The sequence below is a fragment of the Actinoplanes sp. CA-030573 genome, from assembly GCF_050951115.1.
Lineage (GTDB): Bacteria > Actinomycetota > Actinomycetes > Mycobacteriales > Micromonosporaceae > Actinoplanes.
The window spans coordinates 8,857,384-8,970,141 of the sequence record NZ_CP192038.1 but is presented as its reverse complement, the minus strand read 5'-3'; the positions used below and the strand labels follow the sequence as shown (position 1 = coordinate 8,970,141).

108 protein-coding genes and 2 tRNA genes (2 of these 110 cut by a window edge) are annotated in these 112,758 nt (G+C 70.9%); 72 read left to right on the top strand and 38 right to left on the bottom strand.

The annotated features are described in order from the left end of the window. The 3 genes from ACQP2F_RS41390 to ACQP2F_RS41380 all read left to right on the top strand — a co-directional run. A protein-coding gene (locus tag ACQP2F_RS41390; protein ID WP_433297587.1) for a cyclic nucleotide-binding protein crosses the window boundary here: on the top strand, positions 1-2,997 show its 3' portion. The gene continues 156 nt to the left of window position 1, outside the view; 2,997 of the gene's 3,153 nt are visible here — the last part of the coding sequence; the start codon falls outside the window, past its left edge; it ends in the stop codon at positions 2,995-2,997. A 248-nt stretch (positions 2,998-3,245) separates the two neighbouring features. After that, complete coding sequence (locus tag ACQP2F_RS41385) at positions 3,246-3,734, top strand: hypothetical protein (protein WP_433297585.1); 489 nt, start codon at positions 3,246-3,248, stop codon at positions 3,732-3,734. 49 nt (positions 3,735-3,783) lie between these two features. Next, complete coding sequence (locus ACQP2F_RS41380) at positions 3,784-5,226, top strand: chitinase (protein WP_433297583.1); 1,443 nt, start codon at positions 3,784-3,786, stop codon at positions 5,224-5,226. Here the strand turns inward: ACQP2F_RS41380 and ACQP2F_RS41375 are convergent, their stop codons facing one another. Beyond that, positions 5,227-6,558 carry a serine hydrolase domain-containing protein gene (locus ACQP2F_RS41375; RefSeq protein ID WP_433297581.1) on the bottom strand — a complete coding sequence of 444 codons (1,332 nt, stop codon included), beginning with the start codon at positions 6,556-6,558 and terminating at the stop codon, positions 5,227-5,229. It abuts the gene before it with no gap. A gap of 38 nt (positions 6,559-6,596) precedes the next feature. Here ACQP2F_RS41375 and ACQP2F_RS41370 point away from each other — a divergent pair, with 38 nt between their 5' ends. Both ACQP2F_RS41370 and ACQP2F_RS41365 read left to right on the top strand, forming a co-directional pair. Next, entirely contained in the window at positions 6,597-7,445 is an 849-nt protein-coding gene (locus tag ACQP2F_RS41370) for a patatin-like phospholipase family protein (protein ID WP_433297579.1), read from the top strand. Continuing rightward, the gene (locus tag ACQP2F_RS41365; protein ID WP_433297577.1) at positions 7,445-8,530 is read left to right on the top strand and encodes a 1-acyl-sn-glycerol-3-phosphate acyltransferase; all 1,086 of its coding nucleotides are present in this window, start codon (positions 7,445-7,447) and stop codon (positions 8,528-8,530) included. Before ACQP2F_RS41370 ends, ACQP2F_RS41365 begins: the two co-directional genes overlap by 1 nt. On the opposite strand, the gene ACQP2F_RS41360 is transcribed toward ACQP2F_RS41365, so the two are convergent. Then, positions 8,509-9,303 (bottom strand): LppX_LprAFG lipoprotein, encoded by a 795-nt coding sequence (locus ACQP2F_RS41360; RefSeq protein WP_433297574.1) that lies wholly within the window; start codon positions 9,301-9,303, stop codon positions 8,509-8,511. The two genes, ACQP2F_RS41365 and ACQP2F_RS41360, sit on opposite strands and share 22 nt — an antisense overlap. A gap of 126 nt (positions 9,304-9,429) precedes the next feature. Here ACQP2F_RS41360 and ACQP2F_RS41355 point away from each other — a divergent pair, with 126 nt between their 5' ends. After that, positions 9,430-10,584 carry an FHA domain-containing protein gene (locus ACQP2F_RS41355; RefSeq protein ID WP_433297572.1) on the top strand — a complete coding sequence of 385 codons (1,155 nt, stop codon included), beginning with the start codon at positions 9,430-9,432 and terminating at the stop codon, positions 10,582-10,584. Here ACQP2F_RS41355 and rocD read toward each other — a convergent pair whose 3' ends face one another. From rocD to ACQP2F_RS41335, 4 genes are all read right to left on the bottom strand, one after another. Beyond that, positions 10,585-11,799 (bottom strand): ornithine--oxo-acid transaminase, encoded by a 1,215-nt coding sequence (rocD, locus tag ACQP2F_RS41350; protein ID WP_433297570.1) that lies wholly within the window; start codon positions 11,797-11,799, stop codon positions 10,585-10,587. It abuts the gene before it with no gap. Further along, positions 11,796-12,584 carry a dimethylargininase gene (ddaH, locus tag ACQP2F_RS41345; protein ID WP_433297568.1) on the bottom strand — a complete coding sequence of 263 codons (789 nt, stop codon included), beginning with the start codon at positions 12,582-12,584 and terminating at the stop codon, positions 11,796-11,798. Before ddaH ends, rocD begins: the two co-directional genes overlap by 4 nt. Positions 12,585-12,736: 152 nt before the next feature. Continuing rightward, positions 12,737-13,504 (bottom strand): thrombospondin, encoded by a 768-nt coding sequence (locus ACQP2F_RS41340; protein WP_433297566.1) that lies wholly within the window; start codon positions 13,502-13,504, stop codon positions 12,737-12,739. A 97-nt stretch (positions 13,505-13,601) separates the two neighbouring features. Next, positions 13,602-14,201, bottom strand: coding sequence for an ATP-dependent Clp protease proteolytic subunit (locus ACQP2F_RS41335; RefSeq protein ID WP_433297564.1), 600 nt, complete (start codon positions 14,199-14,201; stop codon positions 13,602-13,604). A 77-nt stretch (positions 14,202-14,278) separates the two neighbouring features. Here ACQP2F_RS41335 and ACQP2F_RS41330 point away from each other — a divergent pair, with 77 nt between their 5' ends. Continuing rightward, a complete protein-coding gene (locus ACQP2F_RS41330) occupies positions 14,279-15,085 on the top strand; it encodes an Fpg/Nei family DNA glycosylase (RefSeq protein ID WP_433297562.1) in 807 nt (268 codons plus the stop codon). Positions 15,086-15,956: 871 nt separating this feature from the next. On the opposite strand, the gene ACQP2F_RS41325 is transcribed toward ACQP2F_RS41330, so the two are convergent. Further along, positions 15,957-17,558 carry a polysaccharide deacetylase family protein gene (locus ACQP2F_RS41325; RefSeq protein WP_433297560.1) on the bottom strand — a complete coding sequence of 534 codons (1,602 nt, stop codon included), beginning with the start codon at positions 17,556-17,558 and terminating at the stop codon, positions 15,957-15,959. Positions 17,559-17,671: 113 nt separating this feature from the next. After that, a complete protein-coding gene (locus ACQP2F_RS41320; RefSeq protein WP_433297558.1) occupies positions 17,672-19,042 on the bottom strand; it encodes an FAD-dependent oxidoreductase in 1,371 nt (456 codons plus the stop codon). A 263-nt stretch (positions 19,043-19,305) separates the two neighbouring features. Between ACQP2F_RS41320 and ACQP2F_RS41315 the strand changes: the two genes are divergently transcribed. The 3 genes from ACQP2F_RS41315 (at position 19,306) to ACQP2F_RS41305 (ending at position 31,425) form a co-directional block, all read left to right on the top strand. Then, entirely contained in the window at positions 19,306-29,184 is a 9,879-nt protein-coding gene (locus tag ACQP2F_RS41315; protein ID WP_433297556.1) for a polymorphic toxin-type HINT domain-containing protein, read from the top strand. 145 nt (positions 29,185-29,329) lie between these two features. Then, positions 29,330-29,734 (top strand): hypothetical protein, encoded by a 405-nt coding sequence (locus ACQP2F_RS41310; RefSeq protein ID WP_433297554.1) that lies wholly within the window; start codon positions 29,330-29,332, stop codon positions 29,732-29,734. Between the two features lie 23 nt (positions 29,735-29,757). Continuing rightward, on the top strand, positions 29,758-31,425 hold the full coding sequence (locus tag ACQP2F_RS41305) for an RICIN domain-containing protein (protein WP_433297552.1): 1,668 nt from the start codon (positions 29,758-29,760) through the stop codon (positions 31,423-31,425). Between the two features lie 104 nt (positions 31,426-31,529). Here the strand turns inward: ACQP2F_RS41305 and ACQP2F_RS41300 are convergent, their stop codons facing one another. Continuing rightward, positions 31,530-32,687, bottom strand: coding sequence for a carboxylate-amine ligase (locus tag ACQP2F_RS41300; protein WP_433297550.1), 1,158 nt, complete (start codon positions 32,685-32,687; stop codon positions 31,530-31,532). A gap of 65 nt (positions 32,688-32,752) precedes the next feature. On the opposite strand from ACQP2F_RS41300, the gene ACQP2F_RS41295 reads away from it, so the two are divergent. The 5 genes from ACQP2F_RS41295 to ACQP2F_RS41275 all read left to right on the top strand — a co-directional run bounded on the left by ACQP2F_RS41295 (position 32,753) and on the right by ACQP2F_RS41275 (position 38,047). Further along, positions 32,753-33,043, top strand: a complete 291-nt coding sequence (locus tag ACQP2F_RS41295) for a DUF6412 domain-containing protein (RefSeq protein ID WP_433297548.1) — start codon at positions 32,753-32,755, stop codon at positions 33,041-33,043. Positions 33,044-33,123: 80 nt separating this feature from the next. Beyond that, positions 33,124-33,879 (top strand): YidC/Oxa1 family membrane protein insertase, encoded by a 756-nt coding sequence (locus ACQP2F_RS41290; RefSeq protein ID WP_433297546.1) that lies wholly within the window; start codon positions 33,124-33,126, stop codon positions 33,877-33,879. Positions 33,880-33,972: 93 nt separating this feature from the next. After that, positions 33,973-35,379, top strand: a complete 1,407-nt coding sequence (locus tag ACQP2F_RS41285) for a carbohydrate-binding protein (RefSeq protein WP_433297544.1) — start codon at positions 33,973-33,975, stop codon at positions 35,377-35,379. A 180-nt stretch (positions 35,380-35,559) separates the two neighbouring features. Beyond that, on the top strand, positions 35,560-36,831 hold the full coding sequence (locus ACQP2F_RS41280; RefSeq protein ID WP_433297542.1) for a chitinase: 1,272 nt from the start codon (positions 35,560-35,562) through the stop codon (positions 36,829-36,831). Between the two features lie 19 nt (positions 36,832-36,850). Continuing rightward, positions 36,851-38,047, top strand: a complete 1,197-nt coding sequence (locus ACQP2F_RS41275; RefSeq protein WP_433297539.1) for a carbohydrate-binding protein — start codon at positions 36,851-36,853, stop codon at positions 38,045-38,047. Here ACQP2F_RS41275 and ACQP2F_RS41270 read toward each other — a convergent pair. Continuing rightward, a complete protein-coding gene (locus tag ACQP2F_RS41270) occupies positions 38,044-38,670 on the bottom strand; it encodes a DedA family protein (protein WP_433297537.1) in 627 nt (208 codons plus the stop codon). The two genes, ACQP2F_RS41275 and ACQP2F_RS41270, sit on opposite strands and share 4 nt — an antisense overlap. 63 nt (positions 38,671-38,733) lie before the next feature. On the opposite strand from ACQP2F_RS41270, the gene ACQP2F_RS41265 reads away from it, so the two are divergent. Genes ACQP2F_RS41265 through ACQP2F_RS41250 form a run of 4 tightly spaced genes read left to right on the top strand, consistent with a single transcriptional unit; the run spans position 38,734 to position 43,099 of the window. Continuing rightward, entirely contained in the window at positions 38,734-40,371 is a 1,638-nt protein-coding gene (locus ACQP2F_RS41265; RefSeq protein ID WP_433297535.1) for an alpha-amylase family protein, read from the top strand. Positions 40,372-40,417: 46 nt separating this feature from the next. Next, on the top strand, positions 40,418-41,182 hold the full coding sequence (gene fabG / locus ACQP2F_RS41260; RefSeq protein WP_433297532.1) for a 3-oxoacyl-ACP reductase FabG: 765 nt from the start codon (positions 40,418-40,420) through the stop codon (positions 41,180-41,182). A 46-nt stretch (positions 41,183-41,228) separates the two neighbouring features. Beyond that, positions 41,229-41,633 carry a hypothetical protein gene (locus ACQP2F_RS41255; protein WP_433297530.1) on the top strand — a complete coding sequence of 135 codons (405 nt, stop codon included), beginning with the start codon at positions 41,229-41,231 and terminating at the stop codon, positions 41,631-41,633. A 2-nt stretch (positions 41,634-41,635) separates the two neighbouring features. Then, on the top strand, positions 41,636-43,099 hold the full coding sequence (locus ACQP2F_RS41250; protein ID WP_433297528.1) for a glutathionylspermidine synthase family protein: 1,464 nt from the start codon (positions 41,636-41,638) through the stop codon (positions 43,097-43,099). A 24-nt stretch (positions 43,100-43,123) separates the two neighbouring features. Here ACQP2F_RS41250 and ACQP2F_RS41245 read toward each other — a convergent pair whose 3' ends face one another. From ACQP2F_RS41245 to ACQP2F_RS41235, 3 genes are all read right to left on the bottom strand, one after another. Beyond that, positions 43,124-43,618 (bottom strand): hypothetical protein, encoded by a 495-nt coding sequence (locus ACQP2F_RS41245; protein ID WP_433297526.1) that lies wholly within the window; start codon positions 43,616-43,618, stop codon positions 43,124-43,126. A 141-nt stretch (positions 43,619-43,759) separates the two neighbouring features. Further along, the gene (locus ACQP2F_RS41240; RefSeq protein WP_433297524.1) at positions 43,760-44,209 is read right to left on the bottom strand and encodes a hypothetical protein; all 450 of its coding nucleotides are present in this window, start codon (positions 44,207-44,209) and stop codon (positions 43,760-43,762) included. Further along, positions 44,202-44,567, bottom strand: a complete 366-nt coding sequence (locus ACQP2F_RS41235; RefSeq protein WP_433297522.1) for a hypothetical protein — start codon at positions 44,565-44,567, stop codon at positions 44,202-44,204. Before ACQP2F_RS41235 ends, ACQP2F_RS41240 begins: the two co-directional genes overlap by 8 nt. 45 nt (positions 44,568-44,612) lie before the next feature. On the opposite strand from ACQP2F_RS41235, the gene ACQP2F_RS41230 reads away from it, so the two are divergent. Continuing rightward, positions 44,613-45,512 (top strand): Gfo/Idh/MocA family protein, encoded by a 900-nt coding sequence (locus tag ACQP2F_RS41230; RefSeq protein WP_433297520.1) that lies wholly within the window; start codon positions 44,613-44,615, stop codon positions 45,510-45,512. 6 nt (positions 45,513-45,518) lie between these two features. Here ACQP2F_RS41230 and ACQP2F_RS41225 read toward each other — a convergent pair whose 3' ends face one another. Further along, entirely contained in the window at positions 45,519-45,803 is a 285-nt protein-coding gene (locus ACQP2F_RS41225) for a hypothetical protein (protein ID WP_433297518.1), read from the bottom strand. A gap of 254 nt (positions 45,804-46,057) precedes the next feature. Here ACQP2F_RS41225 and ACQP2F_RS41220 point away from each other — a divergent pair, with 254 nt between their 5' ends. Then, complete coding sequence (locus ACQP2F_RS41220; protein WP_433297516.1) at positions 46,058-46,423, top strand: hypothetical protein; 366 nt, start codon at positions 46,058-46,060, stop codon at positions 46,421-46,423. Positions 46,424-46,442: 19 nt separating this feature from the next. Here the strand turns inward: ACQP2F_RS41220 and ACQP2F_RS41215 are convergent, their stop codons facing one another. Continuing rightward, positions 46,443-47,447: an AraC family transcriptional regulator gene (locus tag ACQP2F_RS41215; protein ID WP_433297514.1), complete on the bottom strand. Its 1,005-nt coding sequence runs from the start codon at positions 47,445-47,447 to the stop codon at positions 46,443-46,445. A 295-nt stretch (positions 47,448-47,742) separates the two neighbouring features. Between ACQP2F_RS41215 and ACQP2F_RS41210 the strand changes: the two genes are divergently transcribed. Further along, positions 47,743-48,099 carry an STAS domain-containing protein gene (locus ACQP2F_RS41210; protein ID WP_433297511.1) on the top strand — a complete coding sequence of 119 codons (357 nt, stop codon included), beginning with the start codon at positions 47,743-47,745 and terminating at the stop codon, positions 48,097-48,099. Positions 48,100-48,123: 24 nt separating this feature from the next. Continuing rightward, positions 48,124-48,459 carry a YnfA family protein gene (locus tag ACQP2F_RS41205; RefSeq protein ID WP_433297508.1) on the top strand — a complete coding sequence of 112 codons (336 nt, stop codon included), beginning with the start codon at positions 48,124-48,126 and terminating at the stop codon, positions 48,457-48,459. Positions 48,460-48,585: 126 nt separating this feature from the next. Here the strand turns inward: ACQP2F_RS41205 and ACQP2F_RS41200 are convergent, their stop codons facing one another. After that, positions 48,586-48,933 (bottom strand): hypothetical protein, encoded by a 348-nt coding sequence (locus tag ACQP2F_RS41200; protein ID WP_433297506.1) that lies wholly within the window; start codon positions 48,931-48,933, stop codon positions 48,586-48,588. Positions 48,934-49,054: 121 nt separating this feature from the next. Next, positions 49,055-49,525, bottom strand: a complete 471-nt coding sequence (locus ACQP2F_RS41195; protein ID WP_433297503.1) for a hypothetical protein — start codon at positions 49,523-49,525, stop codon at positions 49,055-49,057. A 68-nt stretch (positions 49,526-49,593) separates the two neighbouring features. Between ACQP2F_RS41195 and ACQP2F_RS41190 the strand changes: the two genes are divergently transcribed. Both ACQP2F_RS41190 and ACQP2F_RS41185 read left to right on the top strand, forming a co-directional pair. Then, a complete protein-coding gene (locus tag ACQP2F_RS41190) occupies positions 49,594-50,772 on the top strand; it encodes a serine hydrolase domain-containing protein (RefSeq protein WP_433297501.1) in 1,179 nt (392 codons plus the stop codon). Next, a complete protein-coding gene (locus tag ACQP2F_RS41185; protein ID WP_433297499.1) occupies positions 50,759-51,163 on the top strand; it encodes a nuclear transport factor 2 family protein in 405 nt (134 codons plus the stop codon). The genes ACQP2F_RS41190 and ACQP2F_RS41185 overlap by 14 nt, the downstream gene beginning before the upstream one ends. Here ACQP2F_RS41185 and ACQP2F_RS41180 read toward each other — a convergent pair. Beyond that, the gene (locus ACQP2F_RS41180; protein WP_433297496.1) at positions 51,126-53,303 is read right to left on the bottom strand and encodes a CocE/NonD family hydrolase; all 2,178 of its coding nucleotides are present in this window, start codon (positions 53,301-53,303) and stop codon (positions 51,126-51,128) included. The genes ACQP2F_RS41185 and ACQP2F_RS41180 overlap by 38 nt on opposite strands. A gap of 104 nt (positions 53,304-53,407) precedes the next feature. Here ACQP2F_RS41180 and ACQP2F_RS41175 point away from each other — a divergent pair, with 104 nt between their 5' ends. Together ACQP2F_RS41175 and ACQP2F_RS41170 are read left to right on the top strand one after the other, a co-directional pair. Continuing rightward, positions 53,408-55,345 (top strand): protein kinase domain-containing protein, encoded by a 1,938-nt coding sequence (locus ACQP2F_RS41175; protein WP_433297493.1) that lies wholly within the window; start codon positions 53,408-53,410, stop codon positions 55,343-55,345. A 70-nt stretch (positions 55,346-55,415) separates the two neighbouring features. Then, positions 55,416-56,213, top strand: coding sequence for an isocitrate lyase/PEP mutase family protein (locus ACQP2F_RS41170; protein ID WP_433297491.1), 798 nt, complete (start codon positions 55,416-55,418; stop codon positions 56,211-56,213). Positions 56,214-56,233: 20 nt separating this feature from the next. Here ACQP2F_RS41170 and ACQP2F_RS41165 read toward each other — a convergent pair whose 3' ends face one another. The 3 genes from ACQP2F_RS41165 to ACQP2F_RS41155 all read right to left on the bottom strand — a co-directional run bounded on the left by ACQP2F_RS41165 (position 56,234) and on the right by ACQP2F_RS41155 (position 60,286). Continuing rightward, complete coding sequence (locus ACQP2F_RS41165) at positions 56,234-56,548, bottom strand: hypothetical protein (protein WP_433297489.1); 315 nt, start codon at positions 56,546-56,548, stop codon at positions 56,234-56,236. Between the two features lie 63 nt (positions 56,549-56,611). Next, on the bottom strand, positions 56,612-57,367 hold the full coding sequence (locus tag ACQP2F_RS41160) for an alpha/beta fold hydrolase (RefSeq protein WP_433297487.1): 756 nt from the start codon (positions 57,365-57,367) through the stop codon (positions 56,612-56,614). Between the two features lie 186 nt (positions 57,368-57,553). Beyond that, positions 57,554-60,286, bottom strand: coding sequence for a helix-turn-helix transcriptional regulator (locus ACQP2F_RS41155; protein WP_433297485.1), 2,733 nt, complete (start codon positions 60,284-60,286; stop codon positions 57,554-57,556). Between the two features lie 130 nt (positions 60,287-60,416). Between ACQP2F_RS41155 and ACQP2F_RS41150 the strand changes: the two genes are divergently transcribed. From ACQP2F_RS41150 to ACQP2F_RS41125, 6 genes are all read left to right on the top strand, one after another. After that, positions 60,417-61,919 (top strand): hypothetical protein, encoded by a 1,503-nt coding sequence (locus ACQP2F_RS41150; protein WP_433297483.1) that lies wholly within the window; start codon positions 60,417-60,419, stop codon positions 61,917-61,919. Positions 61,920-62,021: 102 nt separating this feature from the next. Beyond that, entirely contained in the window at positions 62,022-64,055 is a 2,034-nt protein-coding gene (locus ACQP2F_RS41145) for an amylo-alpha-1,6-glucosidase (protein WP_433297481.1), read from the top strand. Positions 64,056-64,170: 115 nt separating this feature from the next. Next, on the top strand, positions 64,171-64,959 hold the full coding sequence (locus ACQP2F_RS41140; RefSeq protein ID WP_433297479.1) for a hypothetical protein: 789 nt from the start codon (positions 64,171-64,173) through the stop codon (positions 64,957-64,959). 2 nt (positions 64,960-64,961) lie between these two features. Further along, positions 64,962-65,651, top strand: a complete 690-nt coding sequence (locus ACQP2F_RS41135; protein ID WP_433297477.1) for a class F sortase — start codon at positions 64,962-64,964, stop codon at positions 65,649-65,651. Then, complete coding sequence (sigK, locus tag ACQP2F_RS41130) at positions 65,648-66,268, top strand: ECF RNA polymerase sigma factor SigK (protein ID WP_433297475.1); 621 nt, start codon at positions 65,648-65,650, stop codon at positions 66,266-66,268. The genes ACQP2F_RS41135 and sigK overlap by 4 nt, the downstream gene beginning before the upstream one ends. After that, on the top strand, positions 66,265-67,014 hold the full coding sequence (locus ACQP2F_RS41125; RefSeq protein ID WP_433297473.1) for an anti-sigma factor: 750 nt from the start codon (positions 66,265-66,267) through the stop codon (positions 67,012-67,014). The genes sigK and ACQP2F_RS41125 overlap by 4 nt, the downstream gene beginning before the upstream one ends. Positions 67,015-67,106: 92 nt before the next feature. On the opposite strand, the gene ACQP2F_RS41120 is transcribed toward ACQP2F_RS41125, so the two are convergent. The 5 genes from ACQP2F_RS41120 to ACQP2F_RS41100 all read right to left on the bottom strand — a co-directional run bounded on the left by ACQP2F_RS41120 (position 67,107) and on the right by ACQP2F_RS41100 (position 71,498). Then, positions 67,107-68,030, bottom strand: a complete 924-nt coding sequence (locus tag ACQP2F_RS41120) for an aldo/keto reductase (RefSeq protein WP_433307823.1) — start codon at positions 68,028-68,030, stop codon at positions 67,107-67,109. Positions 68,031-68,171: 141 nt separating this feature from the next. Beyond that, positions 68,172-69,191 (bottom strand): zinc-binding dehydrogenase, encoded by a 1,020-nt coding sequence (locus ACQP2F_RS41115; protein ID WP_433297471.1) that lies wholly within the window; start codon positions 69,189-69,191, stop codon positions 68,172-68,174. Positions 69,192-69,265: 74 nt separating this feature from the next. Next, positions 69,266-69,745 carry a carboxymuconolactone decarboxylase family protein gene (locus tag ACQP2F_RS41110; protein ID WP_433297469.1) on the bottom strand — a complete coding sequence of 160 codons (480 nt, stop codon included), beginning with the start codon at positions 69,743-69,745 and terminating at the stop codon, positions 69,266-69,268. Next, positions 69,745-70,158 carry a (R)-mandelonitrile lyase gene (locus tag ACQP2F_RS41105; RefSeq protein ID WP_433297467.1) on the bottom strand — a complete coding sequence of 138 codons (414 nt, stop codon included), beginning with the start codon at positions 70,156-70,158 and terminating at the stop codon, positions 69,745-69,747. Before ACQP2F_RS41105 ends, ACQP2F_RS41110 begins: the two co-directional genes overlap by 1 nt. Positions 70,159-70,220: 62 nt before the next feature. Then, entirely contained in the window at positions 70,221-71,498 is a 1,278-nt protein-coding gene (locus ACQP2F_RS41100; protein ID WP_433297465.1) for an MFS transporter, read from the bottom strand. 170 nt (positions 71,499-71,668) lie between these two features. On the opposite strand from ACQP2F_RS41100, the gene ACQP2F_RS41095 reads away from it, so the two are divergent. Both ACQP2F_RS41095 and ACQP2F_RS41090 read left to right on the top strand, forming a co-directional pair. Continuing rightward, the gene (locus ACQP2F_RS41095; RefSeq protein WP_433297463.1) at positions 71,669-72,544 is read left to right on the top strand and encodes a helix-turn-helix transcriptional regulator; all 876 of its coding nucleotides are present in this window, start codon (positions 71,669-71,671) and stop codon (positions 72,542-72,544) included. A gap of 36 nt (positions 72,545-72,580) precedes the next feature. Further along, positions 72,581-72,946, top strand: coding sequence for a DUF2255 family protein (locus tag ACQP2F_RS41090; protein WP_433297461.1), 366 nt, complete (start codon positions 72,581-72,583; stop codon positions 72,944-72,946). A gap of 331 nt (positions 72,947-73,277) precedes the next feature. On the opposite strand, the gene ACQP2F_RS41085 is transcribed toward ACQP2F_RS41090, so the two are convergent. Beyond that, a tRNA-Arg gene (locus ACQP2F_RS41085) sits at positions 73,278-73,337 on the bottom strand. 206 nt (positions 73,338-73,543) lie between these two features. Between ACQP2F_RS41085 and ACQP2F_RS41080 the strand changes: the two genes are divergently transcribed. Then, positions 73,544-74,101, top strand: coding sequence for an HD domain-containing protein (locus ACQP2F_RS41080; RefSeq protein WP_433297459.1), 558 nt, complete (start codon positions 73,544-73,546; stop codon positions 74,099-74,101). Here the strand turns inward: ACQP2F_RS41080 and ACQP2F_RS41075 are convergent. From ACQP2F_RS41075 to ACQP2F_RS41065, 3 genes are all read right to left on the bottom strand, one after another. Further along, positions 74,089-74,556: an NUDIX hydrolase gene (locus tag ACQP2F_RS41075; protein WP_433297457.1), complete on the bottom strand. Its 468-nt coding sequence runs from the start codon at positions 74,554-74,556 to the stop codon at positions 74,089-74,091. The two genes, ACQP2F_RS41080 and ACQP2F_RS41075, sit on opposite strands and share 13 nt — an antisense overlap. After that, complete coding sequence (locus ACQP2F_RS41070; RefSeq protein ID WP_433297455.1) at positions 74,549-75,283, bottom strand: DUF5919 domain-containing protein; 735 nt, start codon at positions 75,281-75,283, stop codon at positions 74,549-74,551. The genes ACQP2F_RS41075 and ACQP2F_RS41070 overlap by 8 nt, the downstream gene beginning before the upstream one ends. Before the next feature lie 159 nt (positions 75,284-75,442). Further along, entirely contained in the window at positions 75,443-75,679 is a 237-nt protein-coding gene (locus ACQP2F_RS41065) for a hypothetical protein (RefSeq protein WP_433297453.1), read from the bottom strand. A gap of 682 nt (positions 75,680-76,361) precedes the next feature. Between ACQP2F_RS41065 and ACQP2F_RS41060 the strand changes: the two genes are divergently transcribed. The 23 genes from ACQP2F_RS41060 (at position 76,362) to ACQP2F_RS40950 (ending at position 90,438) form a co-directional block, all read left to right on the top strand. Beyond that, positions 76,362-76,610: a DUF6284 family protein gene (locus ACQP2F_RS41060; RefSeq protein ID WP_433297451.1), complete on the top strand. Its 249-nt coding sequence runs from the start codon at positions 76,362-76,364 to the stop codon at positions 76,608-76,610. A 36-nt stretch (positions 76,611-76,646) separates the two neighbouring features. Beyond that, positions 76,647-76,796, top strand: coding sequence for a hypothetical protein (locus tag ACQP2F_RS41055; protein WP_433297449.1), 150 nt, complete (start codon positions 76,647-76,649; stop codon positions 76,794-76,796). Continuing rightward, complete coding sequence (locus tag ACQP2F_RS41050) at positions 76,796-77,680, top strand: ABC transporter permease (protein WP_433297447.1); 885 nt, start codon at positions 76,796-76,798, stop codon at positions 77,678-77,680. Before ACQP2F_RS41055 ends, ACQP2F_RS41050 begins: the two co-directional genes overlap by 1 nt. Positions 77,681-77,771: 91 nt before the next feature. Further along, a complete protein-coding gene (locus ACQP2F_RS41045; protein ID WP_433297445.1) occupies positions 77,772-77,897 on the top strand; it encodes a hypothetical protein in 126 nt (41 codons plus the stop codon). Continuing rightward, positions 77,897-78,046: a hypothetical protein gene (locus ACQP2F_RS41040; RefSeq protein WP_433297443.1), complete on the top strand. Its 150-nt coding sequence runs from the start codon at positions 77,897-77,899 to the stop codon at positions 78,044-78,046. Before ACQP2F_RS41045 ends, ACQP2F_RS41040 begins: the two co-directional genes overlap by 1 nt. A gap of 84 nt (positions 78,047-78,130) precedes the next feature. After that, positions 78,131-78,265: a hypothetical protein gene (locus ACQP2F_RS41035; RefSeq protein WP_433297441.1), complete on the top strand. Its 135-nt coding sequence runs from the start codon at positions 78,131-78,133 to the stop codon at positions 78,263-78,265. After that, complete coding sequence (locus ACQP2F_RS41030; protein ID WP_433297439.1) at positions 78,265-78,435, top strand: hypothetical protein; 171 nt, start codon at positions 78,265-78,267, stop codon at positions 78,433-78,435. The genes ACQP2F_RS41035 and ACQP2F_RS41030 overlap by 1 nt, the downstream gene beginning before the upstream one ends. 90 nt (positions 78,436-78,525) lie before the next feature. Next, a complete protein-coding gene (locus tag ACQP2F_RS41025) occupies positions 78,526-78,693 on the top strand; it encodes a hypothetical protein (protein ID WP_433297437.1) in 168 nt (55 codons plus the stop codon). Then, complete coding sequence (locus tag ACQP2F_RS41020; RefSeq protein ID WP_433297435.1) at positions 78,693-78,845, top strand: hypothetical protein; 153 nt, start codon at positions 78,693-78,695, stop codon at positions 78,843-78,845. The genes ACQP2F_RS41025 and ACQP2F_RS41020 overlap by 1 nt, the downstream gene beginning before the upstream one ends. Before the next feature lie 90 nt (positions 78,846-78,935). Next, positions 78,936-79,400 carry a DUF3307 domain-containing protein gene (locus tag ACQP2F_RS41015; protein ID WP_433297433.1) on the top strand — a complete coding sequence of 155 codons (465 nt, stop codon included), beginning with the start codon at positions 78,936-78,938 and terminating at the stop codon, positions 79,398-79,400. A 26-nt stretch (positions 79,401-79,426) separates the two neighbouring features. Next, positions 79,427-79,777 (top strand): hypothetical protein, encoded by a 351-nt coding sequence (locus ACQP2F_RS41010; RefSeq protein WP_433297431.1) that lies wholly within the window; start codon positions 79,427-79,429, stop codon positions 79,775-79,777. A 26-nt stretch (positions 79,778-79,803) separates the two neighbouring features. Next, a complete protein-coding gene (locus ACQP2F_RS41005) occupies positions 79,804-80,118 on the top strand; it encodes a hypothetical protein (protein WP_433307821.1) in 315 nt (104 codons plus the stop codon). Then, positions 80,115-80,327, top strand: a complete 213-nt coding sequence (locus ACQP2F_RS41000; protein WP_433297429.1) for a hypothetical protein — start codon at positions 80,115-80,117, stop codon at positions 80,325-80,327. Before ACQP2F_RS41005 ends, ACQP2F_RS41000 begins: the two co-directional genes overlap by 4 nt. Then, positions 80,327-82,528 (top strand): FtsK/SpoIIIE domain-containing protein, encoded by a 2,202-nt coding sequence (locus tag ACQP2F_RS40995; protein WP_433297427.1) that lies wholly within the window; start codon positions 80,327-80,329, stop codon positions 82,526-82,528. The genes ACQP2F_RS41000 and ACQP2F_RS40995 overlap by 1 nt, the downstream gene beginning before the upstream one ends. 152 nt (positions 82,529-82,680) lie before the next feature. Then, complete coding sequence (locus tag ACQP2F_RS40990) at positions 82,681-82,944, top strand: hypothetical protein (RefSeq protein ID WP_433297425.1); 264 nt, start codon at positions 82,681-82,683, stop codon at positions 82,942-82,944. Positions 82,945-82,964: 20 nt separating this feature from the next. Next, positions 82,965-83,294 carry a hypothetical protein gene (locus ACQP2F_RS40985; RefSeq protein WP_433297423.1) on the top strand — a complete coding sequence of 110 codons (330 nt, stop codon included), beginning with the start codon at positions 82,965-82,967 and terminating at the stop codon, positions 83,292-83,294. Next, positions 83,291-83,599: a hypothetical protein gene (locus ACQP2F_RS40980; protein ID WP_433297421.1), complete on the top strand. Its 309-nt coding sequence runs from the start codon at positions 83,291-83,293 to the stop codon at positions 83,597-83,599. Before ACQP2F_RS40985 ends, ACQP2F_RS40980 begins: the two co-directional genes overlap by 4 nt. Continuing rightward, positions 83,599-85,179, top strand: a complete 1,581-nt coding sequence (locus ACQP2F_RS40975; protein ID WP_433297419.1) for a DNA cytosine methyltransferase — start codon at positions 83,599-83,601, stop codon at positions 85,177-85,179. Before ACQP2F_RS40980 ends, ACQP2F_RS40975 begins: the two co-directional genes overlap by 1 nt. A 361-nt stretch (positions 85,180-85,540) precedes the next feature. Then, complete coding sequence (locus ACQP2F_RS40970; RefSeq protein WP_433297417.1) at positions 85,541-86,434, top strand: bifunctional DNA primase/polymerase; 894 nt, start codon at positions 85,541-85,543, stop codon at positions 86,432-86,434. Then, entirely contained in the window at positions 86,431-86,760 is a 330-nt protein-coding gene (locus tag ACQP2F_RS40965) for a DUF4031 domain-containing protein (protein WP_433297415.1), read from the top strand. Before ACQP2F_RS40970 ends, ACQP2F_RS40965 begins: the two co-directional genes overlap by 4 nt. Further along, positions 86,753-88,333: a hypothetical protein gene (locus tag ACQP2F_RS40960; RefSeq protein ID WP_433297413.1), complete on the top strand. Its 1,581-nt coding sequence runs from the start codon at positions 86,753-86,755 to the stop codon at positions 88,331-88,333. Before ACQP2F_RS40965 ends, ACQP2F_RS40960 begins: the two co-directional genes overlap by 8 nt. A 477-nt stretch (positions 88,334-88,810) precedes the next feature. Further along, complete coding sequence (locus ACQP2F_RS40955) at positions 88,811-88,999, top strand: helix-turn-helix transcriptional regulator (protein ID WP_433297411.1); 189 nt, start codon at positions 88,811-88,813, stop codon at positions 88,997-88,999. Then, positions 88,999-90,438: a tyrosine-type recombinase/integrase gene (locus tag ACQP2F_RS40950; protein WP_433297409.1), complete on the top strand. Its 1,440-nt coding sequence runs from the start codon at positions 88,999-89,001 to the stop codon at positions 90,436-90,438. The genes ACQP2F_RS40955 and ACQP2F_RS40950 overlap by 1 nt, the downstream gene beginning before the upstream one ends. An 84-nt stretch (positions 90,439-90,522) precedes the next feature. Here ACQP2F_RS40950 and ACQP2F_RS40945 read toward each other — a convergent pair. The 3 genes from ACQP2F_RS40945 to ACQP2F_RS40935 all read right to left on the bottom strand — a co-directional run bounded on the left by ACQP2F_RS40945 (position 90,523) and on the right by ACQP2F_RS40935 (position 92,115). Further along, a tRNA-Arg gene (locus ACQP2F_RS40945) sits at positions 90,523-90,594 on the bottom strand. 49 nt (positions 90,595-90,643) lie between these two features. Continuing rightward, entirely contained in the window at positions 90,644-91,315 is a 672-nt protein-coding gene (locus ACQP2F_RS40940) for a DUF305 domain-containing protein (RefSeq protein ID WP_433297407.1), read from the bottom strand. After that, entirely contained in the window at positions 91,312-92,115 is an 804-nt protein-coding gene (locus tag ACQP2F_RS40935; RefSeq protein ID WP_433297405.1) for a DUF3105 domain-containing protein, read from the bottom strand. The genes ACQP2F_RS40940 and ACQP2F_RS40935 overlap by 4 nt, the downstream gene beginning before the upstream one ends. An 85-nt stretch (positions 92,116-92,200) precedes the next feature. Here ACQP2F_RS40935 and argS point away from each other — a divergent pair, with 85 nt between their 5' ends. The 5 genes from argS (at position 92,201) to thrC (ending at position 98,065) form a co-directional block, all read left to right on the top strand. After that, on the top strand, positions 92,201-93,871 hold the full coding sequence (gene argS, locus ACQP2F_RS40930; RefSeq protein WP_433297403.1) for an arginine--tRNA ligase: 1,671 nt from the start codon (positions 92,201-92,203) through the stop codon (positions 93,869-93,871). Positions 93,872-93,874: 3 nt separating this feature from the next. Further along, complete coding sequence (lysA, locus tag ACQP2F_RS40925; protein ID WP_433297401.1) at positions 93,875-95,260, top strand: diaminopimelate decarboxylase; 1,386 nt, start codon at positions 93,875-93,877, stop codon at positions 95,258-95,260. After that, positions 95,257-96,567, top strand: a complete 1,311-nt coding sequence (locus ACQP2F_RS40920; protein ID WP_433297399.1) for a homoserine dehydrogenase — start codon at positions 95,257-95,259, stop codon at positions 96,565-96,567. Before lysA ends, ACQP2F_RS40920 begins: the two co-directional genes overlap by 4 nt. Before the next feature lie 3 nt (positions 96,568-96,570). Next, complete coding sequence (locus ACQP2F_RS40915) at positions 96,571-96,942, top strand: VOC family protein (RefSeq protein WP_433297397.1); 372 nt, start codon at positions 96,571-96,573, stop codon at positions 96,940-96,942. A 73-nt stretch (positions 96,943-97,015) separates the two neighbouring features. Beyond that, a complete protein-coding gene (thrC, locus tag ACQP2F_RS40910) occupies positions 97,016-98,065 on the top strand; it encodes a threonine synthase (RefSeq protein ID WP_433297395.1) in 1,050 nt (349 codons plus the stop codon). On the opposite strand, the gene ACQP2F_RS40905 is transcribed toward thrC, so the two are convergent. Next, positions 98,051-98,515, bottom strand: a complete 465-nt coding sequence (locus tag ACQP2F_RS40905) for a MarR family transcriptional regulator (RefSeq protein ID WP_433297393.1) — start codon at positions 98,513-98,515, stop codon at positions 98,051-98,053. The two genes, thrC and ACQP2F_RS40905, sit on opposite strands and share 15 nt — an antisense overlap. Positions 98,516-98,645: 130 nt before the next feature. Between ACQP2F_RS40905 and ACQP2F_RS40900 the strand changes: the two genes are divergently transcribed. The 6 genes from ACQP2F_RS40900 to ACQP2F_RS40875 all read left to right on the top strand — a co-directional run bounded on the left by ACQP2F_RS40900 (position 98,646) and on the right by ACQP2F_RS40875 (position 108,212). Further along, positions 98,646-101,912, top strand: coding sequence for an efflux RND transporter permease subunit (locus tag ACQP2F_RS40900; RefSeq protein ID WP_433297390.1), 3,267 nt, complete (start codon positions 98,646-98,648; stop codon positions 101,910-101,912). Between the two features lie 57 nt (positions 101,913-101,969). Beyond that, positions 101,970-103,205 carry an MFS transporter gene (locus tag ACQP2F_RS40895; protein ID WP_433297388.1) on the top strand — a complete coding sequence of 412 codons (1,236 nt, stop codon included), beginning with the start codon at positions 101,970-101,972 and terminating at the stop codon, positions 103,203-103,205. A 43-nt stretch (positions 103,206-103,248) separates the two neighbouring features. Next, positions 103,249-104,160 (top strand): homoserine kinase, encoded by a 912-nt coding sequence (gene thrB, locus ACQP2F_RS40890; protein ID WP_433297386.1) that lies wholly within the window; start codon positions 103,249-103,251, stop codon positions 104,158-104,160. 334 nt (positions 104,161-104,494) lie between these two features. Next, positions 104,495-106,507 (top strand): transcription termination factor Rho, encoded by a 2,013-nt coding sequence (gene rho / locus ACQP2F_RS40885; protein WP_433297384.1) that lies wholly within the window; start codon positions 104,495-104,497, stop codon positions 106,505-106,507. 134 nt (positions 106,508-106,641) lie between these two features. After that, positions 106,642-107,820, top strand: coding sequence for a nitric oxide synthase oxygenase (locus ACQP2F_RS40880; RefSeq protein WP_433297382.1), 1,179 nt, complete (start codon positions 106,642-106,644; stop codon positions 107,818-107,820). Beyond that, entirely contained in the window at positions 107,817-108,212 is a 396-nt protein-coding gene (locus ACQP2F_RS40875) for a VOC family protein (protein ID WP_433297380.1), read from the top strand. The genes ACQP2F_RS40880 and ACQP2F_RS40875 overlap by 4 nt, the downstream gene beginning before the upstream one ends. Before the next feature lie 14 nt (positions 108,213-108,226). Here the strand turns inward: ACQP2F_RS40875 and ACQP2F_RS40870 are convergent, their stop codons facing one another. Both ACQP2F_RS40870 and ACQP2F_RS40865 read right to left on the bottom strand, forming a co-directional pair. Next, positions 108,227-108,844, bottom strand: coding sequence for an RNA ligase family protein (locus tag ACQP2F_RS40870; RefSeq protein ID WP_433297377.1), 618 nt, complete (start codon positions 108,842-108,844; stop codon positions 108,227-108,229). Positions 108,845-108,846: 2 nt separating this feature from the next. Then, a complete protein-coding gene (locus ACQP2F_RS40865; protein ID WP_433297374.1) occupies positions 108,847-109,740 on the bottom strand; it encodes an AAA family ATPase in 894 nt (297 codons plus the stop codon). A 317-nt stretch (positions 109,741-110,057) separates the two neighbouring features. Here ACQP2F_RS40865 and rpmE point away from each other — a divergent pair, with 317 nt between their 5' ends. Beyond that, positions 110,058-110,282 (top strand): 50S ribosomal protein L31, encoded by a 225-nt coding sequence (gene rpmE / locus ACQP2F_RS40860; RefSeq protein ID WP_433297372.1) that lies wholly within the window; start codon positions 110,058-110,060, stop codon positions 110,280-110,282. A 68-nt stretch (positions 110,283-110,350) separates the two neighbouring features. Beyond that, entirely contained in the window at positions 110,351-111,442 is a 1,092-nt protein-coding gene (gene prfA / locus ACQP2F_RS40855; RefSeq protein ID WP_433297370.1) for a peptide chain release factor 1, read from the top strand. On the opposite strand, the gene ACQP2F_RS40850 is transcribed toward prfA, so the two are convergent. Beyond that, a complete protein-coding gene (locus ACQP2F_RS40850; RefSeq protein WP_433297368.1) occupies positions 111,426-112,739 on the bottom strand; it encodes a PQQ-binding-like beta-propeller repeat protein in 1,314 nt (437 codons plus the stop codon). The two genes, prfA and ACQP2F_RS40850, sit on opposite strands and share 17 nt — an antisense overlap. After that, positions 112,736-112,758, bottom strand: partial view of a PQQ-binding-like beta-propeller repeat protein gene (locus ACQP2F_RS40845; protein ID WP_433297366.1) — the final stretch only. 1,294 nt of this gene lie beyond the right edge of the window; only the last 23 of its 1,317 coding nucleotides appear in the window; its start codon lies off the right edge, out of view; its stop codon occupies positions 112,736-112,738. Before ACQP2F_RS40845 ends, ACQP2F_RS40850 begins: the two co-directional genes overlap by 4 nt.

The following is a 112,758-nucleotide window of genomic DNA, read 5'->3' as shown; positions in this document are numbered from 1 at the left end:
GCCGTGCAGCTCACGTCGGCGCGCGGTGACGCGTACATCATGCTCCGCTCGCCGGACGACGGCGCCCGCGCCGGATATCTGCGCCTGACCCCCGAGGAGTGGCAGCTCGCCCTGCTCATGGACGGGGAGACCACGGTGGCCCGGCTGGTCGCCGAGTTCGCCCGGATCGCCGGGCGGCTGGCACCGGACGAGGTCCGCCGGGTGGTCGCCGACCTGGCCGGCAACCGGATGCTCGACGAGCTGCCGATGGACGCGTTCCGCCCGCTTCAGGAGGCCCGCCGCAAGCCGCTTCCCGAGCGCATCGCCCGCGGCCGCCGCACCCTGGCCTTCGACATCGACGGCTTGGTCACCGGCCTCTACCGGGCCGGTGGCCGGCTGCTCTTCGGCACCCCGGCCTTCGTGCTCACCGCGGTGCTGGCGGTGCTCGGGCTGGGCCTGTTCGTGGCGACCTGGGTGCGCGGCAGCCGCTCGCTGTTCCTGACCGGCGACTCCTATCTGCTGGGCGCGATCGTGCTGGTCGTGCTCAACGCGATCGTGCTGGTCACGCACGAGCTGAGCCGGGCGCTCGCCACCAAGGCCGCCGGTCGCGAGGTGCCCGCCGCCGGCCTGCTGTTCTACTTCGGCATCCCGTCGTTCTTCGTCGACACCACCGACGTCTGGATGGCCGGCCGCCGTGCCCGCATGCTGGTCGCCGCGGCCGGCCCGGGCAGCGCCCTGTTCCTGGCCGGCCTGGTGCAGCTGGGCGGTCTGGCCGTGCCGGCGCTCTCGGGCCTCGCCTTCAAGCTCGCCTTCCTCTGGTACCTGAACGCGTTCTTCCAGCTCAGCCCGTTCCTGCCGCTCGACGGTCACTACCTGCTGATGGACTGGCTGGAGATCCCGCAGTTGCGCGCGCGGGGCCTGGCCTGGGTCGGCGGCCGGCTGCGCGGGCGCCCGCCGCGCTGGTCCGCCCTCGACCGCGAGGGCCGGCTGATCGCGCTGTACGGCGCCCTCGCCGTCGCCTGGCTGGCGTTCGCCGCCGTGCTGACCTTCCGGGTCTTCTCCGACCGCATCTCCGGCCTGGCCACCGGCCTCTGGCACGAGGGGTTGCTCGGGGTCCTGCTGCTCGTGCTGGTCGTCCTGGGACTGGGCGCGCCCGCCGTCTTCTTCCTGCTCGGCCGCGTCACCCGCTGGTGGGGCCGGTCCCGGCAGCGGCGCGCCGAGAACGACCGCGAGGCCGACAGCCCCCGCCGGCTGGCCGCGCTGCGCGCCTCCGACCTCGGCGGCCTGCCCGAGCCGGCACTGGCCGGACTGGCCGCCCGCGCCCGCTGGGTGCACCCGCCGACCGGCCGCCAGATCGTGCAGGCCGGCGGCTCCCAGCCCGCTGTCTACGTGGTGGTCGAGGGCGCTCTCCAGGGCCGCCGCCCCGGCGACCCGCCCGGCACGATCCGGCACCACGTCGGCCCCGGCGGCGTCGTCGGCCTGGTCAACGCGATCACCGGGCGGTCGACCCAGCTCGACTGGCACACGGCCGGCACCACCCTGCTCTACATCCCGAGCGCGACGGTCTCGACCGTGGTCGGGCCGCTGCCCGGGCCGCCGCCGCAAGACCGGGCCGAGGCCGAGGCGCTCTTCGCCGACACCCCGGCGCTGGCCGCCCTCGCCGTCGACCAGCGGCTGGCGCTGATCGCCTCGGCGCACCCGGTCGACCTCGAGCCGGGCGCGCCGGTGACGCTGAACGGGCCCACCCACGCGGTGGTCGTCGAGTCCGGTGTCATCGCCATGGGCGAAGGCATCGAGCTGCGCCGGGGCACGCTGGTCGGCCCGGTGGGCGAGGGCAATCCGGGCGTCGTGGCGCAGTGCCGCACGCCGGTACGCCTCTGGGTCGTCCCCGATGCCGCCGACCTTCCGCCGCTGGTCGGCTCCACCCACCGCCCCGGCTCGGCGATGCCGGTGGTGGCGGTCAGCGGTGGCCTGCGCCCGGGCGCCCCGGCCCCCGACGCGTACCCGCCGCTCGCCGTCCCGCCCGGCCCGCCCGAGGGCCCCGACGACCAGTCGGTCGACCGCCGCCGGGAGAACCGGCTGTGGTGGCTGACCGTGCTGCTGCTCGTGCTGGCGCTGGTGCTGACCGGCCTGAGCTTCCGTCCCGGGCCGGCCTGGGCCGAGATGGCCCACGACCAGGTGCTGCTCACCGTCGACAAGGGCCAGGCGAGCGCGACCTCGGACGGCGACGTGTCGACCCTCGAGCCCGGCGACCGGCGTTACCTCGGGAGCGGGGCCCAGATCGAGGTCCCGGTCCGGTCGGCGGCCCGGCTGACCTTCCCCGGCGGGGCGGTCAGCGTGATCTGCGCCGGCTCCGGGCTGACCGTCGGCGACCTCGCGGTGGGCGCCGGCCGCCACCAGAGCCCGCGCGGTGCGCTGTCGTTGCGGGCCGGCAAGGTGCTGGCCGACACGACCAGCACCAGTGGTGCCTACCAGCCGCTGCGACTGACCGTGGGCCGCGCCGACGGGACCGTGGCCGCATCGGCGGCGTCCTGGTTCTCGGTCGAGCCCGACAAGGTCACCGTCTCGTCCGGCCGGGTGCTCGTCGGCGGCAAGGCGACCGAGGCGACCGGCGCGACGCTGAGCTGTGGGGACGGGGTGGCGGTCTCGCCGCCGTCGGAGTCCGCGCCGCCGTCGGAAGAGCCGTTGCCGTCGGAGGAGCCGACCGTCGAGCCGTCGCTGCCCGCGAGTGTCACGCCGTCGACCAGCACGACCACGACCACGCCGGCGACGACGACCGAGCCGACCGAGGCCGCGACGACCACGACGCCGCCGACCGAGTCGACCGCGCAGCCGACGACCCGTCCCACGACCACGCGGGCCACGACGAACCCGACCCGGACGACGAACCCGCCGACGACGACGCCGACGACCGCGCCTCCGCAGCCGACGACCGCGCCGACCGCCACATCGCCGCCGACGCCCCCGCCGACCACCACGACCGCCGCCTCGGGCATAGCACCCTCGGCATCGAGCTAGGTACTGTCCGTAGTGTGCTGTGCTGGTTCTGTAGCGAATCGGCGCGCGGGACCTGCCGGTTCTGCGGGCGTGGGGTCTGTGCCGACCACGCCCGCTTCGGGCCATACCTGCTGCAGGTGAGTCGCTCCGACTCCCGCCGGCGGGTCGAGGCCCTGGTGGTGGACGATGCCGTGCAATGTGGGACATGCCGTCCACGACCACACCCGGTGGCGATGCCGGAACTGGACTGACGGCCCTATCGTCTAGGGATGACCCAACAGGACGGCGACGACCTCGGTGTCTGGTCCGAGTTCGGCACCGCGGCCGGCATGGTGGCGCGCGACCTCGCTCATGGCGCCGCCGCGGGCGACAACACCGGCTTCGGCGACAATCCCGATCTCGACGGCCTGCCGCCCGTGTCGCAAGGTCTCGGCGACGCGCCGGTCGGCCAGGACCTCGGCGCGGCCCTGCGCGACCTCGCCCCGCCGCCGAAGGGCTATCACAACCGGGTCGACGCCGACGGCGACGGTCATCTCGACCGGGCGACCTACCTCGGCGACGGCCACGGCGGCGCCGAGATCCTGGTCGACACCGACCACGACGGCCGGGCCGACTTCATCGGCCACGACACCGACCTCGACAACCGGGTCGACTTCGCCGACTACGACAAGAACCACGACGGCGTCTTCGAGAAGCGCATGTTCGACGACAACAACGACGGCTACCTCGACCGCGCCGAGTGGACGCACGACAGCTGATCCCGGTCACTCTCTTTACATCTACAGTTAACAGTCCTAATAATTGGCCATGCGCCGATCGATGATCTTCGCCATGGTCGTATCCCTCGCTGCCGCCGGCACCACCGTCTACCTCGCCTCCTCGGCCAGCGCCGCGACCGCCTGCGCCCCCGCGTGGAGCGCCACCGCCGTCTACGTCGGTGGCAACTCCGCTTCGCAGAACGGCCACAACTACACCGCCAAGTGGTGGACCCAGAACGAGTCCCCGGCCACGCACTCCGGCCAGTGGGACGTCTGGGCCGACAACGGCGCGTGCGGCGGCACCACGCCGCCCACGACCCCGCCCGCGACCACCACGCCTCCCCCCACCACCACGCCTCCCCCCACCACCACGCCTCCCCCCACCACCACGCCTCCCACCACGCCGCCGACCACCCCACCGACGACGCCGCCCACGACGCCACCGACCTCGATCCCGGCCACCGGCATCCCCAAGCACGCGCTGATCGGCTATCTGCACGCCAGCTTCGCCAACGGCTCCGGCTACCTGCGCATGGCGGACGTCCCCGCCAACTGGGACATCATCGACCTCGCGTTCGGCGAGCCCACGTCGGCGACCTCGGGCGACATCCGCTTCACGTTGTGCCCCGCGACCGAGTGCCCGGGCGTCGAGTCCGAGGCCGAGTTCATCGCCGCCATCCGGGCCAAGCGCGCGGCCGGCAAGAAGGTGCTGCTCTCCATCGGCGGCGCCAACGGCCAGGTCCAGCTGACCACGACGGCGGCCCGCGACAAGTTCGTCAGCTCGGTGAGCGCCATCATCGACAAGTACGGCCTGGACGGCGTCGACATCGACTTCGAGGGTCACTCGCTGTCGCTGAACAGCGGCGACACCGACTTCAAGAACCCGACCACCCCGGTGATCGTCAACCTGATCAGCGCCCTGAAGTCGCTCAAGGCCCGGTACGGCGCCGGCTTCGTGCTGACCATGGCGCCCGAGACGTTCTTCGTGCAGCTCGGCTACCAGTACTACGGCTCGGGCCCGTGGGGCGGCCAGGACCCGCGCGCCGGCTCCTACCTGCCGGTGATCTACGCGGTTCGCGACTTCCTCACGATCCTGCACGTACAGGACTACAACTCGGGCTCGATCATGGGTCTGGACAACCAGTACCACTCGATGGGCGGCGCCGACTTCCACATCGCGATGACCGACATGCTGATGGCCGGCTTCCCGGTCGCCGGCAACACCGCCGCCATGTTCCCGGCGCTGCGCGAGGACCAGGTCGCCTTCGGGGCGCCGAGCTCGGTGAGCGCCGGCAACGGCTATGTCGCGCCGGCCGCCGTCCAGCAGGCGGTCGGCTGCCTGGTGAGCGGCTCCAACTGCGGCGGCTACGCCCCGCGCAGCGGCACGAACCCGAACTTCCGCGGGCTCATGACGTGGAGCATCAACTGGGACAAGTTCTACGGCTGGGAGTTCCAGAACCAGAACGGCAAGTACGTGAAGTCGCTGCCATAGTTACGCCGCGATCGCGTTGTGGACCGCGACCCGGTGCGTGTCCGGGTTGGACCACGACCAGTTGGGATGGGCCCGGTTCGTCAGCAGCACGATCACCTGCCGGCGAGCCGGGACCACCAGCAGCGACGTGCCGGTGAAGCCGGTGTGCCCGAAGGCCGTGGGCGACGCGAGCTTGCCCATGAACCAGGGCTGGTTGATCTCCACGCCGAGGCCGTGGTCGGCCGAGCGGCCCGGGCGCTCGGCGTCGATGGCCGGCTTGCCCTTGTTGACGTCGGTGAGCATCCGCTTGACCGTGGCCGCCGACAGGATGCGCTTGCCGTTGTAGGTGCCGCCGTTCAGCAGCATCTGGCCGATCACGGCCACGTCCTGGGCGGTGGCGAAGACGCCGGCGTGCCCGGCCACGCCGCCGAGGATGTTGCAGACGTCGTCGTGGACGGTGCCGCGCAGCAGGCCCCGGGACGTGCGCGCGTCGGTGGCGACCAGGCGCTGCCGGTCGGACACCCACTTGAGCGGCTGGAAGCCGGTGTCCTTCAGGCCGAGCGGCGTGGTGATGTTGTCGCGCAGGGCCTTGTCGAGGGACTTGCCGGTGAGCTTCTCGACCAGGCGGCCCAGCACCATGAGCCCGACGCTGGAATAGCGGAACGTGGTGCCGGGCACGCCGCCGCTGACCAGCGGCGTGGTCATCACCGACTTCCAGCGGGCGGTGTTGTCGGCCATGCCAGTGACCTTGGCGCCGACCGGCAGCGCGGAGGTGTGCGCCAGCAGCATGGCGACCGTGACCTTGTCCTTGCCGGCGCCGGTGAAGTCGGGCAGATAGCGCTGGATCGGCGCGTCCAGCGCGACCTTGCCCTGGTCGACGAGCTGCAAGGTCAAGATCGCGGTGTAGACCTTGGTGAGCGAGGCCAGGTCGAAGATCGAGTTGGTACGCATGGCGACGCGCTTGGCCGCGGGCAGGTCCACCGGGCCGGCGCCGTAGCGCAGGGCGTGCCCGACCGACGTCGTGAACTGTGCTTTGCCGTCCTGCGCCACGAGGGCGACCGCTCCGGCGTACCCGGGATGCTTAGGGTTGTCGGAAGTCGGTTTGAGATATTTCGTCAGGGTTGCGGTGACGCGGGCGCCGTAGGGAGCCGCGGCGGTGATCTTCGTCGATCGGGCCGCCGAGGGGGCGGGCGCCGCCCGGGAGGCGAGCGGCGTCGAGGCGAGCGGCTCGGCATCCCCGACCGGCGAGGCCCAGGTCGGCGTGGCGGAACCGGGCGACCGGCCGCAACCGGTGAGCACGGCGGTCGTGGCGGCCACGGAGGCGCCCAGAACGGCACGGCGGGAAACAGTCACGGCGACGATGATGACACGCCGCGTGCCAGGATGAAGCCATGGTCAACAGTCCGGTGGCGTTCGTGCTCGGTGGCGGCGGTGTGCTGGGCGCGGTCGAGGTCGGCATGCTGCGCGCGCTCTTCCGGGCCGGCTTCCGCCCCGACCTGGTGGTCGGCACGTCGATCGGCGCGGTCAACGGCGCCCTGGTCGCGGCCGATCCGAGCGAGGCGATCACCGACCGGCTGGTCCGGCTCTGGACCTCACCGGAGGCGGCCACGGTCTACGGCGACTCGATCGGCCGGCAGATGCGCCGGTTCGCGGCCCGTACCCACCTGCACTCGCCGCTGCCGCTGCGCCGCCTGCTGGAGAGCGAGCTCGGCGAGCACACCACGTTCGCCGACCTGAAGATCCCGTTCCGCTGCTGCGCGGCCAGCATCGAGCGGGCCGCCGAGCACTGGTTCGACAGCGGCCCGCTGGTCGATGCCGTGGTCGCGTCCTCGGCCGTGCCGGGCCTGCTGCCGCCGATGGAGATCGGGGGAGAGCACTATGTGGACGGTGGGATCGTCAACTCGATCCCGATCGGGGAGGCGGTCCGGATCGGCGCCAAACTGATCTTCGTGCTCCAGGTGGGCCGGGTCGAGCGCCCGCTGACCGTGCCCCGCCGGCCGTGGGAGGTGGCCCAGGTGGCGTTCGAGATCGCCCGGCGGCACCGGTTCGCGCGCGAGCTTGCCTCGCTGCCCGACGATGTACGCGTGCACGTGCTCCCCAGCGGCGGCGGCGAGGGCCGCGACGACAGCCCGTGGGCGTACCGCGACATGGCCGCGGTCGGCCGCCGGATCAGCCGCGCCTACACCGCCTCCCGCCGGTACCTCCACGCGAACGTGCACCCGCTGCCGGGCGGCCACTGATGCCGCTGCCCCCGGTCTGGGTCCGCCGTTTGGTCTTCGCGCCCGCGGTGGTGCTCCTCGCCCTCGTCCTGCTCACCACGCTGCCGGTCTGGCTGCTGCTGGCGCTCGCCGCGTCGCCGCTGGTGCCCGGTCATCTGCGGGTGCCCCGGCTGGTCTTCCTGGCGATCGTCTACCTGGTGTGGGACGCGGTCGCGCTGGTCGCGCTGGCCGTGCTGTGGGTGGCCGCCGGCTTCGGCTGGAAGATCCGTACCCCCGCCTTCCAGCGCGCGCACTACGTGCTGACCGGCAAGTTCCTGGGCGCGCTGTTCTGGCTGGCCCGCTGGTCGCTGCACCTGACCGTGGACGTGGTCGGCACCGACCCGGACACCGCGATCCCGGGCCGCCCGGAGATCGTGGTGAGCCGGCACGCCGGGCCCGGCGACTCGTTCATCCTGATCCACGGGCTGGTCAACTGGTTCGACCGCGAGCCGCGGATCGTGCTGAAGGCGACCCTGCAGTGGGACCCGGCGATCGACGTGCTGCTCAACCGCCTGCCGAGCCGGTTCATCTCGCCCGGGCGGTCCCAGCGCAAGAACCTCGAGCAGGAGGTGGGCGAGCTCGCCGACGGCCTCGACGACAACGACGCCTTCGTGATCTTCCCGGAGGGCGGCAACTTCACCCCGCGCCGCCGGATCAAGGCGATCGCCTGGCTGCGGGCCCGGGGACTGTCCGACATGGCCGAGCGGGCCGAGAACCTGCGCAACCTGCTGCCGCCGAAGCCGGGTGGCCTCTCGGCGGCGATCGACGCGGCGCCGGACGCCGGAGTGATCTTCGTGGCGCACACCGGGCTCGACCGGATGCTCACGGTCGCCGACGTGTGGCGTGAGCTGCCGATGGACAAGCAGCTGATCATGCGGTTCTGGAGCGTGCCGCCCGAGGAGGTGCCGGCCGGCGAGGAGGAGCGGGTGGTCTGGCTGTACGACTGGTGGGCCCGGATCGACGCCTGGATCGAGGAGAACCGGCCGGCGGTCCGTCCGCTGAGCACGGACTGGACCGCCCGCCGGCAGAGTTCCCGGGATTCGGCTCAGGAGCCGAGCGAGCTGTAGAAGCTGTCCGGCGCCTCGGTGATCTCACTGGCCGCCGGGGCCGTGATCGTGACCGGCTGGCCGTAGTTCGCGTACGTCACCTGCAGTGGCTCGCTCTGGGGGAGGTCGACGGTGAGCGTCGAGAGCCGGCCCTGACTGTCGAGCGTGGCCGTGAACGGCACGTTCTGCACCGGCGCGGCCGAGGCCGCCGAGGCCGCGACGGCCACCTGGCCGAGCCCGGCGAGACCGGCCGCCTTCGACAGGTCGACCGAGCCCGAGTAGCTGGTGTCGCTGGTCGCCTTGACGTCGGTGGTGTTCTTGATCAGGTTGGCGGTGCCGACCGGGTCGATCTGGCCGGGCCGCAGGCCGATGTTCGCGTTGGCCGGCAGGCGGGCCCCGTCCACGTGGGTCCAGGTGCCGGCCTTGGTGATCCCCGGGACCTGGGCGTAGAGGTCCTGCCCGATCAGCAGGGTCTTGATGTTGAGCTCGGCGTTCGGGCCGCTCGCGGTGAGCTGGGCCGAGGCCTTGCCGTTGGGGGCGTCGATGTCGCCGGTCAGCTTGAAGCCGGAGCCCGAGGTGGCGGTGAGCGTGAAGCTGGTCTGGTCGAGCTGCTCGACCGCGGCGGAGAGCTTGGCCGCCGCGGCGGGGTCGGCGGCGCTCGCGCTGCCGCTGGTGGTGGGGGTCGCGCTAGCAGGAGTCGACGACGTGGCGGTGTTGTCACCGCATCCGGCCACCGCAAAGGCGACCGTGGCCATCGTCGCGAGACCCAGCCCGGCGAGCCGTGGTGTCCGCATGTTCGTCCTCCCTGACGTTCCGTTTCGAGCCAACGGCTGATCCACGTGAATTCCCCAAAGCCCCCTCCGGGCAAACGACGCCTGGTGACGCGGCATTATGGCTGCAGGCAAACTCCGGGAGGACACGTGAGATTCGAGGTCAGCAAGGTCCTCGACGCCATCGAGGCGCGGCTGAGCACCGATCCGGCGCTGGCTCGCGCGGTGGTCGACCTGTCCGAGATCGTGCGCTATGCCGACCTCGACGGCGGCCGGCCGGCCAGCTCCGTGCGCCTCGGCCTGGTCGTCGACGCCCTGTCGGCGTACCTGGCCGAGGAGAACGTGCCGGTCTACGTGGTGTGCCCGCGCGGCCTGTTGTCCGACACCGACCTGACCTCCAACGAGCGGATGGTCATCCGTCGCTGGGCCGACGACGGCAAGGTCGAGGTGGTGCCGGTGCTCGAGGACCGGGTCTTCGAGGTGGCCGAGCTGCTGGGCCTGCCGGTGCTCACCCGTACCCGTGGGGATCAGTTCCGCTCCCGCCGGGGCTGGATCGACGAGCCCGGCCGGCTGCTCGCCGCGATCGCCGGCGAGGGCGGCACCCCGGTCCTGGTGTCCCGGGTCGGCCGCGGCGACCCGGCCAAGCAGTACGACCGCTCGCCCATGGGTGAGCGCATGCTGGCCCGGGTGTGGGCCTGCCCCGAGTCCAACTGCACGAGCTTCGGCCAGGGCGGCGACCCGGACAGCCCGTTCGCTGACATGCGCACGTTCACCAGCCCGGTCGCCCAGCCGCCGCCGGCCATCCGGGCCGGGGCGCCGACCTGCCCGCGGCACGGCGCCAAGCTGCGCGACGCCGGCCCGCGCCCGGCGGTCGAGGTGCTGTCGGTGCGCATCGACGGGGTGGTCCGCCAGCGCTTCGTGGTCTCCACCGAGGAACCGGTCGTGATCGGCCGGGCGCCCGAGGGCGGCAAGGGCGTGATGCTCGGCCAGTGGCTCACCGAGGACGCCCGGAAGTGGATCAGCCGCGGGCACGTGCTGCTCTCGCTGCGGCCGGACGGCACGCTGACCGCGCAGGACGTGAGCACCAACGGCACCGGCATCCGCCCGGCCGGCTCGCTCGACGACGACGAGCGCATCACCCTCGGCCGCAGCGAGACGCGGGTGCTGGCGGCGAACGACGTGGTCGAGCTCTACGCGGGCGTGAACGTGGGCCGCTCGAAGCTGTGGGCCACCGGCGGCGTCGCCCAGCCCCAGTCGGTGATGGGCGAGGCGCCGACGATGGCCCTGCGCAAGTTCGAGCGCTAGCTACCGCTGAAGGATCGCCTCGAGCTGGGCCACCGCGTGGTCCAGCTCCTCGGCCGTGACCACCAGCGGCGGCGCCAGCCTGATCGTCGAGCCGTGCGTGTCCTTGGCCAGCACGCCCCGCTCGGCGAGCCGCTCGCACGCCTGCCGGCCGGTCATCAGCGCCGGGTCGATGTCGACGCCGGCCCACAGCCCGCGCCCGCGCACCGCCACCACGCCCTTGCCGATCAGCGCGGTCAGCCCCGCGTGCAGGCGGTCACCGAGCTCGGCCGAGCGCCGCTGGAACTCGCCGGTCGCCAGCAGCCGCACGACCTCGACGCCGACGGCGCAGGCCAGCGGGTTGCCGCCGAAGGTCGAGCCGTGCTCGCCCGGCTTGAGCACGCCGAGGACGTCCCGGTCGGCGGCGACCGCCGAGACCGGCACGATGCCGCCGCCCAGGGCCTTCCCCAGCACGTACATGTCGGGAACGACGCCCTCGTGCTCGATCGCGAAGGTCTTGCCGGTACGCCCGAGGCCGGACTGGATCTCGTCGGCCACGAACAGCACGTTGTGCTCGTCGCACAGCGCCCGCACGCCGGCGAAGTAGCCGGTCGGCGGCACCAGCACGCCCGCCTCGCCCTGGATCGGCTCCATCAGCACGGCCACCGTCTCTCCGGTGATCGCGTCGGCGAGGGCGGCCAGGTCACCGTAGGGAACGACCTTGAATCCCGGGGTGTACGGGCCGAAGTCGTCGCGCGCGTCGGGATCGGTGGAGAAGCTGACGATCGTCGTCGTACGCCCGTGGAAGTTGTCCGAAGCCACGATGATCTCGGCCCGGTTGTCGGCCACGCCCTTGACCCGGTAGCCCCACGCCCGCGACACCTTGATCGCCGTCTCGACCGCCTCGGCCCCGGTGTTCATCGGCAGCACCAGGTCCTTGCCGCACAGGTCGGCCAGCTCGTGGCAGAACTCGGCGAACTGGTCGTGCACGAACGCCCGGCTGGTCAGCGTGACCCGGTCGAGCTGGGCGTGCGCGGCCGCGATCAGCCCCGGGTGCCGGTGGCCGAAGTTCAGCGCCGAGTAGCCGGCCAGGAAGTCCAGGTAGCGGCGGCCGTCGACGTCGGTGACCCAGGCGCCCTCGGCCTCGGCGATGACGACCGGCAGGGGGTGGTAGTTGTGCGCGGTCCATCGCTCCGCATCGGCGAGCGCCTCGGGCGTACGCATGTCAACGCTTGTCATCCCCGCACCTCCAACGTGCAGCACTTGGGTCCGCCGCCGGCCTTACGCAGCTCGGAGACGTCGACCCCGACGGTCTGGTAGCCGGCCGCGCTGAGCTCGGCGGCCAGGTGGGTGGCCTGAACCGGCAGGACAACCGTACGGCCGTCGCTCACCGCGTTGAGGCCCAACACCGCGGCGTCCTCCTCGTTCGCGATGACCGCGTGCGGGTAGAGCTGGCGCAGCACGGCCTGCGAGCCGGGGGAGAAGGCCGACGGGAGGTACGCGACGTTCGTGTCGTCGAGCACGCAGAGCGCCGTGTCCAGGTGGTAGTACGCCGGGTCGACGAGCTGGAGCGTGATCACCGGGCGGCGCAGCACCTCCTGGGTCTCGGCGTGCGAGGCGTGCGCGGTGCGGAAGCCGGTGCCGGCGAGCAGGATGTCACCGGCGAGCAGGATGTCACCCTCGCCCTCGTTGGTGTGCTTGGGCTCGGTGACCGAGAAGCCACGCTCACGGAACCAGGCGGCGTACGCCGGGGCCTCGTCGGCCCGCTCGGCGTCGCGGAACTGCACGGCCAGCACCCGGCCGTCGACCACGGTCGCGCCGTTGGCGGCGAAGACCATGTCGGGCAGGCCGGGCAGCGGCTCGATCAGCTCGACGGTGTGGCCGAGGTCGAGGTAGGTCTGCCGCAGCGTCTCCCACTGCCGGATCGCGAGCGCGTTGTCGTAGGGCGCCGTGGGGTCCATCCACGGGTTGATCCGGTATGTCACCGCGAAGTGGGTCGGGCGGCACAGGAGGTATCGGCGCATGACTGAAACGGTAGGGCCGGATGATGGCACGGTCCCATGGCTCAACCCTGCGTGCCGCTTTCGAATCTTGCGTCATTCTTGATCTGCGCGGCGATTCATTGCGTACGCGAAGGGCGGCCCACTGGGGGCCGCCCGTTCCGCCTTTACCGATGTCAGAAGCGGTTCACGGTGTGCGCGTCGAGCCACTCGCGGAGCGCCGGCACGTTGTTCGTGTCGGTGCCGAGCCAGGTGAGCGAGCCGGTCAGCGCCAGCACGCCGAGCACGATCGCGCCGAGCGCCAGGACCATGCCGATGAGCGCGTCGGTCTTGCCGGCCACGTGCCGCTTGCCGGTGGCGTGAATGCCGGCCAGCGAGAGGATCAGCGCGACGGCGGCCACGCCGATGCCCCAGCCGAGCAGCGGCCCGGAGAGCACCAGCAGCACCGAGCCGACGCCGAGGATCAGGCTGAGCGTCGCCAGCAGGCTGGCCCGCGGCTTGGGGCCGAGCGCCCGGTTCGCCTCGCCGGCGGTGTCGCCGGTCGTGTCGCCGGTCGTGTCGCCCGTCGTGTCGTTCCTCGGGAAGACCGGCCGGGCGACCGTCGACGGCGGGGGCGGCGGCGGGGTGTTGCGGTCCGCGCGCGCCGGCGCCGGCGGCAGCTCCTCGGTGATCGGCTCGTCGTGGCGTGCCCGGACGGCCTCACGCTGCGCCCGGTCGGCCTCGCGCCGCGCGTTCTCGGCGTTGGTCGCGGCCTCGCGTCGCGCGGTGTCGACGTTGGTCGCGGCTTCGCGTCGCGCGGCGTCGGCGTTGGTGGCGGCTTCGCGTCGCGCGGTGTCGGCGCGCGCGGTGTCGGCGTTGGTCGACGTGGCGGCGCTCGCCGGGGCCGGCCGTTCCGCTTCCGGGGTGTCGGTCTCGGTCTGGCGGGAGAACGTCGGAATTCTCACGTCCAGCACCTCCTTGACGATTCGGGGGATGAAACGCCTATACCCCGAACGCCGTTCGCGCACACACCCGGGACGAGCGGCCGGCCCTCGTCTCAGCTCACGCGGGCAGCGACACCACGTCGGAAGCCTTGTTGATCACGTGGTCGACCAGGCCGTAGTCCTTGGCCTGCTGGGCCGTGAACCACCGGTCGCGGTCGGCGTCGCGCTCGATCTCCTCCGGCGTGTGGCCGGTGTGGAACGCGATCCGCTCGTTCATCACGGTCTTGACGTGCAGCATGCTCTCGGCCTGGATGGCGATGTCGGCCGCGGTGCCGCCGATGCCGCCGGAGAGCTGGTGCATCATCACCCGGGCGTGGGGCAGCGCGTACCGCTTGCCGGGGGTGCCGGCGCAGAGCAGGAACTGGCCCATCGAGGCGGCCATGCCGAGCGCAATGGTGGCCACGTCGTTCTTGATGTACTGCATCGTGTCGTACACCGCCATGCCGGCGCTGATCGAGCCACCGGGCGAGTTGATGTAGAGCGCGATGTCCCGCTCGCTGTCGTTCGAGGCCAGGAGCAGCATCTGCGCGCAGATCCGGTTGGTGACCTCGTCGTTGACCTCGCTGCCGAGGAAGATGATGCGCTCCCGCAGGAGCCGCTCGAAGATCTGGTCATCGAAGGAAGCGCCGCCGCGCATCGTCAACTCGTCAACACTCATGGCACCAGCTTTCCGCAGACGAACGTCGTCACCCAGCATTTTCCCTCTGGGCATAACCGCGGATACCGTTGCTCCCCGTGCCAGAGGGACACACGATTCATCGGCTGGCCGCGCGGCACCGGGAGCTCTTCGCCGGGCAGGCGCCGGCGGTGACCAGCCCGCAGGGGCGCTTCGCGGCGGGGTCGGCGTTGGTGAGCGGGCGGCGGCTGCGCGACACCGAGGCGTACGGGAAGCATCTGTTCCATCATTACGACGGTGATCTCAGCGTGCACGTCCACCTGGGACTCTACGGAAAGTTCGCGGACGGCGAGCCGCCCGTGCCGGCGCCGGTCGGCCAGGTGCGGATGCGGATGGTCACCGACGCGTACTGGCTGGACCTGCGCGGGCCGACCGCGTGCGAGGTGCTCGACCCGGCCCAGGCCCAGCTGCTGCGCGACCGCCTGGGCGCCGACCCGCTGCGCGACGACGCCCAACCGGCCGCGTCCGGCGAGCGCGTGCGAGCGAGCACCAAGCCGATCTTCGCGCTCCTGCTCGACCAGTCGATCGTGGCCGGCTGCGGCCTGATCTACGCGAACGAGGTGCTCTTCCGAGCCGGGCTGGCGCCGACGACGCCCGGCCGCTCTCTCGGCGCCGACCAATGGGACGAGCTATGGTGCGACCTGCGCGCGCTGATGAAGGAGGGCGTGGCCCGCGGCCGCATCGACACGGTCCACACGGCGCACACTCCCGAGGCGATGCAGCGGGCGCCGCGCGTGGACCGGCACGGGGGTGAGGTCTACGTTTACCGGCGGCCCGGCCAGCCGTGCCTGGTATGCGGCACCCCGGTAGCGAGGGGGCCGATGGCCGGCCGCAACCTTTATTGGTGCCCGGTCTGCCAGAAGTAGGGCGCTTGGGGTGAGGGCGGTCCGCCGGGCCGGTCGGGGCTGGTTTGCTCTGCTTACCGATACGCGCCCGCGTTCGTGGTGGGCGGCCGCACCCCTCTCCGATCGTCGGCCGCCTTAACCGATATGCGCCGGCCGATGGTGGGGGCCGTCCAGCCCAGATCTTGGAGAGTTCCTGTTCGCAGGGAGCACGAACTCTTCATTGCTCACCGACCGAGTCGTGCCGCGCCGGCGGTGCTGCGTTGGGCCGCGCCGGCCGTGCTGAGTCGGGCCGCGCCGGTTGTTCCGAGTCGAGCCGCGCCTGTCGTGCCGAGTCGAGCCGCACCTGTCGTGCTGGGTCGAGCCGCGCCTGTCGTGCCGGGTCGAGCCGCGCCTGTCGTGCCGGGTCTGGTCCGCGCCAAGTCGAGCAGCGCCCGTCAGGCCGAGTCAGGCGGCGCCGAGTTCAGCCGTGCCAGCCGCAACTAGCGGGCCCAACTCGGGTCGCGTGGAGCTGCACCGGCTCATCGGCATCGCTCTGCTTACGCCTGTGTGGACGCTGTGGATAGCGTCCAGAAAGCGTCGTACCCGGCTGCTTAACTCACCCCACCCAGTGAACGGGGTGGGGTTTGGTAACGGCCGGGTAGGGCTGGTGACGATCACGGACGCCTGCGAGCGGCTGGTCGGCCGATGAGCGCGGGTGGCGGTCGCGCGGGTGCGGGCGACGGCCGGACGAGCGCAGGTGGCGGCCAGACGAGCGCAGGTGGCGGCCAGACGAGCGCAGGTGGCGGCCAGACGAGCGCAGGTGGCGGCCAGACGAGCGCAGTTGGCGGCCAGGCGAGCGCAGGGGTGAGAAGACGACCGCAACGAGCGCGCCACCACCGAGAACCAAGCGGCCTCACCGAGCCGCGGCGACCTCGTCCTCAGCCGACGCGGCCGCGGCCGCGGTCCCGTCCGCGCGCGCCGGCACGGGCGCGGTCGGTGATGCCGGGGCGGGCGGCGTGACCGAGGCGCTCGGGTTCGGCGTGGCCGGGGACTCCGGCGTCGGCGCGGTGGTCGGGGCCGTCGTCTCGGCGGGCGCCGGGCGGCTGGGGATGCCGAGCGTGAAGTTCTCCTTCAACCAAGGCAGCAGGTTCTCGTACGCGGCGATGGTGTCGGGCTGGTTGAAGTCGTGCGAGAGGATGATCGACCCGGGCCGTGCGTGCTTCTTGACTTCGGCGATCACTCGGTCCGTGTGTGCGGCGTCGGTCTCGCCGGGCTTGTGGTCCCAGTCGGCCGGGTCGACCTGCCAGTAGAGCGACGTCATGCCGGCGGTCGCGGCCACGCCGACCAGGCGGTCGGTGAAGTTGCCGCCGGGGGCACGGAAGAACGGGATCTGAGCGTCCGGCACCGCAGCCCGGATCGCGGCGTTTGTCCGTTCGAGGTCGGCTTGGATGTCCTCGGGCTTGTCCTTACCGATGGTGAGGCTGTGGTTCCACGTGTGGTTGCAGAGCGTGTGCCCGGCGGCGACGATGTCGCGGACGATCTCGGGGTGCTTCTGCGCCTGCTGCCCGACCAGGCAGAAGGTCGCCTTCACCTGATACTTCGCCAGCAGCGCCAGGATCCGCGGGGTCTGCACCGCGTCGGGGCCGTCGTCGAAGGTGAGCGCGACCGTGGCCGAGCCGGTGGTGCGCAGCGAGTTGCCGGGACCGGCGCCCTCGATCCGTCTCTCGGACGGGGCGGTCGCACCGCCCGCGGGCACGCCGCTGCCGCTCGCGGCGGCCGAGGCCGAGGGCACCGCCGCGGGCGCACCGGCGCCCTTGTCGCCGGCCTGCTGCGGGGTCTTCTTGGCGCCGGAGGTGGCGCCGGCGGTGTCGCCGGCGGTGTCCCGCGACGACTTCTTCTTGGTCTGTGTGGAGTGGACGCCGATCGCCCGCTGGGCAGCCGCGTTCACCGCGTCGACGCCGTCACGTGCGCGGGCGCCGGGCACCGCGACCAGCAGCAGTCCGACCGCGACCAGCGAGGCCAGCAGCACCTGCTGCCGCTTCTTGCCCATCAGCAGCCACGACTCGATGGGAAGCGTGCCGGGCGCGCGGTGGCTGCCGGTGACCGGCGGCCGGGTGTCGGCGGGAGCACGGTGCGCGGCCGCGTGCCGGGCCCGCGAAGACCGATGGGCCACGCTGCGAGGCGCGGCCTGCGAGCGGCGGGAACTGTCCGCGAGCGCGGTCGAAGAGCGGCGGGAACTGTCCCCCAGCGCGGTTGAAGAGCGGCGGGAACTGTCCGCGAGCGCGGTCGAAGAGCGGCGCGAAACGTCGGCGGCAGCGCCTTCCGCGCGGCCGGCGTGGTGGCGGGCCGAGCGCGGCCCGGGCACCCAGGCGCCGTCCTCGAGCAGCGTGCTCACCCGGAACTCGGGGCCGGTACGGCGGGTGTCCGCGAGCGACTCGGGACGGCGATGACGCCCGCCCGCCTCGGCGACGTCGCCGGACGCCGGGCTCGGGGATCGGAGGGACTGCGGCGACATGGTGCATCTCTACCGTGTCGCAAGATCTGGCGCGATACCAGATTGGTGAACTCATCCGTACGGTGTGTAGTAACACCTGCTGGCAATCTGTGACCGCCAATTCACAAAACGGCCTACATCGACGCGTGTACGGCGTCCGTCGCCTTCCGGGCGGCGATCAGCACCGGGTCCCACACCGGCGCGAACGGCGGCGCGTAGCTGAGGTCGAGCGCGGTCATCTCCTCGACCGTCATCCGGTTCCACACCGCCACGGCGAGCGCGTCGATCCGCTTGGCCGCCTCGGTCCGGCCGACGATCTGGGCGCCGAGCAGGGTGCCGGTGCGGCGCTCGGCGATCAGCTTGATGGTCATCAGGGACGCGCCGGGGTAGTAGCCGGCCCGGCTGGTCGAGTCGACCGCGGCCGTCACGAACGCGTACCCGGCCGCCCGCGCCTCCTTCTCGGTGAGGCCGGTGCGCGCCACCTCGAGCTCGCAGACCTTGGTCACCGCGGTGCCGATCACGCCCGGGAACGTGGCGTAGCCGCCGCCGATGTTGATGCCGGCCACCCGACCCTGCTTGTTCGCGTGGGTGCCGAGCGGTACGTGCACCGGCCCGCCGGTCAGCAGGTGATGGGTCTCGACGCAGTCGCCGGCGGCCCAGACCCCGTCGGCGTCGACCACGCGCATCCGCCGATCGGTCCGGACGCCCCCGGTGACCCCGACCGGGAGCCCCGAGTCGGCCGCGAGCGAGCTGTTCGCCCGTACGCCCAGGCCGAGCACCACGATGTCGGCCGGCAGCGTGCCGCTCGGGGTGACCACCGCCCGTACCCGCCCGTCGCCGGTCTCGATGTGCTCGACGTCCGCGTTGGTGACCACCTCGATGCCCTGCTCGCCGATCGCCTTACGGACCAGCGCGCCCACATCGGGGTCGACCGTCTTGCCCATCGGCTCCGGCGACTTCTCCAGCAGCGTCACCTCGAGGCCGCGCTGCTTCATCGCCTCCGCCATCTCGACGCCGATGTAGCCGCCGCCGATCACCACGGCCCGCCGCGGGGAGGGGCGGGCGGACAGCCAGTCGTGGATCGCCGAGCCGTCGTCGAGCGTCTGCACGCCGAAGATGCCGGCGGCCGGTATCCGGGCCCACTCCGGCGTCACCGGGGACGCTCCGGTCGCGTACACGAGGTGGTCGAAGCCCTCCCGCACCTCGCCGCCGCCGTCGAGATCGTGCGCGACCACCTCGCGCCGGTCGAGGTCGATGCCGACCACCTCGTGCCGCAGGCGCACGTCGATGCCGGCCTCGCGGTGCTGCTGTGGGGTGCGCGCGACGAGCTTGTCGCGCTCGGCGACCGCGCCGCCGATCCAGTACGGGATGCCGCACGCCGAGTAGGAGGTGAAGTGCCCGCGCTCGAACGCCACGATCTCGAGCTCGTCCCGGCCCAGCCGCTTGCGTGCCTGTGACGCAGCCGACATGCCCGCCGCGTCCCCGCCGATGACCACCAGCCTCATCCGGCGCACCCCCGCCCCTCCCTGCCGCGATTCAGCCTACTCACGGGCGACTGTGGGGCGCGGTGGTTGCCATTGTTTCCCTATCGTTCCGCTATCACGCGCCAAATGTCCGATTCGGACTCTATCCCGCAAGCATCGGTGGCTGTAAATTACCGGCGGCGACCACGGCACTACACATATCGATGTGTCGCCGACTCTTCACACGGGGGTGGAAGATGTTGCTCGGCACGTCCCGGCCCGCTCGCGGTAAGGACCGTAAGCGCGTGCTGTTCCTTGCCGTCGGGCTGTCGTTCGTGCTCACGGCCTGTTCCGCGCAGGAGGGCACGACCGCCGTCCAGCTCAACCCGCGCGCGGTCACGCACGACGCCCGGGTGGACGCCAAGGACGCCAAGCCGGCGCCGAAGCAGCGGTGGGGTGACGCCTCGGGGCTGAACCCGGTGGTCGACGGCAAGCGCAACACGTTCAAGCCGCCGTCCGAGAAGTCGAAGTACCCGCCGGTGAAGCCCCCGGAGCCGCCGGCCAACATCGCGCGCAACGTCGCGGCGCCGGCGCCCGCGGCCCGCGGCTTCCGCACCGACGGCAGCAGCAAGGAGCTCACCGCGCGGCGCGGCACGCACGAGCGGACGTACGCGAACGCCGACGGCACCGAGACCACCGAGTTCTCCGCCACCCCGCTGAACTACCGCAAGCCCGACGGCAGTTGGGCCCCGATCGACTCGACCCTGACCCGCGACCCGGCCGGCGGCTGGCGGCGCGGCGCCGACGCGGTCGGCCTCTGGCTCGCCGACCGGGCCGACGCGTCCGAGCTGGTGCGGGTGACCCTGGCCGGCGGCCGCGTGCTGGCCTACGGCGCGGCCGGCGCCCGGCCGGTGACCGCGACGGTCGACGGCGACACCGCCCGCTACGCCGGCGTCTGGCCCGGCGTCGACGTCGAGCTGACCGCGCAGCCGGGCGGCGTCAAGGAGACGCTGGTCCTGGCCAACGCGCAGGCCGCGAGCGCGTACACGTTCCCGCTGCGGCTCACCGGCCTGACCGCCGCGGCCGACGGCAACCGGGTGCTGCTGCGCGACGCGGCCGGCGCCACGGTCGCCACCATCCCGGCCGGCCACCTGGTCGACGCCAAGGGCGCGGTCTCCACCGGCGTGCGCTACCGGTTGGTGGGTGACGCCCTGCGCGTCGAAGCCGACCCGAAATGGCTCGCCGACGCCGCCCGCGCCTTCCCGGTGCGGCTCGACCCGCCGGTGCTGGCCAACGGCGCCGCCTCGGAGAGCCTGGTGGTCAGCGAGACCGGGACCCGTGGCGGCGGCGACACGCTGACCGTGGGCAGCCGCGACGGCAACAGCTCGGCCTCCTACCTGAAGTTCGGCGGCCTGGTGTCGTCGCTCGCCCACGAGACCATCTACAGTGCCCAGTTCTCGGTCGTGTCCTACGAGGCGCCCTCCTGCAAGCCGCGCGCGCTCACCGTCAACCCGGTGACCGAGTCGTGGAGCTCGAGCACCACCACCAGGTACCCAGGCCCGTCGGTCGGCGCGGCGCTGGCCTCCCAGTCGTTCGCGCAGGGCTACATCGCGTTCGGCCAGGCCGCCTCCGCCTGCCCGGTCACCGGCACCGTCTTCGACCTCGGCAGCAAGGGCCGCGACCTGGTGCAGGGCTGGGTCGACGGCAAGGCCAACAACGGCATCTCGCTGCGCGCGCCGGTCTCCGACAACAGCGCCTGGAAGACCATCGCCGGACCGAGCAGCGCCAACCCGCCGAAGCTGTACGTCACGCACAGCCCCTACAACGCGAAGTACGCGATCCCGAACCCCACCCCGAAGCCGCCGGTGCTGCAGAACCAGGGCGGCAAGGTCAAGGTCACGGTCACCAACAAGAGCGCGATGGACTGGACGCCGGCCGGCTTCCAGCTCGTCTACCGGGTCTACAACGCGAAGACCGGCGCCCGGGTCGGCCAGTACGTGGGCGCGCCGCTGGCCGCCAACGTGGCCCGCGGCGGCAGCACCACGATCGAGGCGACGATCCGGGCCCTGCCGATCGGCGACTACCTCATCGACTTCAGCATGGCGACCACCAGCGGCAAGGTCTTCACCGACGAGCTGGTCCCGCCGGCCCGCATCGCCCTGAGCGTGCAGAACATCCCGCCCGTCGTCGGCGAGTTGTTCCCGCCCAACGGCTATCAGTCGCCGACCCTGCGGCCGCAGCTCTGGGCCCAGGCCGTCGACATCGACGCGCCGCCCAAGCAGACCCTGCAGTACAAGTTCGAGTACTGCTCGGTCGGCAGCACCGGCTCGCCGACCGGCTGCACCCAGTCGGCGTACCAGGCCAAGCAGTCGTTCGTGCTTCCCGCGTCGGTGTTCAAGTGGAGCACCCCGTACGTCTGGCGCGCCTTCGTCAAGGACAACACCACCGAGGTCGCCAGCGGCTACTCGACGCTGGTGACGGTCGCGCCGCAGCCCGAGATCACCTCGCGGGTGGCGAACGCGCCCTACGGCACCAGCGACCGCGAGTTCGATCCGGACATCGGCAACTACAGCACCGCCGCCGTCGACGCCACGGCCGCGACCGCCGGGCCGGCGCTGAGCATCACGCGCAGCTACAACAGCCTCGACCCACGCCGCGACCTGTCCTTCGGCGCCGGTTGGATGTCCCAGCTCGACCTGAAGGTCACGGCCGACGCGGACGGCTCCGGCAATGTGCTGGTCACCTACGCCGACGGGCAGCAGGTGCGGTTCGGCCGGAACCCGGACGGCACGTTCGCGGCGCCGCCCGGACGCACCGCGCAACTGTCCATCGTGAACAGCGCGTACGTGCTGAAGGACCTCAAGGGCACCACGTACACGTTCCGCTCGGGCGACGGCAAGATCTCGACGATCGCCGACAAGTACGGCCGGCTCCTCGAGTTCGTCTACGACTCGACCGGCCACCTGCTGCGGATGCAGTCGCGCAACAACACCACCGCGACACCCACCCGGAAGCTGGCCATCACCTGGAACACCGCCGGCACCCACATCTCCGGCGTGACCACCGACCTCAACACCACCTGGTCGTACGAGTACACCGGCGACCTGCTCACGAAGGTGTGCGCCCCGGGCGGCACGATCTGCACGATCTACACCTACGCGGCGGGCTCGCACTACCGCAGCAGCGTGCTCGACAGCGCCCCCGACTCGTACTGGCGCCTCGGTGAGAAGGCCGGCGCCGACGCGGCGGCCAGCGAGATGCTCAACAACCTCGGCAAGGACGCCGGGGTCCTGAAGAACGTGACCCTCGAGCAGGCCGGCGCGCTGCCCGGCACCGACGACACGGCCGCGCTCTTCAACGGCACGACCTCGGTGGCCGAGCTGCCCAAGGGTGTCGTCAAGCGCAGCCGCGACACCGCGGTCGAGCTGTGGGTCAAGGTCACCCCGAGCCAGACCGGCGGCCCGCTCGTCGGCTACCAGGACACGGCGGTCGACACCACGCCGACGGTCGGCGTCCCGCTGCTCTACGTCGGCTCGGACGGTCACGTCTACGGCCAGTTCAAGACCACGGCCGCCGCGCCGGCCCCGATCGACGGCATCGTCGACGTGCGCAACGGCGCCTGGCACCACGTCGTGCTGTCGGTCTCGGCCGACACCCAGACGCTCTACGTCGACGGCGTGCCGCGCGGCACCAAGCTCGCCAGTGCCGGCACGGTCGACCACAGCACGCTGACCTACAACCAGGTCGGCGCCGGCTGGGCGACCACGCCGACGGCCTGGAAGAACTGGGGCTCGACGTCGGCCAAGCGCTACTTCAACGGCAGCCTCGACGAGGTGGCGGTCTACGGCCACGCGCTGAGCGACCAGGCGGTCAAATCCCATTGGTCGTACGGGACGACGCAGGCCGACCAGCTCAGCAAGACCACCCTGCCGAGCGGCAAGACCTCGGCCGAGGCCACCTACGACACGGCCGCCGACCGGGTCGCCGAGTACACCGACGGCAACGGCGGCACCTGGAAGATCGGCAAGCCGACCGTCTACGGCAACGACACCGACCTGCGCCGCGCGGTCGAGGTCCGTGACCCGGCCGACCGTCAGTACCTCTACGAGTACGACGCGCTGGCCGGCCGGCCGCTGCGCACGGCGTCGCCGCTGGGCATCGACACCCGGCCCGAGGACAAGCCGCTGCCGGCCACCCCGTCGCCGACCCCGACGCCCACGCCCACCTGCGTGACGCCGGACCCGAGCTACCCGACGTTCTGCACGACGATCCCGGGTGACTCGCCCGGCCCGATCTTCAGCGAGAACGAGCTGACCGGATCGGTCATCCGCTCGTTCGGCTACGACGACAAGGGCCGGCAGAACCAGGTCGTCGACGAGAACGGCAACGTCCTGACGATGACGTTCGACGACCGGGGGAACGTCACCTCGCGCAAGACCTGCCGCAAGGCCAACGACTGCCAGACGTCCTACACCAGCTACACGACGCCGAACGCGAGCAACCCGTTCGACCCGAAGAACGACCTGCCGGTCGAGACCCGCGACCCGCGCTCGAGCAGCGCGACCGACAACGCGTACCGCACCGTCACCGCCTACAACAACGCGGGCGACGTCTACACCGAGACCCGCCCCGACGGCGCGGTCACGACGAACCTCTACACCGGTGGCAACGAGATCGCGTACGGCAGCACCACCGAGACCGTCCCGGCCGGCCTGACCGCGAGCACCACCGACGTCGCCAACAAGGTCGCCCGGTTCCGCTACACCGCGGCCGGCGACCTCGCCCTGGTCACCTCGCCGACCGGGCTGGTGACCGAGTACACGTACGACGCGCTCGGCCGCAAGATCAAGGAGAAGGTGACCTCGGACAGCTTCCCGTCCGGGGTGGTCACGACCTTCGCGTACGACGACTTCGGCCACAACACGACGACGACCGGCCCGGTCACCGTCAACGCGGTCGACGGCACCCGCCACCAGGCCGTCACCACCAACCAGTACGACGTGGACGGCAACGTCATCCGCACCGTGGTGAAGGACGCGCTCGACGCGAACGAGCCCGAGCGGGTCACCACGATCGAGTACGACGAGCACAACCACCCGACCCGCACGGTCAACCCCGAGGGCGACGAGCAGACCGAGGGCTGGGACAAGTTCGGCAACCGCACCTCGGTCGTCGACGGCAACGGCAACCACTACGAGTACGCGTTCACGGCCCGCAACAAGCTCGCCGAGGTGCGCCTCTACGACTGGGACGACGACGGCACGAAGACCGGCAACGGCGACTTCGTGGTGCTCAACTCCTACGCGTACGACTACGGCGGCCGGATGGTCGTGCAGATCGACTCGATGGGCCGCCGCACCGAGTACACGTACCTGGGCGACGACAAGCTGGCCAAGGTCGTTCTCAAGAACTTCCACAACCCGGACGGCAGCACCCGCGACTACGTCCTCGAGGACAACACGTACGACGCCGCCGGCAACCTGACCAAGTCGGTCATCGACAACGGCACCAAGACCACCACCAACACCTTCGACAAGCTGGGCCGGACGGCGACGACCGCGTTCGACCCGACCGGCCTGAACCGCGCCACCACGTACCAGTACGACGTGCTCGGCAACGTCACCCGGACGACGACCACCGGCAACACGTCGAACGTCCCGTGGCTGGTCGAGTCCGGCGCCACCAACGTGGTGTCCCACGTCTACAACGACAAGGGCCAGCTCGAGCAGGAGAAGGAGCTCGACGGCACCGCGGCGCGGACCACGGCGTACACGTACGACCAGCGCGGCCTGACGCTGACCGTGACCGACCCGCGCGGCGGCGTGACCACGTTCAAGTACGACGAGAACGGCGACCGGATCTCCTCGATCGCGCCGTCGGTGAGCGTGGAGAGCGGCGGGAATCCCGCCCAGACCACCAACCCGACGGTGACCACCGGCTACAACGCGTTCGGCGAGGCGGTCGCGGTCCGCGACGCGCTGGGGAACGTCGCCCACTCGAAGTACGACCGGATGGGCCGCGTCGTCGAGACCGACGGCCCGACCTATACGTCGCCGGCCGGTCCGGCTGTCTCCGCACCGCCGGTAGTCAAGACCAAGTACGACGCGCTGGGCAACGTCGTCGAGGCCACGGACGGGCGGCAGCACGTCACGTATTACACCTATGACCGGCTCAACCGGGTCGTGCAGAAGGACTCTCCGGGCGGTACCGACTCGGAGCGCCTGGTCACCAAGTACACGTACACGCGCAGCGGAAAGCCGCTCTCGACGGTCAGCCCCACCGGTATCCGGACCGAGGCGACCTACGACGACCTCGACCGGCAGGTCACGGCGACCACGTTCGAGCGGAAGCCGGTCGCCCGGACCCTCACCATCACCACTACCTACAACGACGCCGGCAACGCGATCCAGGTGACGTCGCCCGGTGGACTGGTCGGCAAGTCCACCTATAACGCGGCTGGTGAGCAGCTCAGCGTCACCGACCCGGCCGGGGTGACGACGCAACAGGGCTATGACGGCTTCGGCAATGCGGTTCGGCAGACCGACGGCGCGGGCCGCACCACGCGGCACGACTTCAACGGCTACGGCGACATGGTCACCGAGATCAAACTCGCGCCGGACGGGACCGAGCTGCGCCGTGAGACGTACGACCACGACGACAACGGCAACGTCACCGCGGTCACCGATGCGCTGAAGAAGAAGACCACTTTCGAGTACAACGTCCTCGACCAGCTGGTCAAGCAGATCGAGCCGACGAGCGCCACCACATCGATCACGACGACCTTCGGGTACGACGCGTCCGGCCACCGCACCCGGTACACCGACGGCAACGGCAACGCCACGTATTACGGGGTCAACAGCCTGGGCCTCACCGAGAGCGTGACCGAGCCGGCGACCACCGCGCAGCCGGCCCTGACCGACCGCCGGTGGCTGGTCGCGTACGACCTGAACGGCAACGCGACCACCCTGGTGGCGCCCGGCGGCGTCACCCGCAGCCGTACCTACGACGCGGCGAACCGGTTGATCGCCGAGTCGGGCAGCGGCGGGGACGCGACGGCGGCGAGCCGCGGACTCACCTACGACCAGGAGAGCCGGCCCACCGTCATCACGTCCGGCGGCGGCTCGGCCAACACCTTCGGCTACGACGATCGCGGCGATCTGCTCACCGCCACCGGGCCGTCCGGCAACAGCAGCTTCACGTACGACGACGACGGCGCCCTGACCAGCCGAACCGACGCGGCCGGGACCGCCACCTTCGGCTACACCAAGGGCCGGGTCTCCACGATGAAGGACGGCGCGTCCGGGGTGACCCAGACGCTCGGCTACGACGCGGCCGGCGTGCTGAAGAGCATCGACTACGGCGCCGGGCGCGTCCGGGGCTACGGTTACGACGATCTGGGCCGGCTGACCTCCGACACGCTCAAGAACAGCGGCGGCGGCACGGTCTCGTCGATCACCTACAAGTACGACCTGACCGACAAGGTCATCGGCAAGGACACGACCGGGACCGCCGGGGCCGGCAGCAACGTCTACGGCTACGACGACGCCGGGCGCCTCACGTCGTGGACCTCGGCCTCCGGGACGGTGCAGTACGGGTACGACAACGCCGGCAACCGGACCCGAGCCGGGCCCAAGACGGCCACCTACGACGAGCGAAACCGGCTGCTGAGCGACAGCGACTACACGTACGCGTACACGCCGCGCGGCACGATGGCCTCGCGTACCAGCTCGGGCCTCACCGACAAGTACAGCTTCGACGCGTTCGACCGCATGACCGGCGCCGAAGGGGAGACCTACGTCTACGACGGCCTGAACCGGGTGATCAACCGGAACGGCGCGCTGTTCTCCTATTCCGGCACCGATCAGGATCCGGTATCCGACGGCACCGAGAAGTACGGTCGCGGTCCGGATGGTGCGCTGCTGTCGGTCTCGTCGACCGGCGGCGGGGTGAAGCTGACCATCTCCGACGAGCACGACGACGTGGTCGGGGCGTTCAATGTGGGCAGTTCGCTCGGTTCGCTGGACAGTTCCACCGCTTACGACCCCTTCGGCACGAAGACCGCCACCACCGGCAGCCAGTCGAATGTGGGCTACCAGGGCGACTGGACGGACCCGGACACCGGCCAGGTCGACATGGGCGCCCGGTGGTACGACCCCGGCATCGGCGCCTTCGTCTCGCGTGACACGGTCGACTACACGACCGGCGACTCGGTGCTGGCGAACAAGTACGCGTACGCCGCGGACGATCCACTGGGCAACAACGACCCGACCGGCAACTGGCCGTCCTGCGGCTGGTGCCACAAGGCCCTGAACAAGGTCGCCTCGGTCACCAGCTCGATCGGCTCCGGCCTGTCGACGGCCTGGCACGCCACCACCAGCTTCGTCTCGTCCGCCGGCTCCTGGCTGGTGGACCAGGGCCGGGCCGCGCTGTCCACGCTGAAGCGGGGCTGGGACTACGCGTACAACGCCACCAAGACCTTCATCAGCCACGTCGGCGCCAGCATCAAGAACACCTGGAACAACACCATCAAGCCGAGCCTGCAACGGGCGAAGGACGCCCTCAAGGCCAGGGCGGTGGCCGCCTATGAACGCGGTAAGGCGGTCATGCAGCAGGCCCGCGCGGCGGTCAGCTACGCGGCCCAGCACGTGTCGCTGAAGAGCGTCGGCGCGATGGTGAAGTCGCAGCTCAAGAGCCTCAAGGTGGTCATCTCGACGAGCATCGCGCCGAAGCTGGTGGCGAGCTTCAGCAACGTGACCCAGGACCTCGGCATCAACTCGCTGCTGAGTGGGGCGGCCGCGGCCGGCAACATGCTGACGTCGGGCCTGTCGAAGGCCGGCGACTGGATCGCCGACCACAAGGCCGAGATCATCGGCGGCCTGGCCGGCGCCGTGGTCGGCGTGGGCTGTGGGGCCCTGATCGGCTGGACCGGCGTGGGCGCGATCGGCTGCGGTTTCCTCGCGGGAGCGGCCGGCTCGTTGGTCACCGACCTGGTGGCCGGCGGCAAGGGCTGGAAGGAGATGGCCGCCGACGCCCTGATCGGCGGTGTCACCGGCGCGGTGTTGGGTCCGCTGAGCTCGTTCGGCGGCGGCGCGGTGAGCAGCGGCGCCCGTGTCGCGGTCACCGGCGCGGCCAAGGAGGGCCTGGAGATGGGCGCCTCGTCGGCCGCCCGGACGGTGGCCACGCGCGAGGCGGGCGCGGCGGGCGAGGCTCTGGCCGCCCGCTCGGCCGGGTCGGCCGGCCGCGAGGCGGTCGAATCCGCGGGCGCCGGCGCGCGCAACGTCGCGAAGGAGGCCGCCGGAAGCTGCAACAGCTTCGCCACCGGCACGCTGGTCCTGATGGCCGACGGCTCCACCAAGCGGATCGAGGACGTCAAGGTGGGCGACAAGGTCGTCGCCACCGACCCGACCACCGGCAAGACCGGAATACGAGCGGTTACCGCCCTGATCGTCGGCGTCGGCAAGAAGCAGATGGTCGAGCTGACCGTCGACGTCGACGGCGCCAAGGGCGGGAAGACGGCGACCATCGACGCCACCGACGGCCACCCGTTCTGGGCGCCGGATCTGCACCGCTGGGTGGCGGCCGGGGATCTGAAGCACGGTTCCATGCTGCGGACCGGTGCCGGGACCTTCGTCCAGGTGACGGCAACGAAGAGCTGGACGGCCACGCGCGAGGTCCACAACCTGACCGTCGACGGCATCCACACGTACTACGTCGTCGCGGCCGGCACCGCCGTCCTTGTCCACAACTGCCCCATCGGTGAGGCGGACGACTACGCCGCGAAGCTGGCCGCCCGGGGCATCGACCCGAGCGCGGTACGTGGTGCGGCAGCCGCGCCGAAGGTTGAGGGTGAGCATCTCGTGCTGGGCCTCGACAACGGTCTCGAGGACTTCGCGACCAAGGTCGGCGGAAAGTCCTGGAGACAGGAGCCGTTCTTCTCCGGCTTCTGGAACAAGGGCCGGAATGTGGCCCCCGGAACCGCCCAGAAGATGATCGATGCGGTCGCGAAGGGCAACGGGCGGATCAGCTTCAACATGGCCGGCGTCGAGGAGGTCGAAGGGATCCTGAACGGAACCTCGCAGTACGCGGCCAAACAGACCGGGCAGGAGCTCAGACACATCTGCGGGAGCGCGGTGCTCAAAGCGATCACGGTCTTCCACAACACCGGCGGCACGGATCCCTGTTAGGCGGTATGTGGTGAGCGAGGACAGGCAGGAGATAAGGGCGGCGTTCGCGTTCGCGTCCGTTCTTCGACGCCGGCAGGCACGGTTCGTCTACAAGCCGTTCCGGAGTCTGCTGGCGTCGGCCGGAGCGCCGGGGACCGTCGTGGTGGTGGCGGTGGCGGATCTTGGCGAGGTGGCCGAGCGATTCGGCCTGCTCGGTCTGCGCGACACGGCGAAGTTCCTGGCCGACTACGTGTCCCTTTTCCTGCCGCCCGGCGCGTTCGCCGCACCGCTGGCCTGGTCCGTGATGGCGGTCTTCGTTCCCGAGGGAGCCGACGTCGCGGAAATGACCGCCGAGATGCGCCGCTATGCCTTCATCTATCCGCTCGAACTGCGCGAAGGGGAGGACGTCCTGCTGGACGTCACCTCGGGCCGGACCGGGTTCGCCGGCGGCGACCCGGATCTTGCCATCTACGACGCGGTCACCAGCTGGAACGCCGCGGCGCGATCCGAGCGGAAGGAGGGGCTGGAGATCCTACCGACCGATTGGGTGCCGGTTTTCGAGGATGAATGAGTTCGATTCGGGGAGGAATCAACGTGAATGTCAAGCCGGGAAAGAGAAAACCGGCCGTCCGTGCCCTGACCGCCGTGGCCGGCCTGGTGGGCGCGCTTATCGTCATGCCGTCGGCGGCGCAGGCGGCGATCACGCCCGATGCGGCCGTCGAGATCAAGGCCGGGCACAGCAACAAGTGTCTCAACGTCGACCATGCCTTGACGGCCGACGACACCAAAATCATTCAGTACAACTGCAGCCCGTCGTTCACCAATGACAAGTTCCGGGTGGTGCCCAAGGGATCCGGCACCTATCAGATCGTCGCGCAGTTCAGTGGCAAGTGCCTCAATGTGTACAAGAACGCGCTCGTCGACAACACGCCGGTTCACCAGTACACGTGCAGCGACACGGCCAAGAACAACCTCTGGAAGTTCCTCCCGGTGGCCGGCAACACGACCTACCGGATCCAGTCGGTGGCCAGCAACAAGTGCCTGAACGTCTACCAGGCGTCGCAGGAGATCAACGCCGCCGTGAACATCTACACCTGCGGCACGGTGGCGACCACGCTGAACGACCAGTTCTACTTCCCGCCGGCCACCTCGGCCTCGATCACCGCGCTGCCGACGACGGTCGCGCCGGTGGCCGCCGGTCAGGCGGGCGTCGGCACGGCCGCGGTCGGCGCGCTCGTCTACGGCTTCGTGGACACGCTGGGCACGCTCTGGCGCGGCTACCAGAGCGACCCGGAGACCTTCAGCCCGGTCTGGCAGGCGGTCCCCGGCAACGAGCGCTTCACCGGCCACGTCTCGGTCAACAAGCAGGCCGACGGCCGCGCGCAGATCTCCGCGCGCAACGCCACCGACGGCGACCTCAACCTCATGACGCAGAGCGCCAAGGACGCCAACACGTGGTACGGCCTGGGCGACGCCGGCGGCTCGAGCTCCTCCAACCCGGTGCAGGGCGTTCTGCCGGACGGCAAGCTGGTCGACTTCGAGCTGGTCAACGGTCAGCTCTGGCGGTCGGCGCAGGACGGCACGAACTTCCCGTACGGCGGCTGGCGGTACATCGGCGGCAGCGGCCTGACCGGTGAGCCGGCCCTCGCGCCGACCCGGGACGGCCTGCGGGTCTTCGCCCTCGACGCCAACGGCGCACTGCAGACCGCGACGTACGCCGGGGGCGTGCTCAGCGACTGGACGAGTCTCGGCGGGACGGGCCTCAACGGAAAGCCCGCCGTCGTGATCCGCCCCGGTTACGCGGTGCGGATCGTGATCCGCTCGGCCGACGGCACGATCGTCACCAAGGCCCAGAACGACGACGGCACGTTCCAGGCCGCCTGGACCCCGGTTCCCGACCTGGTCGCGGCCGGCGCCCCCGCCGCGGTGATGGACCCGGTCACCGGCAAGGTCGGCATCGTGGCCCGCGCCGCCGACAACACGATCTACTACACGGGCGAGACCGGCCAGAACACCGGCGTCTTCGGGGCGTGGGTGCAGCCGTACGCGACCCAGGTCGTCACCGACCCGTCGGTGGTGGTCTACGACAAGACCAGCGGTCGTGGCTGGGCTTACATCGTGCGCGACGCCAACAACAAGGTGTACGCGGTGACCGCCGGCGAGGTGCCCGGCAGCCTGGCGGCGGCCCGCAAGTCCGCGGCCGCGGCCGCCTCGGCCCCGGCGTTCACCGAGCACGCGTTGCCGGCCCTGCCGACGAAGTAGTGGCGCGCCCAGGTAAGCAGAGCGATTTCGCTCTGCTTACCTCGGGTAGCGCGGCGAACGTATTGGTGAGCAGAGCGATCGTCGCTCTGCTCACCTCTCTCGGCTCAGCCGTCGCCGCGGGTCACCAGGGCCAGCCAGTCGACCACGTCGGCCACCGAGCCGCGCTGGGCCAGGATGGCGCGCTGGCGGGCGGCGCCGGTGCCGTGTGACCGCAGGCGTCCCATCAGGACCGTGGCCATCTCGAGGTCGCCGTGGCGCTCGAGCTCCGGCCGCACGTAGTCGAACAGCTGCCGCATCAGGCGCCAGGCCGGGCGCGGCTCGCGGGTGGCCATGTCGATCGCCACGCCCTCGAGGCCGTCGTGCGCGGCCCGCCAGTGTGCGGCCACCAGCAGCGGGTGCGACACCCGCGGGGCCTCGATGCCCGCCCGCACCTCCCGCACCAGGGTCGCGACCAGCGCCCGGGCCAGGGCGGCGAGCAGCATCGCGTCGTCCAGGGTGGGCATGACGTCGCCCATCCGGATCTCGACCGTCGGGTAGTGGGCGGACAGCCGGGCGTACCAATAGAGCATGCCCTCGTCGAGCATCGCGCCGGTCGCCTCGAGGTCGGAGACCAGGGTCTCGTACTGTTCGACCGACTCCAGGTAGGGCGCCGGTCCCACGGTCGGCCAGCGCTCCCACATCATCGAGCGCCAGCTGGCGTAGCCGGTGTCGCGGCCGGCGAACAGCGGGGAGTTCGCGGTGGCGGCCTGGAAGATCGGCAGCCAGGGCCGCAGGTGGTTCAGCACCTTCACGCCGGTCTCCGGGTCGGGGATGCTGACGTGCACGTGGGTGCCGCACATGCCCTGACCGGGGGAGAGGTCGCCGAACCGTTCCCGCATGCGGTGGTACCGCGGGCTGTCGACCAGGCGCATGTTCGGTCCCGGTGCGGGCCCGGCGCCGACGGCCAGCAAGCGCGCGCCGGCTCGTTCGGCGGCGTCGGCGACCGTACGGCGGAGATCGCGCATGGCCGCATGGAGACCGCTCAGCTCGAGTTGCGGCGGGCTGGCCACCTCGATCTGGCTCCGCATGTACTCGTGCTGCACCGACTCGCGCAGTTCCTCGGGAACCAGGTCGATCACCTGCTCGACCGCTTCCACGCCGCGCGGCTCAACCGCGTCGACCAGCAGATATTCTTCCTCGATGCCGAGCGTGAGGAGATCTTGAGCCTCGGCCTCCTCGGCCAAATCTTCGGAGATCGTGGTCCCACCGGAAGCCGCGTCCATGCCGGTGCGAATACCCGGCGGGAACGGCCGAGAAACTGTTGCCCGCGCGAGCTAGCGTTGGTCGCATGCTGCTGCAGGGTTTGTGGGGGCCGGCCTCAGGACATTTGGTGGCCCTCCTCGACCCGACCCGGGCCGGTGCCCCGGCTCAGCTCGTGCTGGGCCTCGCGCTGGTCGCCGCGGCCGTATTGATCGTTGCCGCGACCGCCGTCCGGCCGGTGCCCGCGCTGGTCGCCGCCCCCGCGGTGCGTGCCTTCGCCCGCCGGGCCCGGGTCGCCGCCCGGCCGCGCCTGGCCGATCCCGATGCCGCGGGCCGCCCGCGGTCCCGAGCGCCTTCGGGTGCCCCCGCGGCAGCGTAGAGCGCCGCTTCCCTCCTCGCCGCCGAAGCGTCGTCTGCTGCCGCCTTCGTGTCCTTTTTGTGTGGATCGAAGGGGTATCCGTGTCCATTCTTGCCATTCCCGGCGCCGTCGTCGGCGCCGCGCACACCGCCATCCAAGCTCTCTCCGGCCTGTTCGTCCCGTCGCTCGGCGTGGTCGCGGCCGCGGTCGCCATCGTCGTCTTCACCCTGCTCGTACGCCTGTTGATCAGCCCGCTGACCTACCTGCAGGTACGCGGGGAGCGCCGCCGCGCCGCGCTCGCCCCGCAGATCGAGAAGCTGCGCGCGAAACACGGCGACGACCCGATGACACTTGCCACCGAGACGCTCGCCCTCCAGCGCGCCAACGGGATCAGCCCGTTCGCGTTCCTGCCCGCCCTCGCCCAGGCGCCGTTCTTCATGGTGCTGTACCGGGTGGCGCTCGACGCCCCGGCCGGCTCGCTCTTCGGCGTCCCGCTCAACGCGCACCTCGCCGCCGGGTTGCCGGTCTTCGCCGTCCTGATCGCCCTCGCCGGCGCGCTGGCCTGGTGGTCGTCGCGCCGCATGTCCCAAATGTCCGGCGGGGCGGTAGGAGCCTCGGCCGGCGGGGCGGCGAGCGCGGGCGGTAGGGCGGTCGGCGCCGAGAAGCCGGGTAAAGCGGCGCCGCAATCCGCCGACCCGGCGGCGGCGTTGAAGTTTATGAAGTACCTGCCCTATCTCTCGGTCCTCGCGGTCGCCTGGATGCCCCTCGCCGGCGGGCTTTACCTGGTCACGTCCACCGCCTGGACGGCACTCGAGCACGCGATCTGGCGCCGGCCGGTAACAACGGGCAATCGTTGACCGCCGATGTTGACAGTTTCTGTTAACAAGCGTGAAATGCCGGTGAGAGCGCTCTCACGCCTCCTCACCCCCCTACGGAAAGGCGTACCTCCGATGGCATCTCTCGCCAGAAAACGGCTGCGGTTCGGGCTCGCCGTCGCCACCGCCACCGTCGCGGTCGCCGCGACCGCCGTCTTCACCATGGACGCCAACGCGGCCGTCCCCGGCGCCCCGGCCGGCATGACCACCGTCTTCAGCGACGACTTCACCGGCGCCGCCGGCACCGGCCTCAACACGGCCAACTGGCTCTACGACATCGGCACCTCGTACCCGGGCGGCGCGGCCAACTGGGGCACCGGCGAGGTCGAGACGATGACGAACTCCACACAGAACGTCTACCAGGACGGCAACGGCAACCTGGTGATCAAGCCGATCCGCAGCTCGTCGGGGCAGTGGACGAGCGGCCGGGTGGAGACCCAGCGCACCGACTTCGCGGCGCCGGCCGGCGGGAAGCTGCGCATGGAGGCGCGCATTCAGCAGCCCAACGTCAGCGGGGCGGCGGCGGCCGGCTACTGGCCCGCGTTCTGGGCGCTCGGCGCGGCGGCCCGGCCGGTCGGGGCGACCAACTGGCCGAGCATCGGCGAGATCGACATCATGGAGGACATCAACGGCCGGTCGTCGGTCTTCTCCACGCTGCACTGCGGCACCGCCTCCGGCGGTCCCTGCAACGAGACGACCGGGCTCGGTAGCGGTGAGCGCGCCTGCTCCGGCTGCCAGACCGGCTTCCACACGTACGCGATGGAGTACGACCGCAGCGTCTCGCCCGAGCAGCTGCGCTTCTACCTCGACGGCAACAACTACTTCACGCTGAACTCGTCCCAGCTCGACGCGACGACCTGGAACAACGCCCTGCACCACGGGTTCTTCATGATCCTTAACGTGGCCATGGGCGGCGGCTTCCCGGCCGCGTTCGGCGGCGGGCCCACCGCGTCGACCCAGTCCGGCGTGCCGATGATCGTCGACTACGTGGCCGTCTACCAGTCGTCCGGCGGCAGCACCACTCCGCCGACGACCTCGCCCACCACCTCGCCGACCACCGCCCCGCCGAGCGGCACCCGGGACGCGTACTCGCGGATCGAGGCCGAGTCGTTCAACGCCCAGTCCGGCACCCAGACCGAGACGAGCTCCGAGGGCGGCCAGGACGTCGGCTACATCGCCAACGGTGACTGGCTGCAGTACAACAACGTCAACTTCGGTACGGGCGGCGTCAAGGACTTCGTGGCCCGGGTCGCCTCCGGCGCCGGTGGCGGGGTCAGCGGCCTGGTCGAGGTGCGCATCGACAGTCGCGGCAACGCCCCGATCGGCAGCTTCGCGGTGGGCAACACCGGTGGCTGGCAGACGTGGACGTCGATCCCCGGCAACGTCTCGAACGTCTCCGGCACGCACACCGTGTACCTGACCTTCACCAGTGGCCAGCCGGCCGACTTCGTCAACGTGAACTGGATCCAGTTCCGCCGGTAAAGATGCAGCTCGATGGGCCGAAGGCGTGACCAGCGCCTTCGGCCCATCGGCATGTTCGCGAGCGAGCGAAAACATCAACGAAAGATTTAAGGATGTTTAAGGTCCCTCCCCTCTGGACTTTTACTGTTAACAGTCCTAATGATTGACGCACATCACAGCAGGGCGATGAAGGGGACGGCGATGAAGCGCTCCAGATCGGTGGTCCTGGCGACCGTGGCGGCCCTCGCCGCCGGCGGCGCCGCGGTGTACTTCGGCGGGAGCGCGAACGCCGCGGCCGCCTGCGCGCCGGCGTGGAGCGCGAGCGCCGTCTACGTGGGCGGCAACAGCGCTTCGCAGAACGGTCACAACTACACCGCCAAGTGGTGGACGCAGAACGAGTCGCCGGCCACGCACTCCGGCCAGTGGGACGTGTGGGCCGACAACGGCGCCTGTGGCGGGTCGACCCCGACCACGCCGCCGACCACCGCGCCGACGACCAAGCCCCCGACCACGTCACCGACCACCGCGCCGCCGACCACCGCGCCGCCGACCACGGTTCCGCCGTCGAACGGGACGCTGCCCAAGCACTTCCTGACCGGCTACTGGCAGAACTTCTACAACGGCGCGGCGGCCCTCAAGCTGGCGAGCGTCCCGGCGAACTACGACCTCATCGCGGTCGCCTTCGCCGACGCGACCTCGACCCCGGGCGCGGTGAGCTTCACCCTCGACTCCGGGCTCGCGGCGCAGGTCGGCGGCTACACCGACGCCCAGTTCAAGGCCGACATCGCGACCCTGCACTCGCGGGGCAAGAAGGTTGTCATCTCGGTCGGCGGCGAGAAGGGCTCGGTCAGCGTCGGCGACGCCAACGCGGCCACCAACTTCGCCAACAGCGTCTACAACCTGATGACCACGTACGGGTTCGACGGCGTCGACATCGACCTCGAGAACGGCCTCAACTCCACCTACATGGCCCAGGCCCTGCGCAGCCTCCGGGCCAAGGCCGGCGCCAACCTGATCATCACGATGGCGCCGCAGACCATCGACATGCAGAGCACCGGGTCGTCGTACTTCGCGCTCGCGCTGTCCATCAAGGACATCCTGACCGTGGTGCACACCCAGTACTACAACTCCGGCTCGATGCTCGGCTGCGACCAGATGGCCGCGTACTCGCAGGGCACCGTGAACTTCCTGACCGCGCTGGCCTGCATCCAGACCCAGAACGGCCTGCGCCCCGACCAGGTGGCGCTCGGCCTCCCGGCCAGCTCGCAGGCGGCCGGCGGCGGATACCAGTCACCGGCGAACGTCAACGCGGCGCTGGACTGCCTGGCCCGCGGCACCAACTGCGGCAGCTTCAAGCCCCCGGCGACGTACCCGGGAATCCGCGGCGCGATGACCTGGTCGATCAACTGGGACGTCACCAACGGCAACTCGTTCGGCAACACCGTCAAGCCCCACCTCGCCACCCTCCCCTAACCCCCTCAGGAGAGACTCCGTGAAACTCGGCAGAAAGCTGCTGATCCTCGGCTCGGTGACCGCCACCGGCCTGGCCGCCGCGATCATCCCCATGGTGGCGTCGAACGCCGCCGCCGCGTGCGCCCCCGCCTGGTCCTCGAGCGCCGTGTACGTGGGCGGCAACTCCGCTTCCCAGAACGGTCACAACTACACCGCCAAGTGGTGGACGCAGAACGAGTCCCCGGCCACGCACTCCGGCCAGTGGGACGTGTGGGCCGACAACGGCGCCTGTGGTGGCACGACGACGCCGCCGACCACGACGCCGCCGACCGGGCCGACCACCAACCCGCCGACCACCGGCAGCAAGATGGCGTCCTCGCCCTACGTCTACCCGGGCTGGGGCAACCCGCCGGCGCCGTCGACGGTCACCAGCGCGACCGGCATCAAGGCGTTCACCGTGGCGTTCGTGCTGGCCAGCAACGGCTGCAACCCGGCGTGGGACGGCGAGGGCGGCCTGACCGGCGGCGTGCACGCCAGCTACATCGCGCAGATCAAGGCGGCCGGCGCCGACGTAGTCCCGTCGGTCGGCGGCTACAGCGGCAACAAGCTCGGGCCGAACTGCTCGACCACCACGGCGCTGGCCGGCGCGTACCAGAAGATCATTGATGCCTTTGGTCTGAAGGCCATCGACATCGACATCGAGAACACCGACGAGTTCGAGAACACCGCGGTCCAGGACCGGGTGCTCGGCGCTCTGAAGATCATCAAGCAGAACAACCCGTCGGTGAAGACGATCCTGACCTTCGGCACCTCGACCACCGGGCCGACCTACTACGGCACCCGGCTCGTACAGCAGGCCAAGACCTTGGGCGCGAACATCGACATCTTCACCCAGATGCCGTTCGACTTCGGTGGCGGCAACGACATGTACGGCAACACCGTGAACGCCTCCGAGGCCCTGAAGAACCTGCTCAAGAGCACCTTCGGGTACACCGACGCGCAGGCGTACTCGCACATGGGCATCTCCGGCATGAACGGTCTTTCCGACCAGCAGGAGCTGACCTCGACCGACACCTGGACGCGGATCCGCGACTACGCCAAGAGCAAGGGCTTCGCGCGGTTCACCTTCTGGGCGGTCAACCGGGACCGTGGCTGCGCCGGGGGCGGCGTGGTCTCGAACTGCTCGGGCATCGCGCAGGCCGACTGGGCCTTCACGAAGATCAGTGCAGGTTTCTAGTCCCGGTTGACGGACGCGCGGTCGCTTCGGCGGCCGCGCGTCTTTTTCACGATCCACCATCCGGCGGCGCCGACCACGAACGCGCCGACCGCGTAGTCGAACCAGTGGCTGTACTTCTCCACGTCCTGCCAGCGCTCGCCGAGCAGATATCCGGCGAGGACGAAGAGCGCGTTCCACACCCCGCTGCCGATCGCGGTGAAAAACACGAACTGGCCGAGCGGCATGCGATTGGCGCCGGCCGGAATCGAGACCAGCGACCGTACGACCGGAGCACAGCGCCCGAACAGGACGGCACTCTTCTCGTGCTTGGAGAACCACCGGTCGGCCTTGTCCAGATCCGCGGCGTCGACCAGCGGGATCCGGTCGAGCCAGCGCCGCAGCCGGTCCTCGCCGAGCGCGCGCCCGAGCCAGTAGAGCGCGAGCGCCCCGGCGACCGAGCCGGCGGTGGCCGCGACCAGCACCTGGATCAGGCCGACCCGGCCCTCGGCGGCCAGATATCCGGCCAGTGACAGGACGATCTCACTGGGGATGGGCGGCACCAGGTTCTCCAGCGCGACGAGCAGGCCGACGCCGACCTCGCCCAGCGCGTCGATGACCGACGTGACCCATGCGGTGAGACCCATCCTCAAGTCTTACCCGACCGGGGGGCGGTTTCACGTCGCGGCGACAGTGGCAATAACGGGGGCATGAGTGACCGGTGGTACCAGAAAGCCGTCGTCTACTGCCTCGACATCGACACGTACGCCGACTCGAACGGCGACGGGATCGGCGACATCCGCGGCCTCATCGGCCGCCTCGACTACCTGGCTCGGCTGGGGGTCACCTGCCTGTGGCTGAACCCGATCCACCCCACGCCCGGCCGCGACGACGGCTACGACGTGGAGGACTTCTACAACGTCGACCCCCGCCTCGGCACGCTCGGAGACTTCGCCGAGCTGCTGCACCAGGCCGGCAACCTCGGCATCAAGGTGATCATCGACCTGGTCGTCAACCACACGTCGGACCAGCACCCCTGGTTCCAGTCGGCGAGGTCGTCACCGGATTCCCCGTACCGCGACTGGTATGTGTGGGCCGACAGCGCGCCGCCGGACCGCCACCAAGGCATGGTCTTTCCCGGTGAACAGGGCGAGACCTGGTCCTTCGACCGCACCGCCAAGCTCTGGTACTACCACCGGTTCTACAAGTTCCAGCCGGATCTCAACATCAAGAATCCGGAGGTACGCGAGGAGATCAAGAAGATCTGCGCGTTCTGGCTCCAGCTCGGCGTCGCCGGGTTCCGGATGGACGCGGTGCCGTTCATCATCGAGGAGACCGAGCCGGGGAACCCGAACTCGCCCAAGGACATGGACTACCTCACCGACCTGCGGCAGTTCGTGCAGTGGCGCAAGGGCGACGCGGTGCTGCTGGCCGAGGCGAACGTCGAGCCCGACCAGCTGGTCACGTTCTTCGGCGACGGCGCCGGCTCGAACAACCGCATCCACATGCTGTTCGACTTCATGCTCAACGGTCAGCTGGTGCTGGCCCTGGCCCGGCAGAACCCGGAGCCGGTGATCCAGGCGCTGCGCGAGACGCCGAAGCTGCCGCCGGGCGGACAGTGGGCCACGTTCCTGCGCAACCACGACGAGATCGATCTCTCCCGGCTCACCGCCGACCAGCGGGACCAGGTGTTCGCCGAGTTCGGGCCGGACGAGAACATGCAGCTCTACGGCCGCGGGATCCGGCGCCGCCTCGCGCCGATGCTGGGCGGTGACCGGCGGCGGCTGGAGCTGGCCTACTCGCTGCAGTTCACCCTGCGCGGAACGCCGGTGCTGCGGTACGGCGAGGAGATCGGCATGGGCGACGACCTCTCGCTGGAGGGGCGGGACGCGATCCGCACCCCGATGCAGTGGTCCGACCTGCCGAACGGCGGCTTCACGTCCGGCGACCCGATCCGCCCGGTGGTCACCGACGATCAGTTCGGCTTCCACGCGGTCAACGTGACCCGGCAGCGCCACGACCCGACCTCGCTGCTCTCCTGGTTCGAGCGGATGATCCGGACGCTGCGCGAGGCGCCCGAGGTCGGCGCGGGCACGTGCACCCACGTCGATGTGCCGGCGCCCGAGGGAGTCCTCGTGCATCGCGCCGACGACCACACCGGTACTATGCTGTTTTTGCACAACCTGTGCACAAAGGATGCGGTCGTCGATCTCAGCTCCGTCTATGCCGAAGCCGAGTTCCCGAACGACGTGCTCGCCGATCGGGAGTACCCCGACCTGGGCAAGTTCGCCGAGGTGCCGATCGCCGGGTATGGCTATCGGTGGATCCGGCTGCGCCGGTCGTCGTGAGCCGGGTTAAAGTCGGCCGTCCGGGCAGAGATCTCTGGAGGCCGCCATGTCGCAGTCCGCTCCCACCCGCGTCGCCATCGTCACCGGGGCCGCCCGGGGCATCGGCGAGGCGACCGCCCGCAAGCTCGCCGCGGACGGCATGGCTGTCGCCGTGGTCGACCTCGACGAGGGCGCCTGCGCCAACACGGTGACCGCGATCCACGACGCCGGCGGCACCGCGCTCGCCGTCGGCGCCGACGTGTCCGACTCGGCGCAGGTCGCCGCCGCCACCGAGCGGGTCGTCGCCGAGCTCGGCGCGCCCACGGTGCTGGTCAACAACGCCGGCGTCCTGCGCGACAACCTGCTGTTCAAGATGACCGAGGACGACTGGGAGACCGTGATGGCGGTCCACCTGCGCGGCGCGTTCCTGTTCAGCCGGGCGGTGCAGAAGCACATGGTCGACGCCGGCTGGGGGCGGATCGTCTCGCTCTCCAGCACCTCGGCGCTGGGCAACCGGGGTCAGGCCAACTACGCGGCGGCCAAGGCCGGCCTGCAGGGCTTCACCAAGACGCTCGCGATCGAGCTCGGGCGTTTCGGCATCACCGCCAACGCGGTCGCGCCCGGCTTCATCGTCACCGACATGACCGCCGCCACCGCCGCCCGGGTCGGCATGGAATTCGCCGATTTCGAGAAGGCGGCGGTGAGCCAGATCCCGGTCGGCCGCGCGGGTCGTCCCGAAGACGTCGCGAACACCGTATCCTTCCTCGTCAGCGAGGGTGCCGGCTTCGTGTCGGGGCAGGTCATCTACGTGGCGGGCGGCCCACGCGACTAGGGTCGGGTTTGTCGAGAGGCGCTACAAAGAAATGATGAACAGACGCATGAGCTCCCGTAGCGTCTCGCTCACCGGCACCTTCCTGATGCTGGCCGCCGGTGGCGCGGCGGCCTGCGACAACGGCAACCGGTACCACGATGAGGGCTTCTACTGCGCCGACGCCAACGGTGTGATCGTCGACGAGGACTACTGCGACGACCACCACTACTACGGCGGCGGCATCGTGCCGTATTACATCTGGCACTCGTCGGGCTACCGGGCCGGCTACCCGATCGGCTCGCGCCTGCCGGCGGGGGGCAGCAAGTTCGCGTACAACGACAAGGCCTCCCGCGCCTCGTTCGGCCTGCCCTCGACCGGGAAGATCGGCAACGGCACGGTCAAGACCAGCGTGGTCGGCAAGGGCGGCAGCGGGAGCAAGTCGTCCGGCAGTCACAAGTCGGGTGGCAGCTGACCGTGCGCCGAGTTCCGTACGGTCCGGTCCGCGACGGCTGGAAGCTCACCAACTTCAGCCTCGGGCTGACCTACAACGACACCGAGCTGCCCGACGGGACGATGATCTCGTACTGGCAGGAGGGCCCCTACTACGACTTCACGGCGGCCGAGATCGAGGAGCTCGAGGCGGCCACCGCGACGCTGCACGCGATGTGCCTCGAGGCCGGCGACTGGATGGTCGAGCAGTGCCCGCGGCGCACCGTCCAGGGCCGCAAGGAGGGCTACTTCACGTCGATCTGCAACCCGTCGACGTGTTTCCTCGCCAAGATCGGCATTCCCGAGTTCGCGCACGAGCAGATCATCCGGACCTGGTTCGACGGCGACGCCGAGACCTGGACGCACTACGACAAAGACCCCGACATGCGGCTGCCGATGGAGACGCCGGATTATTCGCCTTCCATCTATGGCCGGTTCGACCTTTGGTACAACGGCGCCGGCAGCACGCCCAAGCTGCTCGAGTTCAACGCGCAGACGCCGACGTCGCTGGTCGAGAGCGCGGTCATCCAGTGGCACTGGGTCGACCAGACCGGTGTGACCCAGCACCCGTGGCGGCAGTGGAACTCGATCCACGACCGCCTGGTCGGCTGGGAGGCGGCCGACGGCGAGCCGGCCAACCCCGGCGCGTGGCGGCGCAACATCGACAAGCTGCGCGAGGCCCGCACCTGGCTCCCGGCCAAACCCAAGATCTTCTTCGCGTACGAGACGAGCGAGACCTCGGGCGAGGACCGGATGAACGTCGCGTACCTGATGTCGACCGCGGAGGAGGCCGGCTACCCGGTCGAGCTGATCGCGATGAGCCAGATCGGCTGGGACGTGGCCGGCGACCGGGTCCTGTTCGTCCCGGCGCCGGGCGAGGAGAGCAAGGCCCAGCCCATCGACATCATCTTCATGCTCTATCCATGGGAGTGGTTCTGGCACGAGGAGGGCGGCAAGGGCTTCTTCCGCAACATGGCCGACCCGACCAAGCACGGTACGGTGTGGATCGAGCCTCCGTACAAAGCCGCCTTATTGGGAAATAAGGCCATTTTACCGGTCTTGTGGAAACTGTTCGGCGACGATCCCGAGCGCAGCAAGTATCTGCTCCCGTCGTATTTCGCCGGCTCGTCCGGCGCCGCGTCCTTGACCAGCTACGCGAAGAAGCCGGTGTGGGGCCGCGAGGGCGGTTCGGTCACGCTGGTCCGCGAGGGCGAGACCATAACCGACAACCCTTCCGAGTACGGGGCGGACGGCCTGTTCGTGGTGCAGCAGCTGTGCGAGCTACCGTCCTTCGACGGCCTCGAGGGCACGGTCCACCCGGTGATCGGCTCATGGCTGATCGACGGCGAGCCGGCCGGCATGGGCATCCGCGAGGGCCTGGGCGTGGACGGCCTGGTCACGAAGGACCGGTGCTACTTCGTCCCGCACGCGATCGAGTCCAACCTCTAACGTCGAACCAGGGCTTCGCTCCGTTCACGGCGCCGCATCACTTCCTTCGAGGCGCGACTCGTCGAGGCGGTGCAGCTCATCGATCAGATCACGGCCATAGCGGCCGAAGCCAACAGTTCGGTCCCGCGACATCTCGGCAAGAGTGGTGCGTAACGCGGGATGCCGGAGACCGGACTCGGCCGCGGCCGAGAAGAACCGCTTCCACATGTCGCCGAACTCCGCGGGCGAGAGCCGCTCGGAGATGAACCATTCGTCCCAACAGTGATGCCAGTAAGCCTGGCGGGTGAGGCGCAACGCCACGTCGTCTTGAGGCGTGCGGGAATCCTCCAGCTTGCCGAGCCGCTGGTAGATCTCGATGAACCGGCTCCGCAGTGCCAGATAGGTCTGGATCTTGATGACCTGACGGGATCGGCGATCATTGCGGATCGCGATGACAACCGCGATCAACGCGATCAGCGTCGACACGGTCGCGGTGGCGACGGCCGCGATATCCGTCCAGCTAGTGCCTTGGCTCTCCATGGGCGTCGATCCAACATGTCGTCACGGTGATCAGCCATGAACCCGTCCGAGATCCGCCAGCGGAACGCGCACGGCAGGAACAGGCTGAGGTTGTCGCCGCCTTGCGCACCAGCCGGGCGTTCGCGTGCCGGTTCGTGCCGGCTAGCTCGCCGAGCGGGCCGGCCGGTGGCGCCAGATCCACCACAGGCCGATGAACGGCAGCACCAGCGGCACGTAGCCGTAGCCGCTGCCGTACTTGGACCACACCGTGTCGTCCGGGAAGGCGACCGCGTCGGCGATGCTCAGGGTTCCGACGATCAGGACGCCCAGCAGCTCGACGCTGCAGCTGACCAAGGCTATGCGGCGACCCCGCTCGCCGCCGATGGCCAGGCCTATCGTCGCGGCGATGTAGACCAGGCCGGCCAGGGCCGACAGCAGGTAGGCGAGCGGCGCCTCGTGGAACTTGGTGATGATCTGCACCAGGGCCCGGGCGCTCGCCGAGAGGGCGAAGACGCCGTAGACGAACAGCAGCACGCGGCCCAGGCCGGTGTTCAGCGCGGCGTCGGCGGGGCGGGTGCGGGCGCCGGGTGCGGGAGCGGGCGAGTCAGGCAACGGTCACCGACGCAATCTGCTGCAGGCGCAGCACGAGGACGGGCAGCACCAGGCAGGCGACCCCGAGGATGAGGTTGCCCCAGCGGGTCGGCTCCATCCGGGCCAGGTAGAGGGCGACCGGGGCGAACGCGATCGTGGTGATCAGGTAGCCGGCGAAGGTCGCCGTCTCGGCCGGGCGGGAGCCGTCGAACAGGCCGATCACGGCCACCACGACCAGGACCGCGACCAGCACGCCGAGCACGGCGGTGGCGATGAGGTCGGCGCGGCTCGGCGCGCGGTTGAGTGCGGCGCGCAGCAGGAACCAAACCGCCAGCACGAGGGCCACGACGATGGTCGCGACCGACAGGGGACCGTTCACCCGGCACAGCGTACTGATCGTCTCCGGCCTGGTAGCTTGCGGACCATGCGCTTCGGACTCTTCGGCACCGGACCCTGGGCACACATGGCACACGCCCGGGCGCTGGCCGAGCACAAGGATGTCGAGCTGGTCGGTGTCTGGGGCCGCAACCCGGAGAAGGCGCGCCTGCTCGCCGAGGAGCACGGCTCCCGGGCGTACGGGGAAATCGGGAATTTGATCGAAGAAGTCGACGCGGTCGCCATCGCCCTGCCGCCGGACGTGCAGGCGCCGATCGCCCTGCGGGCCGCCCGGGCCGGGAAGCACCTGCTGCTCGACAAGCCGGTCGCGTTCACCACTGCCGAGGCCGACGAGATCGTCGCCGCCGTCGACGAGCGTGACCTGGCCTCGATCGTCTTCTTCACCCGGCGGCTCATGCCGGAGACCGTGCGGTTCGTGGCCGACGCCGTCGCGACCGGCGGCTGGCTCGAGGCCCGGGTCGACCACCTTGGGTCGATCTTCCAGCCGGGCGACCCGTTCGGCGAGTCGCCCTGGCGCAAGCAGAGCGGCGGCCTCTGGGACGTCGGTCCGCACGCGGTGGCCCTGATCCTGCCGATCCTGGGCCCGGTCACCGAGGTCACGGCGCTGGCCGGCCCGCGCGACCTCACCAAGGTCATCCTGCGGCACGGGAGCGGGGCGGTGAGCTCGCTGACGCTCGCCGTCGACGCGCCGCCGGCCGCCGCCCGCGAGGAGGCGCTCATCTCCGGGGAGGCGGGCGTGCGTCAGCCACCGCCCACCGAGTGGGACCCGGTGCAGGCGCTCTCGCTCGGCCTCGACGAGCTGATCGGCGCCGCTTCCGGCGGGCCGAAACCCGAGCTCGACGTGCGGTTCGGCGCGGCGGTGACCGCCATCCTGGCGGGGTGTCAGGAGGCGATCACCAGCGGCCGTACGGTGTCCATCGGCGGTTGAGCCGGCTCAGGGCACGATGCGCTCGATCGTCGCGCCGTCCCGTTCGAGCTCGCGGCGAGCCCGCTCGATGTTCTCCGGCGTCGGGTCACGACCCTCAGCGACGGCCACGTCCTCGGGATCCCACTGCTGATCGGCGCCCGTACGCAGGTGCGGCTCCTCGCCCGGCTGCAGGAACTCGGGGTTGTCCCGGTCGGTGCCGCCCCCGGTGATGAAGGCGTCCACGGCCACGTCGTCCTCGATCGCGTCCGCCACCTCCTCGGTCTCCTCGAGCGGGCGGATCTCGTCAGTCATGATTGCCTCCACGGTTGGCCTCTTACCCGTATTACCCCGTCGCGCCGATCGTGACCATGCGACGGAAACGGACGATCATGCCCTCGGCGGTCAAACTGAGCGCTAACTGGACAGGACCTGCGCGTTACGGATGGACGCTTAGTAGTGAGCCGATTACCTTTCGATCGGCACGGTAAAAGGTCGGTCCGATCCCGGGGTGGGCAAGACACCCGCGTGGTGGCGATCGTCCGGTCGTGTTGGTGAGGGGGAGACGCGTGACGAGCCTGTCCGACGCCGAGCGGGACGCGTGTGACGTGATGCAGGCGCTGGCCGGTCTGGCGGCGCTGCTACGCAGGCCCGTTACCGATCTGCCCGGCCTGGACCCGTGCGATCCCGCCGTCGAGGAGGCGCGCCGGCTGCTGCTCGGCATCGCCGAGGACGGTGGCGAGGCCGCCGCGCGCGTGGTGGCCTATCTGCGCGAGCAGCGCGGCGCCGGCGACGGCGAGCTGGCGGCCGTTCCCCGCCGTCTGGGCCCGTGGCGCGAGTGGGTGCCGTCGCGGGGTCACCTGTTCGGGGTATCGGCCAACCTCCGGCAGCCGAACGGCGTGCCGCAGCCGCGCCGCAGCGATCCGGGCGAGTAACGCCCGTACGCGTACCGGCTCAGAACTCTCGTCGCAGGGTGTCCGACGGTGGCTCGCCGAACCGTGCCCGATAGGCCGACGCGAACCGGCCCAGGTGCGCGAAACCCCAGCTGTGCGCGACCGCCGCCACCGTGTCCTTCATCGGGTCGCTCTGCCGCAGCGTCTGGTGCGCCCGCAGCAGCCTTTCCTGCTGGAGGTACGCCATCGGGGCGTACCCGAGGTGCCGCCGGAAGCCTTCCTGGAGGGACCGCACGCTCATGCCCGCGATCGCCGCCAGGTCGGCCACCGTGAACGGCCGCTCGGGCTCGTCGTGGATGGCGTCCACGACCCGCCGGATCGCCCGCGGGGGCGCCGCGGTGGCCGGCCCGGTCAGCTCGGCCAGGTACTTGTGCGGCACGCTCAGCAGCAGGCCGATCAGCACGCTGCTGCGCAACTGCTCGGCGATCAGCGGCTGGTAGATCAGGCTCTGCTTGTGCTCGAGCTCGTCGCGCAGCAGCCGCACCAGCCGGCTCCAGCTGTGCCCCGGCCCGGCCGAGAGGTCGACGGCGGGCGGCAGCTCGAGGGGTCCCTCGACCGGGCGACCCAGCAGCGCGGCCAGTTCCTGCTCCAGCGCGTCCCGATCGATCTTGACGGCGAGCTCGGCCGAGTCCGACTCGTGCACGGTGTAGACCGGGTTGCCGGGGCCGAAGACGACACCCATCGACGGGCCGGCCACGATCTCGTGCCCGGCGTGCCGGGCCTGCATGCGGCCGCGGGTGGGCATGCTGACGTGGTACGCGTTCAGCTCAGCCGCGACCAGGCTCACCGGCGCCGCGAAGCTGAGCTGCCCGACCGTCAGTGGTCCGAGTTGGATCACCTCCACGCATAGCCGGAACCCGTCCGCGCCCTCCGGCGTACCGACCGCAACAGGATAGTAGAAACGATTTAGCACGGACCGAGCCTGATCGATGTCTACGCTGCTGAAGTGGACGATGTCGGGCGCTTCGGAGTACGTCGGGCCGGACCTCGGGTAGACGTCACCCATGCCGCAGCGGACTCCATTGCATACCGTGAGTATTCGGCCCCGATGCGTGGAACGTCAACGTTCCCGCCGCGCGCTGACCGTTCCAGCACATTCAGGCCATATGAACTACTCTGGCGTTCCGCGCCTACGTGGCGTAACTTGCAGACCAGCGGATTGTTGTAGAGACGCGGTTGGAGAGCGGCGCCCCGGCGAGGCGTCCGACCCTCGTCCCAGGGCCTGGTGGGTCCTCGGCGAGCGGTCCTCCCACGCGCGGTAGTTCGGCGTCGGCCCGCTCGACGCCAGGAAGAGGGCAGCCGTGTATCTGCCGATCACCACCCGTCAGTTGGCCGACGGCACTGTCGAGATCGCACCCAGCGGCGAGATCGACCTGGACAACGCCCACGTGATGCGGGACGCGGTGAACGACGTCCTGACCAGCAGCACGCCGGGCAAGATCTGCCTCGACCTGCAGCGCGTGATGTTGATTGACAGCATCGGGATCGGGATCCTGGTCGCCTGCTTCCATACCGCGGCCGCCAGCGGCGTGAAACTGGTGGTCAACCACCCCAGCCCCACGGTGTACCGCCAGCTCTGGGTCTCCGGGCTGGTCGGCCTGCTGGGCTGCGCGGAGCCGCCCTCGCCGCGCACGTCGGTGGGCCTGCGCCCGTCCTGACCCGCGTTTGGTTGAATGCGGCACGTGACCGTGCTGCGCTCGATCGTGCTCTTCGTGCTGGCCGCCGTCGCCGAGATCGGTGGCGCGTGGCTGGTCTGGCAGGGCGTCCGCGAGCACCGTGGTCTGCTCTTCGTCGGCGCCGGCGTGGTCTCGCTGGGCGTCTACGGCTTCGTCGCGACCCTGCAGCCGGACTCCCATTTCGGGCGGATCCTCGCCGCGTACGGCGGGGTCTTCGTCGCCGGTTCACTCGTTTGGGCGATGGTCGCCGACCGATTCCGACCGGACCGGTTCGACGTGATCGGGGCGCTCCTGTGCCTGGCCGGGGTCGCCGTGATCATGTACGCCCCCCGAGGCGCGTGATTTGTCGTACCCGGCGGCTTAACGCCGGTTTACCCCGGCCGAAGACCGAAAATCATCGGCGTGGCTCATCCGCCCCGAGCGACGGGGACTTACCGAGAGCGATCCCGGCCCTGGCCAGCGTGGAGCTCACGGCTCGCGCTGGCTGATCTTCAATTCCAGGCCATCGGGCGTACGGACGAGAAGCTGTTCCCCGAAATCGTGGTCGCTGGTCACCTCGGCCACCGGGAAGCCGGCCCGGTGCAGGCGCCGCTCGAGCAGCTCCAGCGGCATGACCGCGCCGAAGTGCAGGTCGACGCCGGTCTCCCCGTCGGCGAGCAGAATGATCTGGACCGTGCCGAGCTGGAGCAGCACCCATTTCGCCTGGGCGTCGCCGTGGACGACCGCGCCGCCGAGCTGCTCGTAGAACGCGATCGAGGCGGCCATGTCGCGGACGTGGACCATCGGCCGCAGTTGCAGGCCCGGGTCGGTGCGCACTTCTCCTCCTCGTGCTCCGCGGTCGTGTCCGCTGTTCAACGACCCATGGGCGGTTGGGCTGCGTCCGTTTGATCTCGGTCCGGCCTCGGCTTCGGTCACCTCGATCTCCTCCATCGCGGCTTCAGTCGTTGAGTTGCGTGCGCTCGATCTCCTTCATCGCGGCCGTGAGGGAGGGCGGCGCCGGGCGGGGGCCGAGCAGGTCGGCGATCAGCAGCGCCGCGTGCCGGGCCAGCACGTCCGGGGCGGGCGGCGGCGCCCCGTCCTCCTCGGTGACGCCCAGCGCGCCGGCCAGCAACAGCAACACCGTGTGCGGGTCGACGTCGTCCTGCCACTCCGCGGCGGACCGCACACAGTGCTCGAGCACGTCGCGCACGGCCTCGCCGTCGAGCCCGTCCGGATGGCCCTCCTCCAGCAGGAGGCGCACGACCGTACCGAGGAAAAGCCCGCTCGCGGCCGGATCGAGCCCGGCGAGATCGCGCACCGCCGACGCCAATGCGTCGTCGTCGTGGCGCTGGGCCGCGTCGACGGCGGCGGCCGCAGCGGCCGCGATCGGCCGGGCCGGGGGCGGGAGATGACGCCAGTTCTGGTCCATGCCGAGGACCCTAACGAGGGGCTACGACAGAACCGGAAAATGTCGGTGGGTCCTGGCAGGCTGTCCGCATGAGCTCCCCACTGCGTGACGCGATCGCCGCCCGGGTCGGCCGCGGCGAGTTCCCGGGCGTGGTCGCGCTGACCGCCCGCGGCGACGACGTCGTCGTCCACACGGTCGGCGTGACCCGGTTCGGCGGCGACGTCCCGATGCGCCGCGACACCCCGTTCCGCATCGCCTCGATGACCAAGCCGGTGATGGCGGTCGCCACCCTGATGCTCGCCGAGGACGACCGTCTCGACCTCGAGGAGCCGGTCACCAAGCTGCTGCCCGAGCTCGCCGGCCAGCGCGTCCTGCGCCGCCCCGACGGCCCGCTCGGCGACACGGTCGAGGCCGTCCGCCCGATCACGGTGGCCGACCTGCTCACCCAGACGCTCGGCTTCGGCATGATCGTCACCGGCGACGGCATCGACCCGCCGTTTCCGATCGTCCGGGCCTGGCAAGATCTCGGCCTGGTCCTCGGCGATCCCGACCCGCGCACGCCGCACGACCCCGATGAGTGGATCCGCCGGTTCGGGTCGCTGCCGCTGATCCACCAGCCCGGTGAGCAGTGGATGTACAACGTGGGCATCAGCGTGCTCGGCGTGCTGCTGGCCCGGGCCGACGGCCGGTCGCTCCCCGAGTTGCTGCGCGAGCGCGTCTTCGAGCCGCTCGGCATGCGCGGCACCGGCTTCTGGCTGCCGGCCGAGCGCGCGGCCGAGCTGCCGCAGTGCTACCGCACCGACTTCGCCACCGGCAAGCTCGGCGAGATCGACTCCGGCCCCGAGGTGTGGAGCACGCCGCCGCCGTTCCCGTCCGGCTCCGGCGGCCTGGTCTCCACCGCCGACGACTTCCTGGCGTTCGCCCGCATGCTGCTCGACGGCGGCGTGCACGGCGGCACCCGCCTGGTCTCCGAGCCGTCGGTCGCCGCGATGACCAGCAACCACCTCACGCCCGCCCAGATCGAGGGCGGCGGCATGCTGCTCGGCGGCAGCGGCTGGGGCTACGGCACGGCGGTGACGGTCGAGGCCGACGAGGTCTCCGGCCCCGGGCGCTACGGCTGGTCCGGCGGCTACGGCACGAGCTGGTTCAACGATCCGGCGGCGGGCTTGATCGCGATCGTGCTCAGCCAGACCGGCGATCTCTTGTGGAACGGCGCACTGCAGGAGTTCAACAAATTGGCGTGCGCGGAGGCGGGTGCCGGAGGATGAAGCGTGGATCGGCCTGGGGAGGCGCGCGATGACAAATCTCGACGTGGTGACGGCATGGGTGGACAACTATCGCAAGGCGTGGGAGTCGAATGACCCGCACGACATCGGCAACCTCTTCGCGGAGGACGCGGCCTATTTCACCGAGCCCTACGCGAAACCGTGGCTCGGCCGCGAGGCGATCGTGAAGGGCTGGCTGAAGGCGCGCGACCAACCCGGCACCACAACGTTCGAGTGGCACCCCCTGATCGTCACCGAGGACCTGGCGATCATCGAAGCCACGACCACATATCCGAAAAAGACATTCAGCAATATGTGGGTGCTGCGGCTGGACAATTCCGGCCAGGGCCGCCAGTTCACCGAATGGTGGATGCAGCACCCGAAGAAGAGCTAGGGCGTCCGCGTTTCTTCCGTCGCGCGGTGTCTTTCCCGGCGGCGGCGTCTTGCGCAGCGGCGTCTTCCGCAGCGGTGTGTTGCGCGGCGGCAGACTGCGCTGCGGGAGGCTGGGCTGCGGTGGGCCGGGCGGCGGGCTGCGTGGCTGCGGGCTGGGCGGTGGGAGGCTGCGCGCCGATAGGAGGCTGCGCCGCGGTGGGCTGGGCTGCGGTGGGCTGGGCTGCGGTGGGCTGCGTGGCCGTGGGCTGGGCGTCGGCGGGCTGGGCGTCAGCGGGCTGCGTGTCGGTGGGCTGCGTGTCGGCAGGCTGCGTGTCGGTGGGTTGCGTGCTGGTGGAAGGCTGCGCGGCCGCGGGCTGGGCAGGGGCGACCTGCGTGGGCGCGGGCTGCGCGGCGGCGGCGGGCGCGGCGGCGGTGGGCGCGGCGGCGGTGGGCGCGGCGGCGGCGGGCGCGGCGGTGGTGGGCGCGGCGGCGGCGGGCGCGGCGGCGGCGGGCGCGGCGGCGGTGGGCTGGGCGGCGGTGATCGGGAGGGTCAGGCGGGTCTCGGCGCAGGTGATGGTGTGGTGGGACGGGCGCAGCACGCGGCCGTCGGCCGGGCCGCCGGGCATGCCGAGGTTGCGGGCCCAGCGCGGGAAGGCGCCGCCCGAGATTTGCAAGCGTAGGCGGTGGCCGGCGCGCAAGCGGTGGAAGCATGGGTCCAGCTCTAGCGTCAGGCGCTGCGGCCGGCCGGGCGGCACGTCGGGGTCCAGGCGGCGCATGGCGTCGGCGAAGTTGTGCGAACGGCCGCGCTCGTCGACGTCGCACAGGCGGACGAAGACGTCGGCGTGTGCGGGGGCGACGGCGATCGCCAGGTCGAGTGTCGGGCGGCCGGCGATGTCCACGGCCGTCGGGAGGGGGTCGGTGGTGAAGGTGACCACGTCGGGGCGGCCCTCCAGCGGGCGGTTGTCCTTGACGCCCATCGAGCCGGTCAGGGTGCGGCCGCCCAGCGTCGGGGTCGGGTCCGCGGGGTCGTAGCGGAAGCTCACGGATTCCTCCGCGCCGCCGGCGTTCATCGTCAGCGTGCGGTCGGGGTGCGGGTGGAAGACGGCCGGCTCCGTCGAGGGGGGCCAGGACGGCAGGTCGTGCCAGCGGGATTCGCCTGTTCGGTGGGCGCGGACCGGGTGCTTGCGCGCCGCGCGGCCGGCGGCCATGTGCTGGTCGAGCCACGCCAGCGTCTCTCGGGCGATCATCGCCAGGCCCTGCGTGCCGACCTCGAGGTGGGTCCAGGGGCCGACGGTCAGGCCTACCTCGACCCCACGGGCGTGCAATCGCTCGTACTGGCGCAGGGTTTGATCGAGAAAGAGGTCCTGCCAACCGCCGACCAGCAGGACCGGCGCCGTGATGTTCGCCAAGGCCTCGCCGGCGCGGTACGGCTCCCACCAGGGATCGTCGCCGGCCGGGTGGGCCAGCCACTCGCGGTACCACGGCGCGCGGCCCCGCAGCACCGGATCGGCCGCCCGGGAAAGCGGCAAGCCCTCCAGCGCGGGGCGCAGACGGCGCTGAGCGGTGGCCATCGACGCGACCCGGCGCAGATAGCCGCCGTCCTCCTGATGGGCGATCTGGTCGCTCCAGCCCAGGAAGTCGCCGAGGGTGAACGCGCCCGTCCCGTAGACGGCGTCGCGGAAGTCGTGCGGGGCGACGTAGACCACGGCGGTGCGCAGCTCGGGCGGCGGCTCGCGCAGCGCGCTCCACTGTGTCCAGCCCAGGTAGGAGCCGCCGAGCGTGGCCAGCCGGCCGTCGAACCAGCTCTGCTCGCGCAGCCAGGCAACGGTGTCGGTGCCGTCGGTCGTCTCCTGGGCCATCGGGCGGAAGGCGCCGCCCGAGCCGAACGTGCCGCGGACGCTCTGGATCACGACGTGGTAGCCGCGGGCCGCGTACACCCGGCCGTTGAGCAGCGAGGTCGGCAGGCCTCGACCGTAGGGGCCGCGAATCAGGATGGTGCCCCGCGACGTACGGCCGAGTGGTTTGTAGTGATCGCCCAGCAGGACCACCCCGTCGCGCATCGGCGTGCGCACCGGCGATACCGCGTAGTCGTTTCGCGGCGCCGGCAGGCGCAGCACCCGGTTGATCGCGGCATCGGCCGCCCGCCACGCGAGAGCGCTCACAAAGGCTCCTTGATCAATTCTGGAAAAGGCCGAATATGAAATGTGAATGGCATTCGAGTGGTGACGGATGTGCGATTTTCCGCCCGGACGGGCACACTGCTGCGGTGGAGGTTCGGCAAACGATCGGCGGCCGCTACAAATTGCTCGACGAGTTGGGCAGTGGTGGCATGGCCGTGGTGTGGCGCGCCCGGGACGAGGTGCTCGGGCGGCCGGTCGCGGTCAAGCTCCTCGCCGGACGCTACTCCGATGATCCGCAGTCGCGCGCCCGCATCCGCGACGAGGCACGGGCGGCGGCGACCCTGTCGCACCCCAACATCTGCCAGGTCTACGACTACGGCGAGGCGGCCGGGACCGGCACGCCGTACGTGGTGATGGAGCTGGTGAACGGCCCGACGCTGCAGCAGCGGGTCACGGGCGGAAACCTGCCGCCGCGCACCGTGTTCCGGATCTGCGGCGAGGTGGCGGCCGCGCTGGCCGCCGCGCACGAGCACGGCCTGGTGCACCGCGACATCAAGATGGCCAACATCATGGTCACCCCGGCCGGGGCGAAGGTGGTGGACTTCGGCATCGCGGCGGCGGCCGGTCCGGCGTCGCCCGAGGAGATGCTGGTCGGCACGCCGGCCTATCTCGCGCCCGAGCGTCTCACCGGCGACCTGATCGTGCCCGCGTCCGACGTCTACGCGCTCGGCGTGCTGCTCTACCGGCTGCTGGCCGACAAATCGCCCTGGTCGGTGGAGAGCACGACGCAGATGTTGCGGGCCCACGTCTACCAGGATCCGGCGCCGCTGCCCGAGCGGCCGGGCGTGCCGCGCGCGGTCGTCGAGCTGATCGACCGCTGCCTGCAGAAGGATCCGGCGGCGCGGCCGAGCGCCACCGAGGTGTCGGCCATTCTGGGCGACGCGGCCGAGGCCGCACCATTTCCCGAGCCCGTACGCGGTGAAGCTCCCGCCCGCATCCCACTACCGGCGGATGGCTCCCGGGAGGCGCTGGAGGGGGAAACCTCGATCTGGTCGCGCGCGGATCGAGGGAGCGCGGAGGGGAATTCGGCCGGTGTGAGCGGCGGCCGCCGGTCGGACGGCTCGGCCGTCGGACGCGGCGAGGGTGACGAAGGCGTCCCCGGGCGACGGCCCGTCAACGCGGGGCCCGATCTCGACGTGGACCGGGCCGCCAACGCCGGCCCGGCGCAGCGCGGCGCCGGGCGGGGTGGGCTGGCGCAGGCCGGTGGCGTGGGCGCGCTCGGAACGCTCGGTACGGCGACGCCGGGTGCGGCCGGCGGGGTGGGCGACCTGCCCGGCGCCAAGGCCGGGACGCGGCGGAACGCGGGACGCGAAGGCGGGCAACGAGCCGGGAGCGGGCGCGGGCCCCGGGGCGCGGCGAACCGGCGGCGCGGACCGGCCACCGAAACGATCGCGGGGCCGGGCTGGTCGGGGGATGTTCCGGCCGGCGCATCGCATCGGTGGGAGCAGCTCGTCCGGGAGCGCGGACGGGTGCTGCTCGGCGGGGCGATCTTCGCGGTCGTGATCGCGGCCCTCGTCGGGCTCGCCCTGGGCGGTCACTCGGGAGTGGACGGTTCCGGGCCCGAGGCCGCGGTGACGGCCACGGCGGCACCCTCGGTGAGCAGCGGGCTGGGCGGTCGCACGGTGGGTGACGGCGGCGCGGTTACTCAGCCGGCCCCGACCGGTCAGCCGGTGCGGCCGCCGGTGGCCGGCAGCGAACCGATCGCCTCGATCAGCACCGGCGGGCCGGCGGCATCCGGCTCGCCGAGCGCCGGCGACGGCTCGCCGAGCCCGGCCGCGTCCGGTTCGGCGGCGGCGCCGGAGGGAAAGCGGTTCGACTCGCCGGGCGGCTTCGTCTACGCCGTGTGCGGCCAGGGCAAGGCGACGCTGACCTCGTGGCAGGCCAAGCCCGGCTATGCGGTGGAGAAGGTCGAGCCGGGGCCGGCGCTGGCTCCGGTCGCGGTCTTCGCCGACGACCGGAACCGTTACCGGATGTCGGTGACCTGCGTGGCCGGCCAGCCGACGCCGGTCGTGCTGCCGCTGTGAGGCGACCGCCGGTCGTTCAGTTGTGGCGGAAGTTCTAGGCGGCGGCGCGGCACGAGCGAAGACTGGGCCGGTGACCGAACAGACCGAGCAAGTAGCGCTTCTCCGTTCCCTGCACGTGCCGGGCAACCCGGTCGTGCTCGTCAACGCCTGGGACGCGGCCAGCGCCCGCGTCGCCGAGGCGGCCGGGGTGCCGGCGGTCGCCACCACCAGTGCCGGCGTCGCGTGGAGTTTGGGCATCGCGGACGGCGACGTTCTCGACCGTGACACGGCCGTCGCCGCCGTCCGGCGGGTCGTGGCGGCCGTCTCCGTGCCGGTGACCGCCGACATCGAGTCCGGCTTCGGCGACGATCCGGCCGGCGCGGCCGAGACGATCCGAGGCGTGGTGGCCGCGGGCGCGGCCGGCGTCAACGTCGAGGACTCGGTGCGGCCGGCCGGCGAGATGGTGGCGCGGCTCCAAGCGGCCCGCGCGGCGGCACCGGCCGGGACGCTCTTCATCAACGCGCGGATCGACAACTATCTGCGCGGCCGGCCCGACCTCGCGGACACGGTGGCCCGGGCCCGGGCCTACCTGGCGGCGGGCGCGGACGGCATCTTCGTGCCGGGCGTGGTCGACCCCGAGACGGTCGGCGCGCTGGTCGCGAACATCCCGGCGCCGGTGAACATCCTGGCCGGGCCGGGCGCGCCGACCGTGGCCGAGCTGGCGAAGCTGGGCGTGGCCCGGGTGAGCCTGGGCTCGAAGGTGGCCTCGACGGCGTACGCGGTGATGCGTCGCGCGGTTCGGGAGGCGCTCACCGAGGGCACCTACGAGTCGACCGCCGAAGCCATCGGCTACGGCGATCTCAACGGGCTGTTCTCCGGCGGGCGCTGACCGCCGGCCGGAGAGTGGAACTACTCCTCGGCGTACCGGGTGGGCGGGAAGGGGTTGTCGGCGCTCAACGGCGTCGTCTCGCCCTCCGCCTCCTGGCGCGCGGTGACGCTCTCGATGTCCTGCTCGACCTCGTCGAAGGCGGGGTCGAACGGCACCGGGTCGTCGGTCGCCGGGGGCACGTCGTTCGGGTCGTAGTCGGCCACCCCGGCGTCGGCGCGCTCGGCCGCCGTGCGGCGGGCCAGCTCGTCGTCGTCGAGGTGGGCGGGCGTGCCACCGTGGAACCGGCGGTCACGCTGACCCTCGGCCGCCTCGGTGGTGAGATCGTCGCTGGACATGTCGGGCTCCCTTCCGAGCCTGGGCATTCCCCGTGACGCCCAGATCTACCACGATGACGTCGATCACGCCTCGACCGGAAAGTGCGAGCCGAGGAAGCGCAGCAGCGCCTCGTTGAACGCGTGCGGCTGCTCCACGCCGGGCAGGTGGCCGGCGCCGTCGATGACGACCAGCTCGCTGCCGGGCACCAGCTTCTCGATCAGCTCGGCCTCGGCGACCGGCGTGAAGACGTCGCCCGATCCCACCACGATCAGCGTCGGCACCCGCACCTCGGCGAGGGACTCCTGGTAGTCGGGCCGCTCGGCGCGACCGCGCAGCGCCGCCGCCGCGCCCCGGGGATCGGTGGCCAGCATCATCCGGCGGACGTGGGCGCCGGCCTCGGTCTCGGTGTGCCGGGGCAGGACCATCTTGTCCAGCGACTCGGTCGCATAGCCCACCATGCCTTCGGCCAGCAGGCGGTCGGCCAGCGCGTTGCGGTAGGCGTGGCCCTCCGGCGTCTCGCCGACCGGCGACGTGTCGGCGAGCACCAGCCCGGCCACGCGGTCGGGATAGCGCCGGTGGAACTCCATGGCGATCTGCCCGCCCATCGACACCCCGCCGACCACGGCCTCGTAGAAGCCCTGGCGATCCAGCTCGGCGGCCAGATCGGCGGCGAACTCCGACAACAGCGTGACCTCACCGACCGGGGCCGGCTCCCGCCCGTACCCCCGCAGATCGGGGGTTATCACCGGGTAGCCCGCCTCACGCAAGGCGCCGGCCTGCGGGGCCCAGAGGGTGTGGTCGAAGGGGTGGCCGTGGATGAGCAGAATCGGTGTCGGCATGGGTTCGACGCTGCCGGTCGCGGCCGGGAGCGGCAACGGCCACCTGCGGAAAAGCGGCTCGGGCGGCGCGGCCACCCACTGCCGCGCCGCCCGAGCGACCCTCATTGTGCCAAGTACCGGTGACTTACCGATAGTTCCGAGGCCGTTTCCTGCTCATGCGTGCCCAGATATCGGGATCGAGATCAACTAACGACCGAAACTATCGGCCTCTTGCTGCCGCACGGCCGCGGCGAGCTGAGCGCGGTTGGTGGCGTCTAGCTTGACGAAGACGTGCGACAGATGCGTCTTCACGGTGCCCCGGCTCATCAGGAGGCGGGCGCCGATCTGCGGGTTGGTGAGCCCGTCCGCGACCAGACGGACGACCTCGAGCTCGGTCGGCGTGAGGCTGGACCAGCCGGTGGCCGGGCGTCCGCGGCGGCCCCGGGCGCGGCGGGCGTACTCGACGGCCCGGTCGAGAGTGAGCCGCGCACCCTCGGCCGCCGCCCGGTCGTACGCGGTCTCCCCGAGCGCTCGGCGCAGGGTGACGGTGACGTTGTCGTACGCCCGCCGGCGGGCGGCCCCGCGCGGAAGGCCGAGATCGGCACGGGCCGACCCGGCGGCATGGAGGATCCGCACGTCGTCGGGCGTCGGCCTGGTGGCCGCGCCGACACCGGCGAGCGCTTCGAGGCTGGTGATCTGGGCGGCGCGCAGTCCGTGGTCGACGCGGATGGTCAACGCCGCGTGGTGCAGATCGGCGGCCCGGGCAAGACCGTCGGGGCCGGCCGCGGCGAGCTCGGCCTGCGCGGCGTAGGCCTCGGCCAGCGGGCCCGGCATGCACAGGCGCTGCGCGACCTCCACCGCCCGGTCGAGGGCCGCTGCCGCCTGGTCCGGATGCCCGGCGGCGGCGAGGGCCGTGCCGAGGCGGGGGAGGGCCCGGCCGGCGAGCCAGGTGGCGGCGCCCCGGTCGGTGGAGCCGGCGGCCCGGCGCAGCGAGCGGACGGCGGCCGCCGGGTCGTCGCGGCACATCGCCAGCACGGCCACGGCGTGGTCGAGGCCGGGGATGAACACCTCGTCCCCGGCGCCCTCGACCAGGCGCAGCACCGGGTCGAGCACCTCGGTCGCGCCGGCCGGGTCACCGGTCCGCGCCTTGATCTCGGCGAGCACCGAGCGCGCCATCCCGACCCGCAGGTAGTCGCCCAGGGGCTCGGCGTACCGCAGCGCCTCGGTCGCGAGATCCAGCGCGCGAGCCGGGTCGCCGGTCGCCAGGGCGCCGCCGGCCTGGTACGTCAGCACCGTGGACAGCACACCCCGGTGATGTCGCAGGCATTGCCGGACGTGGTCGTCGATGACGGCTTCGGCCTCGGCGTGCCGGTCACGGAGATGCAGGATCATCGCTTGCAGCGCCCGCGAGCCGCCGAGCACGAAGGTGTTCCCGCTCGTCCGTGCCGCGGCATGGGCCTGCTCGCACAGCCGCCAGGCCTCGTCGAAGTCGGTGTAGAAGGAGCCGACCGCCGACAGGTTCAGGCACAGCGCGCGCAGTCCTTCCTCGCCGACCTCGGCGGCCAGCCGGGCCGCTCGCGCGGCGGCGTCCCGCTCGACCTCGAGCGGGCCGGCCGTGTCGGTGACGAGGGCGAGACCGGTCAAGAGGCGGGCCTGCAGCGCGGAGCGTTCGCCGGGCGCGCGGTCGATCGCCCGCCGCAGCAGGCCGATTCCCGCCCGGCCGCGCCGGTCGAGGTGCCACAGCCAGGCCAGCGACGCCGCCAGGCGCCGGCCGGCCTCGGCGTCGTCGGCCGCCAGACCCCGATCCAACGCCGCGCGCAGGTTGTCGTACTCGAGCACCAGCGCGCGCCGCCACGCGTCGGCATCGCGCTCCCGGTTCGCCTCGGCCGCCTCGACGAACTCCAGGAACCAGGCGAGGTGCCGCTCGCGCAGCGCGGTGTCCTCCTCCGCCTCGACCAGGCGGGCGGCGGCGAAGGCGCGGATCGTCTCCAGCAGCCGGTATCGGACCTCGTCGCCCTGGACGTCCGCCACCACCAGGGATTTGTCCACGAGCCGGGCCAGCGCCGGCAGCACGTCGGCGGCCGAGACCGTACCGCCCGAGCCGAGCGCTCGCGCCGCGGCCAGGCCGAACGTCCCGGCGAAGACGGCGAGGCGGCGAAACACGACGCGATCGGTCTCGTCCAGCAGCGCGTAGCTCCAGTCGATGGATCCGGCGAGGGTGCGCTGCCGCCGCTGCGCGCCCCGGGGACCGCGAACGAGCAGCGCGAACCGGTCGTCGAGGGCCGCCTCGATCTGCCGGGGTGTCAGGGTCCGCATCCATGCCGCGGCCAGTTCCAGCGCCAGCGGTATCCCGTCCAGATGGGCGGCGATCGAACGGATGGCGGCCTCGTCGGCCTCGGTCAGTGCGAACGACGGCCGCACGAGGCCCGCGCGATCGACGAACAGCGTCAGCGCGTCGTCGTCGGACAGCGGCGGCACCCCCAGCACCGCCTCACCCGGTATCCCGAGTGGTTCGCGGCTGGTGACCAGCACGGTCACCCGCGGGCAGGCGTGCAGCACGGCCTCGACCGTGCTCGCGACCCCGTCGAGCAGATGTTCCGCGTTGTCCAGGCAGAGCAGCGACCGCCACGGCTCCAGATGCGTACGGAGGGCGTGCACGACCGGCGCGCCGACCGCCTCGGCGATGGTCTCCGCCACCGCCGTGCTGTCGCTCACCGTGGCGAGCTCGACCCACCAGACGCCGTCCGGGTGGCGATCGGCCCGGCCGGCCGCGACCTGCGCCGCCAGCCTCGTCTTGCCGGCGCCGCCCGGGCCGGTCAGCGTCACCAGCCGGTGGCGTTCGAGCAGGCCGGTCGCTGCTTCGATCTCGGTGTGCCGCCCGACGAACGACGTCAACGGCGCCACGAGGTTGTTCGGCACCTGGCCCGAGCTGTCGCGCATGGGCACCACAATGCCGCCTGTCGGCCACCCGCGGCGAGACCATCGGCCACTTGGCAGATGATCCGGGGCTGCCCGGCGGGGAGGCTTCAGGGCAGCCGATCTCACCGAGTCTCCTCGAGGATGTGAAGACATGACGTCGACGCCCGGACCCCTGGTCGTCTCCACCCGCAACCCCCGCTATTTCACCCCGACCGCCGGGCCTGGCGCCGGCCGCGCCGTCTACCTGACCGGGTCGCACATCTGGAACAACCTGCACGACGGCATGGGCCCCGGTCCCGACGGGCCGCCCGAGCCGGAGCGCATGGACTACGACGCCTACCTGCGGTTCCTCGCCGAGCGCGGGCACAACTTCATCCGGCTCTGGCGCTGGGAGCAGTTCCGTTCCCAGGCGGCGGGCGGGAACTACCACCTCAACATGACGCCGCAGCCGTGGGCGCGGACCGGGCCGGGAACCGCGAAGGACGGCAAGCCGCGGTTCGATCTGGAGCAGTTCGACGAGGGCTTCTTCCGGCGGCTCCGGGAACGGGTCAGCGCGGCCGCCGAGGCCGGCATCTATGTGGGCGTCATGCTGTTCGACGGCTGGGCGCTGCACCTCAGTCCGCCGCCGGACCACATCGAGGGCCACCCGTTCCACGCCGGCAACAACGTCAACGGCATCGCCGCCACCTCGATCGACGACCTCCAGGTCCTGCCGCTCGACCCGCGGACAAAGGCGATCCAGGAGGCGTACGTCCGAAAGGTCGTCGACACCCTCCACGATTTGCCGAACGTGCTGTGGGAGGTGGCCAACGAGTCGTCCGGCGACGGCTCGGTGACCGACGAGTTCGCCGCGTTCCTCGGCATGGACAAGGCGCCGTCGTGGGGTGACTCGACCGGCTGGCAGTACTGGGTCCTGGACACGGTCAAGCAGCACGAGGCGGCGCGTGGATACCACCCGCACCCGATCGGCATGACCATGCAGTTCCCGGTGGCGGAACAGACGAAGGTGAACGACCCGCTGCTGAACAGCCACGCCGACTGGATCTCGCCCGGCTACGACGATGAGATCTTCGCGGGCGGCGGCCACCCGATGGCGCCCGGCGCACCGCCGTCGCGCTGGTACGCCGATCCGCCGATCGCCGACGGCGCCAAGGTGGTCATCAGCGATACCGACCACTACGCGCCGGGACAGGGCGACGCGCTCTGGGCGTGGAAGTCATTCCTGCGCGGTCACCACCCCATCCTCATGGACTTCGGCCTCATCGCCGGCCTCGAGCCGGCCGGCGAGTCGCCCGCCGAGACCGGCGTGCCGCCCTTCACCTACTACGAGCCGGCGCGGTGGGCGATGGGCGACACCCGCCGGTACGCCGAACGCATGGACCTGATCGACATGGAGCCCCGGCTCGACGTGTCCTCCACCGGGTACGCGCTGGCAAACCCCGGCTCGGAGTACCTGGTGCTGGAGCCGGAGGGGGCCGGCCGGGCCTTCACCGTCGACCTGCCCGCCGGCTCGTACCGCGTCGAGTGGTTCGACGTCACCACCCGCGAGACGGAGGCGGCCGACGTGCTGACCGCCGAGCGGGACGGCACGGTCGAGTTCTCCTCGCCGTTCCCGTCCGGCCCGGCCGTCCTGTATCTGAGGCACGAGTCGTGAGCAAGGTGATGGCGCGGACCCCGGCCGACTGGGGTTTGCCGGGACAATTCTCGAACCGTCCGCCCACACGGCCGCGGATGTCGAGACCAAAGGAGCCACCAGATGATCGCCGAGGTTGCGGCCCAACCGCTGCTGCACGACCTGGTGCCCGCCGTGGCGGCGCCCAGCTGCCTGTTGTCCGGCCGCGACGGCCAGATCCGCGCCTCGGGAGTCCAGGGCCTGTTCCACGCCGACCGGCGGGTGCTCTCCGAAGCCGTGCTGCGGGTGGACGGGCGCGAGCCGGAGAGCCTCGGCTACGCCCCGGCCGGGCCCGGCGCCGTGCGCTTCACCGGGCTGCTGCGCCACATCGCCGGACCCACCCCCGACCCCGCCGTGCGGGTCGACCGGGTCCGGCACCTGCAGCCCACCGCGATGACCGAGGAGATCCGCATCTCGTCGGCCGCGCGCACCCCGGTGACCGCCACCGTCACCCTCGACCTCGCCAGCGACAATGCCCTCGTCGAACGGGTCAAGGGCGGCGCCGCCGAACCGCCGGAGGACGCGGCCCTCGCCTTCGACGGGCTGGCCTGGCCGGACGGGATCACCGTCACCGCCCCCGCGGCCGCCGTCACCGCCACCCCCTCCCAACTGTCGTGGCCGGTGACCCTCGCCCCCGGGGAGACGGTGACCCTGCACTGGCGACTCGACGTGCGACGCGGCAACGCGGTGGTAGCCGCACCGGACCACCCGGCCGAGTGGGCCCGGCCGCATGTCCGTGCCGACGACCGGCGCCTCGTCCGGCTGCTCGACCAGGCGCTGGACGACCTTCAGTCGCTGCGGCTCACCGACGACCCCGCCACCGGCGACACCTTCCTCGGCGCCGGCGTGCCCTGGTACCTCACCCTGTTCGGCCGCGACAGCATCTGGGCCGCCCGCATGCTGCTCCCGCTCGGCACCGATCTCGCCGCCGGCACCCTACGCGCCCTCGCCCGCCGCCAAGGCCGGCGCGTCGACCCCAGCACCGCCGAAGCGCCCGGAAAAATCATCCACGAGATCCGCCAGCAGTCGATCGGGCTGCCGGCCAGCTACTACGGCACCATCGACGCAACCCCACTGTGGATCAGCCTGCTGCACGACGCCTGGCGCTGGGGCATGCCCACCGAGCAGGTGGCCGCCCTGCTGCCGCACCTCGAGGCCGCCCTCGGCTGGCTCGACCAGCATGCCGATCCCGACGGGGACGGCTTCCTCGAATACATCGACCACACCGGCCGGGGCCTGGCCAACCAGGGCTGGAAAGACTCCGCCGACGCCGTCCGCTACCACGACGGTCGCATCGCTCCCGCACCCATCGCCCTGTGCGAGGTCCAGGGCTACGCCCACGCGGCCGCCCTGCACGGCGCCGCCCTGCTCGACGCCTTCGACCGGCCCGGCGCCGACCGGTGGCGCGACTACGCCCACCAGATGGCAACCCGGTTCCGCGCACACTTCTGGACGCCCGGCGGCTACCCCGCCCTCGCTCTCGATGGCGACAAAGGGCAGGTCGACTCCGTCACCAGCAACATCGGCCACCTGCTCGGCACCGGCCTGCTCAATCCCGACGAGGAGAAAGCCATCGCCGAACGGCTTGTCGCGCCGGACATGGCCAACGGATACGGGCTGCGCACCATGTCCGCCCACAACGCCGGTTACGCGCCGCTGTCCTACCACTGCGGCTCCGTCTGGCCCCACGACACCGCCATCGGCATGCTCGGCCTCGCCCGCGCCGGCCACGGCGACGCCGCCGCCATCCTCGCCGAAGGCCTCCTGCGCGCCGCCGAGGCCTTCGACTACCGGCTCCCCGAGCTCTACGCGGGCGACAGCGCCACCGACACCCGCCGCCCCCTGCCCTACCCCGCTGCCTGCCACCCCCAGGCCTGGGGCGCAGCCGCCGCTGTCACCCTTCTGCACACGATGCTCGGCCTCGACCCCGACATCCCCAACGGCCGGATCCGCCTCACACCCCCGCCCGGCGCGCCTCTCGGCGCCATCCGCGCCGACGGAATTCGCATCGCCGGACAATCCGTCACGGTCACCGTCGAACCCGGCGCGAAGCCCACGATCTCCGGCCTGGTCGGCGGCATCCAGACACCGGACGCCATGGCTTCACGGCAGGAGTGAGCCGGCGGCAACGCAAAGTTATCGCAAACAAGATCCAAGCCGGATGGCTTCCCGCTCCGAATCACTGGCGACCAAGACAACGGCCCAGTCCGGAATCGCCGGCAAGGAGACCCCCGTGAAGCTTTCCCGCACTCTGCTCGCCATTCCCGCCGCAGCGGCGATCCTGTTCGCCGCGCCGAGCGCGGCTTTCGCCGACGAGAGCGTCCACGTCAAGCTCGACGCGCTCAACAAGTCGGGCGCCTCCGGCACCGCCACGCTCACCGCGATGTCCGACGGCGATCTGAAGATCAGCATCAGGTCCAAGGGGCTGGTGCCGAACTCGCCGCACGCCCAGCACCTGCACGGCTCGACCGACGGCATGGACTTCCACTGCCCGGACATGTCCGCCGACAAGGACGGGAACGGCTACGTCAGCACCGAGGAAGGCATGCCGGTCTACGGCAACATCTTCATCTCGCTGACCACCAAGGGTGACACGTCACCCAAGAGTGGCCTGGCGATCGACCGGATGCCGACCGCCGACGCGAACGGCAACCTGGCCTACGACCGGGTCATCCCCGCCGCCGACCTCCCGGCCGGCACCATCGAGCACCTCAAGGACCTGCACATCGTCGAGCACGGCATCGACGCCAACGGCAACCAGAAGTACGACCTGCAAGGCCTCGGCGAGTCGACGCTGGCGAAGTCGGCCGGCGTCAGCGGCATCCCGGAAGAGGCCACCGACCCGGCGGTGTGCGGCATGGTGTCCGGCGCCGCTGTCGGATCCGTGCCCGTCGGTGGTGTGGCCACCGGTGACGGCAGCACCCGCCACGAATCCACCGGCACGTACGCGCTCGGCACCGTCGCACTGCTCGGCGCGGGCGGCGCCTTCCTCGCTCGCCGCCGGCTCGGCCGCCAGAGCTGACCATGATCGGCGCCGACCGCACCTCGTCGGCCGGGAACCGCCGGGGGCGCTATGCGCTCTCGGCGGTGGTCCTGGTCCTCACCATCATCGGGGTCGCCGCGTTCACGCGCGGCGCCCACGACCAGCCCCGCCAACCGCCACGGACGGTCGCCGCCGGCGACGCCGCTCCGCCGGACGAGACCCCGGCAAGTAGCGGCAGCTCCGCCGCATCGCTGACCACCGGGCCGCTGATGGCCAGTTCGACACCGACCAGAGTCGTCATCCCGGCACTCGGTGTGGACGTCCCCTTGGTCGGCCTCGGTCAGGAGGCCGACGGCAGCATGCAGGTACCCACGGATGCCGCGACCGTCGGCTGGTACACCAAAGCACCGACACCCGGATCCCTTGGCCCCGCAGTGCTGGCCGGGCACGTCGACTACCACCACAAGCCGGGCACGTTCCACAAGCTCAGCGAGCTCAAGCCGGGCGACTCGATCAACGTCGATCGGGAGGACGGCAGCATGGCGATGTTCAGCGTCGTCAAGGTCGAGCGGTATCCCAAGAACAGGTTCCCGAGCAACGCCGTTTACGGAGCGATAAGCCGGGCCGGGCTACGGCTGATCACCTGTGGGGGCAACTTCGACAGCAGCGCCGGGCACTACGAAGACAACATCGTCGTCTACGCGGATCTCACCATGGCGCACCCTGCATGACGCCGAAACGCCCCCGCGCGGGCCGCCGTCCGGAGCATCTGACAGCGGTGCCCGGGCCGGATCCGGAGCCGGACGCCGTCGCGCTGCTCCGGGCGGTGGCCCGCGGTGACGAGCGTGCCTTCGCGCGGCTGTACGACCTGGTGGCGCCGCGCGTCTACGGCCTCGTCCGGCGGGTCTTGCGCGATCCGGCTCAGGCGGAAGAGGTCGCCCAGGAGGTGCTGATCGAGGTGTGGCGTCTGGCCGGTCAGTTCGATCCGGAACGGGGATCGCCGACCGCCTGGGTGTTCACCATCGCGCATCGGCGGACCGTCGATCGAGCCCGGGCCGAACAGGCGGCGGCGAACCGGACGATGCGGGCCGGGGTGACCGCGATCGACACGCCGTACGACGCGGTCGCGGACGAGGTGGCGGTGCGACTGGAAAGGCGGCAGGTGCAGCATTGCCTGGATGAGCTCACCGAGTTGCAGCGCCAGGTGGTCACTCTCGCGTACTACCAGGGCAACTCATATCCGCAGGTGGCGGAGTTGCTGGGAACGCCGCTGGGCACCGTCAAGACGCGGATGCGTGACGGGTTGATTCGACTGCGGGATTGCCTTTCGGCGGGGGTGGCGGCATGACACCGGATGTTCATGCGCTGATCGGGGCGTACGTGCTGGACGCGGTGGACGATCTTGAAAGGGCCGCGTTCGAGGGACATCTGCGGGAGTGTGACGTGTGCCGGACCGAGGTCCACGAGCTGCGCGGAGCGGCCGCGCGGCTGGCCGACAGCGCGTGGTCGGTGCCGCCGCCACGGCTGCGGGAAACCGTTCTCACGGCGATCAGCAACACCCGGCAGCTTCCGCCGCCCGGCGCGGCTGCCGATCCCGGCCGGCCCGTGCGGCTCCGGCCGCAACGCCGACGGTGGCTGGCCGCGGCGGCGGCCGTTCTGGTTTCCGCCGCCGGCGCCGGTGCCGCGGTCTACACGGTGCAGGAGGACCGCGTACGTCAGGCGCACACGCTCGCCGACGCTGCCCAGGCCGGCCAGGCGCGGATCGAGGCGATCCTCGCGGCACCGGACCTGGTGGTGCGGCAGGAGCGGCTGCACAGCGGCGGCCGGGTCACGGTGGCCACCTCGCAACGCAACAACGCCGGCGTGATCATGCTCGCCGCCGACGGAGCCCCCGCCGCCGGCCGCGTCTACCAGCTGTGGACCATCCGCTCCGGAAACCCCGCCTCGGCCGGTGCCCTCGCCGCGGGACAGACGACGACCGTACGGGTCGTGGACGGTTTGCCCGGCTCCTCCGCCGTCGGCGTCACCGTGGAGCCCGCACCGGGTTCGACCAGCCCGACGGCCCCTCTGGACGCCCTCGTCAAACTGGCGTGAACCCCGGCCAAGCAACGGGCAGCGCGATGGGCGATGAAGTCCTAGTAAGTGCACGGTGGGAAGGCCCGCCCTTGGAAGGAATGTGTGGGTGGCTACCGATCGACGAGGCCCATGTGCTGGTCGTTGTAGCGGTTACCGTGGACTCCGACGCGGGCGGCGAGTTCGTTGAGGTCGGCTAGCTCGTCGGCGGAGAGCGGTAGCTGCGTTGCGGCGGTGTTCTCCTCGATGCGGGCCAGGCGGCGGGTGCCGGGGATGGGGACGATCCAAGGCTGCTGGGCCAGGAGCCAGGCGAGGGCCACCTGCCCCGGTGTGGCGTCCTTGGCACGCCCCAGGACGGTGATGTGCTCGACCAGCGCCTGGTTGGCGGCCCGGTTATCGGCGGCGAACCGGGGGATGGTGGCGCGGATGTCGCCGTTGGTGAACTCGGTGCCGGGGGTGACGCTGCCGGTGAGGAAACCCTTGCCAAGGGGGCTGAACGGCACGAACCCTATGCCCAGCTCGGCGCAGGTGGGCAGGACTTCGGGTTCGGGGTCGCGGGTCCACAGCGAGTATTCGCTCTGCACGGCGGTCACGGGGTGCAGCTTGTGGGCGCGGCGGATCGTGGCCGCGGCGGCCTCGGAGAGGCCGAAGTGGCGTACCTTGCCCGCCTGCACCAGTTCACCCACGGCGCCAGCGACGTCCTCGATCGGCACGTTCGGGTCGACGCGGTGCTGGTAGAACAGGTCGATGGCGTCGGTCCGCAGCCGGCGCAGCGACGCGTCCGCGACCCGCTTGATCTGCTCGGGGCGGCTGTCGAGTCCGACCGACTTGCCGTCTTCGATGCGCCACCCGAATTTCGTGGCGATCACGACCTGGTCTCGTAGCGGGGCAAGGGCCTCGCCGACGAGTTCTTCGTTCACGTACGGGCCGTAGACCTCGGCGGTGTCGAAAAACGTGACGCCCCGCTCGACCGCGCCGCGCAGCACGCCGATCATGGCGTCACGGTCGCCGGGGTTGGGTCCGTAGCTCTGGGACATGCCCATGGCGCCCAGACCGATGGCCGAGACCCGCAGGCCCTGGCCGAGAAGTCGCGTGTGCATCACTAGCTCCAGATCGTTGTCGAAGGCGGTGAGTCGGCCTCCCGCGCGGCTGCGAATCGCGCGCCCGTGCGGGCGGAGTCAGAAGGCGATGAGGACCTTGAGGGCTTCGCGGTCGTCCATGGCGCGGTAGGCGTCGGGTACGTCGTCGATGGTGACGGTGCGGTCGAAGACCTTGCCGGGGTCGACGGTGCCGTCGAGGATGCCGGGCAGGAGTTCGTCGATGTAGGCGCGGACGGGGGCGGGGCCGCCGTTGAGGGTGATGTTGCGGCCGAACAGGCTGGCGAAGCCGACGGGTGCCTCGTCGTACTGGGGGACGCCGACGCGGCTGATGACGCCGCCGGCACGGACGATGCCGACGGCCTGGTCGTAGGCAGGGCGGTGCCCGACGGCTTCGAGGACCTTCGGTGCCCCGCCGTCGGTGAGGTCGCGCACGAGGGCGATGCCTTCCTCGCCGCGTTCGGCGACGACGTCGGTGGCGCCTAACTCGCGGCCGAGGTCGGTGCGGACCTTGTGGCGGCCCATGAGGATGATGCGTTCGGCGCCGAGTTGCTTGGCCGACAGTACGGCGAGGAGCCCGACTGCGCCGTCGCCGATGACCGCGACGGTGTCGCCGGTGGTGACGTTCGCGCATCTGGCGGCGTGGTAGCCGGTGCCGTACACGTCGGCGAGGGTTAGCAGCGAGGGCAGCAGTGCGGAGTCGGCGCCGACGGGCAGCTTGACGAGGGTGCCGTCGGCGAGCGGGACGCGGATCAGTTCGGCCTGGGCAGCGCTGAAGAAGCCGACGTGGACGCAGGCGGTCTGCACGCCGGCGCGGCAGAACTCGCAGGTGTTGTCCTGGTAGGAGAAGGAGGCCACGACGAGGTCGCCGGCCTTGACGGTGGTGACGTCGGTGCCGGTCTGTTCAACGATGCCGAGGAACTCGTGGCCCATTTGCTGGCCGTGCTGCTGGGCGGCCATGGTGTGGTAGGGGTGCAGGTCGCTGCCGCAGACGCAGGCGCGTACGACGCGGACGATTGCGTCGGTGGGCTGCTTGATGGTGGGGTCGGTGACGGTTTCGACGCGGACGTCACCGGCGCCGTACATCAAGGTGGCTCGCATGCTGAAGGTCTCCAGACTCGGAAGAGGACGTGTTGGTTGGCCGGGATTGGTCGGGCACGGGTCCGGGGTGGACTTCACCCCTTTGCCGTCGCCAGTACCTTGTCGAGGGCCGCGTCGGCGCGGTCGCCTGGTGCCTGACCGACGCGGGTGCGCAGGACCGTGACGAGGGATCGCAGGTCGGCCTCGGTCAGGCCGGTGTTGAGGGCGATACGCAGGTGTGACCCGAGCTGGGATTCGGCGCCGTCGAGGGCGGATAGGGCGGCGATGGTGGCGGTCGGGTCCGCGCCGGTGAGGTCGCTGATGCCGTTCGCGCGGCGTTCCTCCAGCAGCGCCATGAAGGTGCCGAGGCCATTGAGGCTGCGCGGGAAGCCGGCGTAGGCGTACATCTGGATCAGGATTTCCTTGATCTCGCTGATGGTCAGCCCGGCCTCCAGGCCTTGGGTGAGGTCCTCGCGCAACCGCGGTATGTCGCCTATGGCGGTGAACGCGCCGATCGCCACCGTCGCCTCCTGCCGCCTGGTCAGGCCGCCGATCTTCGATGAAGCGGTGGTCATCAGTTGTCCTTCTTGTTGGCCTGTTGGTACTGCTCGTCGGGGACGGGTTCGAGCCAGGTGGTGGGGTCGCTGCCGTCGGGCTTGGCTTCGAGCATCGCCAGGTGACTCATGAACGTGTCGGCGGCGGCGCCGTGCCAGTGCTCCTCGTCGGGCGGGCAGAGCACTGTCTCTCCGGCGTGGATCCGCAGCACGGACCCGTCGCGGATGCCGACGAGGCCGACGCCTTCGGTGACGTGCAATGTTTGGCCGACGGCGTGGGAGTGCCAGTTCGTGCGGGCGCCCGGAGTGAAGCGGACCAGGGCAACGGTCATCCGCGACGGCCCGGACCCGTTGTAGATCGGGGTCATGTAGACGTCGCCGGTGAATGCCTGGGCGGGCGTCTTCACGGTGGGGCGGACCGGTAGCAGTTCCATGCTGTGCTCCTTCGAGATTCGTAACGAGGTGAGGCTTCCCTGGTGTGGGGCCGGTTTGCCGCTCAGGCGGCGACCGCTTCCGGCTCCCGGGTGGTGGCTCGCTCCCGAGCGAGGGACACGACGAGCGCCCCGGCGATCGAGAAGGCGGCGGTGAGCAGCACGGCGGTGTTCCAGCCGTGCAGGACGGCCGCCGGGTCAGGGTCGCTGCCGGTGACCGAGAGCGTGACCACGGCGAGACCGAACGCGGAGCCGACGTAGCGGGCGGTGTTGTTGGCGCCGCTGCCCATCGCGGCCCGGTCAGCGGGCACGCTCGAAACCGCCTGCCGGCCGAGCGCGGCGTTGAGTACCCCGTTCGCGGCACCCGCGACCAGCAGTCCAGGCAGGAGCCGGACGACGGGGTCGCCGGGGTGCAGTCCGAGAAGGGCGAGCTGGCCTGCGGCGCAGCCGAGCAGACCGGCGACGAGCTGCGTGCGCGGTGCGACGCGGGAAGATAGCCACCTGGCCGACAAGGGCGTGAGGGCCGCGAACAGCGCGCCGACGAAGTCCGGACGGCGCAGCAGCCCGAGATCCAGCATCGGATACCGACCACAGTGCTCCACCGCCGCGAACCCCGCGACCAGAACCCCGCCGAGGAGCAGCAGAGCGAGTGTTGCGGGGCGGGTCCAGCCGCTGCGGCCTTCGACCAGCCCGGCCAACAGCGCGGACACGCCGAGCGCGAGCAGGATCGTGCCGGCCGCGTCGACCGGGCGGGGCGAGGCGGCGCGGGACTCGACTAGTACCGCGCGCCCGGCCAGGGCCAGCCCTGCGGCGAGCAGCGCGGTCATCGCGTACGCGGACCGCCAACCCGTCGTGGCCTGCAGGCCGAGGGCCAAGAAAGGGCCGGCCGCGACTCCGGCGCCGAGGGCGGCACCCCAGATCCCGGTGGCGCGGGCGCGCTCGGGACCTTCGGGGTATGCGTGCCCGATCAGGCCGAGGCTGCACGCGACGATCGCAGCGCCGCCGAGGCCCTGCACGATCCGGGCCAGCACCAGCAGCAGCGCATCAGCGGCGACCGCACCCAGCAGCGAGCCGCCGACGAGGACCAGGGCGCCGGCCAGGAAGGTGCGGCGGCGGCCGTAGTCGTCGCCGAGCGCGCCGCTGCCCAGCAGTCCGGCCGCGCAGCCCACGCTCATCCCACTCAAGATCCACGCCTGCGCGCCCGCACCGGCATGAACACCGGCGGCGGTGGCTGGCAGCGTTGCGAGGGGGGTGGTGAACGCGACCAGCACCAACAACGTGCCTGTCGCCGCGACCGCGAGTGTCCGACCCGCCGTCGTCGGACGTTCGGCTGATGCTGTCATGAGTATGCCTACCCTCTGAGTGACTCCCGTGCCTCTGACCAGCGGAAACGGTCACCGGTCGGGCTTACCTCACCCATGGAACGCGCTGGCGCTCGCCGGTGGGAGGGCTTGGCGTAGCAGGTAATGACAGAACCCCCCTCGGCCCGGCCGGGCGCCGTACCGTGGCGGACATGGACACCCAGGGCGACGTGCGCGAGTTCCTCGCCTCCCGACGCGCCAAGATCACCCCAGAGCGGGCCGGCATCCCGTCCTTCGGCGGTACCCGCCGCGTCCCCGGCCTGCGCCGCGCCGAGGTCGCGCTACTCGCCGGGGTCAGCCCCGACTACTACACCCGCCTGGAACGCGGCAACCTGACCGGCGTCTCTGACAGCGTCCTGGACGCCATCGCCCGCGCCCTACAGCTCGACGAGGCCGAACGCTCACACCTCTACGACCTGGCCCGCGCCGCCAACAGCACCGGCCGCACCCGCCAACGCCGCCCCGCCAAGCAGCAGATCCGGCCCGGCGTGCAGAGCCTGCTCGACGCGATGACCGACGCCCCCGCCTTCGTCCGCAACGGTCGGCTCGACATCCTGGCCATCAACCCCCTCGGCCAGGCCCTCTACGCGCCCGCGTTCACCGCCGCCACCCGGCCGGTCAACCTGGCCCGCTTCTGCTTCCTCGACCCCGCCGCCGAGGAGTTCTACCCGAACTGGAACGACGCCGCCGACACCACTGTCAACCTGCTGCGCACCGAAGCCGGCCGCGACCCCTACAACAAGGCCCTCACCGACCTGGTCGGCGAACTCGCCACCCGCAGCGACACCTTCCGCATCCGCTGGGCCGCCCACAACGTGCGCCTGCACCACACCGGCGTCAAACACTTCCACCACCCGGTCGTCGGACGCCTCGACCTCGCCTTCGAGGCCATGCCGCTACCCGCCGACCCCGGCCTGACCCTCACCGCCTACAGCGCCGAAACCGGCACCCCCGCCCACGACGCCCTACGCCTGCTATCCAGCTGGCTCGCCACCCGCGCACCGTCCAACACGGCGGCAGACCAGTAACCCACTGCTCGGACCGTCCAAGGAGAAGCAGCCGTCATGACCTGGGACACCGCCACCATCCGACAGCTCGCCGACGCCGTCGAGGTCGACATCGCCGTACCCGCACCCGGCCGACCCGAGGTGCGCACACCGATCTGGATCGTGGCCGTCGACGGCACCCTCTACGTTCGCTCCTGGAAAGGCGAGGCCGGCATCTGGTACCGACGCGCCCGCCGACACGGCAGCGGCTCGATCACCACGGCTGGACACGAGCACCACGTCCGCTTCAGCGCCGTCGACGAGCCCGACATCAACGGGCGTATCGACGAGGCCTACCGGAGCAAGTACGGCCACTCCACCTACACACAGGCGATGACCGGCCCACCAGCAACGTCGACCACCCTCCGACTGGATCTCGCATAGCGCCCCCGAAGCCCGGCAGCTTGTCACCCGATCCGGGCAATTCTTGCCGAACCGTGCTCGACCCGGCCTGGGACTTGCCGCACCGGCGACCGCTTCATGCTGGTCCCTGCTCAGGCCCCGTTCCCGCCAGATCCGGCCGGTCGGGAATGCTCGGCTCGCAGGCAACTTTGGCAGGCTTGCTCGGTTGTACCCGCACAAGCAGCGAGCCCGACAGCGTGGTCGCCGTCGGGCTCGTGAAGATCTTCTGCGCGATATTCAGGGGAGCGTGAAGGTGGCTTCGACGTGCAGCACACGATCAATAACGCTGCGTTGTTGCAGTTCTGTAACGTGCCCCCGGCAGGATTCGAACCTGCGCTTTCGCCTCCGGAGGGCGACGCGATCCCTCTGCCCCTCGTGTGCCCTGATCAGGCAAGCAGTATCTCGGCAGCGATCATCAGGACGCCGCTTCGGTAGGCATCCGGTAAGACGGCGATGCCCTGAGCAGCCGAGGCCTCACCGAGACCGCTTCGGACTGTGCCGCGAGCGACTCCGATCCTTGCCTGATCTCATCCAAGGAGGTACTTCGTGATGGGTCCTGTTGGCCGTTACGGTTCTCCCATGCTGCTGCCATGGGCCTACGAGACTGCCGAACGAGTGCTCGCGCCTGTGCTGCCCCGCCGGTGGGCACACGTCCAGGGCGTTGCCTCCAAGGCTCAGACGTTGTCGGCTGCCGTCGGTGACGAAGCGGCACTGCTGGAGGCCGCCGCGGTCCTGCACGACGTCGGGTATGCCCCGGACCTGAGTCGAACTGGGTTCCACCCGCTAGACGGCGCGTACTTCCTGCGCTCGATTGACGCCCCGGAGCGTCTGGTGTGTCTTGTTGCTCATCATTCATGTGCGATCCGAGAGGCCCGGATGCGCGGGCTGGAGAGCGAGATAAACCAATTTCCGGATGAAGGATCAGCCGTCCGAGATGCGCTGTGGTTTTGCGATCTCACAACAACGCCCGACGGTGAGCCGACTACCTTTACTGAGCGCGTTGCAGAGATTAAAGAGCGATACGGGCCGGCGGACCTTGTCACCGCCTTCATTACCGAGGCGGAGGGGGACTTGGGTGCGGCTATAGCCCGAACGGAACAGAGAATGGTGAACTCGCCGAAGCGTCAGTCAACGTAGGGTTCCCCGTCGCTGAGTCCATGGTAGATCCTTTTGGTCATGGATGGATGTATCCGGAGATTCGATAGAGTGTCAGCAGGCACCCATTCGACCCGCGAAGATTCATCGCTGAGACGGACGGTTCCGCCCACTGGTCGCCCTCGGAAGCAGATCGAAAATTCCTGCCGAACCTCGCCGTCATCATAGGCTATGACGTGTCCAGGATCGGAATAGATGCCCGAGACGCCGAGTAGCTCCACTCGGACTCCGGTCTCCTCTTCGACTTCCCGGATGGCTGCCTGGCTTACGCTCTCTCCGATGTCCTGGGCGCCGCCGGGTAAGGCCCAGAGTCCGTTATCCGTGCGCTGAATCAGCAGTACCCGCCCTTGGTTGTCGCGGACCACGACAGCAACGGCGGGGACGAGTGAGTTAGCCTGCGGCGCGCCGGGGTCGTGGAGGTAATCGGTCTTAGGCACTCTTCGTTCCCGTCTCCCACACGGCCTCAAAGCTGCCAGCGTAGGTGTCGAACAAGCCATTTCCTGCGGTTCGATGGATGTGAAGCGCGGGCGCCATGGGTGCGGTTATGCCGAATACGTGGGGATTGACGATCATATCGTCATCGAATACGTAAACGGAGTTGTAGAGAACAGTTCCGTGCGTTCTTATTTCAATATTTGGCACGCCCGATAGTGGGCGGAAGAATGCTGCGGCATGGGCAATTTTTGCCGAGATCGTGTCACGCCCGATTCCCTCGTCTTCGCTGCGCTGTTTGACCGCCTCGCATTGGGGATCGCCGAGTAATATCCGAACTCGCGCGCCGTTCGCAGCCTTCGCCCGGAGGTTGCTGAGCAGGTCGGGTTTCTCTGTCAGGAACATGCCGACATAAACGAGGAAAGCCACATCCTTCGCTGCGCGATCGAGGAGCCGATCCCAGAGTTGCGGTGGAACGGATGCTCGATTCGGGTAGAGCTGCACTACCCCGGATGAGTCCGAAGTGGCCGCCGCAGCCTTCCTGGCCTCTGGCCACAGGTAGTCCACATCCTCCTGCAGGCGCTTCGCGATCTTGAAGCGTGTGCGCGGGTGTGGCACGCGGCCGCCCAGCCACCGATGGACGGTCTTCACATCGCTTTCCGTGTACAGGGCGAGCGCGTCGGGCGTGACGCGCGCCCTGTCGAGCGCATCTTTCAACCTCTGGTTCGCCATGGCTGACCTCACCGGTCGCTTGGGACGTTTCCATCACTATAAACGTCCCAAGCGTCCCGGCAAGGTCGTTTTAGCGTCACCAGGGTCGAGGTCTCCTAGTGGTGCGGGCGGTGCTCGCCAAGCGGAAGAGATCGATGAACGGAGGTGAGGAATGGCCGGCTATGCGCTCGGTCGCTTCGGGCCGGGGGCGGCTGGAGGAACGCCGTTCTCTCGTGCGATCTTGCGGATGTAGGCGCCAGTGAAGGGCGACAAGCGCTCGACCTCGGTCGGGCCGATACCGCCCCGGAGGGCGGCTAGAACGGCCTGAATCGCCTGCTGGCGCGCGTCTTCGTGTGCCACCTCGGTCTGCTCGTACAGCCTTGTTGCGGCGATCAAATCGCTCCGTTCATCAGCCATGAGTTCAGAGTACCGCAACCCTGTTGCGCATCTTGCCTGGTTCCGCTAGCGTGATGCGCAACAGGGAATCGCAACTTGAAGGCGATTGCCGAATAACTCCACAGAGGCGGTGTTGACCGAACCGCGCAGCAACCGGTCAGGCGCTCTACCTCCCGCTGGGAAGCGGGGATCGACCCAGGCGGCGCCAGCAGTAAGCGACAGGTCTAGGCCCCGCTCAGCGGCCAGCAGAACACTGGCTGCCCCGTAGCCGTCGGCATCGGCGGTGGGCACGCGATGAGGCGACCGGCGCACGATCCCGCGACGCATGGCGGGTGGGGGCGTGACGGCGTGAGCGCGCGGTGGCGGACAAGTAGACCTAGCTCGATTCCACGGGCCATCTCGACGGCCCGGCTGCTCACGGCGTTCCGCGCGGTCCGGCCCCGACCAGGGCCGGCCGCGCGGAGGGCAAACCCTACGCCACATTGCCTACTTCTCCGATCGAGTGCAAGGAGATGCATGCCATGCCGTCCCTCAGCTCGCTCGTCACCGTTACCGCTGCTCAGAGCGCCTGCTGGCGCACCTGCGAGCGCTGCAAGAACCTGGCGCCGATGGCGCGCAAACAGACCTGCTGCCAGAGCTGCCGCGTTGTGCGCCCCCGGGTGCCGCGGGCCGCCTGACTTCCGCGAAGGGACACCGACGCCCCATGAACGACCTCGACCTGAGCGAGCCGACCGCTGCCGACCTGGCGGCGCTGGTCGCCGAGGAAGACCTGATCGCCGCCGAGCTGGAGTGGCTGAACGCTGAACTGACGTTGCTGGCCGCCGCCGAGCGCGGCGCCCCGGACGAGCTGGACCGGATGCGGTTGCGCCGCGCCGAGGCCCGCGTGCTGCGCGAGACGTTCGCGTTCGTCGCGGCCCGCATCAACCGACCGGCCGCGCACCGGGCCGCCTGACCCGCACACCGTCTGACCTGCCGAGGAGGCAACCCCATGAACCTGCGCAAGCTCGCCGGCCTCGTCGTGCTGGCGTTCGCCGCTTACTACGCGATCACCAACCCGAACGACGCCGCATCGGCCGTCCACACGGTCGTCTCGGGTGTCGGCACGTTCTTCTCCGCTCTCTCGCACGGAGGTAAGTGATGACCGCCGCCACCCTGACCCGCACCCCGCGCAGCGCGTTCCCGGCCGCGATCGAGGCACTCAAGCCCAAGGCCGTCGAGCTGATGGCCGAGACCGGCGAGCTGCCGTCGCGCAACCGGCTGATGAAGGAGCTGCACATCGGCCCCGACAAGGCCAAGGCGCTGCTCGCCGCGCTGGCCGACACCACCGGCGACGCGCCGCACGCCGAGGCCGAGCCGCTGCGACCGATCGTCATGATCGAGGACGAGGCGCAGAACTACTTCGACGCCGCGCCCGTCGCCGCCCCGGTCGAGCCGGTCGACGACGCCGAGGCCGCGCCGCCGGTCGTGACGGACTCGGCCACGGCGACCGACTTCGCCGACCTGACGAACGTCGCCGACCCCGCCGAGCCGCTGCCGGACGTGACCACGCCGCCCGCCGAGGCGGCCCCGCCCGCCGCCGTCGAGCAGCCCGCGCCCAGGGTGAAGGCTCCGGTGACCTGGCCCGTGCTGATCCTGTGCCTGCCCGCGTTCGTCGCGATCTGGGCCGGGTGGGTTGAGATGGGACGGTTGACCGGCTTCGGCAAGGTCACGCTGCTTCCGGGCATCACCGACTTCCAGATCGACACGGCGATCACGCTGCCGATCGGGGTCGAGACCTACGCCGCGTACGCGCTGTGGGTGTGGCTGTCCGGCCGGGTGGCCGGTGACGCCCGCCGCTTCGCGAAGTGGTCCGCGATCGGCTCGCTCGCCCTCGGCGGGCTCGGGCAGGTCACCTACCACCTGATGAACGCCGCGCACTGGGATGCGGCGCCGTGGGGCGTTACCGCGGTGGTCGCGTGCATCCCCGTCGCGGTGCTGGGCATGGGCGCCGCTCTGGCGCACCTGATGCACCAGCAGCACTAGTTCCGCCCGGCTGCACAGCCCTGAGCCTGCAAGCACGTGCTGTGCAGCCGGTCACCCCATCCAGTCAGCAGACCTTTGGGAGGTCACCAGTATGTCCGACAAGTGGCTGAACGTGCAGCACGCCGAGGTCAAGGAACGCAACCGGCGCCAGCGCGAGCAGCAGATGGCCGAGGCGCAGCGCCTGGCCGACGAGCGGCGCCGCAAGGCCGGCCGCTGATGCGCCGCCGCCCGACCGACGAGACGGCCCGTCGCATCGCCGAAACCGTGGCCAGCGAATCCCTGCCCTACACCGACCGGGCCGCGAAGTACCCGCGCGCCCGCGACTACCAGCGCACCCGCGACGAGGGTGTCCAGCGCCGCCGCTGACGGCCTCCGCCACGCCCGGGCCGCCGAGGTCCGGTCGTGTGCGGTGGCCGCCACCGGGGCGGCCGGGGAGGGAGACCCCGCGTCATGGACAGCAAGACCGCCCTGCGCGCCAAGCAGGACGAATGGCGCCGTGAGCACGCCGCCTCGCACGCCGAGCAGCGCCGCCGCGACGCCCAGCGCGCCGCCACCGACCAGCAGCGCCGGGGAGGTGGCCGCTGATGGCCCGCAAGACCGGATGGGTCGTCGACCTGGAAACCGGCCGCGCCGCCAAGGGCCGGATGCCCAAGGGCAGCACCGAGGACCCGGCCAGCTTCCGGGAGAACCAGATCGGCCGCCTCGCCGGTGACGCCGCCGTCGCCGTGCTCCGCGGCCTGACCCGCCGCCGCTGACCGCTTCCGTGCGCGGAATCCGTTGCCACGCAACAGGTTCCGCGTGCGGTGGCCGCCAGAGCGGCGCGCCAAGAAAGCGAGGAATCCCCAGTGTTCCAGGTCGAGAAGAACGCCAAGGACGACGCCAACAAGATCCGCAAGGACCTCAAGGCGTCCGGGATGGGCGGCCGGCAGGCCGACCGGATCGCCAACCGGCACGAGCAGCGCCAGGTCCGCAACGGCAACAAGTGGATCCGCAAGAACGTGGGTCTCGACTGATGGCCGCCCGCGTGCCGAACACGATCCCCGACCGGCAGTGGGCCGACATCCGCCGCCGGGCCGAGAAGGTCGCGCCGCCGCTGTTCAGCGCCGAGGCCGTCCGCCGCCGCAAGGCCGCGTCCGCGCAGATGCGCAAGGCCGACCAGAACTGACTACGCCCGGAGCGCGGCCTCACGGCTTCGCGGTCCCTCGGCCGCGCTCCGGCCCCCTCAGCCCTTCCTCAGACCTTCGGGAGACCCCTCATGCTGCCAGACGCCACGACGCGCGGCGCCACGTTCGCCGCCGTCTTCGCCGCCCTGTTCGTCGCCCATCAGGTCGCCGATCACTGGGTGCAGACCCAGCGGCAGGCCGACCGCAAGGGCCTGCCCGGCTGGCCGGGCCGCCTCGCCTGCGCCGCCCACGTCGTCACCTACACGCTGACCGCCGTCCTGGCGGTGGCGCTGCTGCCGATCGTGCTGCACCTGCCCCTGTCGATCGGCCAGCTCACGGCCGGGCTGCTCGTGTCGGCGGTGACGCACTACATCGCCGACCGGCGCACCCCGCTCAAGCGCCTCGCCGTCTGGTTCGGCGCGGACCGCTTCTACGCCCTCGGCGCCCCGCGGCCCGGCCGCGACGACAACCCGTCGCTGGGCTGCGGCTCCTACGCCCTGGACCAGTCCTTCCACTACCTGTGGCTGTTCGCCGCCGCCCTGATCATCGCCGCCTAATCGGCATCCGGAACGGAGCGCGCCTCATGACCATCCTCGACTTCCCCGACCTGACCGGCGGCGACGCGATCGCCGACCGGATCGCCGAACTGATCACCGACCTCGGCGACACCCCCGACGCCATCGCCTACCACCTCGCCGAGGCCGGAATCACCGGCCGGCGCGGTGAGGCGACGTGTTGCCCGATCGCCGTCTACCTGCGCCGCGCCGAGCCGGGCATCGACTGGATCGGCGTGTTCGACGACGCGATCGACGTGCTGACCGAGACCGCCTGCGACCTGCACCTGAACGTGTCGGACGCGGTCGGCGAGTTCGTCGCCCTGTTCGACATCGAGCGCTACCCGCACCTGATCGGCACGAGCGGGGAGGCCGCGTGAGCGAGCGCAAGAACCGCCGCGCCGTGATGGCCGAACTGCTGCTGCTGGCCGACCCCACCAGCATGTGGGTCCGCCCCGACGGCGAGTCGATGGCCATCGACTTCGACAGCATCGCCGCGTTGCAGTCCTGGCTGCACCTGGCCGGCCTCAACAACCCTGACCTGCTGACCGGCGAGCACCACGGCACCGACGACGACGGGCGGGCGTACCGGTCGATGGCCGCCTATCCGACCTGGCACGGCTGGGAGATCTTCGCCCACGCCCGGGAGTACCTCGACACCGCGGCCGTGCTTGCGCCCGATGTCGCCGACCAGCTCGCCGGCCTCGCGGTCGCCGGATGAGCCGCGACTGCCCGAACTGCACCCGCCTGGCCGAGCAGAACGCGTTCCTGCGCAGCCTGCTCGGCCAGCTCATCGGCGGGCTCCGCGCCGCCGTCGCGTTCATCACCGCCGAGCAGGACGAACCGTCCATGCCGCCGCGCACCACGATCGCCGCCGTCCGTAACCGACTGACCTACCTCGCCGAGCAGGCGGAAGGGAAACGCATCTGATGACCACCACCCCCAACCTGACGCCCGGCGAGGTGCCGGACGACGAGCCGCGCTATCTGCGGCTGGTGCCTGGCGGCCTGACCGAGCCGGGCACGGACGTACAGCCCGCCGAGCACGGCGAACCGGCCGTGCCCGACGGGGATGCGGAGACGGTCGTCGAGGGCGAGGTCGTCGACGGCGTGCCGGTCGACGCCGCCGACGTGCCGATCACCACCACGTGGCAGTCGCTGACCACCCGGCCGCGGGTGCCGATCATCCCGGCCTGGCTGCGTGATCAGCACGAGTTCCGTTCCCGGGTACGCGTGGCGCGTGACCTCGCCGGTTACACGATCGGCTTCTACCTGACTCGCTCGCCGAAGTACGCGGTCAAGACGCTGTGGTACGCGCCCAAGGGCGCCCGCCGGGTGGTGGGCACGGTGATCCGGTGGGCCGCCGCCGAGGAGGGCAACTTCGCGTTGCGGCAGCACGCGGCGAACACCAACGACGCGCACACCTGGCAGGCCCTCGACCGGACCCGGGCGAAGTCGAGCAAGGCCCGGTGGTGGCTGGTCATCCCCGCCACCATCGCCCTGATGGTCACGGTGCTGGGGCTGCACGCCACCGGCGCGGTGCCCGCGATCGGCTGGTGGGCGGCGCTGGTCGGACTGCTGATCGGGCTGGCCCGGCTCGGCCGGCCGATCGACTCGCCGATCCTCGACCACGTCTCCAACGGGCCGAAGTTCGTCAAGCTGACCGCCGAGATGGTGCGCTCCGCGTTCTCCAACCTCGGCATGAGCAGGATGAAGGACCCCGCCTCCATCAGCTTCAAGCACCCGGGCATCCACCGGGACGGGCCGGGCTGGCTGGCCCGCATCGACCTGCCCGAGGGCATGGAAGCCGTCAAGGTCCTGGAGAAGCGCGACGCCCTGTCGTCGGCGTTGCGGCTGCCGATCGACCAGGTGTGGCCCACCGCGGGGCCGGACCACGCCGGGCAGGTCGATCTGTGGGTCGGCTACAAGCCCGCCTCCAAGATGGGCACGCCCCGCTGGCCGCTGACCGACGAGAACGCCCGCACCTCGTACTTCGAGCTGACCGAGTTCGGCTACGACCAGCGGCTACGCCCGATCAAGGCGCAGGGCTTCGGCATGAACTACCTGATCGGCGGCCGTCCCGGCTCCGGCAAGTCGTTCGCCGGCCGTTCGCTGGTCACCACGTTCCTGCTCGACCCCACCGTCGAGCTGAAGATCGCCGAGTACAAGGGCACCGGTGACTTCCTCGACATGGAGCCGCTGTGCTCGACCTACGTGTGCGGGCTGTCCGATGAGGACATGGCCGCCGGACTGGGCATGCTGAACTGGGGCCTGGCCGAGGCGGAGCGGCGCGGCAAGCGCATCAAGGAGGCGTACCTGCGCGGTGAGGCCCCCGAGCGCAAGGTCACGCCGGAGCTGGCCGCCAAGCCCGGATCCGGGCTGCACCCGGTCGTGATCGTCATCGACGAGGCGCACGAGCTGTTCGGCGACTCCACCGTGGGCAAGGAAGCCGGGCTGGCCGCCGAGCGGCTCGCCAAGCGCGGCCGGGCGCTGGCGATCACGCTGATCGTCATCACGCAGATCCCGGACAAGGACTCCCTGCCCACGGGCATTACCCGCAACATCGGCATCCGCTGGTGCCTGGCGGTCCCGGACCAGGTCGCCAACGACATGATCCTCGGCACCGGCGCCTACAAGCGCGGTATCACCGGCACCATCTACCGGCCCGGCATCGACGCCGGGTGGGGCGTGCTGACCGGCCTCGCCGAGCCGACCAGCGTGCGCAACCACTTCCCGGCGCCGAAGGAGGCCGCCGCGCTGATCGCCCGGGCGGGTGTGCTGCGCCACGGCCGCAAGGTCGGCGCCGGGATCGACGCCCCGGCCGCGCGGGACCTGCTCGCCGACCTGCTGGAGGTGGCCGCCGCCAACGGCCAGCACTGGGAGAAGGCGGCCCCCGCCCTGGCCGAGCGCTGGCCCGAGGCGTACCCCGCGCTCACCCAGGACGCGCTGTCCGAGCTGGCCCGCGCCCAGGGCGTCGAGTCGGTCGACGTGAAGGTCGCCGGCCGCAACCGCAAGGGCTACAAGACGCCCGTGCTGCGCGGCCTGATCGCCGCCCGCGACAGCGCCACCGACCCGGCCGCGAAGCCGGACGGCGACGCCAACCCGGACGACGAAACCTCTACGCAGAGTTAGGTAGCGGCTGAGGTAGCGCCAGAGGCAGAGGTAGCGGCAGCGCTACCTCTGCCGCTACCTGCCTACACCGATCACTGCCTGCGAAGACTTTCCGCAGGTAGCAGGTAGCGCCACCTCGGAAAACGCCCCGAAATCCGCTCTGGAGGCATGTTGTGACACCCCTCGCCCTCGCTACCGTCTTCGCCGGATGTTACGCAGCGTTGTGCTGGCTGAAGCCGTTCGGCCGCTGCCGCCGCTGCCGCAAATCCGGCGTCCGCCCGCGGCTGATCACCCGCCGCCTGACCGTCTGCCGCGCCTGCAAGGGCGCCGGACTCCGGCTGCGCCACGGCCGCCGCGCCTTCAACTACCTCGCCCGCATCCACGCCGACGCGCAGACCGCCCGCGCCGCCCGCCAGAACCTCGGCGGCCCCCGATGATCCGGCGTCCCGCGCGAGTCATGGCCCGCACCATCCGGCCCGAGACGCCACACACCGGATGGTGCGCCCGCGACCACCGGTGCGGCGTCACCGAACACCGCGCCCCGCCGGTCATCGCCGACCACCTCGGCGCCCGCGCCATCGTCACCCGCGTCCGCGCCGGTGACGTCGAGTACGCCGAGATCACCGCCCGCATCCCGCTCGCCCGGCACGACGCCCTCGCCCGGCGGCAGGTCGGCCTGACCCTGCACCTGCTGCGGCGGCTGTTCGCCGCCGTCGCCGCCGTGCGCCCCGAAACCCTGCCCACCGCACCCGCTCGCCCTGCCCTCGACCGGAGGACCGCAGCATGACCACCACCACGACGGCGGCCGAGATCCCGGCCGCCGAGCACGGCACCGGCTTCACCGCCGTACCGCTCGCCTTCCCCGACCGGGCCGAGGCACACCGCATCGAGCGGCTGCACCACCCGGACGTGCGGGCCGACGCCGACGACCCGACCAGCAAGATCCTCACGCGGGCGTGGACCGAGGTCCGGCCCGCCTGCTCGCCGGACAGCGACCCGGCCGACCGGTTCTACGAGCTGTCCGTGCCGTACGCGCTGGCTCGTGGCGCTCAGCCGTGCGGATGGCCGGAGTGCTACGGAGGTGCCGCCTGATGCTGACCGTGGCGGACTACTTCTGCGGCGCGGGCGGCAGCTCGACCGGCATGCACCAGGTGCCGGGCGTGCGGGTGGTGATGGCGTCGAACCACTGGCAGCTCGCGATCGACACCCACCAGCAGAACTTCCCCGACGCCGACCACGATCGGGAGGACATCACCCGCATCGACCCCCGGCGGCACCCCACGACGGACATCGGCTGGTTCTCCCCGGAGTGCACCAACTGGAGCGTGGCCAAGGGCCGCAAGGTCGACTACGACGGCAAGCCCGTGCAGCTCGACATGTTCGCCGAGCATGGTGGCGAGCCGCTGCCGGACGAGGCGGCGATCCGGTCGCGGATGCTGATGCAGGACGTTCCCCGGTTCACCGAGGTTCACCGCTACCGGGCGGTGATCGTGGAGAACGTCACCGACGTGCTCAAGTGGGAGCACCTCGACGTATGGCTGCGCCGGATGCGGCTGCTCGGCTACGCGCATCGCACGGTCGTGCTCAACAGCGCTTTCGCGGGTGCGCTGGGCGACCCGGCGCCGCAGCTGCGTGACCGGGTGTACTTCGTGTTCTGGCGCGACACCTATGCCGCACCGGATTTCGCGAAGTGGACGCGGCCCCGGTCGTGGTGCCCGCGCTGCGGCGACGTGCGCGGCGTCTACGTCGACAAGAGGCCCGGCGCGCGGCGCACCATGCGCTACGGCCAGCAGTACTTCTACCGCTGCCCCAACGCCGAGTGCCGCGGGACGGCCGTTGCCCCGTACACCCTCGCGGCGGCCAGCGTGCTCGACTGGACGCTGCCCGGCGAGGTGATCGGCGACCGGCTCAAACCCAAGACGCGGGCGCGGATCGCCGCCGGGCTGGCCCGCTGGTCCGGGGCGCTGCTGGCCCCGGCCGGCGGGGGCCGCAATCGGGCCGCTGCCCCGGCCTCGGCGCCTATGCGGGCACGGACCACCACCGAGAGCGAAGCGCTGGTGTGCCCGCCGCTTTTGGTGCCGGTGGAGGCCCGCGACGGCAAACAGGCCCGGCAGGTTGACGAGCCGTTGCGGGCGCAGACCGCCCGCGCCGAAACCGCGCTGGTGATCCCGCTACGCAACAACGGCGTCGCCAAGCGGGCCACCACCTCGCCGCTACTGACCTTCGCCGCCGGGGGCACCCACCAGGCGCTGCTGATGCGCAACAACACCGCCCGCGGCGACCACGGCCAGATGTCGACGCCGGTCGACGAGCCGATGCGGGCGCTGACCACCGCCGGGCATCAGTCGCTGATCGGCATCGAGCCGGGCCTGTTCGCCTACGACACCGGCCGGGTGCGCCCGCTCGCTGATCCGCTGCCCGCCCAGACCGCGATCGCCGGTGACGGGCTGCTCGGCCCCGCCCCGGCGGTCGACGAGTGCACGTTCCGGATGCTCACGGTCGACGAGATCCGCGCCGGGATGGCGTTCACGCCCGGCTACCGGTTCGTCAAGGCGTCCAAGCGGGCCAAGGTCCGCATGCTCGGCAACGCCGTCACCCCGCCCGCCGCTCGCGACCTGGTCGCCGCTGTGGTCGAGGCGATCACCGGTGAGGCGATCGAGCCGGCATGGTGACCGCCGCGCCTCCGGCCGCCGAGGCGGAGTGCCGGTACGGCGGCCATTCCGGGCCGCAGGTGTACCGCGACAGGGACGGCGTCGAGCACGCCCTGTGCGACTGGTCGACGCACAGCTTCGACCACCGATACGCGGCCTCCGGCGGCTGCCGCGTCTGCGGACGGCCGACCCAGCTTCGCGACTGCCAACGCCGCCACTGCCACAAGACGTGCGCCGAAGCCGAGCACCTGGCCGCCGTAACCGCCCGGCAGGGACCAGCCAGCGCGGGACCCGCGGCGGGGGCGCTGGTCATCGACCTGAACGCCTACCGCGCTACGCGGCCTGATCGCCGCGCTGACCGCAACGAAGGAGATGACGACCCATGTTCGACCGTTCCGGCCTGCTCGCCGCCGCTCTCGGCTACGCCGCCCGCGGCTGGCACGTCTTCCCGCTCATCCCGGGCGACAAGCGCCCGGCCTGCGACCGGTGGGAGCAGCGCGCCACCACCGATCCGCACCGGATCGAGGCGTGCTGGACATCCGGGCCGTACGGCATCGGGATCGCCTGCGGCCCCTCCCGGCTTCTGGTGATCGACCTCGACACCCCCAAGCCGAGCCAGCACCCGCCGGCCGAGTGGGCCGATCCGCCCTGCCGTGACGGCATCGACGTGTTCGGGCTGCTCTGCGCCCGCCACGACCAGGACGGCGGCGGCCCGGAAGTGTGGGACACCTACAGCGTGCGGACCGGGCGCGGCGGGCTGCACCTGTACTACCGGCACCCCGACCACGGCCCGGCACTGCGCAACACCGCCGGGCGGCTCGGCTGGCTGATCGACACCCGCGCCCGCGGCGGCTACGTCGTGGCCGCCCCTACCACCGTCAACCGCAGCACCTACCAGGTCACCCGCGGGGCGGCGGCCCGGCCGCTGCCCGGTCTGCTGGCGCGGCTGCTGACACCCGAACCGCCACGCCCGGACGGTCCGCGCCGGGTGCTCGAGGTGCCCGCCGACCGGCGCGGCCGGTACCTGCACGCGGCCATCTCCCGCACCCTCGACAAGCTCGGCGAGGCGAGCGAGGGCGGCCGGAACGCGGCGCTGTTCATGGCTGCGCAAAGCCTCGGGCAGCTCGTCGCCGGCGGCGCGCTCGCCGAACAGGCCGTGGCTGACGAGCTGACCGGCGCTGCCCGGCGGCTCGGCCTCGGCGAGCGCGAGACCGCCGCGACGATCCGGTCCGGGCTGGGCGCCGGAGCGCGCCGCCCGCGGCAGGTGAGCGTGTGAGCGTCTACGTCGACAACTTCCGTGTCCCGGCCACCGTCGGCAAGGTCCGGGGCCGCTGGAGTCACCTGACCGCCGACACCCCGGTCGAGCTGCACGCGTTCGCCGAGCGCATCGGCCTGCGGCGCGCCTGGTTTCAGCCGCGCTGCACCAGCGGGCCGTGCCCGGCCGTGGACGGGGTGTGCGTGCACTTCCACTACGACGTCGTGGACGCCAAGCGGAAGGCGGCCGTCACCCGGGGCGCCCACCCGATCGACCTACGCGCGTTTGGGGCGATCATCTCGGCCCGGCGGGCCGCCTACCGGAAGGAGACAAGTCACCATGAGTGAGCTGCCGCGGTTCCGGATCGGCACCGGCCCGGAGACGATCCGGGTGGTCAAGCAGATCCTGCGTGACGGCGTGCTGCCGGACATCTACGTCGCGGGCGGCGCGCTGGTGCACATCGAGCAGGTCTCCGGTGACCTGACCACGGCGGCCGACGAGGATTCGCCGCTGCCGGTCGCCGCGTCGCCGCTCAACCCCGCCGCGCTGGCCGGGCTGCTGGCGGAGCGCACCTTCGTCTACCGGATGCGCACCCGCAAGGACGCCCTCGGCGATCCCGAGACCTACGAGGAGGAGGCGACCCCCGCGGCGGCGGCGCTCGGCGCCGCGCTGGCCGCGAAGACCTGGCCCAACACCGCCCCACTGCGCGGCATCATCGGCGCCCCGGTGCTGCGCCGAGACGGCACCCTGCTCCAAGCGCCCGGCTACGACCCGGCCACCGGTCTATATCTGGCTTCCAAGGTCGACCTCAAGCCGGTCCCGGAACGCCCCACCGGCGAGCAGGTCGCCGCCGCCCGCTCGTTCCTGCTCGACCGGTTCCTGCGCGACTTCCCGTGGGCGGGGCCGGCCGATCGGGCGAACTACGTCGCGCTGCTCGCGACACCGATCCTGCGGCACTACACCCGGTCGCTGACCCCGTTCGCGCTGATCGACGCGACCATGCCGGCCTCCGGCAAAACGATCCTGACCGGCGGGCCGGGCATGCTCTACGGGCAGAAGATCCTGCCGTGGGTCGACGACGAGGGCGAACTCCGCAAGTCGATCACCGGTGTGTTCGCCGAACAGGTCGGCGTGGTGATCTGGGACAACCTGCCCGAGGGCACCGTCATCGACTCCGCCGTGCTGGCCAACCTCGTCACCACCGGCGCATGGTCGGATCGGCAGCTCGGCGCGTCACGCATCGTCGGCGGGATCAACGACCGGCTGTGGATGGCCACCGGCAACAACCTCCAGGTCGGCGGCGACATGGCGTCGCGGACCGTGCGGGTGCACCTCGATCCGGACATGCCCCGCCCGGAGTCGCGGGACCAGACCGGCTTCGGGATTCCGTACCTCGACCAGTGGATCCTCGACCCCGGCAATCAGCTCACCGTCCTGTGGCACCTGCTCGTGCTGGTGCTCGACTGGACCGGCAACGACGCCCCCCGCTCGACCGGCGTGTCGATGCGCCAGTTCACCCCGTGGGCGCAGGCCCTCGGCGGGTTCCTGGCCTGGCACGGCATCGACGGCTTCCTGAGCAACATCACCGCCGTCCGGGACATCGACGAGGATGAGACCAGGTGGACGACGTTCCTCGCCTGCTGGCACGAGCGGCACGGCGAAACCCCGATGTCCGCCGCCGAACTGCGCGCCGATGCCGAGCCTGACCAGCTCAACGGCGTGCACGTCGACCGGTGGGACGGGCAGTTCATCACCACCGCGACCGGCCGGCTGCCCAACCCGCTGCAACTCGGCCGCCTGCTCACCGGGCAGAACGGCCGGTGGCGCGGCGACTACGTGATCCGTGCCGGGAAGCACGAGCGCGGTAACCGGGCCGTCTTCCACGTCGAGCGCCACCCGGGCAACACCGAAAATCGCTGAAACATCTCGGCATCTCGGCAAAGCAGGTCCGCCACCGGATCTCACCTGCACAAACACCTTGCCGAGATGGTCTTTCAAGATCTCGGCACCATCTCGGCATCTCGGCAACCAACAACCTCGACCTGCCGAGATGAACCACGGTTGCCGAGATCTTGAAATCGGCACTTCAAGATCTCGGCAACCGTTTCCCCAGCTCAACGGCACCTTTGCCGAGATGCCGAGATGCCGAGATGTTTCAGCCATCCCAGCTCAACCCGACACCCCGCCGACACCCGACCGCCTCAGAGCCACACAGAGACATCGGGTCATCCCTTCATACCAACCCAGCGCAGATCATGACTCCACGGCGCTCTCAGGGGGCCGCCCAGAGCCGTTCTGCCACCGCGGGGCCGCCGAGGCCCCCAGATACCCCCTCGCGTGCAGAACGGGCGCACAGGGCCGCTCTGCACGGCCCGTCGCCCATCCACGGAGGCAGTAGTGGCAACCCGTACCCAACTGACCATCGTCGAATTTTGTGAAGAGATCGGCATCGGGCGTTCCACCTTCTATGAGTGGCGTACGAAGCGCCGGGCGCCCCGATGCATCAAGTTGCCTAATGGCGAATTGCGAATTCGCCGCACCGAATACGAGCGCTGGCTTGACGCGCTCGAAGAGAGGGTCGCCTAATGCCGCTGACGTACGACGTCCGCATCTACGAGATCGACGTCTACAAAGGCAAGACCACCACCACCTATTGGGTGCAATGGAAGGTGGCCGGGAAACTGCCGCTCAAGAAACGGCCGTTCAAACAGAAGGCTCTCGCCGTCAGCTTCCGGGCCGACCTCATTTCGGCGGCCCGGAAGGGCGAGGCTTTCGACGTAGCCACCGGTAAGCCGATCTCGATGAGCCGCGAGACGGAGGACATGACCTGCTACGACCTGGCGTGCCGGTACGTCGATCTCAAGTGGCCCCGGGTGGCGGCGATGACGCGCAAGACCAACGCCGAGGCGCTGACAGCCGTTATGCCCATGCTGTTCAAGCGCACCACCGGAAAGCCCGATGACCGGCTCATCCGCACGGCGCTGCGCCGGTGGGCGTTCAACACCACCGCGCGCTCTGCCGAGGATCAGCCGGACGAGATTCGGCGCACCCTCGCTTGGGTCGCACGCAATGCCCGGCCGGCGTCCGACCTCACCGACCCCAAGGTGCTCCGCGCAGTCCTCGACGGGCTCACGCTTCGATTGGACGGCAAGCCGGGTTCGCCGGTCGTCGTCACCCGCCGTCGGAAAATCCTCACGGGCATGCTCGAATACGGGGCTGAGATTAACGCCCTGTCCGAGAATCCGTGGCCAGATCTCAAGTGGACGCCGCCCCGGACCACGAACGGCGGAATCGACCGCCGCCGAGTGGCCAATCCGATGCAGGCGCGCACCCTGTTCGCATCGGTGCGCCAGCAGGGGAGAATCGGCCCTCGAATGGTCGCGTTCTATTCGTGCCTTTACTACGCCGGTCTCCGGCCGGAAGAGGCGGTCGGTATCGAGGTTCCTCGCAATTTCCGACCACCCGATCGTGATGACGAGTGGGGCGAATTCGTCCTGGAGAAAGCCGAACCGCACGCCGGGAAGGCGTGGACTGACTCCGGCAAGAACCGCGACGTGCGCCAGCTCAAACAACGCGCCATCGGCGAGGTGCGCCGGGTGCCCTGCCCGCCGACCCTGACCGCAATCCTCCGGTGGCACATCGGGGAATTCGGCCTCGGTCCGGGCGGTCGGCTGTTCGTGGGGGAGCGCAACAAGGAGGAACTGCCGATCCTCACGATCAACCGGGTATGGCGGCAGGCCCGACGGGAGGCGTTCACCCCCGAGGTCTACACCTCGCCGCTGGCCGAGACGCCGTACGACCTGCGGCACGCATTCGTCTCGACGAACCTGAACGCTGGCATCTCGCCGGCCCAGGTCGCCGAGTGGGCCGGCCAGTCTCCCGAGGTGATGTGGCGCATCTACGCCGGGTGCCTCGACGGGGGACAGGATGAGCTACGCCGCCGGATGGAGGCAGGCTTCGGCGGCCGGGCCGCCGTACCGAGCTTCGGTACGTCCTCGGTACAGATCACCGTAGAGAGCCGGTAACGGCCGGACATGGCCGGACAGATGAGTAAGGCCGCTGACAGCGTTTGCGCTGCTCAGCGGCCCGAAAGTGCTGGTGAGTTCTTGTGCCCCCGGCAGGATTCGAACCTGCGCTTTCGCCTCCGGAGGGCGACGCTCTATCCCCTGAGCTACGGGGGCTCAGTGGTTCCAGAGCCTAGCAGGCCCCCGGGAACCCCTGCCAACCGGGTTACGGCGACGCCTGGATCTTCTTCAGCAGGTTGTCGATCAGGGTGATCTCGCCCTGCTGGGCGGTGACCATCGTGCCGGCCAGCCAGTCGATGTCTTTGTTGTCGCTCAGCTTTATCGCCTCCTGGGCCATGTGGATGCCGCCCAGGTGGTGCTGGCGCATGAGCGTCAGGTACTGCACGTCCAGGTCCTTGCCCGTCGCCTTGCGCAGCGTCGCCAGCTGCTCGGGGGTCGCCATGCCGGGCATCAGGCCGTTGACCACGGAGCCGGCCGAGTCGGGCATCCAGGCCATCGGCTCCTGGGAGCTGGTCGGGCTCAAGTTCCAGTCGCGCAGCCAGGCCTGCATGTAGCCGATCTGGCCGTGCTGGGTCAGGGCGATGTCGCCGGACAGGGTGACGATCTCGGGGTTGGCCGAGTCGGCGTGGGCGATCATCGACATCTCCACGGCCTGGGCGTGGTGGGTCGACATGTCGCGCAGGAAGCCGGCCTCGACCGAGTCGTCGCCGGGGGTCGACAGGCGGGGCACCAGGACGCCGAGCGCGCCGCCGAGCAGGAGCCCGGCGACGAGCGCGGCGGCCACCAGGATCCAGACCCGCCCGCCGCGGCGGACGGGCGAGCCGTTGACCGGGGCGGCGGCCGTGGCCGCCGCGCCCGGGTCGGTGGAAACCGTCATTTGCCCGTCGCGCCGGTCGCGGCCGCGGTCACCGGGCCGGTCGTGGTGTTGCCGCTGGAGCAGGCGGCGCCGGGCTCCATCGACGCCACCACTCGCGCGTCCTTGATGAAGTCGTCGATCCGGCTGTCGTTGACGTCGTCGACCTTGAGCTGGTAGCCCCAGACCTGGACCGAGACGTTCTTGTCGAGGTTCGTGTAGGGCGACATGAACATGTAGTCCTTGCCCTGGACCTTCTTGGCCAGCACGGCCACCTGGTCGGCGGGCAGGCCCTGCTTGTACGTCACCCAGACCGCACCGTGCTCGAGGCTGTGCACGGCGTGCTCGTTGGCGATCGGCGCGTCGTACACGTCGCCCATGCAGTTCTGCCAGGTCGGGTTGTGCGCGCCGCCGACCGGCGGGTTGGTCACGTAGGTGAGCGTGCCGTCCTTGTGGTCGCGCGCGTCGATCGCCGGGTTCTTCTGCGCCCGGTAGTTGACCACGCCCTTGATGTCGGCGACCTTGTCCTCCCAGCTGCGGGAGCCCTTGGCGACGTAGTAGACGCCGACGCCCACCACCACGACGAAGAACGCGATGACGGCGCCGATCAGCAGGATCGGGCCCCAGCTGCGGCCGCCGGAGACCTTGACCGGCGTGACCGGCTTCCGGCCCTTTCCGCCGCCCTTGGCGCCGGGCGTGGCCTTCTTCGCGGCGGCGGCCTTGGCTGCGCCGGCCTTGGAAGCTGGCGGCTTGCCCTGGCCGGACGTCTTGCCGACCTTGACCGTGGACGGGACCCGCTCGGGACCCGGCGTACTCATGCTCATCGTGCCTCGTCGATTCGTAAGAAGCGGAAGGGCGGGGCTCGGGTGGCCGCCGAGTGCGAAAGTCTACCCCCGATAGCATGGCTGGGTGACTCCCGCCAACCTTGCTGCCACCGTTCTCTCAGCTGCTCGTGCCGTGTTCGAGACCCGAGGGCTCGATGTCGCCATGCTGCCCGAGACGACGGCGGTGGAGCGACCGCGCAACCCCGAGCACGGCGACTACGCCTCCACGCTAGCCCTGCAGCTGGGCAAAAAGGCCGGGGTTGCGCCGCGTGAGCTGGCCGCCGCGCTGGCCGAGGAGCTCGGCCGGCAGCCCGGCATCAAGTCGGTGGAGATCGCCGGCCCGGGCTTCCTCAACATCCGGCTCGACGCCGCCGCGACCGGCACGCTGGCCCGCGACATCGTGCTCGCCGGGGAGGACTACGGACATACCGGCACGCTGCGCGGCGAGCGGATCAACCTCGAGTTCGTCTCGGCCAACCCCACCGGCCCCGTGCACATCGGCGGCGTGCGCTGGGCGGCGGTCGGCGACGCGCTCTCCCGCCTGCTGCGGGCCGCGGGGGCCGAGGTCGGCACGGAGTACTACTTCAACGACGCCGGCTCCCAGATCGACCGCTTCGCCAAGTCGCTCTACGCCAGCGCCAAGGGCGAGCCGGCGCCCGAGGACGGCTACGGCGGCGCCTACATCGCCGAGATCGCCACCGCGGTGCTGGCCGAGGCGCCCGACGTGCTGAAGCTGGGCGAGCCGGCGGCGCTGGAGACCTTCCGGCGGGTCGGCGTCGAGCTGATGTTCGCCGAGATCAAGCAGTCGCTCACCGAGTTCGGCGTGCACTTCGACACCTACTTCAACGAGAAGGACCTGCACGACCGGGGCGAGCTGCAGGAGGCGCTCGACCGGCTGCGCGAGCAGGGGCACATCTTCGAAGCCGACGGGGCGACCTGGCTGCGTACGACCGATTTCGGCGACGACAAGGACCGGGTGCTCCGCAAGTCGGACGGCGACTGGACCTACTTCGCCGCCGACTGCGCCTACTACCTGGACAAGCGCAAGCGCGGCTTCGACCGGGTGGTGATCATGCTGGGCGCCGACCACCACGGCTACATCGGGCGGATGAAGGCGATGGCCGCCTGCTTCGGCGACGACCCGGAGAAGAACCTGGAGATCCTGATCGGCCAGCTGGTCAATCTGGTGCGCGACGGCGAGCCCGTACGCATGAGCAAGCGCGCCGGCACGGTGGTGACCCTGGAGGACTTCGTCGACGCGCTCGGGGTCGACGCCACCCGGTACGCCCTGTCCCGCTACTCGTCCGACTCGCCCATCGACCTCGACGTCGAGCTGTGGACCAGCGCGAGCCGGGAGAACCCGGTCTACTACGTGCAGTACGTCGCGGCCCGGACGGCGAGCATCGCGCGTACCGCGGCGGACGCCGGGCTGACCCGGGGCGAGCCGGCCGGGTTCAAGCCCGAGCTGCTCTCCAGCGACCGCGCCAACGACCTGCTCAAGGCGCTCGGCGAGTACCCCGGCACGGTCGTCCGGTCGGCCGAGCTGCGCGAGCCGCACCACGTCGCGCGACTGCTCGAGAAGATCGCCGGCGCCTACCACCGCTGGTACGACGAGCCCGATTCCCGGGTGGTGCCGAAGGGCGAGGAGACGATCACCGACGGGCACCGGGCGCGCCTCTGGCTGAACGACGCCACCCGTACGGTGATTGCGAACGGTTTGGGCCTGCTCGGGGTCTCGGCCCCCGAAAGGATGTAGGACATGCGAGCTCATGAGGCCGGGGCGCTGCACGGCGACCTCGGTTACCGCGGGCCGGCCTGGCTGCGTACGCCCGAGGACGTGAACGCCCTCGTGCCGCAGCTCTGGCCCCGCACCGTGAGTCGCACCGAGGCCGGCTCCCTGGAGGTCGGCGGCGTGAGCGTGGCCGACCTGGCGGCCGAGCACGGCACCCCGGCGTACTTCCTCGACGAGGTCGACCTGCGCGCCCGGTGCCGCGAGTTCGCCGCGGCGTTCGGCGACGCCGACGTGTACTACGCCGGCAAGTCGTTCCTCTGCAAGGCGGTCGTCAAGATCGTCGAGGAGGAGGGCCTGTTCCTCGACGTCTGCTCGGGCGGCGAGCTGGCCGTGGCCCTGGCCGCGGGATTCCCGGCGGAGAAGATCGGCTTCCACGGCAACAACAAGTCGGTGTCCGAGCTGTCCCGGGCACTCGACGCGGGCGTCGGCCGCATCGTCGTCGACTCCTTCGACGAAATTACCCGTTTGTCGGAATTGTCGGAGATCAAGGGCAAGCGCCCCGCGGTCCTGGTCCGCGTGACGGTCGGGGTCGAGGCGCACACCCACGAGTTCATCGCCACCGCCCACGAGGACCAGAAGTTCGGCTTCTCGCTGGCCGGCGGGGCGGCCTTCGCGGCGGCGGTGCGGATCCTCGACGAGGACAAGCTCGAGCTCAAGGGCCTGCACTCGCACATCGGCTCGCAGATCTTCGACACGTCCGGCTTCGAGGTCGCGGCCCGGCGCGTGATCGAGCTGCAGGCCCAGATCCGCGACGCCCGCGGGGTCGAGCTCGAGGAGCTGGACCTCGGCGGCGGCTTCGGCATCGCGTACACGACCCAGGACGACCCGTCGACGGCCGGCGACCTGGCCAAGCGCATCAACAAGATCGTCGAGGGCGAGTGCGAGCTGGCCGCCCTGCGCAAGCCGCGCCTCTCGGTCGAGCCCGGCCGGGCGATCGTCGGCCCGGCCGTCTTCACGCTCTACGAGGTCGGGACGGTCAAGGACGTCGACGGCATCCGGACCTACGTGAGCGTCGACGGCGGGATGAGCGACAACATCCGCACGGCGCTCTACGACGCGTCGTACAGCGCCACGGTGGCCGGCCGCGCCAGCGCCGCCGAGCCGATGCTGGCCCGCGTCGTGGGAAAGCATTGTGAAAGCGGGGACATCGTCGTGAAGGATGAATTCCTGCCGGCCGACGTGCAGCCCGGAGATCTTCTCGCCGTGCCCGGCACCGGCGCCTATTGCCGGAGCATGGCCAGCAACTACAACCACGTGCCTCGGCCGCCCGTGGTGGCGGTCCGCGACGGCGTCTCGCGCGTGATCGTGCGCCGCGAGACCGAGGACGACCTGCTCGCATTGGATGTTGGATGAACCAGGTTAAACCCGTGCGCCTCGCCCTGCTGGGTTGCGGCACCGTCGGCTCCGAAGTGGTACGCCTGCTGCACGACCAGGCCGAGGACCTGACGGCCCGGATCGGCGCACCCCTGGAGATCGTCGGCATCGCGGTGCGGCGGCTCGGGCGCGAGCGCGGTGATCTTCCGGTGGCCGGCGGCCTGTTCACCACCGACGCGCTGGGGCTGGTCAAGCGCGACGACGTGGACGTGGTGGTCGAGGTGGTGGGCGGCATCGAGCCGGCCCGTACCTGGCTGGTCGAGGCGCTACGCGGCGGCAAGAGCGTGATCACGGCGAACAAGGCGCTGCTGGCCGAGGACGGCGCGGCCCTGCACGACGCGGCCTCCGACGGTGGCGCCGACCTCTACTACGAGGCCTCGGTGGCCGGCGCCATCCCGCTGCTGCGCCCGCTGCGCGAGTCCCTGCACGGTGACCGGGTCACCCGGGTGACCGGCATCGTGAACGGCACGACCAACTTCATCCTCTCGTCGATGGACTCCTCCGGCGCCGGCTTCAGCGAGGCCCTCGAGGAGGCCACCGAGCTCGGGTACGCCGAGGCCGACCCGACCGCCGACGTGGAGGGCTTCGACGCCGCCGCCAAGGCCGCCATCCTCGCCTCGCTCGCCTTCCACAGCCGGGTCACCGCCGCCGACGTCTTCCGCGAGGGCATGACCGGGGTGACCGCCGGCGACATGGCCAGCGCCAAGGAGATGGGCTGCACGATCAAGCTGCTGTGCATCGCCGAGCGCGGCCCCGACGCCGACGGCGTCGACTCGGTGAGCGTGCGGGTGCACCCGGCGATGATCCCGCGCAGCCACCCGCTGGCCGGCGTCGGCGACGCGTTCAACGCGGTCTTCGTCGAGGCCGAGGCGGCCGGTCAGCTGATGTTCTACGGCCGGGGTGCGGGCGGCACGCCGACCGCGAGCGCGGTGCTCGGCGACATCGTGGCGGCGGCCCGCAACCGGCTGGCCGGCACCCGGGCGCCGAGCGAGAGCAACTATGCCCACCTGCCGGTACGCCCGATCGGCGCGGCCGTCACCCGGTACCACATCAACCTCGACGTGGACGACCGTCCGGGCGTGCTGGCCGCGGTGGCCGGGGTCTTCGCCAAGCACGAGGTGTCGATCGCGACCGTGCGCCAGTCCGGCCGCGAGGACGACGCCAAGCTGGTGATCGTGACCCACGGCGCACCGGACGCGAACCTGGCCGCTACCGTCGACTCACTGTCGCAACTGGACATCGTCCGGTCCATCGCCAGCGTGCTGCGCGTCGAGGGAGGGGTCTGAGCCGTGCTCGACCATGTGGGTTTCCAGTGTTCCGATCTGGCCGCGAGCGGGGCCTTCTACGACGCCGTGCTGGCGCCGCTCGGCGGCAGCCGGCTGATGGACGTCAAGGTCGCCATCGGCTACGGCACCGGCGGCCACGCCGACTTCTGGATCAGCGAGCTCAGCGAGGGCGACGGCTTCCGCGAGTCGCACATCGCCTTCGCCGCCCGCAGTCGCTCCGAGGTCGACGCGTTCTTCGAGGCGGCGGTGGCACAGGGCGCCGAGGTGCTGCACGAGCCCCGGATCCACGAGGAGTACCACGAGAACTACTACGGCGCGTTCGTCCGCGACCCGGACGGCAACAACGTCGAGGCGGTCAGTCACCGTCCCGAGTAGTGGACTTCCAGTCCCAAGATTCGGTGTCGTAAGGCACCCTGGGCTGGTCTAGCGAACAGCGGAGGAGTCGACCATGTATCGGGGATTGATCGAGCGCTATCGGGACCGTCTTCCGGTCACCGACGCCACCCCGGTGGTCACGCTGCACGAGGGCAACACGCCGCTCGTGCCGGCGCCGGTGCTGTCCCAGCGGGTCGGCGCCGACGTCTACCTCAAGGTCGAGGGGGCCAACCCGACCGGCTCGTTCAAGGACCGCGGCATGACCATGGCCGTGTCCAAGGCGGTCGAGGACGGCTCCAAGGCGATCATCTGCGCCTCCACCGGCAACACCAGCGCCTCCGCCGCGGCGTACGCGGCCCGCGCCGGCCTGACCTGCGCGGTGCTCGTGCCGCAGGGCAAGATCGCGCTGGGCAAGCTGGCCCAGGCCCTCGTGCACGGGGCGAAGCTGCTGCAGGTCAACGGCAACTTCGACGACTGCCTGGCGCTCGCCGCCAAGCTGTCCCAGGACTTCCCGGTCTCCTTGGTCAACTCGGTGAACATCTTCCGCCTGCACGGGCAGAAGACGGCCTCCTTCGAGATCGTCGAGGCGCTCGGCGACGCCCCCGACATCCACTGCCTGCCGGTCGGCAACGCCGGCAACATCTCCGCCTACTGGATGGGCTACCTGGAGGACCAGGCGGCGGGCAACGCCACCAAGCTCCCGAAGATGTACGGCTTCCAGGCGTCCGGCGCCGCGCCGATCGTGAACGGCAAGGTCGTCCCCGAGCCGTCGACGATCGCCACCGCCATCCGCATCGGCAACCCGGCGAGCTGGACCAAGGCGCTCGACGCCCGGGACGCGTCGGGCGGCCTGATCGAGGCCGTGACCGACCGGGAGATCCTGACGGCGTACCGGCTGCTCGCCCGCGAGGTCGGCGTCTTCGTCGAGCTGGCCAGCGCGGCCAGCGTGGCCGGGCTGCTGCAGCAGGCGCAGGCGGGCAAGGTGCCGGCCGGCTCGACGATCGTCTGCACGGTCACCGGCCACGGCCTCAAGGACCCGGAGTGGGCGATCTCCACCGCCCCGTCGCCGACCACGATCCAGAACGACGTGCTGATCGCGGCCCGCGAGCTAGGCCTGGCCTGACCCCGGTTGGCCCGACTCCTCCTCGGCCGCCTTCACCAGAAGCTGCGACGCCCGCGCCACGAGATCGAGCTCCTCGTCTGAGAGCCGGCTGAGGAGCGCGCGCATCCTCGCCTCCCCGGCGTTGAAGATGCTCCCGATGAGCTCGCCACCCTTTCTCGTGAGGCCGATCCGGCGCACCCGCCGGTCGCGCAGGTCCTCGGTGCGCACCACCAGATCCTGCTGCACGAGCCGGTCCACCATGCCGCTGAGAGCCGCGAGGCCGACGCCGAGCAGGCGTGCCAGCTCGCCGCCCGAGACGTTGCCGTGCCGGGCCAGCAGCATGAGGATCTTGAACTGCGACAGGGTCAGGTGGGACGAGAAGAGCGGGTCCGACCGGTCGAATGCGAACAACTGCTGGAGCCGCTCCTGCGCGCCCATAATGTCCGCGATGAGCTGTTCGTTCCCGGTCAACGCCAACCCTTTCCGGGCGCGCTGAGTAACGCGCCGATGGCCGGACGGTATCAAAACACCCCGGCGAAAAACCATTTGTTCGTGTCAGGCAAACTATTCATGCAGGCCGAACTTTTACGGGGGAGCGCCCATGTCATTCCTGACCCGGCTCAGTCTTGCCAACCGGGGACTCGTGGCCCTGATCGCGATCGTGATCACCGGCTTCGGGTTGTTCGCCATCCCATCTCTCAAGCAGCAGCTGTTTCCGTCGATCGAGTTCCCCGCCGCGTTCGTCGGGGCCACTCTGCCGGGCGCGAGCCCGGAGATCATCCAGGACCAGATCACCGAGCCGATCGAGAACGCGGTCAAGGGCGTCGACGGCATCGAGAGCGTCACGTCGACCACCGCCGAGGGCTCGGCCACGATCACGGTCATGTTCGTCTACGGCACGGACCTCGACCAGGCCGTCAACCAGCTGACGACATCGGTCAACAAGATCCAGCCGACCCTGCCCGACAACGTCGAGCCGCAGATCTTCGCGGGCAGCACCGACGACATCCCGGCGATCGTGCTGGCGGCCTCCGGTGGCTCCGACGAGAGCGATCTGCTGGCCAAGCTCAACCAGACCGTGGTGCCCGAGCTCAACGGCATCGAGGGCGTACGGGACACGACCGTCACCGGCGCCCGGTCCAGGCAGGTCGTGATCACGCCGGACTTCGCCAAGCTCACCGCGGCCGGGGTCAACCCGCAGTCGATCGGCACGGTGCTGCAGGCCAACGGCGTCTCCATCCCGGCCGGCGCGGTCACCGAGGGCGACAAGTCGCTGAACGTGCAGGTCGGCGACCCGATCACCTCGGTCGACGACCTCAAGGGCCTCTACCTCGCCGGCAGCAAGGGCCCGGTCAAGCTGGGCGACGTCGCGACCGTGGAGAGCAAGCTGCCGACCGCGACGTCCTACACCCGTACCGACGGGGTCGACAGCCTCGGCGTGCAGGTCACCGCGAAGCCCGACGGCAACCCGGTGCAGATCTCGCGCGCGGTGCGGGACAAGCTGGCCGATCTCGAGAAGGACTCGGGCGCGAAGCTCACGGTGGTCGTCGACCAGGCGCCGTACGTGGAGCGGTCGATCAAGAGCCTGACCACCGAGGGCCTGCTCGGCCTCGTGATGGCCGTGATCGTCATCCTGATCTTCCTGATGTCGGTCCGCTCGACGCTGGTCACCGCCGTCTCCATCCCGCTCTCGGTGCTGATCGCGCTGATCGCGCTGTGGGTCGGCGACTACACGCTCAACCTGCTGACCCTGGGCGCGCTCACGATCGCCGTCGGCCGGGTGGTCGACGACTCGATCGTCGTGCTGGAGAACATCAAGAGACATCTGGAGTACGGCGAGGAGAAGGGTCACGCGATCGTCGCGGCCGTCCGTGAGGTGGCCGGCGCGGTCACCGCCTCGACGCTCACGACGGTCGCCGTGTTCCTGCCGATCGCCCTGGTCGGCGGCCTGGTCGGGCAGATCTTCTCGTCGTTCGCCATCACCGTGACGGTCGCCCTGCTGGCGTCGCTGTTCGTGGCGCTCACCGTGGTGCCGGTGCTGGCGTACTGGTTCCTCCGCCCGCCCAAGGGTGAGGCCGGCAGCGAGGCGATCCGCCGCGCGGCCGAGGAGAAGGAGCTGCGCAGCCCGCTGCAGCGCGCGTACCTGCCGGTGATCCGGTTCGCCACCAAGCGGCGCTGGACCACCGTGGCGATCGGCGTCGTGGTGCTGATCCTGACCCTGGGCCTGGGCAGCCAGCTGAAGACCAACTTCCTGGACCAGTCCGGGCAGGACTCGCTGAGCATCACCCAGGAGCTGCCGGTCGGCACCAGCCTGGCCGCCACCGACGCGGCGGCCAAGAAGGTCGAGCAGGTGCTCGCCGACAACAAGGACGTCAAGACCTACCAGGTGACCGTCGGCAACGGCGAGTTCAACCCGTTCGCGGGTGCGTCCGGCGCCAGCACCGCCAGCTTCCAGGTCGGCCTGACCGAGGACGCCGACGCCGAGAAGGTCTCCGACGACCTGCGCGGCCAGTTCGACGCGATGAGCGGGGTCGGCGACGTCACGATCGGCGGCGACAGCTCCGGCCTCGGCGGCAGCGAGCTCGCCGTCGATGTGCGGGCAGCCGACCAGGAGGTGCTGCAGCAGGCCACCCAGCAGGTGCAGCAGGCGATGACGGCGACCAAGGGCGTGACCGACGTGTCGACCACGCTCGCCGCCAGCGTCCCGCGCCTGGACGTGGTCGTGAAGCGGGACGTGGCCGCCTCGTACGGCGTCACCGAGGCCCAGATCGGCCAGGCCGTCGCCGGCTCGTTCCGGAGCGCCCCGACCGGGCAGATCACGGTCGACGGCGTGACCGAGAACGTGGTCGTCTCGTACGGCCAGGCCCCGGCCGACCCGAACGCGCTGAAGGCCATGCCGATCACCACCCCCCGCGGCGTGGTCCGGCTCGACCAGGTCGCCGACATCAACCAGGTGTCCGGCCCGGAGCAGGTCACCCGGGTCGACGGCAACCGCAGCGCCACGGTCAAGGGCACGGTCACCGGCTCCGACGTCGGCGCGGCCACCACCGAGCTGACCAAGAAGCTGGACGCGCTCACCCTGCCGGCCGGCGCCTCGTACTCGCTCGGCGGCGTCAGCGCGGATCAGGCGGACGCGTTCAAGCAGCTCGGGCTGGCCGTGCTCGCGGCCATCGCGATCGTCTTCATCATCATGGTGGCGACGTTCCGCAGCCTGATCCAGCCGGTGATCCTGCTGGTGTCGATCCCGTTCGCGGCGACCGGCGCGATCGTGCTGCTGCTGGTCACCGGCACGGCGCTCGGCGTACCGGCGCTGATCGGTGTGTTGATGCTGGTCGGCATCGTGGTCACCAACGCGATCGTGCTGATGGATCTGATCAACCACTACCGGGCCCAGGGCATGGGCGTGCAGGAGGCGGTGATCGAGGGTGGCCGGCATCGGCTGCGGCCGATCCTGATGACAGCGATCGCGACCATCTTCGCGCTGCTGCCGATGGCGCTCGGCCTCACCGGCGAGGGCGGGTTCATCTCGCAGCCACTGGCCATTGTGGTCATCGGCGGCCTGGTCAGCTCGACGCTGCTTACGCTGGTGCTGGTGCCGACGCTCTACACGATGGTGGAGAACCGCAAGGAGAAGCGGCGGCTCAAGCGGGCGGCGAAGCGGGCGGCCAAGGGCCGGCCCGAGGAGGCGCCCGAGCACGCGGCCGACGAGCCGGGCGCGGACGCGGTGCCGGTCGGGGTGACGCCGGAGTCCAGCGGCGGCGCCCACGAGGCGGAGGAGCCGGTCACCCCGTCGAGCGGCGCGCTCCGCGGCTACACCGACCAGTTCGAGGTGCTGAAGGTGCCGAGGCGCCCGGACGAGGTGAAGTGAACGAGGGCGGGACCGGGCCACTGGGTCCGGTCCCGCCCGCCCATTAGATTCCGGTACGTGGCATCAGCGCTTTCGGTCATTACCAGCAACCGGGACTTCCGCCGTCTGTTCGGCGCCGAGCTGGTGGTCTTCGGGTCCGACTGGTTCGTCATCGTGCCGTTGCTGACGCTGTTGCCCGAGCTAACCGGAAGCGGCGTCTGGGGCGGCCTGGTGCTCGCCGCCGACACCGGGATCAGCGCGCTGCTGCTGCCGTTCACCGGCACGGTGGCCGACCGCGTCGACCGCCGCAAGATCCTGATGATCGCCAACCTGTGTGCCTTCGCCGCCGTGCTGCTGCTGTTCGCGGTGCGATCGGCGGCGACGGCCCCACTGGCCCTGGTCTCGATCGGCGCCATGTCGGTGGCCAAGGCCTTCTACACCCCGGCCGCGTCGGCTGCCCTGCCCAACGTCGTGGAGCCGGCCGACCTGCCGGCCGCTAACGCGATCTCCGGCTCGTCGTGGGGCACCATGACGATCGTCGGGGCGTCGCTCGGTGGCCTGGTCGGCTCCGCCTACGGCCCGTACCCGAGCTTCGCCGTCACCGCCGTCTGCCTGCTGATCGCCGTGGTGCTGACCGGCACCATCCACCGGCCGCTGCAGGCGCACCGGGACGAGGGCGCGACGACGCCTCCGGCCTGGCAGGCCCTGCGGGAAGCGGCCGGCTACATCGTCGCCCGCCCCCGGTTACGCGCGCTGGTGACGGTGAAGTCGGCGGCCGGGCTCGGCAACGGCGTGCTGATCGTCTTTCCGCTGATCGCCGACCGCTACGGCGCCGGCACCCTGGGCGCCGGCCTGCTCTTCGCGGTGCGCGGCGCGGGGGCGCTGGTCGGCCCGTTCGCGCTGCGGCCGGTGCTGCGGCGCCGGTCGTGGCTGCTCGCCGCCCTCGCGCTGTCGATGGCGCTCTACGGCGTCGGCTATCTCGGCGTGGCCGTCGCGCCGTGGTTCCCGCTCGTGCTGCTGCTCGTCTTCGCCGCGCACTTCGCCGGAGGCGCGAACTGGACGCTCTCCAACTTCGCGCTGCAGGCCGAGGTGCCCGACCGGCTCCGCGGCCGGGTCTTCGCCACCGACCTGATGGTGGTGACGCTGTCGGTCGCAGTCAGCCAGCTGGCGGCCTCGGCGGTGGTCGACCACGTCGACATGCGGTGGATCCTTGCCGGCTGCGGGCTGATCACCCTGTGCTATGCGGCGGTCTGGGGGATGGCCACGCGTCGGCTGCGGTTGGGCGAGAACCCGTCACTCGCCGGGCGGGGCTGACGGTGCGACAACGGGGTGAATGATCAACGCTTAGCATGTGCCGATGGGCCTGACCTTCGCGACCGATCCGGTCACCGTGCGCACGCCGGCCACCAGCGCCAACCTCGGGCCCGGCTTCGACGCGCTCGGCCTCGCGCTGACGCTCTACGACGACCTGACGGCCGCCGTCACGCAGGGCGGTTACACAGTCACGGTTCGGGGTGAGGGCGCCGGCGAGCTGCCCGGCGACCACGAGCATCTGGTCGTGCGCGCGATGCTGGCGACGTTCGACGAGCTCGGCGAGCGACCGGCCGGCCTGGCCGTCGAGTGCGTCAACCGCATCCCGCAGGCGCGCGGGCTGGGCTCGTCGTCGGCGGCCATCGTCGGCGGCATCCAGCTGGCCCGCGGCCTGGTGCTCGGCGGCCGGAAGCTGCTCGGTGACGAGGACGCGCTGCGCATCGCGGCCCGGCTCGAGGGCCACCCCGACAACGTGGCGCCCTGCCTGCTCGGCGGGTTCACCATCGCCTGGACGGAGGGGAGCGGCGCGCGGGCCGCCCGGCTGGACGCGCACGAAGGCGTACGGCCGAAGGTGTTCGTGCCCACCGAGCGCGGGTACACCGCCTCGGCCCGCGCCGCGCTGCCGCCCGATGTGCCGCACCGGGACGCGTCGTTCAACGCCGGTCGCGCCGCGCTCCTCACGCACGCGATGACCGCCGCGCCCGATCTGCTGTTCGCGGCGACCGAGGATCGGCTGCATCAGGGGTACCGCGCCGAGGGCATGCCGGGCACCGCGTCGCTCGTCGCGTCCCTGCGATCGGTCGGCGTGGCCGCCGTGGTCAGTGGCGCGGGACCGGCCGTTCTCGCGTTGTCCGAGGTCCCGGCCGATTTCCGGCCGGGAACAGAATGGCGCGCAGAGACGTTGGGCGTGGATGCGCGCGGTGCTCTTGTCAAAGGGAGTATGGTGGAACTCGCCTAGCGGGGCCCTGTTGCCGCAGGTCGCACGAGTTGACTACGCTCAAGACCTAGCACAGCCGCGAAGCAAGCGATCTCTGCGGTTCGGCGCGCACCCCCTGAGACTGCATTGGTCCTGTCCGGGCCGTCTCAATTCTCACCAAGGCACACGCCGAGCAGCAGATCTCCCAGTCGCTGCACTCGCCGAGACCTACTCGCCAACGTTTGACGAGCAGGGACACCGTCGAGCTGCCGTGCTGGACTAACTCCCGCGTCGCCCCGGCGAAGCGGGCTCCGAGTCACCCGGCCACCAGGCTGCAGACCGGGCGCCTCGGGCTTTTTCCGACGGAAGGAATCCATTGAGCGACACCACCGACGTGACGTCGGGTGTTTCTGACGTCGCTGACGGCGCCGGCACCACCGCGACCGCTACGAAGCGCCGCCGAGGCGGCACCGGGCTGTCCGCGATGCTGCTCCCCGAGCTGCAGAGTCTCGCCGCTTCGCTCGGCATCTCCGGCACCGCCCGGATGCGCAAGGGCGAGCTGATCACGGCAATCACGGAACGGCAGAGCGGTGGCGCCCCTGCCGAGTCCGCTCCCCGTCCGCGGGCGAGCGAGAAGGCCACGGTCACCACGGCCGCGCCGGTCGTCGAGGCCCCGCCGTCTGCCGCGCAGCCGGAGGCCGCTCCGGCGACCGAGGGTGGCAGCCGGCGCAGCCGCGAGCGTGCCCGGCGCGAGACCGCGCCGCGCGAGACCGGCCCCACCGAGTCCGCCCCGCGCGAGTCGGCGCCCGTCGCCGAGCAGCCGGCCGCGGCCCAGCCCGTGACCCAGCCGGTGGCCCAGCCCGAGGTGGGCGAGCGCACCGAGCGGCCGGAGCGGGGCGAGCGCAACCGCGATCGCGGCGACCGTGACCGCGGCGACCGGGGTGACCGCAACGACCGTCAGCGCAACCAGGGCCAGCGGGACGACCGCGGCCCGCGCGACGACCGTGGCCCGCGCGACGACCGTGGCCCGCGGGACGACCGTGGCGACCGGGGTCAGCGTGACGACCGCGGCCCGCGCAACGGCGGTGACCAAGGTCACGACGACGACGACAACGACTCGGGCGAGGGCGGCCGCCGCAGCCGCCGGAGCCGCTTCCGCGACCGCCGGCGCGGCCGTGACCGTGACGGTGACGGCCAGCGGGACGGTCAGCGCGACGGTGGCGGCCGCGAGCCGCACGTCAGCGAGGACGACGTCCTGGTCCCGGTGGCCGGCATCCTCGACGTGCTGGACAACTACGCCTTCGTGCGCACGACCGGCTACCTCTCCGGGCCGAACGACGTCTACGTCTCGATGTCCCAGGTGAAGAAGTACGGCCTGCGCCGCGGCGACGCGGTGACCGGCGCCGTGCGGGCGACACCGCGCGACGGCGGCGGCGACAACCGGCGCGACAAGTACAACCCGCTGGTCCGGCTCGACACGATCAACGGGATGGAGCCCGAGGAGGCCCGGCGCCGCCCCGAGTTCTACAAGCTCACCCCGCTGTACCCGCAGGAGCGCCTGCGGCTGGAGACCGAGCCGCACATCCTCACCACCCGGGTCATCGACCTGGTCATGCCGATCGGCAAGGGCCAGCGCGCGCTGATCGTCTCGCCGCCGAAGGCCGGTAAGACGATGGTGCTGCAGGCGATCGCCAACGCGATCACCCACAACAACCCCGAGTGCCACCTGATGGTCGTGCTGGTCGACGAGCGGCCCGAAGAGGTCACCGACATGCAGCGCTCGGTCAAGGGCGAGGTCGTCGCGGCCACGTTCGACCGCCCGCCGCAGGACCACACCACGGTCGCCGAGCTCGCCATCGAGCGGGCCAAGCGGCTGGTCGAGCTCGGCCACGACGTGGTCGTGCTGCTCGACTCGGTGACCCGGCTCGGCCGGTCGTACAACCTGGCCGCGCCGGCCTCCGGCCGCATCATGTCGGGTGGTATCGACTCGACCGCGCTCTACCCGCCCAAGCGGTTCCTGGGCGCGGCGCGGAACATCGAGAACGGTGGCTCGCTCACCATTCTCGCGACCGCGCTGGTCGAGACCGGCTCGATGATGGACACGGTCATCTTCGAGGAGTTCAAGGGCACGGGCAACGCCGAGCTCAAGCTCGACCGGAAGATCGCCGACAAGCGGGTCTTCCCGGCCATCGACATCGACCCGTCCGGCACGCGCAAGGAAGAGATCCTGCTCGGCAAGGAAGAGCTGGCGATCATCCACAAGCTCCGCAAGGTGCTGCACTCGCTGGACTCGTCGGCCGCTCTCGACCTGCTGCTCGACCGGCTCAAGCAGACCCGCACGAACGTCGAGTTCCTGATGCAGATCGCGAAGTCGACGCCCGGCGAGTAATCGGTTCAATTCGGACGCAGCCCCGTTAATCGACGGGGCTGCGTCCTTTTCTGTCGCACACCGTGTGCGATCGACCACGTACGGTGTCGTGCGAACCTCCATACACAGATCGGCTGAACGTAGGAGGCGCCTCGATGATCGTGCCTGGGTATCGGGACCATTCGGCCGAGCAGTGGGACCCGGTGGCGCCGGTCGACGCGAGCGAGGCCGAGGACTTCCTGCGTCGCTGCTACCTCGAGAACCCGCGGTTGGGCCCGGTCGAGCCCCGGCTCGCGATCGTCCGGGCGCAGATCGCGGCCACCGGAACGTACGTGCACACGCCCGACGAACTGGCCCACGGCGCTCGGATGGCCTGGCGCAACGCGTCCCGCTGCATCGGCCGCCTCTACTGGAAGAGCCTGCTGGTGCTCGACCGCCGCCGCGCGCGTACCGCCGACGAGATCTTCTCGCTGCTCGTCCAGCACCTGCGGACGGCCGGGGACGGTCAGCTCCGCCCGGTGATCAGCGTCTTTCCCGCGGCCCAGCCCGGTCAGCCCTTTGCGCGCGTGTGGAACGAGCAGCTCATCCGCTACGCCGGCTACCGCGGTAAGGACGGCCGCACGGTAGGCGACCCGCGCCAGCTGGGCTTCACCGACGCGATGTGCGGCTACGGCTGGCGGGGCAAGGGCGACGACTTCGACGTGCTTCCGCTGGCCATCGAGACCCCTACCGAGGGCTTGCGCCTTTACGAGCTCCCGGAACGGGTCATCCGCGAGGTGCCGATCGCCCATCCCGACTACCCGTGGTTCGCCGAGCTGGGCCTGCGGTGGCACGCGGTGCCCGCCATCTCGAACATGCGCCTGACGATCGGCGGCGTGCACTATCCGCTGGCCCCGTTCAACGGCTGGTACATGGGCACCGAGATCGGCGCCCGCAACCTCGCCGACACCGACCGCTACGACATGCTGCCCACGGTCGCCGCGTGTCTGGGCCTGGACACCTCGCGCGAGTCGACCCTGTGGCGCGACCGGGCGCTGGTGGAGCTCAACCGCGCGGTCCTGTGGAGCTTCGAACGGGCCGGCGTCAAGATGAGCGACCACCACACCGAGGCCCGGCGTTTCCTGGCTCATCTGCGCAGCGAGGAGAAGGCGGGACGTCCGGTGCCGGCCGATTGGACGTGGATCGTCCCGCCGATGTCGGGCTCGCTGACGCCGGTCTTCCACCGCTACTACGACGAGATGGATCTGCGGCCGGCCTTCTACCTGGACGAGGAGGCGGCGTCCCTGGCCCGGGACGGTACGCGGTGCCCGCGCTCTGAGATCATGCGGGGATGACCTCGTTCATCTCGCACACGACCGTCGACTGCGCCGACGCGTACACGCTCTCGAAGTGGTGGGAGGGCGTCCTCGACTACACCGAGGACCCCGAGGATCCCAATCTTCCCGGGCACGAGGAGTGCGTCATCATGTCCCGGGACCGGTCCCACAAGATCCTGTTCATCGAGGTGCCGGACGCGAAGCAGGCGAAGAACCGGATGCACTTCGACCTGCGCCCGGCCGCGGGGACGCGCGACGAGGAGCTGGCCCGGCTCATCGACCACGGCGCCAAGCCGATCGACGACCTGCGCAAGCCCGACGGCGGCGGCTGGATGGTGCTCGCCGACCCCGAGGGCAACGAGTTCTGCATCCTGCGCAGCCTCGACGAGCTGGCCGCGGCCACGGCCTGACGGGCGGGCCGGCGTCAGGCGAACTCGTTGACCGCGAAGTCGTCGCGATGGCGCCAGCTCGCCTCGGTGCGGACGTGCCCCGCGCGTACCCACTTGAGGAGCTTGTGGGAGAACTCGGCCGCGGGGATCCGGCCGGCCGCACGCACCACGTAGCCCTCGGATTTGTCCTGGTCGCGCTGGGCCGCCCAGGCCGCGCGCGCCTCGGAGAGGCTGCCGCCCCGATAGAGCACCGGCACCACCGGCAGCTCCAAGCGCCGCGCCCAGTCGACCGTGTCGTCCCAGCCGAGCAAGGTGTCCGTCTCGTCCCAGATGCCGAAGACGATGAAGACGCCGGGCAGGTCGGAATACGCGATGCTGCGCCGCGCCCACATCGACTCGCCGCACACCCGCCAGTCGTCCGGGATCCGGTACGCCGTCATCGCCCACAGCGCCTTGGCCGGCCGGTCCCACGGCTGCGTGCCGGAGTCGACCGACCGGCCGTACATCGCATCCCGGGTGAAGGTCAGGTTTCCGCCGTCCAGCTTCTCGGTCACCACCAGCTCGCCGTCCAACCAGGACAGATCGTGCTGAACCTTGTCGTCGGCCGTCGCGCCGGGCGAGTCGGGCAGGTGGAAGGTGCGCGGGTACTTCAAGGTCAGAAGTCTCCCTCCGCGACCTGGAACACGGTGAGGCCGAGCGCCCGCCACATGCGTACCACCTGTTGGCGGTCGTCGAAAACCCCGATGATCCGCCACCGGTCGCGGATCTCCCGATCGAAGATCTCGCGCTTGACCACGGAGTCCTTGCGGCCGTCGCCCTCGGGCCGCATGAACAGCGCCTCGTACGGGACGCCGACGTACAGATCGAGCCAGGCCTCCGTCTCGGGGCGGCACACCGCGTCCCGTCCCGAGCAGAAGATGATCGCGTTGCCGGCCGCGTGCATGGCCCGCACCGCCGTGATCACCGCGGCGTTCGGCAGGTCGGAGCCGACCCGGCCCCAGTCGTACGGGCTACGGTCGCCCATCAGGGCCACGGTCCCGTCGATGTCCACCAGCACGGCGGCCGGCAGTCCCGGATCGGGCGCATAGGTGTCGTGCGGGACATCCGAGACGTACGGGATCGGCAATGGGAGGTTGCGGCCGGCCAGATAGCGCGCGTGCATCTTCCGGATCGCCGTCTCGCCGACCCGGTCGTCCTCGGGACGCGAGACGTCGCGCCGGATGCACTCCTCGAGCGGCACGTCGGTGAAGTCGTGCACCTCGAACGTCGCGCCCATCCTGGCCGCCAGCTCGGCCCACTCCCGCACGGTCCGGGCCCGCAGGTTGGTGTCGTCGACGATCACATCGGCGTGCGCGCGCAGCAGCGCCTCGACGGCGGCCCGCTGCGCGTGCGTCACCTGCGACTCCGACCACTGCGCGTAGAGCCGGCCGCCGTGCAGCATGCGCCGCAGGTCGTCGCGGTTGACCCGGACCACCCGCGGTTGCAGCTTCCGGGCGAAGGTCGTCTTGCCGGACGCCGGCAGACCCCGGGTGATCAGCAGTCTTGTCATTCCTCGGTCACCTGCGACTCGGTGTGATGGAAGACTGCCCGTTTTCGACCGCGCTGGTCAGTTCGACCGGATCGAGGACGTCGGCGAGCAGAGGGATGGGACCTTTTCTTACCAGGAGGGAATGCCGTGAGGGCTGCTCACGTTATCGACAGCGGATCAGGAAAGTCGCCTCGATTTCTCGTGCGGCTGCGTCACATGGCAGACTGGTCCATCGGCCAGCAAAAGGTTCCGGTTCACGCCCGAGCCCACCGCCCTGGCGGGGCGGCGCGGTGCTGACAGCGACCCGGCGACCACTTCGAAGAGAGAGACCGAGAAACATGAAGAGCGGCATCCACCCGGAGTACAACTCCACCGAGGTCATCTGCTCCTGTGGCAGCACCTTCACCACCCGGAGCACCGCCAAGGGCGGCGAGATCCGCGTCGAGACCTGCAGCGCCTGCCACCCGTTCTACACCGGTAAGCAGCGCGTTCTGGACACCGCGGGCCGGGTTGCGAAGTTCCAGGCCAAGTACGCGAAGGTGAACGCGGCCAAGAAGAAGTAACTGCTTCGACGGCGCCCGCCATCCTGCATGTCAGGGGGCGGGCGCCGTTCGCGTGGGGAGAGAACACTGTGAGTAACGACCGGTTGACCACGCTTCTCGAGGAGTACGCGGAACTGGAGAAGCGGATGGAGGACCCCTCCATCCACGCCGACCAGGCCCTCGTGCGCCGGGTCGGCCGTCGTTTCGCGGAGCTTGCCCCGATCTACGCGGCTCACGCCGAGCTCGAGGCCGCCCGCGCCGACCTGGCCGCGGCCAAGGAGCTGGCGGCCGAGGACCCGGCCTTCGGGGCCGAGGTCGAGGCCGTCGCGGCCGCCCTGCCGCCGCTCGAGGAGAAGCTCGGCGAGATGCTGATCCCGCGCGACCCGAGCGACGCCAAGGACGTGATCATCGAGATCAAGGCGGGCGAGGGCGGCCAGGAGTCGGCCCTGTTCGCCGGCGACCTGCTGCGGATGTACACCCGGTACGCCGAGCGCCACGGCTGGGTCGTCGAGGTGATCGACTCGCAGGAGTCGGACCTGGGCGGCGTCAAGGACATCTCGGTGGCGGTCAAGACCAAGGGCGTGCCCGAGGGCGGCCACGGCGTCTGGTCCCGGATGAAGTGGGAGGGCGGCGTGCACCGGGTGCAGCGCGTGCCGGTGACCGAGTCCCAGGGCCGGATCCACACCTCGGCGGCGGGCGTGCTGGTGCTGCCCGAGGCCGAGGAGGTCGACGTCCAGATCGACCCCAACGACCTGCGGATCGACGTCTTCCGCTCGTCCGGCCCCGGCGGCCAGTCGGTCAACACGACCGACTCCGCGGTGCGCATCACGCACCTGCCCACCGGCACCGTGGTGAGCTGCCAGAACGAGAAGAGCCAGCTGCAGAACAAGGAGTCGGCGCTGCGCATCCTGCGGTCCCGGCTGCTGGCCATCGCCCAGGAGGAGGCGGACGCGGCGGCGGCCGACTCCCGCAAGGCCCAGGTGCGCACGGTCGACCGGTCGGAGCGCATCCGGACGTACAACTTCCCGCAGAACCGGATCACCGACCACCGGATCGGCTACACCGCCTACAACCTCGACCTCGTGCTCGGCGGCGAGCTCGACGCGGTGCTGGACGCCCTGGCCGAGGCCGACCGGCAGGCCCGGCTCGCCGGCGACACCGAGATCAGCCGACGGCCATGACGTGCAGCCCGTCGCCGCGCGGGCAGACCAGGTAGCGCGCGTTCGCGGCGCAGGTCTGCTGCTCGCCGGCCGGGGTGAACGAGCCGAGCACGTCGGTGCTGCCGTCGCGCAGGTGGAGCCGGACGACCACGACCGAGCCGACCGGCTTGACCGACGGCCGCAGCAGCAGGACCGAGTCGGTGACCTCGGTGGTGTACGCGATGTCGCCCTTGACCGGCGGCCCGAGGGCGCGGCCGGTCCGGGCGTCGACCAGCTGGACGGTCGGCTCGTCCACGTTCGTGCTGATCGCCAGCCGGTCGCCGGCGACCTCGCGCACGTCGCGCCCGGGGAAGACGTTCCACCGCTCGTGGCCGGTGACCGGGTCGCGCCCGCTGACTCCCCGGACCTCCACCGAGCAGAGGAGCGGGCCGCAGCTCGAGACGTAGGCGGCGGTCCAGAGGGCCCGGAGTGTCCGCGGGTCGTAGACGGTGGTGGTGCCGTCGGTGTCGGTGACGTCCCGGATGACGGCGAGGAACCTGCCGACCGGCCACAGCAGGGCCGCGTTGGTGCGGACCGGCCACGGCAGCCGGCCGTCGCTCAGGACGCGGCCGTCGGCGTACCGGAGCACCGTGGTCCGCCCGTCGGGAGTGACCAGGACGACCATCTCGGGGTCGCCGTCGTCGGGCAGGACGGTCCAGTCGGTCAGCGCGGCCGTCGGATGGTTCCAGATCTCCTCGCCGGTGCGCAGCCGGCGCAGGCTCAGCCGGATTGTGCGTCCCTCGTTGTCGGACTCGGTCACCAGCGCCGTGCCGGTGGCGGCGGACGCGCGGGCCTCGCCGTCCGCCCGCCACAGCTCCCGCCCCGAGGCGGCATCGAGCGCGACCGTGGTCCCGATGCGCTCGAACGAGTAGATGTTGCCGTCCTTGTCCTTGCGGTTGATGCGCAGCGGGTCGGCCTGGGCCAGCACGGTGTCGCCGGCCAGGGCCGGCCCGTATCCGCCGGACTCGGCCCCGGTGCCGACGATCCACCGCGGCGCGCCGGTGGCCAGGTCGTAGGCGGCGACGCTGTCCCGGCCGCCCTCGAGCCGGTCGACGTAGAGCGTGTCCGGTCCGAGTGCGAAGTTGTCGCCCTCGGTGAAGTCGGTGACCGTCCACAACCGGCGGACGCCGAGCGGGGCGGCGTGGGCCGAGCCGGCCAGCACGACCAGCCCGGCGACGGTGAGCGCGGCGAGCAGGGCGCGCAGGACCCGGCGGCGGTCGACCGGGAACGGCGGAGCCTCCTGCTCGTGCGTGACGTCGCCGAGGTCGATGAGGGTCACCGGCCCACCGCCGTGACCG

Bases quoted from the DNA above. Each gene is read 5' to 3' on its own strand.
- ACQP2F_RS41320 (WP_433297558.1), bottom strand. From the start codon at position 19,042: ATGAGGCTGGTGGTCATCGGCGGGGACGCGGCGGGCATGTCGGCTGCG.
- ACQP2F_RS41365 (WP_433297577.1), top strand. From the start codon at position 7,445: ATGCCGCTGCCCCCGGTCTGGGTCCGCCGTTTGGTCTTCGCGCCCGCG.
- ACQP2F_RS41360 (WP_433297574.1), bottom strand. From the start codon at position 9,303: ATGCGGACACCACGGCTCGCCGGGCTGGGTCTCGCGACGATGGCCACG.
- ACQP2F_RS41090 (WP_433297461.1), top strand. From the start codon at position 72,581: ATGACCTGGGACACCGCCACCATCCGACAGCTCGCCGACGCCGTCGAG.
- ACQP2F_RS41115 (WP_433297471.1), bottom strand. From the start codon at position 69,191: ATGCGAGCCACCTTGATGTACGGCGCCGGTGACGTCCGCGTCGAAACC.
- ACQP2F_RS40940 (WP_433297407.1), bottom strand. From the start codon at position 91,315: ATGACGGTTTCCACCGACCCGGGCGCGGCGGCCACGGCCGCCGCCCCG.
- ACQP2F_RS41125 (WP_433297473.1), top strand. From the start codon at position 66,265: ATGACACCGGATGTTCATGCGCTGATCGGGGCGTACGTGCTGGACGCG.
- ACQP2F_RS41285 (WP_433297544.1), top strand. From the start codon at position 33,973: ATGGCATCTCTCGCCAGAAAACGGCTGCGGTTCGGGCTCGCCGTCGCC.
- ACQP2F_RS41370 (WP_433297579.1), top strand. From the start codon at position 6,597: ATGGTCAACAGTCCGGTGGCGTTCGTGCTCGGTGGCGGCGGTGTGCTG.
- ACQP2F_RS40875 (WP_433297380.1), top strand. From the start codon at position 107,817: ATGACCTCGTTCATCTCGCACACGACCGTCGACTGCGCCGACGCGTAC.
- ACQP2F_RS41050 (WP_433297447.1), top strand. From the start codon at position 76,796: ATGACCGCCGCCACCCTGACCCGCACCCCGCGCAGCGCGTTCCCGGCC.
- ACQP2F_RS40880 (WP_433297382.1), top strand. From the start codon at position 106,642: ATGATCGTGCCTGGGTATCGGGACCATTCGGCCGAGCAGTGGGACCCG.
- ACQP2F_RS41020 (WP_433297435.1), top strand. From the start codon at position 78,693: ATGGCCGCCCGCGTGCCGAACACGATCCCCGACCGGCAGTGGGCCGAC.
- ACQP2F_RS41145 (WP_433297481.1), top strand. From the start codon at position 62,022: ATGATCGCCGAGGTTGCGGCCCAACCGCTGCTGCACGACCTGGTGCCC.
- ACQP2F_RS41325 (WP_433297560.1), bottom strand. From the start codon at position 17,558: ATGTCGCCGCAGTCCCTCCGATCCCCGAGCCCGGCGTCCGGCGACGTC.
- rocD (WP_433297570.1), bottom strand. From the start codon at position 11,799: ATGACAAGCGTTGACATGCGTACGCCCGAGGCGCTCGCCGATGCGGAG.
- ACQP2F_RS40950 (WP_433297409.1), top strand. From the start codon at position 88,999: ATGCCGCTGACGTACGACGTCCGCATCTACGAGATCGACGTCTACAAA.
- thrC (WP_433297395.1), top strand. From the start codon at position 97,016: ATGTATCGGGGATTGATCGAGCGCTATCGGGACCGTCTTCCGGTCACC.
- lysA (WP_433297401.1), top strand. From the start codon at position 93,875: ATGCGAGCTCATGAGGCCGGGGCGCTGCACGGCGACCTCGGTTACCGC.
- ACQP2F_RS41030 (WP_433297439.1), top strand. From the start codon at position 78,265: ATGGCCCGCAAGACCGGATGGGTCGTCGACCTGGAAACCGGCCGCGCC.
- ACQP2F_RS41225 (WP_433297518.1), bottom strand. From the start codon at position 45,803: ATGACTGACGAGATCCGCCCGCTCGAGGAGACCGAGGAGGTGGCGGAC.
- ACQP2F_RS40920 (WP_433297399.1), top strand. From the start codon at position 95,257: ATGAACCAGGTTAAACCCGTGCGCCTCGCCCTGCTGGGTTGCGGCACC.
- sigK (WP_433297475.1), top strand. From the start codon at position 65,648: ATGACGCCGAAACGCCCCCGCGCGGGCCGCCGTCCGGAGCATCTGACA.
- ACQP2F_RS41335 (WP_433297564.1), bottom strand. From the start codon at position 14,201: ATGAGTGTTGACGAGTTGACGATGCGCGGCGGCGCTTCCTTCGATGAC.
- ACQP2F_RS41230 (WP_433297520.1), top strand. From the start codon at position 44,613: ATGCGCTTCGGACTCTTCGGCACCGGACCCTGGGCACACATGGCACAC.
- ACQP2F_RS40960 (WP_433297413.1), top strand. From the start codon at position 86,753: ATGAGTGAGCTGCCGCGGTTCCGGATCGGCACCGGCCCGGAGACGATC.
- thrB (WP_433297386.1), top strand. From the start codon at position 103,249: ATGGGCCTGACCTTCGCGACCGATCCGGTCACCGTGCGCACGCCGGCC.
- ACQP2F_RS41265 (WP_433297535.1), top strand. From the start codon at position 38,734: ATGAGTGACCGGTGGTACCAGAAAGCCGTCGTCTACTGCCTCGACATC.
- ACQP2F_RS41385 (WP_433297585.1), top strand. From the start codon at position 3,246: ATGACCCAACAGGACGGCGACGACCTCGGTGTCTGGTCCGAGTTCGGC.
- ACQP2F_RS41155 (WP_433297485.1), bottom strand. From the start codon at position 60,286: ATGCGCGACAGCTCGGGCCAGGTGCCGAACAACCTCGTGGCGCCGTTG.
- ACQP2F_RS41380 (WP_433297583.1), top strand. From the start codon at position 3,784: ATGCGCCGATCGATGATCTTCGCCATGGTCGTATCCCTCGCTGCCGCC.
- ACQP2F_RS41060 (WP_433297451.1), top strand. From the start codon at position 76,362: ATGAACGACCTCGACCTGAGCGAGCCGACCGCTGCCGACCTGGCGGCG.
- ACQP2F_RS41080 (WP_433297459.1), top strand. From the start codon at position 73,544: ATGCTGCTGCCATGGGCCTACGAGACTGCCGAACGAGTGCTCGCGCCT.
- ACQP2F_RS41010 (WP_433297431.1), top strand. From the start codon at position 79,427: ATGACCATCCTCGACTTCCCCGACCTGACCGGCGGCGACGCGATCGCC.
- ACQP2F_RS41110 (WP_433297469.1), bottom strand. From the start codon at position 69,745: ATGACCACCGCTTCATCGAAGATCGGCGGCCTGACCAGGCGGCAGGAG.
- ACQP2F_RS41015 (WP_433297433.1), top strand. From the start codon at position 78,936: ATGCTGCCAGACGCCACGACGCGCGGCGCCACGTTCGCCGCCGTCTTC.
- ACQP2F_RS41160 (WP_433297487.1), bottom strand. From the start codon at position 57,367: ATGCCGACACCGATTCTGCTCATCCACGGCCACCCCTTCGACCACACC.
- ACQP2F_RS41215 (WP_433297514.1), bottom strand. From the start codon at position 47,447: ATGGGTGACGTCTACCCGAGGTCCGGCCCGACGTACTCCGAAGCGCCC.
- ACQP2F_RS41040 (WP_433297443.1), top strand. From the start codon at position 77,897: ATGCGCCGCCGCCCGACCGACGAGACGGCCCGTCGCATCGCCGAAACC.
- ACQP2F_RS41165 (WP_433297489.1), bottom strand. From the start codon at position 56,548: ATGTCCAGCGACGATCTCACCACCGAGGCGGCCGAGGGTCAGCGTGAC.
- fabG (WP_433297532.1), top strand. From the start codon at position 40,418: ATGTCGCAGTCCGCTCCCACCCGCGTCGCCATCGTCACCGGGGCCGCC.
- ACQP2F_RS40985 (WP_433297423.1), top strand. From the start codon at position 82,965: ATGGCCCGCACCATCCGGCCCGAGACGCCACACACCGGATGGTGCGCC.
- ACQP2F_RS40865 (WP_433297374.1), bottom strand. From the start codon at position 109,740: ATGACAAGACTGCTGATCACCCGGGGTCTGCCGGCGTCCGGCAAGACG.
- ACQP2F_RS40975 (WP_433297419.1), top strand. From the start codon at position 83,599: ATGCTGACCGTGGCGGACTACTTCTGCGGCGCGGGCGGCAGCTCGACC.
- ACQP2F_RS41105 (WP_433297467.1), bottom strand. From the start codon at position 70,158: ATGGAACTGCTACCGGTCCGCCCCACCGTGAAGACGCCCGCCCAGGCA.
- ACQP2F_RS40995 (WP_433297427.1), top strand. From the start codon at position 80,327: ATGACCACCACCCCCAACCTGACGCCCGGCGAGGTGCCGGACGACGAG.
- ACQP2F_RS40980 (WP_433297421.1), top strand. From the start codon at position 83,291: ATGACCACCACCACGACGGCGGCCGAGATCCCGGCCGCCGAGCACGGC.
- ACQP2F_RS41065 (WP_433297453.1), bottom strand. From the start codon at position 75,679: ATGGCTGATGAACGGAGCGATTTGATCGCCGCAACAAGGCTGTACGAG.
- ACQP2F_RS41135 (WP_433297477.1), top strand. From the start codon at position 64,962: ATGATCGGCGCCGACCGCACCTCGTCGGCCGGGAACCGCCGGGGGCGC.
- ACQP2F_RS41035 (WP_433297441.1), top strand. From the start codon at position 78,131: ATGGACAGCAAGACCGCCCTGCGCGCCAAGCAGGACGAATGGCGCCGT.
- ACQP2F_RS41100 (WP_433297465.1), bottom strand. From the start codon at position 71,498: ATGACAGCATCAGCCGAACGTCCGACGACGGCGGGTCGGACACTCGCG.
- ACQP2F_RS41255 (WP_433297530.1), top strand. From the start codon at position 41,229: ATGAGCTCCCGTAGCGTCTCGCTCACCGGCACCTTCCTGATGCTGGCC.
- ACQP2F_RS40935 (WP_433297405.1), bottom strand. From the start codon at position 92,115: ATGAGCATGAGTACGCCGGGTCCCGAGCGGGTCCCGTCCACGGTCAAG.
- ACQP2F_RS41190 (WP_433297501.1), top strand. From the start codon at position 49,594: ATGAGCTCCCCACTGCGTGACGCGATCGCCGCCCGGGTCGGCCGCGGC.
- ACQP2F_RS41095 (WP_433297463.1), top strand. From the start codon at position 71,669: ATGGACACCCAGGGCGACGTGCGCGAGTTCCTCGCCTCCCGACGCGCC.
- ACQP2F_RS41070 (WP_433297455.1), bottom strand. From the start codon at position 75,283: ATGGCGAACCAGAGGTTGAAAGATGCGCTCGACAGGGCGCGCGTCACG.
- ACQP2F_RS41120 (WP_433307823.1), bottom strand. From the start codon at position 68,030: ATGTCCCAGAGCTACGGACCCAACCCCGGCGACCGTGACGCCATGATC.
- ACQP2F_RS41300 (WP_433297550.1), bottom strand. From the start codon at position 32,687: ATGGACGCGGCTTCCGGTGGGACCACGATCTCCGAAGATTTGGCCGAG.
- ACQP2F_RS41270 (WP_433297537.1), bottom strand. From the start codon at position 38,670: ATGGGTCTCACCGCATGGGTCACGTCGGTCATCGACGCGCTGGGCGAG.
- ACQP2F_RS41045 (WP_433297445.1), top strand. From the start codon at position 77,772: ATGTCCGACAAGTGGCTGAACGTGCAGCACGCCGAGGTCAAGGAACGC.
- ACQP2F_RS41000 (WP_433297429.1), top strand. From the start codon at position 80,115: ATGAGCCGCGACTGCCCGAACTGCACCCGCCTGGCCGAGCAGAACGCG.
- ACQP2F_RS41005 (WP_433307821.1), top strand. From the start codon at position 79,804: ATGGCCGAACTGCTGCTGCTGGCCGACCCCACCAGCATGTGGGTCCGC.
- ddaH (WP_433297568.1), bottom strand. From the start codon at position 12,584: ATGCGCCGATACCTCCTGTGCCGCCCGACCCACTTCGCGGTGACATAC.
- ACQP2F_RS41295 (WP_433297548.1), top strand. From the start codon at position 32,753: ATGCTGCTGCAGGGTTTGTGGGGGCCGGCCTCAGGACATTTGGTGGCC.
- ACQP2F_RS41055 (WP_433297449.1), top strand. From the start codon at position 76,647: ATGAACCTGCGCAAGCTCGCCGGCCTCGTCGTGCTGGCGTTCGCCGCT.
- rpmE (WP_433297372.1), top strand. From the start codon at position 110,058: ATGAAGAGCGGCATCCACCCGGAGTACAACTCCACCGAGGTCATCTGC.
- ACQP2F_RS40970 (WP_433297417.1), top strand. From the start codon at position 85,541: ATGTTCGACCGTTCCGGCCTGCTCGCCGCCGCTCTCGGCTACGCCGCC.
- ACQP2F_RS40900 (WP_433297390.1), top strand. From the start codon at position 98,646: ATGTCATTCCTGACCCGGCTCAGTCTTGCCAACCGGGGACTCGTGGCC.
- ACQP2F_RS41245 (WP_433297526.1), bottom strand. From the start codon at position 43,618: ATGGAGAGCCAAGGCACTAGCTGGACGGATATCGCGGCCGTCGCCACC.
- ACQP2F_RS41195 (WP_433297503.1), bottom strand. From the start codon at position 49,525: ATGGACCAGAACTGGCGTCATCTCCCGCCCCCGGCCCGGCCGATCGCG.
- ACQP2F_RS41280 (WP_433297542.1), top strand. From the start codon at position 35,560: ATGAAGCGCTCCAGATCGGTGGTCCTGGCGACCGTGGCGGCCCTCGCC.
- ACQP2F_RS41150 (WP_433297483.1), top strand. From the start codon at position 60,417: ATGACGTCGACGCCCGGACCCCTGGTCGTCTCCACCCGCAACCCCCGC.